This is a genomic window from Bacillus sp. AR13-1 (assembly GCF_008042285.1).
GTDB lineage: Bacteria > Bacillota > Bacilli > Bacillales > Bacillaceae_G > Bacillus_A > Bacillus_A mycoides.
Genome location: NZ_QNUA01000039.1, coordinates 1 through 115,343, shown reverse-complemented (window position 1 = coordinate 115,343; position 115,343 = coordinate 1). Strand labels below are relative to the sequence as shown.

Below are 115,343 nucleotides of genomic sequence, written 5' to 3'. Positions count from 1 at the left end.
GCAGTCGGGAATAAATTGTATAGGAATCCAACGGTGAATGCAGGAAGTGGAATAGAAGCACTAATTTTGCCAAGGGAATTAGGAGAAGACAAAAATCCATCGGAAGATTCGTATACAATTTATTATTTTAATATACCAAATGAAGTGAGTTTAAGTAATGCTGAAGTAGTATTACTTTCTGATCAAGGAAATACCATTGTGAGTAGGGAAATTAAAGGAGAAAAAGAAGATATTGTAGGTGCGAAAAAAGAGGTTGAGCGAAAGTTAAATGAGATAAGAGAGACGGATTATGTACGTGTAGAGGTAAAGAGTAAAGATCCTTCTCTACATACGTATTATGTTATTACATATTCTAAAAACCAACAGGTGTAGTTACGATTAATGCCTCGTTGAGTGATAGGGTTTATAATGCGAAAACAAAAGAATTATATTACGAGTAGAAATAAATAAAATAATTGTGTAAAAAGACGGTTTCGTACAATATCGAAACCGTCTTTTTGTATTGCCTATTTGAGGGCAGCTTGATTGGTGTGGGCTAATAATCCCCCACTGAAGTTTCACTTTATTTAATGCTGATTCTGCTTTCGAGCTTGCTCCGGTGTATCAAGACTTGTTGCACCGGGATATTGAAGTGATTGGTCGCGATCAGATTCAACGCGGCGTGATTCTCTTAGCTTTCGTTCTTGGCGATCTTTACCCATTGTGAGTTACACCTCCTTATTAAAAGTTTTGCTGTTATGAGAAAAACTATGCACAAAGAAAAGGAGGATTAACTTTCATAAAAAGTTCCCATAATGGAAATCATAGGAGGTGAAATGATGGATGGGAGTACTTTTTATTTTGTTGCTTGGATAGGGTGGATTGTCGTGACCTTTTTTATGAAAAAGGAATCTATTCGTTGGAAGATAAGTGCTTGTATATTAATTTTTATTATTTGTTCTCCGTTAAATGTGACGATTGCTTCTTTCACAATATCGGTAAATGCCCTTTTGCTTTGTATTATTTCTTTTGTAGGTATCGCGTTATATTCTATTTGGAAAAAATTATATACCTTACTTTCGGCACTTATTATTGCAATGTTATATACAAGCTTTCATTTGTTAGAAGTATATGATCCAATTTGGATTGTGGTTGATAGGTTGTTGCTGTTAAGCGGTGCACTTGTGTATGCATCGGTTTTATTGCACGGGGATCGCATATTACGATTATGCTCCTTATATATAGGGATGTTACAAGGAGAATTATTGGTGACGCTGATTTTTCGTAAATTACATTTTCCTTATGAATACGGCAGTTTAGCTTTTTTAGATGTTGCTGCTGTTTCCACTTTATTTATGGCGATTTTACTTTGGATTACAAAGGCATCGGTATATATGGAACAATTTAAGAGGAAAACACGTAAAAGAAAGGCGAGGGTAATACATGACTGAATATACACCAGCTATTTTATGTGGCGTAATTGCAGGTACAATAACTAGGTTGTTAATGCTTCGTACCGATACGAGGCAATATCCGACGAGGCTTCACGGGAAAATTATTCATATCGCGATGGGATTAATTGCGGCTGCCTTAGGAGCAATTGCGATTCCGTCTGTTTTGAAAAAAGATTTCTCTGCAATTACATTTCTTACGTTAGCAGCGACGCAATTTCGTGATGTGCGCAATATGGAAAGAAATACGCTTCAACAATTAGATGGATATGAGCTCGTACCACGTGGTAATACATACATTGAAGGAATTGCATTAGTATTTGAAAGTCGTAACTACTTGGCGATGTTAACGTCGTTTGTAACAACGTTTGCGTATATAGGATTCGATTCATGGATTGCCGGGGTAATTACTGGTATAGTAAGTTTTTTCATTGCGAAAAAATTAATGTCAGGTAAAAGACTTCATGACCTTGTAGAAATAGAGCACGTTCCACTTCGTTTTGAAGGAGCGGGACTTTATATTGATAATATTTACATTATGAATATTGGATTGCCAGCAAGGCAAGAAGAAATTATGAAATATGGAATGGGATTTATTTTAAAACCGAAATCGATAGATGCGATGGTTACAATCTCAAACTTAGGACAACGGCAAGCTATTTTACATGATGTTTCGGTTGCTTTAGGAATATATAGAGATTCTGGAACGCCGGCACTTGTACCGTTAGCGAAGCGTGATTTAGAGGATGGGAGAGTTGGGATTTTTGTTCTGCCGCAAGATCAAGATGCAGAAAAAGCGATAGGGGTAATCGGAAATGTACCAACATTAGAGAGTGCTGTTCATATGTCATCAGAAGCTCCGAAAGGAAGGGGAGATAAGAGATGATGTTAGAAAGTGTTATTCTCGCAGTCATTACAACAACGCCAGAGAAATTTGCAGGTGGTGCCCCTTTATTTATTTGCGAGTCGACAGAGGAACTGGAATTTGTTGCAAATAATTTAGAGGCTATTTTAGATGGTATTGCACATCGCTTACAAGATAATGTATATATTATTGTGAAACATTAGTAACGTGTGGTATAATGTGAGGTGTTTTGATACGTTGAGAAATATTCTGGAATGCAAATCCCTTCTTGCACAAAGAAGGGTTTTTTACATAATAAACAGAAGCAAGTTGAAAGGATGAAAGTATATGCCGAAACCAGTAATAGCGATAGTAGGCCGCCCGAACGTGGGGAAATCTACTATTTTCAATAGAATTGTTGGAGAAAGAGTTTCAATCGTAGAAGATATACCAGGTATAACGCGAGACCGTATTTATAGTGCGGGAGAATGGTTAAATCATGAGTTTAACATTATTGATACAGGTGGAATTGATATTGGAGACGAGCCGTTCTTGACACAAATTCGTCAACAGGCGGAAGTAGCGATTGATGAAGCGGATGTTATCATTTTTATGACGAATGGTCGCGATGGTGTAACTGCAGCAGATGAAGAAGTTGCTAAAATTTTATACCGTTCTAAAAAACCAATTGTACTTGCGGTAAATAAGGTTGATAATCCAGACATGCGTAGTGATATTTATGATTTTTATGCATTAGGATTTGGCGAGCCATTCCCGATTTCAGGTACACACGGTTTAGGACTTGGTGATTTGTTAGATGAAGCTGCAAATCATTTTCCAAAGATTGAAGAAGAAGCGTATGACGATGAAACAATCCGTTTCTCTTTAATTGGACGTCCAAACGTAGGGAAATCATCACTTGTAAATGCACTTCTTGGTCAAGAACGTGTAATTGTAAGTAATATAGCGGGAACGACACGTGATGCTGTTGATACACCATATAGTAAAGATGATCAAGATTATGTAATCATCGATACAGCTGGTATGCGTAAAAAAGGGAAAGTATACGAAAGTACAGAAAAGTATAGTGTACTTCGTGCACTTAGAGCGATTGAACGTTCTGACGTTGTTTTAGTCGTTTTAGACGGAGAAGAAGGAATTATTGAGCAAGATAAAAAAATCGCTGGATATGCTCATGATTCAGGACGAGCTGTTATTATCGTTGTAAACAAATGGGATGCAGTGAAAAAAGATGAAAAAACAATGAAAGCATTTGAAGAAAACATCCGTGCTCATTTCCAATTTTTAGAGTATGCACCGATTGTATTCTTATCTGCGAAAACGAAAAAGCGTACACAAACGTTATTACCGGTTATCAATGAGGTAAATGAAAGCCATAGCATCCGTGTACAAACGAATGTATTAAATGATGTAATTATGGATGCGGTAGCGATGAATCCAACGCCGACACATAATGGTAGCCGTCTGAAAATCTTCTATGCGACACAAGTTGCGGTAAAACCACCAACATTTGTTATATTTGTGAACGATACAGAATTAATGCACTTTTCATATGAGCGCTTCTTAAAGAACCGTTTACGTGAAGCGTTCGGTTTTGTAGGAACGCCGATTCACATTATCGCTAGAGCAAGAGACTAATGGAGAGGATGTGATTTTATGACAAAAATCACAGTAATAGGAGCAGGTAGCTGGGGAACAGCGTTAGCGATGGTATTAGCTGACAATGGGCATGATGTACGTATTTGGGGAAACCGTCCTGAACTCATGAATGAAATTAATACGAAGCGTGAGAACAGTAGATATCTTCCAGGGATTACATTGCCAAGCACAATCGTAGCCTACTCTTCTTTAGAAGAAGCATTAGTAGATGTAAATACAGTACTGCTAGTAGTACCGACGAAAGCGTACCGAGACGTATTGCAAGAGATGAAAGAAATTGTTACAGAGCCAATTACTTGGATTCATGCAAGTAAAGGAATCGAACCAGGTACGTCAAAACGTATTTCGGAAGTGATTGAGGAAGAAATTCCAGAGAGCTTGATTAAGGATGTTGTTGTACTATCTGGGCCGAGTCACGCTGAAGAAGTTGGATTGCGTCAAGCGACAACTGTTACGTCTGCAGCAAAGCGTATGGAAGCGGCTGAGGGAGTACAAGATTTGTTTATGAATAGCTATTTCCGTGTATATACAAACCCAGATATCGTTGGAGTTGAACTTGGTGGTGCTTTAAAAAATATTATTGCACTAGCTGCGGGGATATCTGACGGGCTTGGATTAGGTGATAATGCGAAAGCGGCATTAATGACACGTGGTTTAACAGAGATTGCTCGTTTAGGAAGAAAAATGGGCGGAAATCCGTTAACGTTTGCTGGTCTAACTGGTATGGGAGACTTAATTGTAACTTGTACAAGTGTGCATAGCCGAAATTGGCGCGCTGGAAATATGCTTGGAAAAGGGCACTCTTTAGAAGAAGTGCTAGAAAGTATGGGTATGGTTGTAGAAGGTGTAAGAACAACGAAAGCTGCTCATGAATTGGCAGAGAAAATGGAAGTTGAAATGCCGATTACAGCTGCTTTATATGACGTGCTGTTCAATGGGAATAATGTGAAAGATGCAGTAGGCTCATTGATGGGACGTGTTCGAAAACATGAAGTTGAAGCGATACCTGATTTGTTATAAAGAAAGCGGTAGAAGTACATTTCGTACTTCTACCGTTTTTTATTTTTTATGGGTCTTTTCACCAATTTTTCATCTCTGCATAGGATGAAGAGTAACTTGAGGAGAGGGTGAAAAGAATGGATAACAACATTTTTAATAACATTGAAAAAGAAGCGAAAGTGAACAAAGAAGATATTTTTAAATTAGCGTCGTCTGTTCAAAATGCGAACTTACGTGATGAGACAGTGCTTCGCCAATTGATTCATCAAGTTGCTCTAATGGCAGGACGCGAAGTGCCAAAAGAGCAAGAGGATCAAATTGTAAAAGCGATTATTAACAATAATATGCCGGCGGATTTTGGTTCGTTAAGTAAAATGTTTAAAAAATAAATTATGAGAAACAAAGAGTTTAGAGAATGCATATGATATTTATGAAAGAATGGGAATAGAGCTGTTAAGGGCATATTTGGTCAACCGAAGCGCATCATTTCGTGCTTCGGTTTTATTATTTTAAATAAAAATCATCAATTCACGGAAAAATGATGATTTTTATTTGTTTAAAGATTTTAATTTGTTAAAATAGTATAAAAATAGATTGAAAGTAAAGGGGTGTATATATGTCGGAAGGGCTTATGAAAATGTGGTTTGCTTTAGGGGCAATTGGATTTATGTTTCTTGCAGTAAGTTTTATTTTATTGAGTAGGCATAAAATGAAGAATAAATTTTTGAAAGGGATTACAGCTTTAGTAGCGTACACCCTCATGATTGTATCGGGAATTGTTATTTTCCTTGTTGTATTTAGTGGCCCTATTGAGCAATAAAGGATGTGTATTCGGTAAATGTTACAAAAGCAACAGTCCATACTAGCATGAAAAGGTGATTGTCAGTGAAAAAAATCCATATTATTTTAATATTTTGTTGCATGAGCATTTTAACAGGGTGTATGTATCCAAGAGAAAATATGAAACAAAGTGCTATTCCTTATGAAGACCAGTTGCAAGTTGTACAAAAAGCCATTAATACATATAAGGAGCAAACGGATGGTTTATTACCAATTAAGACGCGTGATATGAGTACGCCGATTTATCAGAAGTATCCAATTGATTTTCAAAAAATTGCTCCAAGGTACATACAAGAGGCACCAGGGAATGCGTATGAAAGTGGTGGGGTATATCAATATGTATTAATAGATGTTGAAAAAAATCCGACAGTAAAGTTAATTGATGTGAGAATGGCGGAACAAATTCAAGAAGTGGCATTGAAGCTAAGGATGTATCGTGATGAACATCAATATCCACCTTTTAAAAAAGTGATTACAGATGGTGTTTATGAATTAGACTTCAAAAAACTAGGATATAAAGATGTACCACAAGTGACAAGTCCGTACTCAGGAAAAGGTCTCCCTCTTGTAATTAATGAAAAAGGAGAATTGTTTGTTGATTATAGAATCGACTTATATGAAGCGTTGAAAAAAAATGAAGGACAATTTAAAGAAGGTGAAGATATCCGGAGTATACTATCGAAGGATTCCCCGTTTGTTCCTGCATATTCTTTGCCGTACACAGTAAAAAATGGAGAACCAATTTTTTTAAAATCATAAGTCATGAACCTTTCTTTTAGTGAATAAGTTCTAGAAGAAAGGTTTTTTATGTTATACAACTTGCGATGCAAACAAAAGGTATTTTTAAATAGTCATATGAAATTGGACAAAATTATATGATATATTGTCCGAACTTCTAGAATACCATTATATTATATCAGATATTATAGGCAACATTAGAGAAGGTATTAGTTGACTATAAACGTGGAATTATTCCCAAAAATATTGAGGGAGGGAATCACTTGGAAAAGGTAGATATTTTTAAAGATATTGCGGAACGCACAGGCGGTGATATTTATTTTGGAGTTGTAGGAGCTGTTCGAACAGGGAAATCAACATTTATTAAAAAGTTTATGGAACTTGTTGTTATTCCCAATATTGAAAATGAGTCAGACCGTCAAAGAGCGCAGGATGAACTGCCTCAAAGTGCTGCTGGTCGTACAATAATGACGACGGAACCGAAGTTTGTTCCAAACCAAGCGGTTTCTATCGAAGTAGATGAAGGTCTTGAAGTGAATATTCGATTAGTAGATTGTGTTGGATATACGGTTCCAGGAGCAAAAGGCTATGAAGATGAGAATGGTCCGCGCATGATTAATACTCCTTGGTATGAAGAGCCTATTCCATTCCATGAAGCTGCAGAAATAGGAACACGTAAAGTAATTCAAGAGCATTCAACAATTGGTGTCGTTATTACAACAGATGGAACAATTGGTGAAATTCCAAGAAGAGATTATATAGAGGCAGAAGAACGCGTTGTAAATGAGTTAAAAGAAGTAGGAAAGCCTTTCATTATGATTATCAATACTGTACAGCCATACCATCCAGATACGGAGCAGTTACGTCAAAGTTTATCAGAAGAATATGATATCCCAGTAATTGCGATGAGTGTAGAGAGTTTAAGAGAAACAGATGTGTATAACGTACTGCGAGAAGCATTATTCGAGTTCCCGGTTTTAGAAGTGAATGTAAACCTTCCGAGCTGGGTAATGGTGCTAAATGAAGGGCATTGGTTACGCCAAAGTTATCAGGAAGCGGTTCAAGAGACTGTAAAGGATATAAAACGTCTTCGTGATGTGGACCGTGTCGTTTGGCAGTTTAGTCAATATGAATTTATTGATCGAGCAAGTCTAGCTGGCATCGATATGGGGCAAGGTGTGGCAGAGATTGATTTATATGCGCCAGATGAATTGTATGATCAAATTTTAAAAGAAGTAGTAGGAGTAGAGATTCGAGGGAAAGATCATTTATTAAAGCTTATGCTCGATTTATCTCATGCGAAAACAGAGTATGACCAAGTGGCGGATGCCCTGCGGATGGTAAAACAAACAGGATATGGAGTAGCAGCGCCTGCATTAGCTGATATGAGCTTAGATGAACCGGAAATTATTCGTCACGGCTCAAGGTTCGGTGTTAAATTAAAAGCGGTTGCGCCGTCTATTCATATGATTAAAGTGGATGTAGAATCAACATTTGAACCAATTATCGGTACTGAAAAACAAAGTGAAGAACTAGTTCGTTACTTGATGCAAGATTTTGAAGATGACCCGCTATCAATTTGGAATTCTGATATATTTGGGCGCTCTCTTAGCTCTATTGTTAGAGAAGGAATTCAAGCGAAGTTATCTCTAATGCCAGAAAACGCTCGTTATAAATTAAAAGAAACGCTAGAAAGAATTATTAATGAAGGATCTGGCGGATTAATTGCGATTATATTATAAGAAAAAAATCCCTCTAATTGCAGAGGGATTTTTTTCTTTTTGAGTACGTAATAGAAAAATAAACAGTCATTATCTAATATTTTGTTGTAAATTGTCAAGTTTCATCAGAATTTCACATTTTTAGAGTAACAATTTCCTTAAAAATATTGAATTATAAAGGAGAATCGTATAATATAGGCGTTGATAATGATTTATCTACATCTTTGTAGTATAGAATTTGTAAAAATTGCCTACAAATGAAAGTAAGACTCATTTTATGATCATTATACAGTCTTATCTTTGGGAGGAGGTGAATGGCATGAACAAGACAGATTTAATCAATGCTGTTGCAGAAGCAAGTTCCCTTTCTAAAAAGGACGCAACAAAAGCAGTGGACGCTGTTTTTGATTCTATCTTAGAAGCTTTAAAACAAGGTGATAAAGTACAACTAATCGGATTCGGTAACTTCGAAGTTCGTGAGCGTGCGGCTCGTAAAGGTCGTAACCCACAAACAGGTGAGGAGATTGAAATCGCTGCAAGTAAAGTACCTGCATTCAAACCTGGTAAAGCGTTAAAAGATGCGGTTAAATAATCCTTACATATTAACAGGGAAGAAGAGTTTCCTTTTTGGAAACTCTTCTTTTTGCTTTTAAAAACATAAATATGCTAGAATGTGTTCGTATCACTTTTAGGTTTTTCGGGAGGGCTAGCGGATGGCAAAAGTTAATTTAGAACAAATTGAACATGCAGTACGTCTTATTTTAGAGGCAATCGGAGATGACCCAAATCGCGAGGGAGTACTTGATACACCGAAACGTGTTGCGAAAATGTACGCAGAAGTATTCTCAGGAATGCATGAGGATCCGAAAGAGCATTTACACAAAGTATTCGGAGAAGACCACGAAGAGCTTGTGCTAGTAAAAGATATACCATTCTATTCGATGTGTGAGCATCATCTTGTTCCGTTTTATGGAGTTGCTCACGTTGCATATATTCCGCAAGGTGGAAAAGTAACGGGACTAAGTAAATTAGCTCGTACTGTAGACACAATTGCGCGTCGTCCGCAACTACAAGAACGTATTACATCAACAGTAGCTAACTCTATTATGGAAGTACTAGAGCCGCATGGTGTAATGGTAGTAGTAGAAGCAGAGCATATGTGTATGACGATGCGTGGTGTGAAAAAGCCTGGTGCGAAAACAGTAACGACTGCAGTGCGCGGCGTGTTAGAAAATGATGCAGCAGCACGTAGTGAAATTTTATCGTTTATTAAGACGAATTAAAGAAGAGCGGGAAACTGCTTTTCTTTTTTTTATATACAAAAAAATGATATAGTTTTAATGTTAAAGAGCAAGAATATAAAGGTTGAAAATTACTTCTGCCTTTTGTGTAAATGAATGTTTGTAGTTGTTAGAGACGAAGATAACTTGTATGAATAAAAGTTGAGGCTTTATTCGGTGGCAGTTTGGCAGAAGTAGCCAAGTTTTGATTATAGAAAATAGAATGTATGTGTTATAATAAATTTTATGAATTAGAAAACAAGGGTGATTTTTTGTGTGTGACATCTACGGAGGGTATGCGGGTATTAAAGAGAAATTGATGGAGAAATTACGCCATCCTTATTTTATAAACTATATTGAAGAACCATTTATTGATGAAGAAAAAATAGCGCTGTTATACGGTGCATTAAAAAGTGCAAATATACATAAAGAACAAATTGATCATTATGTCGTAACGATTATGCTTGTACAAATTGCTCTTGATACACATGAAAAAGTATCAAATAAAGCAAACGAAGAGACGAGTGGATTCCATAAGCGTCGTCAATTGACAGTTCTTGCAGGGGATTATTATAGTGGTCTATACTATTACTTATTGTCAATGAATTGTGATATTATCTTAATTCGTGCACTTGCTGAAGGAATTAAGGAGATTAATGAACATAAAATTATGCTGTATCAAAAAGCACATGTGACGATTCAAGACATAATGGAAAGTGTAGTAATAATTGAATCTGCGCTTTTGCAAAAAACATGTGATCATTTTCAGTTATCTAATTGGAAACCATATATAACTTATGTGTTAGGAAAAAATCGTCTTCAAAAAGAGTGTCAATTGTATGCTGATAAACAAAATTCACCTGTTTTTCAAGCAGTCCAAAAAATCTCATTGGATGATGATAAAAATTTGGAAACAGTTATTAATGAATGGCTTATGGAAATGAGAAAGCAAGAAGAAAATTTTTTAGAGAATCATACAGAAGTTAATGAGATAATTTCTATGTTAAGAGATAAATCAAGGATATAAGCAACTTTACATTGGAAGAAGGTACGAGCATGCAACAATCAAAAGAAGAAAGAGTACATGACGTATTTGAGAAAATTTCTGATAAATACGATGTGATGAATTCTGTAATTAGTTTTCAAAGGCATAAGGCATGGCGCAAAGAAACGATGCGAATTATGGATGTGAAACCCGGGAGTAAGGCACTTGACGTATGCTGCGGGACGGCAGATTGGACAATTGCACTAGCGGGAGCTGTAGGTGAAGATGGGAAGGTTTACGGTTTAGACTTTAGCGAAAATATGCTAGCTGTCGGTAAACAAAAGGTAGAAGCTTTAGAATTAAAGCAAGTAGAACTTATGCATGGAAATGCAATGGAACTTCCTTATGAAGATAATACGTTTGATTATGTAACGATTGGTTTTGGGTTACGTAACGTTCCGGATTACATGCAAGTATTAAAAGAAATGACGCGTGTAGTAAAGCCTGGTGGAAAAGTAATTTGCCTGGAAACATCTCAACCAACGATGATAGGTTTTCGTCAAGGATATGTCTTATACTTTAAATATATCATGCCGTTATTTGGAAAGATGTTTGCGAAAAGTTATAAAGAATATTCATGGCTTCAGGAATCTGCTAGTACATTCCCAGGGATGAAAGAGTTAGCACGTATGTTTGAAGAAGCTGGGCTTAAGAATGTGCAAGTGAAACCATTTACTTTTGGTGTAGCAGCTATGCATTTAGGTATTAAACCAGAATCAAAATAGAAAATAGAAAAAAGACGTTTTAGGTTAAGGTGAACAATATGAAGTTACAACTTATGTACTCTTTTTTACGATCGGATATTAATGTTATAGAAAAAGAATTGAAGAAGACAGTTGCTTCTGAGCAGCCGTTAGTAGAAGAAGCGGCATTACAGCTTATTGAAGCAGGTGGGAAGCGGATTCGCCCTGTTTTTGTTTTGCTTGCAGGGAAATTTGGGGATTATAAGTTAGATGCAATTAAGCATGTTGCGGTTGCATTAGAACTAATTCATATGGCTTCGCTTGTTCACGATGATGTCATTGATGCTGCGTTTTTACGACGCGGTAGCGCAACAGTGAATGCGAAATGGGGAGATCGTATTGCAATGTATACAGGAGACTACTTGTTTGCGAAGTCTCTTGAATGTATAACAAATATAGAAATTCCAGATGCACATCAAGCGTTGTCTCATACAATTTTAGAAGTTTGTAAAGGTGAAATCGAACAAATTAAAGATAAGTATAACTATGATCAAAATTTAAGAACGTATTTAAGAAGGATAAAACGAAAAACAGCATTGTTAATCGCCGCAAGTTGTCAGTTGGGAGCGATTGCTGCTGGTGCTAATCGTGATACTGTAAATCGTCTATTTTGGTACGGATATTTTGTTGGTATGTCTTATCAAATTATTGATGATATTTTAGATTTCGTATCGACAGAAGAGAAGCTTGGAAAGCCTGCTGGTGGTGATTTATTACAAGGTAACATTACATTACCTGTTTTGTATGCCATGGAAGATCCAGTTCTTCGTCAAAAAATTACATCTGTGCATGAAAATACAACAGCAAGTGAAATGAAAGAAATTATTGATGATATTAAAGCGAGCGAAGCTATTGATAAAGCATTTTCGTTTAGTGAACGTTATTTACATAAAGCATTAGAAATAATAAAACCACTCCCTCGTGGACAGGCGAAGTATGCGTTGCAAAATGTCGCAAAGTATATTGGAAAACGAAAATTTTAGTGTTTTGTCTAAAAAATAAAATAATCTCTCTATTTCAAAACTATTGCGCAATTGTGATAAGGGTGTTAATATGTGTGTGGGGATATACAATTACATACATAATTCAGAAGTGGAGAGATTTTTTATGGAAAAAACATTTCTAATGGTAAAACCAGACGGTGTACAACGTGCCTTCATTGGGGAAATTGTAGCTCGTTTTGAGAAAAAGGGCTTTCAATTAGTTGGTGCAAAATTAATGCAAGTTACTCCGGAAATTGCTGAACAACACTACGGTGAGCATAAAGAAAGACCTTTCTTTGGTGAATTAGTAGACTTTATTACATCTGGTCCTGTATTCGCAATGGTATGGCAAGGTGAAGGTGTAGTAGATACAGCACGCAATATGATGGGTAAAACACGACCACATGAAGCTGCTCCTGGAACAATTCGTGGAGATTTCGGTGTAACTGTTGCGAAAAACATTATCCACGGTTCGGATTCTTTAGAAAGTGCAGAACGCGAGATTGCTATTTTCTTTAAGGAAGAAGAATTAGTAGACTACTCAAAATTAATGAATCAATGGATTTACTAATTATTTTGAAATAATTTGTAAACGCTTTAATAACTGTGATAATAGTAAAAAGTGTGAGAAGAATAGGGGTATTCTTCTTGCACTTTTTTTATTTCGATCAGTTACGAAGTTAGGGCTGTTATGATATATTGGTATGTAAAGTAAAAGGTCTACTATTATGAAAATAATCGAACAATTACAAGTAGGGAAAGCAAACATTAGATTTACTATATAATTTCTTTGTATTTTAAAGAGTGATGGAAGATAATATAGCTGCTTTATGTAGCGGGATAAATACATATGCGAAAAGAGGAATAACGTATGCGATATATTACAGCTGGTGAATCCCACGGTCCGCAACTTACGACAATTTTAGAAGGTGTTCCGGCAGGGGTATCTTTAGTAGCGAATGATATAAATGAAGAATTAGCTAGAAGACAAAAAGGATATGGACGCGGTAGACGCATGCAAATTGAGAAAGACCAAGTGCAAATTGTAAGTGGTGTTAGGCATGGGAAGACGATGGGGTCACCGATTGCACTTGTTGTTGAAAATCGTGATTTTACACATTGGACAAAGGTTATGGGTGCAGAGCCGTTAACTGAGCAGGAAGAGAAAGAAATGAAAAGGCAAGTTACGAAACCTAGACCTGGACACGCAGATTTAAATGGTGCGATTAAATATGGTCATAGAGATATGAGGAATGTATTAGAGCGTTCTTCAGCACGTGAAACGACAGTTCGTGTTGCAGCTGGTGCAGTTGCAAAAAAAATATTAGCGGAATTAGGTATACAAGTAGCGGGACATGTTATCGAGATTGGTGGTGTACAGGCAGCAAATATTAAATATAACTCTATTGTGGAATTACAAAGTACTACAGAAGCATCTCCTGTACGTTGTTTAGATGAAGAGGCCGGTAAAAAGATGATGCAAGCAATTGATGATGCGAAGGCAAATGGTGATTCTATCGGTGGTATTGTTGAAGTAGTTGTAGAAGGAATGCCAATTGGAGTAGGTAGCTATGTACATTATGATAGAAAATTAGATGCAAAATTAGCAGCGGCAATTATGAGTATTAACGCTTTTAAAGGTGTTGAAATTGGAATTGGTTTTGAAGCAGCACATAGACCTGGAAGTGAAGTGCATGATGAAATCCTTTGGGATGAAGTGCAAGGGTACAGAAGACAAACGAACAATGCAGGTGGATTAGAAGGTGGTATGACAACTGGTATGCCGGTTGTTGTGCGCGGTGTTATGAAACCGATACCGACATTATATAAACCGCTTCAAAGTGTTGATATTGATACGAAAGAACCTTTTACAGCGAGTATTGAACGTTCAGATAGTTGTGCAGTGCCAGCAGCTAGCGTTGTGGCTGAAGCTGTTGTGGCTTGGGAGCTCGCAACAGCTTTAATTGAACAATTTGGATTAGATCGTATCGATCTTATACGTGAAAATATTGAGAAACATAATGAATATGCGAGGGGATTTTAATGGAGAACATACATATTCAAACGAAATCAAAAGAATATGATGTACATGTTGGAAGGGAGGCGTTGTCACACTTAACAACGCTTATTCAAAAAATGAATCCTGCAGTATCTAACATAATGATCATTTCTGATGAAGCTGTTGCATCACTGCATTTACAGACAGTTGTTGATGCATTGCAAGTAGAGCAAAAAGTATTTTCGTTTGTTGTACCGAGTGGCGAAAAAGAGAAGTCTTTTGAAAATTTCTATGAGGCTCACACTTCGGCTCTTGAAAATAAATTAGATAGAAATTCTTTAATCATCGCACTTGGAGGCGGAATGATTGGAGATTTGGCTGGATTTGTTGCCGCGTCGTTTATGCGTGGTATTCGCTTTGTCCAAGTTCCAACGACTTTATTAGCTCACGATAGCGCAGTAGGCGGGAAAGTAGCAATTAACCATCCACTAGGGAAAAATATGATTGGAGCGTTTCATCAGCCAGAAGCTGTTGTATATCATACGCCATTTTTACATTCACTTCCTGAAAAAGAGTGGCGATCAGGTTATGCAGAAGTGATAAAGCATGCTCTTATTGGTGATGTAGAGCTATATCATTGGTTAAAAGAAGAAGTGCAAACGTTAACGAATCTTCGTGATGAAAAGTTAATTCATATATTAACGAAGGCGATTCCTGTGAAAGCGAATATTGTGTCGCAAGATGAAACAGAAAAAGGTGTACGTGCCCATTTGAATTTTGGGCATACGTTAGGACATGCTCTTGAAAAAGAGTTAGGATATGGGAATATTACTCACGGTGATGGAGTAGCGGTTGGCATGCTATTTGCTATGTTTTTAAGTGAGCAAGTGTACAAAGTTGATCTTTCTTATGAAGAAATGAAGCAGTGGTTCTTGAAATACGGTTATCCAAAAATGCCAAGTGACTTGAATGTAGAACGTCTCGTTCAGTTGATGAAACAAGATAAAAAAGCAAATGCTGGAACAATTCATATGGTGCTTATGCAGGAATATGGGGGAGTGAATGTCGTATCTATTTCAGATGAGACTGTTCATATTGCGTTAGAAGCATTTCAAAAGGATATGGTGTAAAAAGTCATAGAACAGGTATGAAATGCATATTTAAAGGTATTCTCGTAATGGTGACGGTTATGATTAAAGATGACAGTAAGACATTATAAATCATATCAATGACTGGGGGAAGAAAAGTGAGAGTAAAAGAGCAATTGTTAACTTTGAGAGCATATGTACCTGGGAAAAATATTGAGGAAGTAAAAAGAGAATACGGATTGTCAAAAATTGTGAAACTAGCATCGAATGAAAATCCGTTTGGCTGCTCTGCGCGTGTGACAGAAGCATTAACTTCGTTAGCTAATCAATATGCACTCTATCCAGACGGGGCGGCATTTGAGCTTCGTGAGAAAGTAGCAGAGCATTTAGGTGTAAAAGCGGAACAACTTTTATTTGGTAGTGGGCTAGATGAAGTCATTCAAATGATTAGTCGTGCTTTGCTACATAATGGAACAAATGTTGTAATGGCGAACCCTACGTTCTCGCAATACCATCACCATGCTGTTATTGAAGGAGCAGAAGTTCGTGAAGTACCACTTAAAGATGGCATTCACGATTTAGATGCAATGTTACAACAAGTAGATGAGAAAACGAAGATTGTATGGGTTTGTAATCCGAATAATCCGACAGGTACATATGTAGAAAAACAAAAATTACTTTCATTTTTAGAATCAGTTCCAAAGTCAGCGCTCGTTATTATGGACGAAGCATATTATGAATATGCTGGGGCAGAAGATTATCCGCAAACATTACCTCTTCTTGAAAAGTACGAAAATCTTATGGTGCTACGCACATTCTCAAAAGCATATGGATTAGCTGCTTTTCGTATTGGATATGCGATTGGTGATGCAAAGCTTATTGGGCAGCTAGAGGTAGCAAGACTACCATTTAACACATCAACTATCGCCCAAGCGGTAGCATTAGCGGCAATAGAGGATCAACAGTTTTTACAAGAGTGTGTGAAGAAAAATGCCGGAGGATTAAATCAATATTATGCATTTTGTAAGGAATATAACGTATTCTACTATCCATCTCAAACGAATTTCATTTTCTTGAAACTTGGTATACCTGGTAATGAAGCTTTCGAACGATTAATGAAAAAAGGATATATCGTTCGTTCTGGTGCAGCATTTGGTATGCATGATGGTATTCGTATTACTGTTGGATTAAAAGAAGAAAATGATGAGATTATTGAATTACTTACGGAACTTGTAAAAGAACAAGTGAAGAAAGAAGAAACATATTCTTAAGAAATGGTGGAGGCTCCTGTTACAGGAGCCTTTTTCATTTGAACTGCAATAAGGGGAGTTGTTTGCACGTTCAAGAAAGAAAACGTTACAATAGAAGTAGACGTATAAGAAGAACTATTGTACATATAACTTATTTAAAATGTGAGGAGGATACAGTTTGAAACTAGTAGGACGAAAAAATAGTTTGAATGGGAAAATTGTTGTTCCAGGAGATAAATCTATTTCGCATCGCTCTGTTATGTTTGGAGCGATAGCGGAAGGGACGACGAAAGTATCAAATTTTTTATTAGGAGAAGATTGTTTAAGTACAATTGCATGTTTTCAAAAACTAGGTGTCCAGATTGAACAGTTTGGTAACGATGTCACGATTTACGGTAAAGGATTACATAATTTACAAGAACCGAAAGAAGTATTAGATGTGGGGAATTCAGGGACGACTATTCGTCTTATGCTTGGGATTTTAGCAAATACGCCGTTCCATAGTACGATAATTGGTGATGCATCAATTGGAAAACGTCCTATGAAACGTGTTACAGACCCGCTTAGTCAGATGAATGCTCAAATTGATGGTAGAGAAAACGGACAATATACACCTTTATCTATTCGCGGTGGTAAGGTAAAAGGTATACATTACCATTCACCAGTAGCAAGCGCACAAGTGAAGTCAGCAGTTTTACTTGCGGGTTTGCAAGGGGAAGGGATTACTACGGTAACAGAGCCTATGCAATCTCGTGATCATACGGAAAGAATGTTGCGTGCATTCGGTTGTACCGTAGATGTTAATGGACGGACTGTTTCATTACAAGGTGGACAACAACTTAAAGGTGCAGACATAGAAGTTCCAGGGGATATTTCTTCGGCGGCATTTTTCTTAGTAGCTGGTGCAATTGTCCAAAATAGTAAGCTTGTATTGGAAAATGTTGGTTTAAATCCGACGAGAACAGGGGTTTTAGATGTATTAACAAAGATGGGTGCACTTATTTCTATCGATCATATTAGAAATGAAGAGTTTGAACCGTGCGGGGATATTACGATTGAAACATCTAAACTAAAAGGAATAGAAATTGGTGGAACTCTTATTCCAAGATTAATTGATGAAATTCCTGTAATTGCTTTATTAGCAACGCAGGCAGAAGGAATTACTGTTATTAAAAACGCTGAGGAGTTAAAAGTAAAAGAAACAAATCGTATCGATACGGTTGTAGATGAATTAGGCAAATTAGGTGCGAAGATTGAAGCTACACCAGATGGTATGATTATATATGGTAAACAAAGTTTAAAAGGAAATACTGTTAATAGTCACGGCGATCATCGTATTGGGATGATGCTTGCAATCGCATCGTGTATTATAGATGGAGAAGTGAAAATAGAGAATAGTGATGCGGTCGCTGTATCGTATCCGGAATTTTTCGAACAATTAGCTGCGCTATGAGAGAAAGTATAGGAAGAGGTAGTTCACTCAAAAGGTTGCGTTCTTACACCTAGTTGCTTATGATAAATGAACAGAAGAGAATATTTTTTGAATTAAAGGAGACGTTTATGCAAAAGTTTGAACAGGCTGTTTCTTATATTGAAAACGGTGAAGCAGAAAAAGGATTACAATTATTAAAAGAACAACTACGAGTTGCTAATGATGAAGAGAAGTATGATATCGCTCGTTACTATCATACACTTGGGTTTATGGATGAGGCGTTAGCAATTACTGAAGACTTACGCTTGCTATATCCGGAAGAAAGTGAATTTACGGTATTTTTAGCAGAATTATATATTGATTTAGATAAAGAAGATGAAGCGATTGAAGTGCTTCATGATATTCCAGAAAACGATGATTTATATGTTCAATCGTTATTACTTGTAGCGGATTTATTCCAAATGCAAGGTTTTGATGATGTAGCAGAACAAAAACTATTAAAGGCGAAAGAAATGATGCCAGACGAACCTGTTATTACGTTTGGGTTAGCAGAATTATATAGTAGTAAAGGTGAAGAGCAAAAGGCGATCACTTATTATGAATCGTTACTAGCAGAACATAAAGTTATGGGTGGTGTTGTCATTGCGCTTCGTCTAGCAGAAACTTTAAGTGCTATTGGAAACTGGGAAGAGGCAATCTCTTACTATGAAGCGGGGTTAGAAGAGCAAAAAGATATTCACTCATTATTTGGATATGCCTTCACATTATACCAAGGAGAAGAATATCAAAGAGCAATTGGTGCTTGGCAAGAATTAAAAGAATTAGATCCTGAATACGCATCGTTATACATGTATTTAGCGAAAAGCTATGAAAAAGAAGGCATGCTTCAAGAAAGCTATGAAACACTTCAAGAAGGAATTAAAGTAGATGAGCTGTCTGTTCCTTTCTATGTAGAATTAGCGAATATTGCGGCGAAATTAGGTAAAATAGCGGAGGCAGAAGAAGTGCTTCAAAAAGCGCTGGAGCTAGATCCGGGACATTTAGGTGCGATATTAAAATATGCGTATATTTTAAAAGAACAAGAGAAATACGAAGAGCTAATTGCAGTTGTAGAGCGTGCAATTGACAGTGGAGAACCAGATACACAACTACTTTGGGATCTTGCATTTGCAAAAAAACAATTAGAAATGTATTCGGATGCATTAAAACACTATGAAAGTGCATATACTTCTTTTAAGAATCATCCAGATTTCTTGGAAGAGTACGGTTATTTCTTATTAGAAGAAGGAATGCGAAAAGAGGCGAAAGAAGTATTTACGCAGTTAATACAACTAGACCCGACACAAATTCATATTGAAGAATTGTTATATAATTTAGAGGATTTTTCATAAGTTGGAAGGAAACTGAATGCCGCTTCTTGAATCTAAAAAGAAAAGAGAAAGACAGAGGAGGGACTTAATCGCTATGAATACCCCTGTTTCTGTAAACGAGAAGAAGGATTTTGTAAAATGGTTTTTGAATAATTACCAACTGAAACAGCGTGAATGTGTATGGATTTTGAATTATTTAATGAGTCACGATCAATTAATGCATAAAGTCCACTTCGTAGAACATGCAAAATATTGTCCGCGTGGCTTAGTAATGTCAGCAAATTGTGTGAAAGACACACCGTTTCACTTTTTCAAACAAAATGTAATGACAACAGATGCAGAAAAATCGTTTCATGATATTCGTTTGAATCGAGATGAGGATATTTATATTCAGCTTAATTTTAAATCATCGTTCCAAAATGCAAACTATGTAGCTGTATTAGAAGAAAACCCATATTTGCCAAAGCATATTGAAGTGAATGAAAAAGATCGATTGCTTGCAGAACGATTTTTAGAAGAAAGTGTATTCTCATTTAGAAGAGAACGTCTTTTGAAACAAATTGATGAAGCTTTGGATAAGCAAGATAAGGAAGCATTTCATAGGTTAACAGCAGAGTTGAAGATTTTATAGAATTCATTTTGATTATGTAATCTTTACGAAATTCAGACTTTTTAAGAAAAACTACTTAATAATAGGTAGTTTTTCTTTTTTTACCTCTTTTAGTATGGTTTAATATATATAAAGTGAAAGTTCTGTTATTTCAAATGGAGGAGGGGAGAAAAGGTGAAATGGATTGTAAAAGATGTAGAACAGTTTGAGCAAGCGAGGGAGTATGTAGATACAGGGATTATACCCCTTTTGTCTATTTCGGCAGCAAAAGGGATGAAAATGGTTGTAGAGCAAGGTGAATTTATTGAGGCTTTGAGTATGGAGTTGGAAAGGGAGTATAAAGGAAGAGTGCTTTTACTGCCCGCATTTACGTATTTGGTAGAGAGCCAAAAGAATGAAAAAGACCGTTTGCAAGAATGGACAGATCATTTGCAAAGGCAAGGTTTTAAGCATATTGCCTATGTGACAAGTGACTTTTCATGGAAAGAAGATATGAGAGATGTGCAGGGTGATTTATTTTGGTTTCCATCGTTATCATTAGACCAATTTAGTGACCAAGCGAAAAGGGAAGTTATTCGTGCACACATAAAAAATATTATGGAAATGTTGGAAGAAAGATGGATAAAATAATAATAAACAGAAAGTTCTTATTATTATGAGTAGTATGATATTGACCTATACAAGAGGGTATTATATCATGATAGTGTCCTAGTTTTTATTTTTTATATAATTTTTTCACGAGGGGACAATTTCTGATAGAGGGGGGAAATTTTCGTGAGCGAGAAAGAACATCGTGTGTCAAGAAGACAGTTTTTAAACTACACACTTACAGGGGTAGGAGGCTTTATGGCGGCGGGTATTTTAATGCCGATGACGAGGTTTGCGCTTGATCCGGTGTTAAGAAAAGAAGCGGGAACAGATATGGTTGCTGTTGGACAAGTAAAGGATATTACAACAGAGCCGAAGCGCTTCGATTTTAAGGTGAAGCAGGTTGACGGGTGGTACAAGTCTGAAGAGCCAAAATCTGCTTGGGTGCATAAAGATGAAAGTGGAGAAATTGTTGCGTTTTCTCCAGTATGTAAACATTTAGGTTGCACAGTGAACTGGAATTCGGACAAAGCACATCCTAATCAATTCTTTTGCCCGTGTCACGGGGGACGTTACACAAAAGATGGGATGAACATTAAAGGCACACCGCCTCTTGCTCCGCTTGATGTGTACGAGTCTAAAGTGAAAGATGGAACGCTGTATTTAGGAAAAGCGAAGCCAAGAGGGGGTGCAAAGTAGATGCTAAATAAAATTTATGATTGGGTGGACGAACGTTTAGATATTACACCGATATGGCGTGATATCGCTGATCATGAAGTACCTGAGCATGTTAACCCGGCACATCACTTTTCTGCATTCGTCTATTGCTTTGGAGGACTTACCTTTTTCGTTACAGTAATTCAAATTTTGTCCGGAATGTTTTTGACGATGTATTATGTGCCGGATATTAAAAATGCTTGGGAGTCGGTTTATTATTTACAAAATGAAGTAGCTTACGGGCAAATTGTTCGTGGTATGCATCACTGGGGTGCTAGTCTCGTAATTGTAATGATGTTTTTACATACACTCAGAGTTTTCTTCCAAGGTGCGTATAAAAAGCCTCGTGAGTTAAACTGGATTGTTGGTGTTCTTATTTTCTTTGTTATGTTAGGTCTTGGTTTTACCGGATATTTATTACCGTGGGATATGAAAGCGTTATTTGCTACGAAAGTAGGGATTCAAATTGCAGAGCAAACGCCGCTCATTGGTCCTTATATTAAAACATTACTCGCTGGTCATTCCGAAATCGTTGGCGCTCAAACATTAACTCGCTTCTTTGCTATTCACGTCTTCTTCTTACCAGCAGCACTTCTAGGTTTAATGGCCTTCCACTTCATCATGATTCGCAAACAAGGTATTTCCGGTCCGCTATAAGAGATTGCTAAATTAAAGGGGAAAGAACAAAAGGAGGGAGATTATGCATCGCGGCAAAGGGATGAAGTTTGTAGGAGATTCTCGGGTACCAGTAGCCCGGAAACCAAATATTCCAAAAGATTATTCTGAATATCCAGGGAAAACAGAAGCGTTTTGGCCGAATTTCTTGTTAAAAGAATGGATGGTTGGTGCAGTTTTTTTAGTCGGTTATTTATGTTTAACAGTGGCGCATCCGTCACCGCTTGAGAGAATGGCGGATCCTACAGATGCAGGATATATACCACTTCCAGATTGGTATTTCTTATTCTTGTATCAGTTATTAAAGTATTCGTATGCTTCAGGCTCATTTACTGTAATTGGTGCGTTTATTATGCCGGGGATTGCGTTTGGAGCGTTACTATTAGCTCCGTTTCTAGATCGAGGCCCAGAAAGAGCACCATTGAAGCGTCCTGTAGCAACGGGGTTTATGCTTTTAGCAATTGCATCGATTATTTTTTTAACTTGGGAATCTGTAGCACACCACGATTGGGAAGCTGCAAAAAAACAAGGAGCAATTGTAAAAACAGCACCAGTTGATAAAAATGATGACGGCTACAAGTTGATGCAAAAAAATACTTGTTTAACATGTCATGGTGACAATTTACAGGGCGGAGCGGCAGCACCGGCTTTGCAAAACTTAACTTTAAAACCAGAAGAAATCGCTAAAATTGCGAAAGATGGAAAAGGTTCAATGCCTAAAGGTGTATTTAAAGGTACAGATGAGGAACTGAAAAAGCTTTCGGAATTCGTTGCAAAGTATAATAAAAAATAATAGAAAAGCTGACTACAAAATCTGTGGTCAGCTTTTTATTTTGCGTACCCAGCTAAGCTGGGCACTGTTTGATGGTGAAAGGTTTAAATAGAATTCTACAAGGATTCAAAAATTATTATAGCCTATCTTCAATTGGACAGAAGTGGCTCGGTAAAATAGATTGGTACGTCTTAGAACGGCTTAACCTTTTCTGGAATAAGAAAAGAAATGTTCGAAAGAAACATGGTCGTATCAAGGACTTGATGAAGAAAATAACATACACACTCGTGAAAGTAGGAAGCTAGAACAAACTGAAAGCTAAAGAAGGAAGAGCATCGGAAAGCCGTATGAGGGAAAACCTCACGTACGGTTTGATGAGGGGAAGCTGAAACAGAAAAGGGATAGCAAAGCCATCTCTAAAGAAAATTTAATCTGTTTCAGTTTTCTACTCTACGATGACGGAAAGTTTGCTATATAATAGAGTAGAGTTCGATGAAAGAATTACTTTGTTTGAAAGGTGTTGGACATACAGATTGGCTTACTTGTATGCAATGTTAAGGCAACGTTCGGTACTATTATTTTTATTGGTTGTTAACATATTAGGTACAATTTACGGATTCATATGGTATGGAAATCAATTAAAAGAAACCTCACCTATATTTTGGCCGTTTGTACCAGATAGCCCTATGGCGACTCTCTTTTTTGTCTTTGTTTTAATTGCTTTTTTGATGAAGAAGAACTGGGGGTTAATAGAAGCGCTAGCGATAGTTACTTTAATAAAATATGGTGTTTGGGCTGTTGTTGTAAATGCAATTATGATTTATGTAAAAGGCCCTATTGGCCTTATGGGATATATGTTAATGTTATCTCATTTTGCGATGGCAGTGCAGGGAATGTTATATGCTCCGTTTTATCGGATAAAAAAATGGCACTTCACTGTAGTTGGCATATGGACATTACATAATGATGCAATTGATTATTTATTTTGGCAAATGCCGAGATATGGGATTATGCATTTATTTGTAGAGAAAATTGGTTATTTTACGTTTTGGTTAAGTATTGCTGTACTGTGTATTACATATTATTATTGCTTACGTGAGAACCGAAAACAGTTTTCTTTATGATGGTGAGGACATTTAGGGGGAGAAAATGAAGAAAAATAAGAGCGGTATAAACATATTGGATCGATTGATCACTTTAGTAGTTTCCTATAGCATAGCATTTTCTGTTTTCGCTCTCGCGACAACGGTAGTTGTATATGGAAAATGGTTGTATTATTTTGAAATTGATTTTTTAAATATTCCAGATTTAGCGGATATGACGAAAGATGAAATTAAGAGAAACTATGATGTGCTTATTACATATTTATCGCCGTTTTATGAAGGTGCATTACAATTGCCGACATTAGATATGTCCACAAATGGACGCATTCATTTTGTAGATGTTAAAAATATTTTAGTAAAGATTCAATATATAATGTATGGAACGATTGTAATTGCTGTATTAGGAGGAGCGTATTTATTAAAAAAGAAAAAAGAAAAGTTTTTACTTCACGGAGCGATTCTTACAATTATTTTTCCAATAGCTCTTACGTTACCAATTGCTATTAATTTTGAAAAGAGTTTCGTATTATTTCATAAGCTTTTATTTAGCAATGATTATTGGATGTTTGATATTGAAACAGATCCGGTTATTTTAATGTTACCGGAAGAATTCTTTATGCATGCTGCATGTATTATTTTATTATTGATTTTAGGTGGTAGTATGCTTTGTTACGGTGTGTATAAATATTTAGTGAAAAAGAAAAGGGTTTCAAAGAAAAAATTCTCTGTTTAAAGAGAATTTTTTTGTTTTCATAGAGATAATATATTTTTTGGTTTTGTTCTGTTCTATTCTTGTCCAATTCCACATATTTTGTACTAGTAGTTATAGGGGGGACCGGGATGAAGAGAACATTAATTGGACTGATAGCATTTCTAATTATAATGTTTCCAGTACGTATATATGCTGAAGAGTGGAGTGAACTAACTGGATTGCTAGATGACTCTTTGCAGTTAGTGAAGAAAAAAGAAGATGAAAAGGCAATACAAGTACTGTACCATTTCTCAGAGCAATTTCTATCAAAGGAGAATGAAAATAATTCAAAAGTAACTCCGGGACAAATTAGAGTCGTTTCTTTAGCATACGATAAGGCGAAACAATCTCTCGCGGAAGATTCAGATAGGCAAGTTAAAGTGGATAATATGTTAGCGTTACAACTTGCTGTTGATGCACAAGTATCTAAATATCAGCCACTTTGGATGGAAAGAGAAAGAAAGATAATGAATGCTTTTTCTCAAGTAGAAAAGGCGATGGAAAAAGACGATGATGGACAGTTCCAACAGACGCTAAATACATTTTTAAATGAATTTAATATTATTTATCCTAGTTTAATGATTGCTCTGCCAGAAAACGAAGCGCAGCGTGTAAATGCACATTTATCTTATTTGGATGAATTTCGTAACGTTATGTTAAAAACGAAAGGTGGACAAATGCAACTAGGGATTATTAAAGGTGATTTGCAAAAAATATTTCATACAGTAAAAAAAGATGAGATTGCTCCCTCTCTCATTTGGTTTATGACAATTACTGGAGGACTTATTTTGTTCACTTTAACGTATGTTGGATGGAGAAAGTATAAAGGGGAGAGAGAGAAGCGGAGAAGCAACTTGCATTCTAAAGATAAATAATACGCATAAATAAAGATACGGATTGTAAGGTTTATTTATTGACAACGGTGGAAGAAAAAAATAGAATGAGAAGTACTATAATTAAAACTTCAATGGAGGTTTATGATGTTTTATTTAATTTACTTCGCGATCATTTTGATCATACCGTTGTATGCACAGTCAAAAGTACGTAGTGCCTATAGCAAGTATTCACAAGTTTATTCAACATCAGGTATGACAGGAGCGGAAGTGGCTCGAAAAATTTTAGATGAAAATGGATTGTACAATGTAGCCGTAGAAGAAACGCCAGGTCATTTGTCAGATCATTATGACCCGCGTGTAAAGACGGTTAGATTATCGACAGATAACTATTATGGTCATTCAGTTGCTGGTACAGCTGTAGCAGCACATGAAGTAGGACACGCAATTCAAGATGCGAAAGATTATAACTTTATGCGTGTACGCCATTCGTTAGTGCCAGTTGCTAATTTTGGTTCAAACATGTCATGGGTTTTTGTCCTAATTGGTGTATTTGCACAAATGTCTGGTTTGTTGTTACTAGGAATTATTTTAATGGCAGCAGGTGTTATTTTCCAACTTGTTACATTACCAGTTGAGTTTGATGCATCAAAACGCGCAATGCAACAAATTGAAGCACTTGGTATCGTATCAACAGATGAGTACGGTCAAGCTCGTAAAGTATTAAATGCGGCAGCATTAACATATGTAGCAGCAGCTGCTGTAGCAGTATTTGAATTATTACGTCTCGTATTAATTTATACTGGTATGCAGCGTAGCGACGATTAAAGACTATCAATTTTGATAGTCTTTTTTTGTTTTGTGGATTGAATCTTATAATATGTTACAAATGGAAATAATAGAGAGAATATGGGGTATAGAACTAGTTAAAATAAAGATAAGTATGGAATGATGAAAGAAGGTGACGGACATAGAATATCCATATTATTTAGTTAAACAAGTGAAGGAGCGTAGTGCTACATACCAATTAGAAGGTTTTTTAAGTGGACAGGGCCCTAAAAACCCGAAATTAATGCTTGTTGGAGAAGCACCTGGTGAAACAGAAATTCATAATGGGATTCCATTTAGTGGGAGAGCGGGAAAACATTTAATGGAATTTTTAGAACGTATTCACGTTACAAGGGAAGAAGTATATATTACGAGTGCGGTCCGGAGTAGACCTTATAAATGGAGAGAGAAAAGGGAACGAAATGGCGAAATAATACAGAAGAAGTACAATAGAACACCGAATCAAGGTGAGATACTTGCCCATGCACCTTTGCTAGATTATGAACTGGAATTTATACAACAGCCGGTTATTGTCACACTTGGTAATATTGCATTACAGCGTTTAGTTGGTAAAAATAATAAAATTACGGATGTTCATGGAGAATTGTTAAAGCAACCTGTGCAGCGATTGAAAGATAGCAGCAGTACAGAATTTATTTGGTCAGAAAAAGAATATCATATTTTTCCGACCTTTCATCCAGCTTCTATTTTCTATAATCGGAGTTTGTTGGAGCTTATTTATGAGGATTTGGAGAAACTTAAAAGATTTATAATAAAAAACTAGAAAAGCTACAGAGCTTTTCTAGCTGAATTTAATTATGTAACGGTTTTTTATTTTCATCTAATGTAAATCCTTCACCAACAACATCGTGTACATCACTTACAGCGACAAAGGCATGTGGATCTACTGAAATAATGATATTTTTTAATTTTACGATTTCATTTTTAGCAACAACACAATATAGTACATTACGTTCTATTTTTGTATAGGATCCAACTGCTTTTAAAAAGGTTGCTCCGCGCTCCATTTCTGATAAAATTTTTGAAGCAATTTCATCGTTTTTATCAGAAATAATAGTTGCTCCTTTTGCTGCATAAGCACCTTCTTGCATGAAATCAATAACCTTAGCCCCGATAAAAACAGCAACTAACGTATACATGCCCTCACGATATGATAAATATGTAAGAATAGAGATAATGATAACGACCGCATCAAACATAAACATCGTTTTTCCCATACTCCAGCCAACATATTTGTGAGCTAGCCTTGCGATAATATCAACACCGCCAGTAGTCCCGCCGTATTTGAATATAATTCCAAGTCCTATGCCGATAAATGCCCCAGCGAATAAAGCAGCCAGTGTCATATCCTTTTGCAAGTTTAAATGTAAGTTGAGAACCTCGTAGCGCTGAAACACCCAAAGGAATAAAGAGACGCTAAATGTACCGATTAATGTGTATAAAAATGTTGTTCGGCCGAGTAATTTCCAGCCAATGAAAAATAGAGGGACGTTTAAAATTAAGTTTGTATAGGAAGGATCAAGTGAAAATTTAAAATATAATAATAGCGTAATGCCGGTAAATCCACCCTCTGCAAGATGATTTTCAATATTGATATTCACAATACCGAAAGAAAAAATAGCGGAACCGATTAAAATAAAAATGATATTTCGAATCTTCAAATTTGATGTCATTTAGAAATCCCCCTAATTATGTAATGATTGCATTGCTCCTCTTAAACGATAGAACATAATAATAAGTTATTTCTAGTTGATAGTAAAAATAGAGAATGGTATAAGAGCTTAATTAGTTCAGCCTGATATTGTGCGGAAAAAATGCAAAAGAAAGTTTCACTTTATCCCGTCCCAACGGCTGGTAGAGGGAAAAGCGAAGAAGAAAAGGTCGAACCAGCCGCAGGGACCCGATTGGTTCAGGCTGATCTTTTGCAAAAATCACGCAAAAGAAGTTTCACTTTATTATAGTCTATCCTAAAAAGAGTCGTAAATAGTGATATGAGGGAATAATATTTGTCAAATCGCGATGAATTGGCTAACATGAAAGAGGAAGGAATAAGAGGTGACTAGTATGGAAGCAAAAACGATGAAAGATATGCAGAAAGAAGTAGATGCATATATCGGTCAATTTAAAGAAGGTTATTTTAGTCCGCTTGCAATGATGGCTCGTTTAACTGAAGAAATGGGAGAGCTTGCAAGAGAGGTTAATCATTATTATGGTGAGAAACCAAAGAAAACGACTGAGAAAGAACGAAGTGTTGAGGAAGAGCTTGGAGATGTTTTATTTGTTATGATTTGTATGGCAAATAGTTTAAATATTGATTTAGAAACAGCGCATAACATTGTAATGAATAAATTTAATACACGTGATAAAGATCGTTGGACACGTATTGATGAGGGAGAGAAAGACGCATGAAAGAAATTAAAGTAATTATCGCTGGACCACGAGGACGCATGGGATATGAAGCAGTCCTTCTTATGGAAAGAACAGCGCATTTCAATTTAGTAGCAGCAATTGATTATAAGCATGGCGGAGAAAAAATTTCTGATTTACCGGGAATGCCAGCGCTAGATGCACCTATTTACGCGGATTTACATACTTGTTTAGATGAAGTAGAAGCAGATGTATTGTTAGATTTAACAACACCAGAAATTGGAAAGAAACATGTGACACTTGCAGTTGAACGTGGACTTCGATCAGTTATTGGTACAACTGGATTTACTGAAGAAGAACTAAAGCAATTAACAGAAAATGCAAAAGAAAAAGAAGTAGGAACAATTATCGCTCCAAATTTTGCGATTGGTGCAGTACTTATGATGAAGTTCTCTCAAATGGCAGCGAAGTACTTCCAAGATGTTGAAGTAATTGAATTACACCATGATCAAAAATTAGACGCACCATCTGGTACAGCTGTAAAAACAGTAGAATTAATCCGTCAAAATCGTGTACCAAAAGAGCAAGGGCACCCTAATGAAACGGAACAATTAGAAGGGGCACGTGGTGCAAATGTAGACGGTATTCACATTCATAGCGTACGTCTACCAGGGCTTATTGCACACCAAGAAGTAATGTTCGGCGGAGATGGACAAATGTTAACAGTTCGCCATGATTCATTCAACCGTGCATCATTTATGTCAGGTGTAAAACTATCAATTGAAACAGTAATGAACCTTGATCATCTTGTGTACGGTTTAGAAAATATTATCGACTAAAGGGGAGACAACGGATGAAAATTGCCTTAATCGCACATGACAAAAAGAAAGATGATATGGTTTCGTTCGCATACGCATATAAACCAATTTTTGAAAAACATGAACTTTTTGCAACAGGAACGACAGGACTTCGTATTATGGAGGCAACTGGTTTAGTTGTAACAAGATATCAATCCGGTCCTCTTGGTGGAGATCAAGAAATTGGTGCAATGATTGCAAAAAATGAGATGGATATGGTGATTTTTTTCCGGGATCCACTAACAGCCCAGCCGCATGAACCAGATGTTAATGCGTTACTTCGTTTATGTGATGTATACGCCATCCCATTAGCAACAAATATGGCAAGTGCTGAAATGCTAATGCATGCATTAGAGCGGGGAGATTTAGATTACCGAAAGTTAAGAAAATGAGGGGAACAATTATGAGTGGATTACATATATTAGCGTTTGGTGCTCATGCCGATGATGTTGAAATCGGCATGGCAGGTACCATTGCAAAGTATACGAAGCAAGGATATGAAGTAGGCATTTGCGATTTAACAGAAGCTGATCTTTCTTCAAATGGAACGGTAGAACTAAGAAAAGAAGAAGCAAAGGCTGCAGCTCGTATTATGGGAGTAAAAACGAGAATTAATTTAGCAATGCCAGACCGTGGTTTGTATATGAAAGAAGAATATATACGTGAAATTGTAAAGATTATTCGCACATATAAACCAACACTAATTTTCGCACCATATTACGAAGATCGTCATCCAGACCATGCTAATTGCGCGAAACTTGTGGAAGAAGCTATCTTTTCAGCGGGAATTCGTAAATATATGCCTGAACTTCCGCCGCACCGTGTAGAGTCGTTTTATAATTATATGATTAATGGTTTTCATAAACCGAATTTTTGTATAGATATTAGTGAATACCTTTCTAAAAAGGTGGAAGCGTTAGAAGCGTATGAAAGTCAGTTTTCAACAGGGAGTGATGGTGTTAAGACGCCATTAACCGAAGGATACGTTGAAACTGTAATCGCTCGGGAGAAGATGTTTGGGAAAGAAGTTGGAGTGCTGTATGCCGAAGGATTTATGAGTAAGAAACCGGTTTTATTACATGCTGATTTAATAGGGGGATGTAAATGAAATTGAAAATAGGTATTACATGTTATCCTTCTGTAGGTGGTTCTGGGGTTGTTGGGACAGAGTTAGGAAAGCAATTGGCGGAACGCGGGCATGAAATTCATTTTATTACATCGGGTGTACCATTTCGGTTGAATAAAGTGTACCCGAACATTTATTTTCACGAAGTAACAGTAAATCAATATTCTGTTTTTCAATATCCACCTTACGATTTAGCATTAGCGAGTAAAATGGCAGAGGTTGCTCAAAGAGAAAACCTTGATATTTTACATGTGCATTATGCAATCCCGCATGCTATTTGTGCATATTTAGCAAAACAAATGATTGGGGAGCGTATTAAAATTGTTACGACCTTACATGGAACGGATATTACTGTGTTAGGTTCCGACCCTTCGTTAAATAATTTAATTCGCTTTGGTATTGAACAATCTGATGTTGTTACAGCTGTGTCACATTCGTTAATTGAAGAAACAAATGAACTTGTAAAACCAGATAAAGAAATTGAGACGGTATACAATTTTGTAGATGAACGTGTTTATTTCAAACGTGATATGTCTCAATTAAAAAAAGAATATGGTATACGAGAAAATGAAAAAGTGTTGATTCATATTTCAAATTTCCGAAAGGTTAAGCGTGTACAGGATGTTGTGCAGTCATTTGCCAAAATTGTAAAGGAAGTAGATGCGAAATTGCTTCTTGTTGGTGATGGACCAGAGTTCTGTACTATTTTACAATTGGTGAAAAGTTTACATATTGAGGAACGTGTCTTATTCCTAGGAAAGCAAGATAATGTTGCAGAGCTTCTTGCGATGAGTGATTTAATGCTACTTTTATCAGAAAAGGAAAGTTTTGGTCTTGTTATATTAGAAGCGATGGCGTGTGGTGTGCCTAGTATCGGAACGAGGGTTGGGGGCATTCCAGAGGTCATTCAACATGGTGAAACAGGATATATATGTGAAGTTGGAGATACAGACGGAATAGCTAAGCAAGCAATTCAGCTACTAGAAAATGAAGAACTTCACCGTAATATGGGAGAGCGAGCGATGAAATCTGTATATGAGCAGTTTCGTTCGGAAAAAATCGTTTCACAGTATGAGGCGATTTATTATGACATACTAAGGGATGACAAGAATGGAAAGATTTAAAAAAGCTAGTTCAATTATTGAGATGTTAAAACAGCACGGACATGAGGCTTACTTCGTTGGTGGAAGTGTACGCGATCTTATTATCGATAGACCGATTGGAGATATCGATATCGCAACATCTGCTTTACCAGAAGAAGTAATGGCTATTTTCCCAAGACATGTTCCGGTTGGTCTTGAGCATGGAACTGTAATTGTTGTAGAAAATGGTGAACCGTATGAGGTAACTACTTTTCGAACAGAAAGCGAATATGAAGATTTTCGAAGACCTAGTAGTGTTCAATTTGTCCGTTCATTAGAAGAGGATTTAAAACGACGTGATTTCACGATGAATGCAATTGCAATGACAGAGGAAGGCGAAATGGTTGATTTATTTGCTGGGAAAGAAGCGATTCGTCTGAAGGAAATTACAACGGTTGGAGATGCTGCAGACCGTTTTCAAGAAGATGCACTGCGAATGATGCGTGGTATTCGGTTCGTAAGTACGTTAGGTTTCTCTTTGGAAATAAAGACGAAACAAGCAATTGAAACGTATGGGCATTTGCTCGAACATATAGCGATTGAAAGAATTACAGTTGAATTTGAAAAATTGTTGACCGGTACATATTGTGTGAATGGTCTTCAAGAGTTAGTAGAAACTAAGCTATTTTCTCATCTGCCATATTTGCAAATGTCAGAAGAAAGACTCTTGAAAGCTACGCAGTATAAATGGGATTCTTTCGAAACAGACGTTGAGGCGTGGGCATTTTTCTTATATTGTATCGGAGAAGAGCATCCATCTGTCTTTTTGCGTCAATGGAAGTTCTCGAATAAAAAGATTAAAGATATCGTAGCGGTTTTATTAGCAATTCGTTCTAGAAAGGAGAAGGAGTGGGATACAATCCTTCTTTATAAAACTGGGATTCGCATCGCTGAGATGGCGGAAAGAGTATATGAAGCGATAATAGAAAGTTATAATAGTGCGTCTGTTAAGCAAGTACAATCATTATTTCATGCATTGCCGATAAAAAATCGTCAAGAAATGAATGTGACTGGTAATGATTTATTAAGCTGGACAGATAAAAAGCCAGGTCCGTGGGTTGCCGAAATGCTTCAAAATATTGAAGAAGCAATCGTACAAGGAGATTTAGTTAATAAGAAAGAGGATATAAGGGAGTGGCTACAAAGATGCAATCTACTATAAGAAAGCAGTTATTACAAGTTTTTTCTGAAGCAGATGGTGCATTTGTATCTGGTCAAATACTTAGTGACAAACTTGGTTGTTCGAGAACCGCTGTATGGAAGCATATGGAGGACCTTCGTAATGAAGGGTATGAACTAGAAGCTGTACGCCGCTTAGGGTACCGAATTGCTAGTAAACCAGATAAAGTAACTGCGAATGAGATTCAATTAGGATTACAAACAGAGCGTATCGGTAGAACGGTTTATTTTGAAGAATCGGTTGAGTCTACTCAGCATATTGCAGCGAGACTTGCTTATGAAGGCGCAGAAGAGGGAACAATTGTCGTTGCTGAAGAACAAACAGCAGGTAGAGGACGTTTAAGTAGAAAATGGTATTCCCCAAAAGGAACAGGAATTTGGATGAGTATTATTTTGCGTCCCTCGATTCCAGTTCATCATGCACCACAGCTTACTTTATTAGCAGCTGTTAGCGTAGCGCAAGCAATTGAAAAATGTACCGGTGTAAACGTAGGGATTAAATGGCCGAATGATATTTTAATTCAAGGTAAAAAAGCTGTCGGTATATTAACGGAGATGCAAGCTGATCCAGATAAAATTAATGCTGTTATTATGGGAATTGGCATTAATGCAAATCAGAAACAAGAACATTTTGATGAGGAAATTCAGCAAATTGCAACTTCATTAGCAATTGAATCGGGTAAGCCGATTGTTCGTGCGGAACTTATGCAACAAATTTTCTTGCAACTAGAGAAATTGTATGAAGAGTATTTAAAAAATGGCTTCTCTGTTATTAAAATTCTTTGGGAAAGTTACGCAGTAAGTATCGGAAAAGAAATTACAGCTCGAACGATGAAGGAAACTATTAATGGGCTAGCAAAAGGAATTACGGAGGATGGTGTATTGTTACTTGAGGATCATCAAGGACAAGTGCACCACATTCATTCTGCTGATATAGAAATTAAGTAAAAGAAGTTCCTATTTTGGAGCTTCTTTTTGTCATTTAGATACTAATAAATTTCACATACCATAATAGGGATAAAAAATTATTTTTTCGAAAAAATGTAGCAATTCCTTTTCAGAGTTTGCTATAATTATTTCGAATATGGGCAGTATCAAAGCGAACTGCACCATTATTTTACGCAGTATGAAAAAATAATAATTTGGATTCTGCCTTGATCCAATAACGGACTGGGACAGAGGGATGAATAATGCCGACTAACACACAACCCTTCTGCCCTTTTATGGCCAGAGGGGTTTTTTATATGATTTCGGCCATCTCCTCTCTCCTGCATAAAGGAGGAGTAGTTTTTGAAAACAAAAACAGATTTTTTGAAAATGAAAGAGCAAGGTGAGCCGATTACAATGCTAACGGCGTATGATTATCCATCTGCTAAATTAGCAGGAGAAGCTAAAGTCGATATGATTTTAGTGGGTGATTCTCTAGGAATGGTTGTACTTGGGTATGATTCAACAGTTCCAGTAACAGTAGAGGATATGATTCATCATACGAAAGCTGTACGCCGCGGAGCGAAAGAGACGTTTATTGTAACTGATATGCCATTTATGTCTTATCATGTCTCATCGCAAGATACGATGATTAATGCACGTCGCATTGTTCAAGAGAGCGGGGCACATGCATTAAAGGTAGAAGGTGCTGGAGAAGTTATATCAACTATTCACTACTTAACGAATGCGGGAATTCCCGTTGTGGCGCATTTAGGTTTAACTCCTCAATCTGTAGGAGTGCTAGGTGGGTATAAAGTACAAGGGAAAGATGCTGAAAGTGCAAAAAAATTAATAGAAGATGCAAAGAAATGTGAGGAAGCTGGTGCGATAGCACTTGTGCTAGAATGTGTGCCAATGCAATTAGCAGAAATTATTTCAGAGCAGTTAACAATTCCTACAATCGGAATTGGAGCAGGACAAAAAGTAGATGGGCAAGTTCTTGTATACCACGATCTTATCTCGTACGGCGTAAATCGTGTTCCGAAATTTGTGAAGCAATATACGTCTGTTCAAGAGGAGATTGTGCGAGGGATTTCGCAATACGTTACTGAAGTAAAGACAGGGCAATTTCCTGAAGAAAAACATTCATTCACAATGAAAGAGGAAGAGTGCTTAGCGTTATACGGAGGAAAACAATAATGAAAATCATAACTACAGTGCAAGAGATGCAGCAAATTACAAACGAACTTCGTACAAGTGGAAAAAGTATCGGTTTTGTTCCAACGATGGGGTATTTACACGAAGGGCATGCTACGTTACTACGTAAGGCAAGGGAAGAAAATGAAATTGTAGTTTTAAGTGTATTTGTAAATCCACTACAATTTGGACCAAATGAAGATTTAGATCGATACCCACGTGATATTGATAGAGATGAAAATGTAGCAAAAGAAAATGGTGTTGATTATTTATTTTATCCGAGTGTAGAAGAGATGTATCCAGCAGAACAAACGACAACAGTAGAAGTTGTGAAGCGTACCGACGTATTATGTGGCAAACAAAGACCTGGTCATTTCGCTGGTGTTGCGACTGTACTAATGAAACTATTTAATATTACATTGCCAACGCGTGCTTATTTCGGTATGAAAGATGCACAGCAAGTAGCTGTAATTGAAGGATTCGTAACTGATTTTAATATTCCCGTTACGATCGTACCAGTTGATATTGTAAGGGAAGAAGATGGATTAGCGAAAAGTTCTCGTAATGTGTATTTATCACTAGAAGAACGTGAAGAGGCTCCTCATTTATACGGCAGTCTATGTATAGCGAAAGAACGAATTGAGGCAGGCGAACGTAATCCGGAAATCATTATGAATCTTGTGAAAGAGCATATTGAGAAGTATACGAAAGGCACTGTAGATTATGCTGATTTATATGCATATCCTTCATTAAAAGCAATAAATAAAATTGAAGGAAGAATCATTTTAGCGATTGCGGTTAAGTTTGAAAATGTACGATTAATTGACAATATAACATTAATGGGGAAATAAGGGGGAGCATCTATGTTTCGCACAATGATGAGAGCGAAGTTACATCGTGCAACTGTAACAGAAGCAAATTTAAATTATGTAGGTAGTATTACAATTGATGAAGATTTAATGGATGCGGTAAATATTGTAGAAAATGAAAAAGTACAAATTGTAAATAACAACAATGGAGCTCGCTTAGAGACATATGTTATTAAAGGAGAGCGCGGTAGCGGTGTTGTGTGTTTAAATGGTGCAGCTGCAAGGCTTGTACAACCGGGTGATAAAGTTATTATTATTTGCTATGGTTTAGTGGCAGAAGAAAATATTCATAAACAAGAGCCGAAAATTGCAGTATTAGACGATGATAATCAAATTATTGAAATGTTAGGTGCTGAAAAAGCTGGCACGATATTATAAGTAGGAAGGCTATCTCTAATTAAGGAGATAGCTTTTTTGTGCATCTTTTCATTAAGATGAGGTAAAACGTGGTATAGTAACATTATATAATTTTTGTGTTTGATAGGTAAGAAATTGAGGTGTTACATATATGAGTAAGCGTTATGTCGTTGTTGATTTAGAGACGACAGGGAACTCCTGGAAGGATGGGAAGGATAAAATCACCCAAATTGCAGCTGTTGTAGTGGAAGATGGAGAGATATTAGAGATTTTTTCATCTTTTATTAATCCGAAGAGAGAGATTCCCCTATTTATTACAGAATTAACTGGGATTGATGAAAATCTTGTAAAACAAGCCCCGTTATTTCGAGATGTAGCCCCGATGATTGTTGAGCTATTACAAGGTGCGGCTTTTGTTGCACATAACGTTCACTTTGATTGGAATTTTTTAAATGAAGAATTAAGGCAGGCTGGATATACAGAAGTACATTGTCCTAAAATTGATACAGTTGAATTGGCGCAAATTCTTTTGCCAACAGCTGATAGTTATAAATTACGTGATTTAGCTAAGCAGCATGAACTAGAGCACGATCAACCACATCGTGCGGATAGTGATGCTCTTGCAACAGCGGAGTTGTTTTTACAATTTTTAAGTGAAATTGAAAAGTTACCACTTGTCACATTACAATCGCTTTATGAATTAAGTGATGTTTTCCAAAGTGATATAGCTGATGTACTTTCTGAAAATATTTTAAAGAAAATGATGCATGGTAAAGAAGAGGCAGAGGAGTGTGAGGTGTATCGAAATATTGCGCTTCGAAAGCGGAATTATTCTTTAAGCCTCAGTGAAACATACTCATCTAAATTTGATGCTTTCTTACATAAGACAATCGATAAACTTGAATTGAATATGCCAAAGTTTGAAAAAAGAGAAAGCCAACAAATTATGATGAAGGAAATATATACAGCGCTAAGAGATTCTAGGTTTTCACTGATTGAAGCAGGAACAGGTACGGGGAAGACGCTTGCATATTTACTTCCAAGTATTTATTTCGCAAAGAAAAAAGAAGAGCCTGTCATTATAAGTACACAAACTGTACAATTGCAACAACAAATACTAGAAAAAGAAATTCCTTTATTAAAGAAAATAATGCCATTTTCATTTGAAGCAGCTCTTCTGAAAGGAAGAAAGCATTACCTTTGTCTACACAAATTTGAATATGCTTTGCAAGAGGAAGAGAAAAATTATGATATGGCGCTCACAAAGGCAAAAATTTTAGTGTGGTTATTGCAAACGGAAACTGGCGATCGTGATGAATTAAATATTCCTGAGGGCGGCAAGTTACTTTGGAACCGTATTTGTAGTGATGTACATAGTCCAGGCGGGATGCAAAGCAACTGGTATAGTCGTTGTTTTTATCAAAGAGCAAAGAATAAAGCATTATTTGCAGATATCGTTATTACAAATCATGCGTTATTATTTCAAGATTTTTCAAGTGAAGAACCACTATTTGCTTCATGTGAACATATTATTTTTGATGAAGCTCATCATATCGAGGAAGCGGCGAGTAGAACATTAGGTGAACAGTTCTCATGCATGTATTTTCAATTAGCTTTATCTCGTCTTGGTACGCTAGAAACAGATGATGTACTTTCTAAAGTATATAAAATGATGAAAAAATCAGAGCAAGCATCGCGTTCGACTTTCCGTATGGTGAGTCATAGTTTGAAGGAATTGAAATTTGATGCGGATGAACTATTCCAAATGTTACGGACTTTCGTATTTAAACAAACAAAGCAGGAACAAGGGATGAGCAATATGCCACTCATTTATCGATATAACACGGAAATAGAGAAAGGTAAGTTATGGGATAGCATTACCGAGTTAACAAATCGATTTGTGTATGATGTAAGAAAGTTATTGACTACACTTGAGAAGCAAGCTGAAATATTGCAAAGTAAATTAGAATGGGAGATGCATGTCGTTACAGGTGAATATATGCATTTAATTGAGTTGTTGAGAAAGATGGCACAATCTTTACAATTACTCATTTTAGAAAAAAATTCATACGTGACATGGATGGAGACTGAAACGAAGGGAACGATTCATTCAACAGTTCTATATGCGCAGCCTGTTCATATTGGTGAAAGATTTGCTGATGAATTTTTAACCCAGAAAAAGAGTGTTATTTTCACATCAGCAACGTTAACAGTTAATGATTCATTCGACTATATAAAAGAGGAGCTAGGTTTACATGATTTTGCTCCCAATACATTAAAGGTTCCATCACCATTCCGTTTTGAAGAGCAAATGAAATTAATGGTTTCAACGGATGTACCTTTTATTAAGAAAGCAAGTAATGAAGAATATATTGAGTCTATATCGGCACATATTGCGAAAATAGCGAAAGCTACAAAAGGTAGAATGCTCGTTTTATTCACTTCGTATGAAATGTTGAAAGAAGCGTATACGAATTTGAAAAATGATGAGACATTAGAAGGATATTTATTATTAACGCAAAGTGTGAATAATAAGAGCCGAAGTCGTCTAATCCGAAAATTCCAGGAGTTCGACAAATCGATTTTGTTAGGAACAAGTAGTTTTTGGGAAGGGATAGATATACCTGGAGATGCTCTGAGTTGTCTTGTCATTGTCCGTCTGCCTTTTACCCCTCCTCATCAGCCGATGATGGAAGCAAAAGGAGAGTGGTTAAAAAATCAAGGAGAAGACGTATTTGATAAGTTGGCGCTCCCACAAGCAATCTTGCGTTTCAAACAAGGGTTTGGTCGTCTTATTAGAACAAATACAGATACGGGAACTGTATTTGTATTAGATCGTCGTTTGACAAGTTCTTCCTATGGAAAACGATTTTTACAATCAATCCCAACTGTACCGCTCTATGAAGGACCGTTAGAAGAATTGTTAGTACAGTTAGAAGAATCGTCAAATGAATAAAATTGGAAGAAAAATACGCCTGAAGTACATTTAAACTTCAGGCGTAAAAAATGTGGGTAGGAGGAATTTTATTTTTCTTACTTCTTGTATACAAAATATATTGCTTTTCGATTTGAAACCTTTTTTTGCTGTACATGTCCTGCTATAATAGATGGGTGATGAAGCAGGGGTTGTAAAGAATGTACTCTTATTGTAACCGCATTGCGTTCTTCTATAATTAGAAATTTTTGTGTAACGGAGGAGTTTTTTCATGGATAAGAAAATCGAAGTCCTATCAACGACGCGTATTAAATATTCGTCTGACTTGTATAAAATTGTTGATGGTTTGAATCGTACGTTAAAAGAGCAGGACCTCATGTTCGGATTAGCATTAGACGAAAAAGATAAAGAAACAGCTGTATTTACGATTTACAGAACGTAGTGATACAATGAAAAAGTGGATCTTTACAATCATTATCGTTATCGTTGCTAGCGGAATATATGGGGCATATGTTTATAATAAAGCGATGGAAAAGAAAATTCCAAAAGAGTCAAAGTCTGTAGAAATTGCGAAAGAAAAGGCAAAGCTTACAAAGGTAAATACTGTTGATTATTATAATGGGAAATCTTCATATACAGTCGTACAAGGTACAGATGAAAAAGGAGAACAACTTATCGTTTGGGTGCCTGATAAAAAAGGAAATGTCCTTGTGAAGAAAAAGAGCGAAGGTATTTCTAAAAAAGAAGCTTTGCAAAAATTGGCTGAACAAGCTACAGGAGAAGGTGCTGAGCCGAAGCCGAAACCAAAAGAAATTATAAAAGTAAAATTAGGTGCTCAAAACGATATTCCATTGTGGGAAATTACATATATTGATCAGGAAGATCGTTATACGTATTACTATTTAGAGTTTCAAAATGGGGTTTATGCTGGACACTACAGCATTGAAAAATAGATGTAGGGGGAACTACAAATGAAATTAGCAAAGCGAGTAGCTGCTTTAACACCATCTGCAACTTTAGAAATTACAGCAAAGGCACAAGCATTAAAAGCAGAAGGTCATGATGTAATTGGATTAGGAGCAGGAGAACCTGACTTTAATACGCCAAAACATATTATGGATGCTGCGCATAAAGCGATGTTAGAAGGACATACGAAATATACACCAACAGGTGGATTACAAGCGTTAAAACAAGAAATTGTGAAGAAGTTTACTCGTGATCAAGGAATTGCGTATGATCCATCTGAAATTATTGTATGTAATGGTGCCAAGCATGCATTATATACATTATTCCAAGTGTTACTTGATGAAGGAGATGAAGTTATCATCCCAACTCCTTATTGGGTAAGTTATCCTGAGCAAGTAAAGCTTGCTGGTGGTAAGCCAGTTTATGTAGAAGGTCTAGAAGGCAATGAGTACAAAATTACAGCAAAGCAGCTGCGTGAGGCAATTACAGAGAAAACGAAAGCTGTTATTATTAATTCACCGAGCAATCCAACAGGGATGATTTACAGCAAAGAAGAATTACAACAGCTTGGAGAAGTATGTTTAGAGCATGATATCTTAATCGTTTCAGATGAGATTTATGAAAAATTAATTTATGGTGACGCGGAATATACTTCAATTGCCCAGCTTTCTAATGTATTAAAAGAACAAACACTTATTATTAATGGTGTATCTAAATCACATTCTATGACAGGTTGGCGTATTGGATATGCAGCAGGAAATAAGCAGCTTATTAAAGCGATGACGAACTTAGCGAGTCATAGTACGTCAAACCCTACTTCAATCGCTCAATACGGTGCAATTGCTGCGTATGCAGGCTCACAAGAACCTGTAGAAACAATGCGTCAAGCGTTTGAAGAAAGATTGAACATTATTTATGATAAATTAATTCAAATTCCTGGTTTCACTTGTATTAAGCCACAAGGTGCTTTTTACTTATTCCCAAATGTAAAAGAAGCCGTAGCGTTAGCTGGGTATGATACAGTTGATGAGTGGGCAAAAGCATTATTAGAAGAAGAAAAGGTGGCTCTTGTTCCAGGTACAGGATTTGGTGCACCAAATAACGTTCGATTATCGTATGCGACATCTCTTGAGCAAGTTGAGAAAGCATTAGAACGAATTCATACGTTCATGAAAAGTAAAGTACAGGCTTAATCGTCTGTTTCTTGTAGTAAATGGCAAAAAACCTCCCTATATATAGGGAGGTTTTTTTGACGAATTGTGGCAAAAAGAAATGGCTAAAGGTGTGTTATACTAGAGAACGAGGTGTTTGGTGATGAAAAAGAAAATGATGTTACAATGGTTTGAACAGGGAAGCATAGCGATTCCTAAATTGCTTATGATGCATTATAAAAAGCTAGGTTTAAATGAGACGGAATTTATGGTAGTACTTCATGTACACACATTTTTAGAATCAGGTAATTCGTTCCCGACTCCTTCAGAGATTTCAGAACGGATGACGATAACAGAAATGAAATGCATGGAAGTGATTCAGACTTTAATCCAAAAAGGTTTTTTAGCACTAGAAGGTGGACGAAGATCTGAAGCGATGATGTGTGAAAGTTATTCTTTACAACCACTGTGGGAAAAAATATTGCACTTTTTAATGAATGAATCTATAGAGGAAGAGCAAAAAGAACAAAAGCAAATTCAAGTAAATTTATATACAGTATTTGAAAAAGAATTCGGAAGACCACTTTCGCCATTTGAATGTGAAACATTAGGGATGTGGGAAGATCAAGATCAACACCATCCGAATTTAATTCAAGCGGCTCTTCGTGAAGCTGTTATGAGTGGTAAACTTAATTTCCGGTATATTGATCGTATTTTGTTTGAGTGGAAAAAGAACGGAATTAAAACGGTAGATCAAGCGCAAAATCAAGGCCAGAAATTTAGAGCGAATCAACAACGCACACAGCAAACGACAAAACAAGAGACGAAATTTACTGGGAAAGTGCCTTTTTATAATTGGTTGGAGCAGTAGTGTAGGAGGAAAGATATGTTGAACAAAACGCAAATTCGTTATTGTTTAGATACAATGGCGGATATGTATCCAGAAGCGCATTGTGAATTAATTCATGATAATCCATTTGAACTTGTAATCGCAGTGGCATTATCTGCGCAATGTACAGATGCACTTGTGAATAAAGTGACGAAAAACTTATTTCAAAAATATAAAACACCAGAAGATTATTTAAGTGTGTCTTTAGAAGAATTACAACAAGATATACGTTCCATTGGATTGTTTAGAAATAAGGCGAAAAATATTCAAAAATTGTGCCGGATGTTACTAGATGATTATAACGGGAAAGTTCCAGAAGACCGTGATGAGCTGACGAAATTACCAGGAGTAGGGAGAAAGACAGCGAATGTAGTTGTTTCGGTAGCATTTGGGATTCCAGCGATTGCTGTTGATACGCATGTAGAGAGAGTGAGTAAACGGTTAGCAATTTGTAGATGGAAAGATTCTGTGTTAGAAGTGGAAAAGACATTGATGAAGAAGATTCCAATGGATGAGTGGGGAGTTACACACCACCGTATGATTTTCTTCGGACGTTATTACTGTAAGGCGCAGCGACCACAATGTGAAGAGTGTCGATTACTAGAAATATGTCGCGAAGGAAAGAAACGAATGAAGGGGAAATAAAGGATGGAGCGAGTTATAGAAATACCGAAAGAGTTTCGGTGCGTACCATTTTTTAAAGAGAGTGCAAATTCGATTACGTATCACACAGACCAATCTTTTGAAGAAATAATACAAAATACTTACTTTATATTTGATATTGAAAGAAAATATGAGCCATGGAATGAAATTGAAACAAGTATTCCAGCGGTGTTAAATATATGGAAAAGCAAGCATGAAGAAATTGCTATACTATTTCGGAACAGAAAAAAACAAGAAGCTGAGGGTCCGATGATTCTTTTTGCAGCACACTTGCTATCGATTGTATATTGGCTAAATGAGAAGCCTGTTCATAGTTTGTATGAGATACAAGTAAATACGAATGAATTGGAAGCACAACCTGTTAATTTTATAGAACGATACTCATTTATTATAAAGAAACCGAGTAATTATCATTCGTATATTCAATTAGCACAGTTGTATATTGAAATAGAAAAGCTACATGTTAAGAAAATGATAACAAAAAAGAAGTCCTTTTCTCGTTAAGAGTAAGGACTTCTTTTTTGTTATTAAGACTCTGATGTAACAACATCTCCGTCTGCGTGAGGTGTATCTCCTCCGGTATTCTGTTGGTGCTGCTCTTCTTCAGCTTTTTTTCTAGCTTCTTCTTCAGCTTTTTTTCTAGCTTCTTCTTCAGCTTTTTTCTTAGCTTCCTCTTCAGCTTTCTTCTTAGCCTCTTCTTCAGCAGCTTTCTTTTGAGCTTCTTCTTGCTGTTTACGTTGTTGTTCTTGTTCTTGTTGCTGTTGTTGCTGTTGTTGCTGTTGTTGCTGTTGTTGCTGTTGTTGCTGTTGTTGCTGTTGTTGCTGCTTACGCTGATCTTCTTCAGCTTTTTTTGTAGCTTCTTCTTGTTTTAGTTTATCTTCATTGGCCTTTTTCAGGGCCTCTTCGTCAACCTTCTTCTTAGCCTCTTCGTCAGCTTTTTTCGCATCTGGAGTTCCGCCAGGGGCAGTGAAGGATGCACCAACTGCAGGGCTTGTTCCAGTACCCTTTTTCGCTACTACAGAGAAACTGTAAGTAACACCTGGTTTAATACCACCAAGAGTAGCTGTCGTACCGCTTACTGATAAGCTACCACTAGAACCGTCAGTAGCTTTATAGCTTGCTGCGTATGCATCAACATCTGATGATGGTCCAGACCAGTTCAGTGTCACTGTGCTAGCGCCATCGAAAGCGACATTAAGGCCACTAGGTGGATCTACTTTAATTTGTTTAACTGCATCTTTTTTCGCACCTTTTACGTACAATTCTCCGTTTATTTCTTGAACAGAAGAAGGACGTTCGAAACGAGATTTATCTGTAGCGAATTTGCTCATCATTACTTGGAACATTTGTTGTGCAATTTTAGTATAACGATCGCTAATGTAATTTTCTGGACCATTCTTTTCGTAACCAGTCCACACAGCCATCGTATATTGTGGTGTATATCCAGCGAACCAGCTATCTCTGTTCGCATCAGCTGGGATGCCATATTTTTTTATATCTTTTGCATCAAAGTTTTGTGTTCCTGTTTTACCAGCAACGTCGAATCCAGAAACATATGCTGTTGGCCCTGTACCGCCAGAACCAGGTTTTACTACGTCACGAAGAACATCAGTAACCATGTAAGCTGTATGGTCGTGCATTGCACGTTGTTCTTTCGGTTTAAAGCTTTTCTTTTTCCCGTCTGGGAAGATGACTTCTTTTACGAAGTGAGGTTTATTATAAACACCGTCATTTCCAAATGCTGCATAAGCTCCAGCGACATCTAACGGAGAGCCTTCATTACTACCGATTGCAGTAGATTCATATGCTTTCCCATCTTTAAACGTCATTCCTAAACCTTCAGCAAACTCTTGTGCCTTAGGAATACCGACTGCTTGAGCTGTTTTTAAAGCCGGGATGTTTAATGACTTCTTCAATGCTTCACGAAGTGAAACGTCACCTTTAAAATTACCTGTAGCATTTTTAATCTTTGTGCCATCAGAGTAAGTATATTCAGAGTCATTTAATTGATGATAAGTAGACCATTGAAGGTTTTCAATTGCAGGACCATAGTCGAAAATTGGTTTCATTGTTGAACCAACTTGGCGTTTTAAATCAACTGCCATATTATGACCTTTGAAAGTAGACTTACTTTCTTTACGACCAGCGCCGATTGCTCGAACTTCTCCAGACTGAGTATCCATAAATACGAATGATCCTTGGAATTGATCGTTTGGATACTTGATGAGATTCCCATCCATAATTTTTTCAGCGTAATCCTGAGCATCTTGATCAAGTGTTGTATGAATCGTTAAACCGTCTGAACCGATATTTATATCAGGGTATTCTTTTTCAACTTCCTTTACAACAGCATCTATAAATGCCTGATACTTCATTTCAGTCACTTCTGAAGATGGAAGAAGTCCTTGTGTTACAGGGATTTGCATTGCATCATTCATTTCTTGTTTCGTTATATACCCGTGTCGGTTCATTAATGTTAATACGATATTACGACGTTTCGTTGCTCTATCAACGTTATCTGGTTTTGTTGGATCATAAATGTTAGGACCTTGGGGTAAACCAGCGAGCATTGCAGCTTCGTGTAGTTGTATGTCTTTTAAATCTTTGCCGTAATATTTTTTTGCTGCTGTTGAAATACCGTAAGAGCGATTACCGAGGTTAATCTTATTTAAGTACATTTCTAAAATTTCATGTTTTGAGTACTGTTGCTCTAACTTATAAGATAAGTACCATTCCTGCACTTTTCTTTTTGCAGTTTTGTCCATCGTTAGAAAATAGTTTTTAACTACTTGCTGTGTAATCGTACTACCACCTTGTGATCCAAAACCACCAGTGACATTTTCCATGACTGCCATTCCAGTACGTCTAAAATCAATTCCATTATGATCGTAGAAACGAGCATCCTCAGTCGCAAGGAATGCACTTTCAATTACTTTTGGAATTTGATCGTATGTAACATGGGTTCGTTTTTCAGCACCGTATTCATAGAAGAAATTCCCGTTTTTATCAAGGAATTTTGTTGATAAAGGATTGACTAGCTTTGATTTGTCTAGTTTTGGAGCGTCCTTTACCATAACAAAGAAGGCCGAAACGCCAGCTACGAGACCGACGATACCAAGAAGTAGACAACCTATAAGAAATCTCTTGAAAAAGGAACCTTTTTTCTTTGGTTTTTCTTCTTTATTATTTGTTTCTTTCGTTTGATTTTTTACATGATTTCGTTCTGTACGAGAACGATAATTATCTGACATTATACTTTCTCCTACCTTTCATTCTCTCCCCCAAAAGTCGAAAAAAGAGCCTTAGTGATGACTCTATCACGAAAAATAAACCGTGTCTAGTACGCGGATATAATCAATTCGAGGGTGATAACCGCATGATAATAAAGACCCATGCTCTTCTATTTCTTGTTTTGTAATCGATTTACGTCCACCAGTGTTTTGACGATTCCAAAATGCAATAATATGTTTTGCATCTAATAAATAAAATTCATCAAAAAGTGTAAATTTAATAATAACAAATGCAATTCCATTATGAGCGACTACTTGCTTCATATGTTCAATTTGATGAAGGTGGAAGTTTTGAAGTGGAAAACTGGTTTTATTTTTAGTTTCTTTCGCTTCAAAATCGATGTATTTCCCTTTGTATACACCGTTGTAATCTGTTGTAGAAGGTTGTTTGAAATACGCTTCTTTTACCACTGCAGCACTTCGAGCGGGGTAATCTACTTTTACAATTTGAAGAGGTGTAGGTTTTTTATGTACGCATGCAATATTATGGGTTAAGTAATATTGATTGGTTTCATTCAATTCCTCTTCAAGGGACATACCTCTATTACTGTAAGTATGTTTTTTTATTGGTGTTTTATGAGGTTGTGAAGCTTGATCGTACCTTTTTCCATTTGGGTAACGAATGGTCATATTTTGTCCACTCCCAACTTGATAAGAATTACTTACAAAGGTGATTATATCAAAAAATGAAAAAAGATGTGACCTTTTTCAAGAAAGGTATGGTGACTTACTCATGTTTCGATGGAATGACTATGAAAAAATTAAACAGAACCGTAATGATATTTTTTGTACAGAAGAGGAAAAAGTTATAGTTCTTACTATTAAGGAGAGAACGGATGTAGCTAACGTAGATAATATTTCACGTACACAATCTTACCAAGAATATTATTTGAGAAATAGAGAAATTAGATGGTCTTTTTTAGCGAGTATGGTTTCAAGGAATGGGGGATGGAACATGACAGATTTAGAAGGAGAATATTATTCTAATCTTTTATCTCAAACAGTTAAGAGACGATTATTTCTTTTGTATGAGAAAGCCAATTGGCTCATTTTCTTAGATGCATTTCCTCAACTATTACTGTATGAGGAAAGTAAAAAGAGATGTGCGCCGCTCTTCCATTTGTTACAATTTTTCAACATATCAATTTTTATGGAAAAAGAATGGGTCGCGTTTTGGGAGAAAAAAGATATAAATAGGCTTATGACGGCACTTATTATTAATGAACAAAATAAAATTCAAAAACCAGTAATTGAGAATGCATACTTTCAAAAACACGTATTTGATACTGCACTGTTCAAATTTCAAGAAATATTTCATGTTAGTGCAGTTATTTTTCCAACGGTGGAAGGGGGAATGTATGGATTTTCAGTTTATCAATTTGAAACGTTGCAAAAACGTATAGAACTGGGGAAGCAATTAGCTTGGTTACTATTTCATTCAAAGTATAAGTCTTCTTTTTATAAATTTGCAGTGCAAACTAGGCATACAGGGTCAAGAATGGATTATGAATGTAATATAAGGGGAATTAGAAAATCATGTACGCCGGCTCTTCGGGAAGTGTATTCTATTGTCACTCATGAAAAATTAATTGAAAAAGATTGGTTTAGTGAAGGGTTGGAAATAGATTCATTATTTTTACTTGAAAAACCTAAGGGAGAAATTAATATAACAGAATGGTATAGAAAGAAGAGGGAGCAAATACATACTCTTTCTATATTAAGTAGTTTTGTTAAAAGAATAGATGAGTTCATGATATAATAAAGAAGTCCCGCCTTCTTAAATGAAGGCGGGACTTCTTTATTAAAAGTAATAAGCTCTACAACAAGTTACTTTCTAATCGGTTATTTGTCGGCAGTACGACTTTAACTTCAACATTTATCGAAAGCGAAGAGGTAAGATAGACTAGAAAATAGTTGTTTGTAAAAGCCACTTTGGTTAAAGTGTCATTTTATCCCGCTATTTGCGGACAGTAAAACTCCCACCTCAAAATTTGGCTGGAGCAAAGAAGGTAGGTGGAAGCCCTGCTGTCCGTAAACACCCGATTGGTGCGGGTTGATAATCAGTGGGGGATGAACAAAACCCCACTGATTAAAGTTTCACTTTATGTAGCGGGGAAATTTGGACCATCAAGCTTTGGATTACCAGTCTCAGGTTGGTTTTGTTGTTTGTTTTGCTTTTTCTTTTTTTCGTTTTTATTTTTTGCCATCGTAATACACCTCCTTTTTGTATTGTTACCATTTCTAATAATGGCATACTAAATGATTTCTTTGACGAATATCAACTAGTTTTGTCATGTGAGAAGGAGTAATTAATCAATCGGCGAAATTACATGACAAAGGAAAGGCAAAGAAGGGGGCGTTTTAAATATGGCGATGGTTCAGAAGGAAGATGTTATGAAAAAAATGGATCAAATGTTAAGTTCTCTCGATTTGCTGGAAATGAAGATTGGGATTAGAATGAATCATGCATTGAAGGATAAAGGTGAAAAAATATGCAATAAGATAGAAATAACAGAAATGCATATAGAACATATGGAAAATAAATTAGTGCATCACGAAGAAAAAGGGAGCTGGGTAAAGACATTTCAAAACGTCGTAGTGAGTGCATAATAAGGTGGGAACAAAATGGGACATGAAGCATTAATCCAGTCTTCGGAGAAGTTAATGCAGTATAATGATGAAGCGAATGTGAAAAAAAGAGAGATGGCTGAATATGATTTTTATAAGGATATGAAGCCATTTGTTGATATTGTAGATGCGGAGTTAGAGATGTGGAAAGAATTAGCTTATAGGTGGATAAAGGAAGAACGACCTAAGTATATACATGTACAACAAATTGATCAAGTGTATGATAATTTACAAACTAATGTGCTACAATGTTTTGTTAATAAGGGAAAAGGCAAACGTTTCTTTGAAACTCATCAAGCTATTTCGTATACTTTGCAAAATATCGTAGATCAATGTAAATAACAAGAGGGAAAACCCTCTTGTTTTTTTATGCCTCTGTCACTGTTGTAGGTTTTGTTGCACCGTTTATTTCTAACTCTCGTATTAATGTTCGGTAATCTGATATGCATACTTTTCCTTCAAGATAACAATGTCTTGCAAAGTCTAACAGTTCATTCGAATTTTCTGTGTAATACCCCTTTTTTTGAGAAAACGCTTGTTTTAAATCCCCTAATACCATGTTGATTCCTCCCCCATGAGAATCTTCTTCCTTATTATCATAGCATGGAAGGGTTTACTTTCTAATTTTTTTAAAAATTTAAACTTCCGACAAAAACAGACAGGTACTCCGTCACACATTTTATTTTATAGGTACATATTCTATATGTAGAAACTTATGCCAAGGAGGAGAGAATGCATGTTTCAACAACCTAATGTATATCAGCAAGCAAATCCATATGCACAGCAAAATATGTACCAATATAATGAGGATACATATTTGCGATATAATATGTATCCTTTCGAGCCTCATTATGGAAACCAAAATTATTATCAACCATTTGAAGTGTCTTTTGGGAATCAACCGCAGCAAGCGCATATGAATCAACCGCAACAAGCATATACGAATCAACCACAGCAAGCGTATATGAATCAACCGCAACAACCACACATGAATCAGTCGCAACAAGCGTATATGAACCAACCGCAACAACCGCACATGGATCAGTCGCAACAACCGCATATGAATCAGCCGCAGCAAATGTATACGAATCAACCACAGCAAGCGTATATGAATTCACAAAACTACATGTCGCCAGCTCAATATGTAAATCAACAAGCTATGTTTTATCCACCAAAACAACCATATCCAACGATGAATAAACAAAAGCAACAGCAACAGCAACCAAGTCAGTTTTCTAGTTTTGTTTCACAATTTAAATCATCAGATGGTAACTACGATGTAAATAAAATGATGAACACGGCTGGACAAATGATGAACGCGATGAATCAAGTAACAGGGATTGTTAAGCAAGTCGGGGGCTTTTTTGGTAAATAATAGTAGGGGGTTGTCTATAATAGGTATTACGTATGAAATTGGATACTAGACAAATTTCCATGAAATAAATGGGTATATATAACAAGCGGCTTTAGCCCCTCGCTCATATTGTAAAGTGTAGTCAGATTTTTTTAATGAGAGAGGAGAGAAAAAACTATGCATCATTGTCATCCTTGCTTTGGAGGGCATAAGCCTGTAGGACCTATTTGTACGACAGCTCCTGTCATTCATCCAACGAAACAATGCGTAACACATTCTTTTTCAACAACGGTGGTGCCACACATTTTTCCAACCCATACAACGCATGTTCATCATCAACAAATTAAAAATCAAGGCTTCTTCCCACAAACAAACTCGAACGTAAACGTTGTAGATCCTGGTGATCCAGGATTTGGCGGTGGATCTGTTGGTGGATTTGGCGGTGGATGTGGACCATGCGGTCATGGCCATCATCACCATGGGCATCAAATATCACCATTTGGACCAGGACCGAATGTATCACCATATGGACCAGGACCGAACGTATCACCATATGGACCAGGACCGAACGTATCACCATTTGGACCAAATATCGGACCAAACGTTGGTGGAATGTTTAAAAAGTAAATGATATGTTAGAACTAGCGAAATGCTAGTTCTTTTTTTGTAATTGGAGTGTTGATATGAAGGTTGTTGCTGTAACAGGATATAAGCCGTTTGAACTTGGAATATTTAAAAATGATCATCCAGGAGTAGAGTGTATAAAAAAGGCGCTGCGTCGTAAATTAACTGTTTTTGTAGAAGAAGGTTTGGAGTGGGTTATTATAAGTGGTCAGTTAGGAGTAGAGCTATGGGCTGCTGAAGTTGTTTTTGAAATTCAAGTAGAATATCCAAATTTAAAATTAGCTGTATTTACTCCTTTTTTAGAACAAGAGGAAAATTGGAAGGAAGATAACCGTGAATATTACGAATTTATTCTTTCACAAGCAGATCATATTGATAGTATTACGAAACGGAAGTACGAAAGCCCAGAGCAATTTAAATTAAAGAATCAATTTTTTATTGAAAAAAGCGATGCACTTTTAGCTGTATATGATGAAGAAAAGTCTGGGAGCCCTAAATATATTGTAGAAGCAGCTAAGAAAAAAGGAGAAATAGAAAATTATCACAGTTATTTCATTCTTTTTTCTGATTTACAAGATATAATGGAAGAGGAACAGTGGAATAATGCAGAGTAATATGTAATATAGTACTCGTATATTTGATTGACAAAAGGCGTTGTTTCTGAAAAAATTTAGTTAATGAAAGCTTTGGCAAAAATTTGAGGTGAAGAAAATGATTTCGGATAAAATTAAATTAACAGCGAAAGATATTTTAGAAAAAGAATTTAAAACAGGTATGAGAGGTTATCAACAAGAAGAAGTAGATAAGTTTCTTGATATGATTATTAAAGATTATGAAGCTTTTCATAAGGAATTTGATCAATTAAAACAACAAAATGCTCGTTTGAAACGTGAATTAGAAGAACAAAAAGTAGCGGCAACACAAGTTCCGCAACAACCGGTACAAACACCAGTTGCACAACCAGTGTATAACAATACGAATACGGATATTTTAAAACGTCTATCTAATTTAGAAAAAGCTGTATTTGGAAGTAAGTTATACGAATAAATTAAGGTAACAAAAAGGTTAAAGCATTTTACATAGAAAAAAACATTGCAAAATCTTTTTGTTTCCACTATACTAATGTTTGTCATAACGTTTGGGTAATCGCTGCAACGCCAACGTTGTAGAGGAAAGTCCATGCTCGCACGGCCTGAGATGGCTGTAGTGTTCGTGCCTAGCCAAGTCATAAGCTAGGGTATTCTGGCTGCAAGGCTGGTTTAACGGCAGGGAAAAAACCTAAGTCCTTTCGGATATGGTTTGACTACCTTTAAAGTGCCACAGTGACGAAGTCCTTGAAGAAATGATAGGAGTGGAACGAGGTAAACCCCACGAGCGAGAAACCCAAATAATGGTAGGGGAATCTTTTCCAAGGAAATGAACGACGGAAAAGGACAGGTTTTCGTAACCTGTAGATAGATGATTACCACCGGAGTACGAGGCGTGGGCCGTTTGCAGTACAAAGGAACAGAACATGGCTTACAGAACGTTATGAACCAACTATGAAATAACTCAGCTCTCCTTTGTTAGAGGAGGGCTTTTTATTTGTATGAAGTTATAAGTTGTGAGTTAAAATGGTAAGTGAGAATATTCTTCGTAATATGTGATAATTAATAGGACAACATGTTATTAATTATTGTTTGATTATACATAAGAGGTGAATGCAAATGGGAAAAGTTACTTTAATTGCAACAGCGGCAATGGGTATTGAAGCGTTAGTTGCCCGAGAAGTTCGCGATCTTGGTTATGAATGTGAAGTGGAAAACGGAAAGGTAACGTTTGAAGCGGATGAAAAAGCGATTTGTCGTACGAATTTATGGTTACGTACTGCAGACCGTGTGAAAATTAAAGTCGGCGAATTTAAAGCAACAACATTCGATGAGTTATTTGAAAAAACAAAAGCGTTAAACTGGGGAGATTATATTCCAGAGAACGGAGAATTTCCTGTTATTGGGAAATCTTTGAAATCAACATTATTTAGCGTTTCAGACTGCCAACGTATCGTTAAAAAGGCTGTTGTTGAGAAATTAAAAACAACGTATAGACGCACAACTTGGTTTGAAGAAGATGGACCGTTATTCCGTATTGAAATTGCAATGCTCAAGGATATTGCGACGTTAACAATCGATGCGAGTGGTGTAGGTCTTCATAAACGTGGATACCGTCTTGAGCAAGGTGAAGCGCCTTTAAAAGAAACATTAGCTGCGTCTTTAATTAAGTTAACAAACTGGAAGGCGGATCGTCCTTTCGTTGATCCTTTCTGTGGATCTGGTACAATTCCAATTGAAGCTGCATTAATTGGACAAAATATCGCACCAGGATTTAACCGAGGCTTTGCATCGGATGAATGGGGCTGGGTTGGTAAACAAAATTGGCGCGAAGCTCGTCAAGAAGCTGAAGATTTAGCTAATTATAATCAACCATTGCAAATCATTGGATCAGATATCGATCACCGTATGATAAGAGTTGCCCAAGATAACGCAGAAGAAGTTGGATTAGGGGATCTTATATCATTTAAACAAATGCAAGTAAAAGATTTCACGACAAAAGAGGAATATGGCTATGTTGTAACGAATCCTCCATACGGAGAACGTTTAAGTGAAAGAGCGCTTGTTGAAAAATTATATAAAGAAATGGGAGAGGTATTCCGCCCATTAGATACGTGGTCAATGTATTTATTAACAAGTTATGAAGCATTTGAGAAATGTTATGGGAAAGATGCATCGAAAAAGCGTAAACTGTTTAACGGATTTATCCGTACAGATTACTATCAATACTTCGGAAAGCGTCCACCGCGTAATTCATAGTATAAAACTCCTCCAGCACGCATATACTGGCTATTATGTAATGCGTAAAGGAGGAAGTGATATGGATAGTTTCCAATTATCGATGATTCAAAAAGCTATTCACCGTACGTATGATGAGCTCGGAAAAGAAGTGGATAGTCAAGGTGCAATTGTAGATGGAATACAAAAAGCGCAGGAAGAATATTTGTCAGCTCTTTCACATGAAACAGCGATTGATAAACGTTATTTAAGGTCATTAATATAGAAAAAAATTTTCCTTTTTCGAAAGGAAAATTTTTTTTCGTGTATTTCTATGTATTGTAACAGGGGAAAGTGGCTGCACACATGTGAGTAGCAGTTGCTATATCTTTTTATAGAAAAACTGTTTGGTTGGAGGCTAAGGATGTTTACTGAGAATAGGTTACCATTTGAAGTAGGAAAACAAGATAATTTTTATGATAAGTTGAATGAGTGGATTGGAGATGTGTTTTACGACATTCTTCCGGAAAAAGGCTTTGAAGAGCGTGATGAACAGATTTTTATGGCGTTTCAGTTAGAGCGCGCTTTCCAAGAGAAGAAAGTTATGTTTGCAGAAGCAGGTGTAGGAACAGGGAAAACAATTGTATATCTTTTATATGCAATTTGTTATGCACGTTATACAGGGAAGCCGGCTATTATCGCTTGTGCAGATGAAACGTTAATTGAGCAGCTTGTGAAAGAAGAAGGAGACATTGCTAAGTTATCTGAAGCATTAGGGCTATCTGTTGATGTTAGACTTGCGAAGTCAATGGATAATTATTTATGTTTACGTAAACTTGAAGATGTTATGAGTGGACGAGCTCCAGAAGTAATTGAAGATGTATATTACGAATTACCTCAGTTCGTATTCGATCATGGTACGATGCAGAACTTTACTCACTATGGTGATCGAAAAGAATTTCCACTGTTAAATGACGAGGAATGGTCAAAGGTAAACTGGGATTACTTCCAAGATTGCTTCACTTGTGATTCTCGTCATCGTTGTGGTCAAACTCTTTCGCGCGAGCATTATCGTAAAGCGGCAGATTTAATCATTTGTTCTCAAGATTTCTATATGGATCATATTTGGACGTACGAAGCTCGCAAACGTGAAGGACAAATTCCGTTATTACCAGAAAGTAGTTGCGTTGTATTCGATGAAGGGCATCTTGTAGAATATGCAGCTCAAAAAGCTTTAACGTACCGTTTAAAACAAACGATGATGGAGCAACTTTTAACGAGATTATTACAAAATGATATTCGTGAAGAGTTCGCACATTTAGTAGAAGAAACAATTTGGCAAACTGAACAATTCTTTGGGGTACTACAAGAGAATAAAAAGGAAATTGAAGGTTCTGATCGTTTAGAAATTACTGTGACAGAAAAGGTAACTGCAGAAGCGAAAAGACTTTATGCGAAAATCGGTGAAGTCGGTGATGCATTAGTATTTGAAAGTGAAATGCATACAGTAAACACATACGATTTAAATATTGTTGATGAGCATTTAGATGTGTTAGAGCATTCACTTCGTCTTTTCATGCACGAGAAAAATGTAATTACGTGGGGTGAAGAAGGCGATGGTGCTTTCACGTTAGTTATTATGCCGCGTGCAGTTGAAGAAGTGTTACAAGAAAAAGTATTCTCGAAGAAGATTCCATATATTTTCTCTTCTGCGACATTATCTGACAATGATTCGTTCGCATTTACTGCAAATAGTCTAGGGGTAAAAGATTACTTATCATTCTCAGTTGCTTCGCCGTTTGATTATGAAGAGCAAATGACAGTAAACTTACTTCCGTATACGAAAGAAAATGAATGGGAAAGAAAGTGTCAATATACACTTGAAAATATACAAAAAACAAATGGACGTACACTCGTATTATTCCGTACAACGCAAGAACTTGCAGCGTTTAAAGAATATGTAAGTAAAGAGCAAATGTCAGTTCCGTTCCTATATGAAGGAGATCAAGAAATTAGTCAGCTCGTTTCTCGTTTCCAAAATGAAGAAGAGACTGTACTTTGTGCCGTTCATTTATGGGAAGGTTTAGACATTCCAGGTTCATCATTATCACATGTTATTATTTGGTCATTACCATTCCCTCCAAACGATCCTGTGTTTGAGGCGAAGCGTAAACATGTGAATGATCCATTCTGGGACGTAGATGTGCCTTATATGATTTTACGTCTTCGACAAGGAATTGGACGTTTAATTCGTACAAGTGAAGATAAAGGTGCTATATCATTATTCTTATCAGATAATGAAGATGAAAAAGTGATAGAAGCAGTGAAGAAAGTACTTCCGGTAGAAGGAAAAGTACTTTAAGCGAAAAAATGTTGTAGGGAAAAGTTTGGCATTTGCCAAGCTTTTTTTCTATTAGAAAAGGAATTTATGTTTCAGTGTCGAAATAAGTTTGAGGTAGAAAAAGGAGGTTTTTTATACTATGACAGTTGCTACATATGAAGTGGAAAAACAATTTTTAACATATGTGAAGAAGATAGAGAATTACGGAGAGGCATTAAGCTTAATGTTTTGGGATTTAAGAACAGGTGCACCAAAGCAAGGAGTAGACCAGCGTTCAGAAGTAATTGGAATGCTTTCATCCGAAGTGTTTGCGATGTCGACTTCAGATGAGATGGGGAACTATTTAACTGAACTAGAATCTTTAATTGTTGAAAATAAACTTTCTGAAACGACAAAGAAAATGGTTGAAGAGTGTCGTAAAGAATATGATAGAAATAAGAAAATTCCACAAGCGGAATATGAAGCGTATGTGAAATTAGAAGCGAAAGCGGAAAGTGTATGGGAAGAAGCTCGCGAAAAATCTGACTTCGAAATGTTCCGTCCGTATTTAGAAAAAATTGTTGAATTCAAAAAGAAGTTTATTACATATTGGGGTTACGAAACGTACAAATATAACACGCTATTAGACATGTATGAGCCGGGAATCACAGTAGAAGTGTTAGATCATGTATTTGGTCAACTACGTGAACGTATCGTTCCGCTTGTGAAAGAAATTTCTGAGTCTAAAAAAGAATTAAAAACAAATGCTTTAGCTGAACATTTTTCAAAAGAAAAACAAAAGAATTTTACTTTAGAGTTATTAAAACAATTGAACTATAACTTTGAAGCGGGTCGTCTTGATGAAACGGTACATCCTTTTGAAATTACATTAAATAGAGGGGATGTTCGTATTACGACTCGTTACGATGAGAAAGACTTCCGTATGGCTGTTTTCGGCACGATTCATGAATGTGGTCATGCTGTATATGAACAAAATATTGCGGAGGAATTTGAAGGTACACCGCTATGTAGTGGAACTTCTATGGGTATTCATGAGTCACAATCATTATTCTTTGAGAACTTTATCGGTCGTAATAAATCATTCTGGAAGAAAAATTATGATTTATTAAAAGAGTATAGCGATGGTCAATTCAATGATATATCAGTAGATGAGTTTTATGATGCGATTAACGAATCGAAGCCATCGTTTATTCGTATAGAAGCAGATGAGCTTACATATCCGCTTCACGTCATGGTTCGTTATGAACTTGAGAAAGAATTATTTGATGGTACATTACAAGTGAAGGATTTGCCAGCGGCTTGGAATGATAAGATGGAAGCATATTTAGGAATTCGTCCGGAAAACGATGCACAAGGTGTATTGCAAGATGTTCACTGGGCTGGTGGTTCATTTGGATACTTCCCATCTTATGCGCTTGGTTATATGTATGCAGCGCAATTTAAACATAGGATGCTAAAGGATATTCCAAACTTTGATGCATTATTAGAAGAAGGAAACGTGACACCAATTCGTGAATGGTTAACAGAGAATATTCACCAATATGGCAAAACGAAAAAACCACTTGAAATTTTAAAAGATGTGACAGGTGAAGGTTTAAATGCAAACTACTTAGCTGATTATTTAGAAGCTAAATATAAAGAGATTTATGAGTTATAAAACAGGAGCTGCTTAATTGCAGCTTTTTTTTATGAGGGAGTGAGAGAAATGGGCTATATGTTTACAGTAATGTCGCGAGCGGAAGCAGAAGAAATTGCATATAACTGGCATTATGAAGGGGAGTATTCCTTTTATGATATAGAGGCAGATGAAGAAGATTTAGCTGAGTTTTTAGAGGATGAGAGTAGAGGGAATCATACATTTTCTGTGAAGGAAAATGGTACTCTCATTGGTTTCTTTAGTTTTAGTAACATAAATAATCAAACGGTTGATATAGGTCTTGGAATGAGACCTGATATAACTGGGAATGGATTTGGTCTACAGTTCGTAAAAGCTGGACTAGCTTTTAGTAAAGAAAAATACGGATGCAATTATATAACACTATCGGTAGCGGCATTTAATGAAAGAGCGATTAAAGTGTATAAAAGAGCAGGATTCGAAGCTGTTGGAACATTTATACAGAAAACAAATGGTAGTTGTTTTGAGTTTTTGAAAATGAATTATATATGTAAAAATGATTAAAAAACAGAGGAGAGCTTCTGTTTTTTTATTTTGATGTAGAAATAAATGATGTTTTTTTGTACTTGTTGTAATTAGAAGTTTTGAAATTTTGGAAGAGGATGTGTATGATTGAAGTTTAGTAGCAAATAGCAAGTTTAGTAAGGAGAGGTAGTATGATTACAATTAAAACGAAAAATGAAATAGATTTGATGCATGAATCTGGGAAGTTACTAGCTTCTTGTCATAGAGAAATCGAAAAAATGATGAAACCAGGAATAACGACACAAGAAATTGATACGTTTGTTGAAGCGTATTTAGAAGAGCATGGTGCCAGATCCGAACAGAAAGGGTATAACGATTATCCATACGCAATATGTGCATCTGTGAACAATGAAATGTGTCATGGGTTTCCAACAGATGTTCCTTTAAGTGAAGGCGATATTGTGACAATTGACATGGTAGTAAACTTAAATGGTGCGCTTTCGGATTCTGCATGGACGTATATAGTTGGAGATATTTCTGATGAAGCAAAAAGGTTATTGTTAGTAGCAGAGAGTGCTTTATATAAAGGGATTGAGCAAGCAATAAGTGGTAACCATGTTGGAGATATTGGATACGCAATTGAAAGTTATGTAGCCTCTGAAGGGTTTTCTGTTGCAAGAGACTTTACGGGACACGGAATTGGTAAAGAAATTCATGAGGAACCAGCAATTTTTCATTTTGGTAAGCCAAGGCAAGGACAAGAATTACAAGAAGGAATGGTAATTACAATTGAACCTATTGTAAATGCCGGTATGCGATATTCTAAAGTAGATTTAAACGGATGGACTGCACGGACGATGGATGGGAAATTATCTGCACAGTATGAGCATACAATTGCGATTACGAAGGATGGTCCTATCATATTAACGACGTTGTAATATGAAATGTGAAAGTTTGAAAAACTCGAACGAAAATGGTATTTTCATAAAATTCGTACGTGTTTTTTCGATAAATGCTTTTCAAAGTGAAAAAAGTGCGTTATAATCCTTCTATAAAATAAATAGTTAGCTACACTCATATAATCGCGGGGATATGGCCTGCAAGTTTCTACCGAAGTACCGTAAATACTTTGACTATGAGTGAGGACGAATATATTTGCTTGTTTAGCATTCTTTTTTGCGAAACTCCAAAAGCGCGTCTCTCACTTGTAACGAGTGGTGGCGGCTTTTGGAGTTTTTTATTGCATAAGAGGGGGAACAAACATGAAAGTATTACAAGAAAAGATTTTGAACGAAGGAAAGGTTTTATCTGGTGACGTATTAAAGGTAGATGCATTTTTAAATCATCAAATTGACCCAGTACTTATGCAAGAGATCGGAAAAGAATTTGCTAAACGTTTTAAAGAAGAGAACATTACAAAAATCGTGACGATTGAATCTTCAGGCATTGCACCAGCAGTTATGGCTGCATTAGAGCTTGGTGTAAAAGTAATCTTTGCAAGAAAACGTAAATCGTTAACGTTACAAGATAATATGTATGTTGCAAACGTATATTCATTTACAAAACAAGAAACGAACGAGATTTCATTATCTCGAAATCATATTGACGAAAATGATCATGTATTAATTATTGATGACTTTTTAGCAAATGGTCAGGCTGCTTTAGGTTTAATGAGTTTAGTAGAGCAAGCCGGGGCAAGTATTGCGGGAATTGGCATTGTTATTGAAAAAGCATTTCAAGATGGAGGAAAGAAGCTGCGTGAACAGGGTGTTCGTGTTGAATCACTAGCAGAAATTGCATCACTTGATAACGGCACAGTTACATTTGTACAGCAAGAAACTGCGGAGGTGAACTAACGATGAAGCAGCACCCATTTAAAATCGCATCGCTTGGTATTCAGCACATGCTTGCCATGTACGCTGGCGCAATTATTGTTCCTCTTATTGTCGGCGGGGGACTTGGTTTAAATCAACAAGAATTAACGTATTTAGTATCGATTGACTTATTAATGTGCGGCGTAGCAACGATTTTACAAGCATTATCAAATCGCTTTTTCGGTATTGGGCTTCCGGTTGTACTTGGTTGTACATTTACAGCGGTTGGACCGATGATTGCAATCGGAAAACAATACGGGGTGTCTTCTATATATGGAGCAATTATTGCTGCGGGATTATTTGTTGTTATTTTCGCGAAATTATTTGGGAAGCTTGTAAAACTGTTTCCTCCTGTTGTAACAGGATCTGTCGTTACAGTTATTGGGGTTACACTTGTTCCAGCAGCTATTAATGATATGGCTGGAGGAGTTGGAAGTAAAGATTTCGGAAGTCTAGAAAATTTAGCGTTAGCATTTGGTGTTTTATTATTTATCATTATTATGTATCGTTTCTTTGATGGATTTATCCGTTCAATCTCTATATTACTAGGTCTATTGTTCGGTACAATCGTTGCAGCATTTATGGGGAAAGTAAGTTTGCAAGCGGTTGGAGAAGCGGATTGGTTCCACGGTATTCAGCCATTTTACTTCGGTACACCAACATTTGAATTAACGCCAATTATTACGATGATTTTAGTTGCTTGCGTAGGGATTGTAGAAGCAACAGGTGTATATTTCGCATTATCTGATATTTGCAATAAAAAGATCGGTGAAAAAGAATTAACAAAAGGCTATCGCGCAGAAGGATTAGCGATGGTTCTAGGTGGTATTTTTAACGCATTTCCATACACAACATATTCTCAAAACGTAGGACTTGTTCAATTAACTGGAGTAAGAAATCGCGTCATTATCTATACTTGTGGTGGTATGTTAATTGCTCTTGGGTTTATTCCTAAAATCGCAGCCATTACAACAATTATTCCGAAATCAGTACTTGGCGGTGCAATGCTAGCAATGTTCGGCATGGTTATGGCATATGGTATTAAAATGTTAAGCAGTGTTGATTTTGGAAAACAAGAAAATTTATTAATTGTTGCATGTTCTGTCGGAATCGGACTTGGAGTTACAGTTGTTCCAACGTTATTTTCACAGCTTCCGGAAAACATTCGTATTTTGACAGATAACGGAATTGTACTTGGAAGTGCATCAGCAGTACTTTTAAATATTGTATTTAATATGGTGCCGCAGCGTAAAGTAAAAGAAGAGCCAGTTCCGATGCAAAGTGCAGTAAGAGAAGCATAGAAAAGCAAGGTCTCATTATGAGACCTTGCTTTTCTTTTTAAGTGGCATCATTTTCCCGTACGTACCAAGACGCCAAATGTACTCAAGTGGCCCATATTGGTAACGTGAAAGCCACCAGTGGCTAATAAAGATTTGTAACGTATAAAAGCCGATGCAAAACAGTGGTCCCACCCATAATGGAGCGGGATAATAATTTTTGAAAAATAGGCCGAATACAAGTAACGTAACAATCGTATGCGTGATGTAATTTGTTAACGCCATTCGTCCGACATACTGGAACGGACGTAATAATGTTTGCCATCTTTCTTTTTGTAATAAACGCATGAGCGTGAAAATGTAGAATATGAATAATGTTTTTCCACTAAACATTGTAAAGGCCTGCATATAAAATGGTTCATAAGATGGTTTTGATAAGAAGTAACGGACCATGAAGAACCACATTGGTAATGTCAAAATGAACATAATGATTTGCCATTTTTTAAGCTTTGGATCCAACTCTTTCGTGCGGCGGAAAATATCTTTTTTGCCGGCGTATAAACCAAGTAAAAATAGTCCAACTGTTTCTGGGAGCATGAATACATTTAGTCCAATTCCTTCAGAATAAAATGCATGGAAACGATTTTGTATTTGTGACACCCAGTCTTCAAGTGGCATGATCGGTAAGGAAAACCCTAACTCTGCCTTTGGTACTAAGGCAACCACTATACTAGCGATTAGTATGAAAAATTGAAAAATACTTAGTAAAACTAATGCCCATATTAAAATAGTACGAGGCTCTCTCTTATAAAATAACAATAAGAAAAATCCAGCGATGGCATAACTATGTAAGATGTCTCCGTCCCATAAAAGAACGTAATGCAAGAACCCAAATAATAATAAAATAAGCAAGCGGCGAACAAATAAAGTTTTCGGACGATCTGTTTTCGCCTCAGCACGATTCATAAAAATGTAAAAGCCTAGGCCGAATAAAAACGAAAAGATAGTATAAAACTTTGTTTGAATAAACATATCGTAAAATAGACGGATATAGCTATTTAGCCCCTCATAAACTCCTGAAAGATCACGTGAGTCGATCCCAGCGATAACAGGCCAGTTAACAAGAAAAATACCTAGTACAGCTATTCCTCTAATAATATCGATGGAATGTATCCTCTCGCCTTGTGAAATATTTTGTGTCATTATTTTCCTCCTTGTTAAGTAATTCCCTTTTATCCCGCATTAACAAGCAGTAAGACTCCCACCTCAAAATTCAGTGAATACGAGGAAGTTAGGTGGGAGTCGGGCTGCTTGTAAAAGCCCGATTGGTTCAACTAATAATTAGTGGGGATGGGAAATATCCCCACTAATTACAGTTTCACTCTATTATACAAAATGTAAAGAGGAGGGTATATAGGTTATTTCCAATTTTTAAAACTGCTAAGATGTGTATTATGAGATATAATAAGAGTGCACAGCAAGTTTTAAACTTCTTTAAAACAGGCAGTAAAGCTCCTTTTCCCGAAGGAGCTTTCTTTTTTTAGAAATTTGTTGATAATGATTCTCTTTAATGATAAAATGTATTCAAAAGTGATAATCATTATCAAAAAAGGTTGGTGTGTTAATATGGTGTATGCACTTGTTGCAGGAACGATTGCTATATATGTTGGTGTTACAAAGTATGTATTAAATGGAGTAGGAACAACAAAATGAATAATATTACATAAAATCCCTTTCATTTGTAAAAAGAATGAAAGGGATTTTTTATTTTTGATGTGAATATGCTGAAAATTTAGTATGATAATAAAGTGAAACTTTAATCAGCGGGGAGGTCTATCCCTCACTGATTACTAGCCGCACGAAACGGGTTTTTACTGCCCACAAATAGCGGGATAAAGTATATACATCTTGGATAAAGGGGAACAAGGGGATGACAAACATAGTACAGACAAACGGTATGAAAAAACTTGTTTGTTTTTATGAAGAGTGGCAAAAAAACGGCGATGTAGAGAATAGTTTGAAGTTGTTTGAAGTGATTCAAAAATATAAACAAGAGCAGCTTATGCTAGCTTTTTGTGGTCATTTTTCTGCGGGGAAATCGACAATGATGAATCACCTATATAAAGCGCAATTATTACCGACAAGTCCGATTCCAACGAGTGCTAACGTTGTTAAAATTGAAAGAGGATCTGATCGTGTTGTTGTAACGATTAAGTCTGGAGAACAGTATGAATATGACGGCGCATATTCAGCAGAAGAATTAAAACAAATATGTAAAGACGGTGATGAAGTAATTGGTGTTCATATTTATCGAAATGATGCGCCAATTCCTGATGGGGTTATGTTAGTTGATACGCCCGGAATTGATTCTACGGATGATGCCCACCAATTAGCGACGGAATCAACACTGCATCTAGCAGATGTTATTTTCTATATGATGGATTATAACCATGTCCAATCAGAGGTTAACTTACAGTTTGTTAAAGAATTGAAACAACGTAATAAAACGGTTTATCTCGTTGTAAACCAAATAGATAAACATAAAGCAAATGAGTTATCGTTTGAAGAGTATAGAGATAGTGTAAAACAGTCTTTTTCTAACTGGGATATTGAAGTAGATGGTATTTTCTATACATCATTGCGAATGATGAATCATCCATACAATGAAATTCAAAGTTTAGAAGCATTAATCTTTTCTATCATGAAAGAAAAAGAGCAGTATGTAAGAAAGGGAATGGAGCGAGAAACAGAATATTTACTGCAAGAACATTGTTCGTTTATTCTTTCTGAAAATGAAAAACATCTCATGAAATATGAAGAAGAATTAACATCACCACTGTCACTTTCAGAGATAGTTGAAAAAAAGGAAGAGTTAACTGAAAATAAAGATCGGGTGGCTAGTAAAGAATCTGATGTGAGAAATGAATTTATAAAAGGTTTACAAGCCATATTAGATAACGCGTATTTAATGCCATTTGAAATGAGAGAATTGGCAAATAAATATTTAGAAACGAAATTAACGAAGTTTAAAGTTGGTTTGTTATTTGCGAAAGGAAAGACGGAGCAAGAAAAACAGAGACGTGTAGATGCTTTTTATTCTGCTCTTCAAAAGACTGTTGAAACGCAACTTGATTTTCATGTGAAAGAATTTATTGTAGTCTTCTTAAAAGAAGAAGGGTTATTTACAGAGGAAATAGGGAAAGACATATATGCGTTAGAAATTGCTTTCGGACCGGAAGTGTTGGCTGAAACAATTAAACAGGGGGCTGGATTTACCGGTGATTACTTACTTCTTTATACTGCTGACGTTGCAAATGAGTTAAAGAAAAGATACTTTATGAAATCTCAGCAAATCTTTGGAAAAAGTACGGGTATATTGCAGAAGAAAGTGAAGATAGAGATTGCTCGTATTGAAGAAGAAATTGAAAAATACACGATGTTACAAACAGCAAAAGAAACAAAATTACAGTACATTAAGACGTATGAGGAATATGAGAGCTATTTAGGAGATATTTGGAATGAAAATGTTTCTATACCAGATGGATTGCAAATAGACGAAATATTACAAAGTAAAAAACAAGTTGTTAGTGAGAAGTTTAAACTACAAGAGCAAGAAATTGTAAATGATAACGTAGCGGCTAGTGAAGAAGAGATTAAAGGAACGAAAGCTTTAAATATTCAGCGTATATTAGAAAAAGTGAAGAAAGCTGAAACGATATTAGATCCATTGCCTACACTGAAACATCTACAGCAAGAAGTAGTTGGAAAAAGACAGCGTGTAGAAACGAAGCAATTTACAGTAGCGTTATTTGGAGCTTTTAGTGCTGGGAAATCATCATTTGCTAACGCATTGCTCGGTGAAAAGGTACTTCCTGTATCGCCAAACCCTACGACAGCAACAATAAATCAAATTTTGCCAGTTACAGAAGATAAACCACATGGAACGGTAATTGTCCAGTTTAAGTCAGAGCAAGCGCTGTTAGAAGATATGAAAGCTGTTTATAAAATGTTTCACTATGAAATTGCTACATTGGAAGAAGCGTTAACGAAAATTGATCAAATTATGAAATACCCTTCACCAAGCGGGAAGCAAAAAACAACATTTAGCTTTTTGCGAGCGGTACAAAAAGGATATGAGGCAGTTGCTAATCATTTAGGGGAACAATTACAAGTTACGTTAGAGGAATTCTCTGATTATGTAGCTAATGAAGAAAAATCATGCTTTGTTGAGTATATGGAGCTTTATTATGATTGTGCTTTAACAAGGCAAGGAGTAGCTCTTGTAGATACACCAGGGGCGGATTCTATTAACGCGCGCCATACGGATGTTGCATTCCAGTATATTAAAAACGCAGATGCTATTTTATTCGTAACATACTATAATCATGTTTTCTCTCGTGCGGATCGTGAATTTTTAATTCAGCTCGGTCGTGTAAAGGATACATTTGCACTTGATAAAATGTTCTTCTTAATAAATGCTGCCGATTTAGCACAATCTGAAGAAGAACTTGAAATGGTAAAAGGTTATATTGCGGATCAGCTCCTGCAATACGGTATTAGAAATCCACGTTTATTTGCAATTTCAAGTTTATGTGCGCTTGAAGAAAAGCAAGGGAAAAGTATTGATAAAGAAAAGTATGGTATTTTACAAAACTCCGGGATTACTAAGTTTGAAGAATCATTTACGTCCTTTATGATGAGGGATTTAATGCTTGTATCTGTGCATGCTTTATATGGTGCATTGCAAGGAGCGAATCAGCTTCTTGTAAATATGATAAATGGCGCAAAGCAGGGAAATGATGAGAAAGAGAAGCAAACAAAAAAATATGAAGCAGAGCGTAATCAGCTACTTCATATTATTTCATCATATAGTGTACTTGCTGAAGAGCAAGCAATGCAAAATGAAGTGAAAGAATTGCTTTATTATGTACACCAACGTCTATTTTTACGCTATAACGATGTGTTTACTGAATTTATTAATCCGGCGTCGTTACGAACAGATGGGAATGTGAAAATGCAGTTGCAGCAATGTGTAATGGAATTAGTTTCATTTATTCAACATGATTTATTACAAGAAATGCGTGCGACATCATTACGTCTTGAAAAATGGATAGATGAAGCGATGAAGCGTGCAAAGGATGAAATTGTTGTGAATTGCAAAGTGGAAAATGAATCGATTTCTATGGGTGGAACAGTGGATTATGAATATAAAATTATTACACATAAAGAGCCGTTTCCTTCAATAGAAATAAAAGATTTTAAAAAGGCACTAGCACATTTTAAAAATGAGAAAAGCTTTTTTGAAAAAAATGATAAAGCTTTTATGCAAGAAGACGCTAAAGGAGTGTTAGAACCTTTCGTATCAAACTATGTAGTTGATGAAGAAGATTTATTCGTTCATCATTATAAGCAAGAGTGGGATGCAAAATGGAACCTATTCCAAAAAGTGATGCAGCAAGACGTTGAGAATTATTATGAAAGTATATTATTCGCTTTAGCTGAAACAATTGATGTATCGCTATACGAACAAAGTAAAGAAGAGCTACAAAAGCAGTTAGTAGAAATTGAAAAAGAAATTTATATTAAATAGCTGTTATGAAAAAAAGATTCGTTCAATTTTCTTTTGTAGTACAGTATCTAAAGATTTTACAAACCCTGCAAACTCATCAGTAGAAATCATATGGGTAAGAACTAAGCGTCTGCCGTCTGGTGTTTCACCGCATAAGACGAATGAAGAAAACTCATACGTTTTGTTTTCTACTACTAATTTTGGATAGGAATATGTGTCGCTCTTCTTTTTCTTTCCATCAATAGAGATGACGTTGCATTTTTTCTCATTGTTGTCCATGGTGAATCCCTCCTTTCTATTATCTATGGTAGACAAGGGGGGTTTAGAACAATAGAGGAGGGGGAATTTTTATGTCTGTTGTCATAGAGCGTATTTCGAAAGAAGCTATACCGAAATCTTTATTACTTCTTGCTGATCCAAGTGAAAGCCAAATTGATGCATATGTACAGAGAGGGTATACGTATATAGCTAAACAAGAAGAAAGAATCATCGGTGTATATGTGCTTTTGGAAACAAGACCAAGGACAATGGAAATTATGAATATTGCGGTTGTAGAGCATTTGCAAGGAAAAGGGATTGGAAAGCAGCTATTAAGTCATGCCGTAGAAACTGCTAAAGGATATGGTATGTCAAAACTTGAAGTTGGTACAGGCAATTCTAGTGTTTCACAACTTGCTTTATATCAAAAATGTGGATTTCGTATTTTTTCTATTGATTTTGATTACTTTTCAAAGCATTATGAAGAAGAGATTATTGAAAATGGGATTGTATGTCGCGATATGATTCGGCTTGCAATGGAATTGAATAAGAACGTATAACTTATTTAGGGGGAAGAGAAGATGGAAGTACATAAAGCAATTACAGCACATTCTCGTAAACAAAATGAAAGTGTAAAAGCATGTTTACAATTAGATGCGCAGCGTGAAGCAGCTATTGAAGCAGCCGTATCTCTTGCGTCAAAGGGGAAAGAATTTTCGGTTGATATCATTAATGTTGTAACAAAGCAAATTAATGATCTTGCAAAAAATGGTGTTACACTGCAGCGTAAATTTGTTACAGAAGAAATGGTTATGGAGTATGTAAGTCGTTTGCAAGAGAAAGAAGGTCGTTAAAGATGATAGTTACAGTCGAATGGTTACGTGAGCATATAGAAGATGAGAATGTCCGTATAATCGATTGTCGTTTTGATTTAGCGAATCCTAATTGGGGTAGAGAAAAGTATGAGGAAGAACATATTCTTCATGCGTTATATTTTGATTTGAATTTAGATTTATCAAGTCCTGTAACAGAACATGGTGGTCGCCATCCATTGCCGAATATTGAGGAGTTTGCAGACAAGCTTTCACAAGCTGGTATTGGTGAACATACGACAGTAATTGCATATGACAGTCAAGCGGGTGCAAATGCTTCTCGTCTCTGGTGGTTATTAAACTATGTAGGACATGAGAAAGTATATATATTAGATGGCGGATTTCCAGCTTGGAAAGAGAATGGACTACACACAACGCCGAATATCCCAGTTATTGCACGAAAACCTTTTATACCGGAAATACAAGAAAATATGCTTGTAACGATGGAAGATGTGAGAGGGAAAATTCGTGCAGGTGCAAATATGACATTAATTGATTCTAGGGAACCAAAACGTTATGCTGGTGCGGAAGAGCTCGTTGATTCGAAGGCAGGGCATATTCCGACGGCAGTAAACTATTTTTGGAAAGATGGGCTTTTAGAATCGGGACACTTTAAAAACGAAGAGGAACAGCAAGGGCGTTTCCAAAATCTTGATAAAGAGAAGGAAACAATCGTATATTGTGGTTCTGGTGTTACAGCGTGTCCGAACATAGTTGCATTAAAATTAGCTGGTTTTCAAAATGTTAAATTGTATACAGGTAGCTGGAGTGATTGGATTTCTTATCCAGAAAATCAAATTGCAAAAGAAGAAGATTAATCACTTGCATGCAAAAATAATTTGTATTAAAATAAGGTCACAAGCAAGAGATTGCTTCAAAAAAATTATATTTTACACATTGGAAACAATGTGATAATATAACGACAAGTAAATAATACATCCTGCGGTGTGCGTAACTTATTTATGTCTAAAACCGATGTTAGTTTTACGGAAGCTCAATATTTAGTGACCATTATCAAGCCTTCCTTGTGGAGGAAGATATACGGTAACTGTGAGGGCATCCACCTGCGAGTAGCGGGTTTTTGGACATTTACGAGAGACGGCACTTGCGGGGGTCTTATTTCAACTAATAGTATATAAAATTCCTACGGTGTACGTAGCTTGTGTATGTCTTAAACCAATAAGTATAATGCGGAAGTTCAATATTTAAATGTAGATAGCAGGCCATCTTTTTAAGAAGGAAGTTACAAACATTTGTGAGAACATCCACCTGTGAAAGCAGGTTTATGGACATCTATAGATAACGGCATATGTGGGACTATATAAAAAACCTTACGTTTTATACGTAAGGTTTTTTTGTTGAATAAATATACTCATGTTATCTAGATTTACCTGTAAAGTTCCCATAATAAATATAGCACTTGCGGTCTTCATCAATTTCTCTTGAATCGAGGGTGAATTCCAAATGTATTCCATCCCGTTGAATATATATAATATCTGAATGGAGAGAGGGTAAGATATCCTCGTAATTCCAAATATCTTTACTTTCTATCATAATTGAGCAGGTTTCCTTTAGTTCTCTAATTTCAAAACCTATGTGCGAATATGTAGGATCTGAAGGGTCGTTGGAAAAAACTTCTTTTTGTATATATAACACTGCTGTCCCGTCTGGATCTACTGAAGTTGCAGTAACGATATATGTATTTCCATCTTTTATAAAATATTCACAAGTCATGCGCGCGACAATTTCAGAATTAGAAATATTTGCGTAGTTCCATAAAGCTGGATACCCGTTTGTTTCATCATTGAGCCGATATTCCAATCGCATTTTATCCCTCTTCTTCCTTTTTCTTCTACTTTATCATGACATCTTATATAATAGAAATATAATTTAAAAAGGGGAGTGCAAAGGTGACAAAAACGAAATGGCTAGTAGGTGGTGTCCTAACATCTTTAATGACGGGCACTTTATTTGGCTGCGCGCAAGATATTCCCCCCGAACCGAATGATAATAGTTGTTCTGATTGGGATTGGGATGATGAGCTTGGTGTTTGGCAGTGTGATGATAGTAGTTCAGGTTATCGTGGACATTACTTTTATGGTGGTACATACTATCAAAATAAATCCACCTTCAAAAATTCATCAGAGTTTAAAACTTATCAATCTTCGGCCGAATTTAAAGGTGGAATTGGAAGCGGTTCAAAAGGTGGATTTGGAGGTTAAAATATGTCGCAATACATAAAGAAAAGAAAAGAATTTTATTCGAATTATCCTCATTTCTGGTCGGACTTATATGAATTTGAGTATAGTTTGTTTCATGTTTTCCCGATAACAGAGCAAACAATGAAACAATTACAAGTAGCAACTGAACGAATGGGAAAAATATTTTTTAAGACTGCTAGAATTCTTCGGAATTTATCTAATGAACAGCTTCTTGAACTCGGTTTTCCAACTGCAAGCTTGCCTTTTATTAGACTGAAAGGGATGTATCCTGAATCTGTTATTTCACGATTTGATTTTGCTTTAACAGAGGATAATCGTATTAAAATGCTTGAGTTTAATAGTGATACTCCAACTTTTATTGTGGAATGCTTTCAAATGAATGGAAAAGTTTGTGAAGAACTTGACTATGATGATCCAAATGCAAATCAAGAGCGCTTACTTTCTTCTGGTATTACAAAAGCCGTAATGGAGTTTACAAAAGGAATGGAAGAGCCAAATGTTGTTTTCACAGCTCATCCTGAACATATAGAAGATTGGAATACGACTATGTATTTGAGTGGGCTATGTCATGTTGAAAATAAAGTGATGCCAATGACAGAACTTAGAATTACAGATGATGCTTTAGTAGATAGAGATGGTTTACCAATTGATGTTTTGTATCGCCAAACATATCCAATTGAAGACTTGATTGAAGATCAAGATCCCGAAACGGGGGATTTGGTGGGAGTAGAACTTTTGCAACTTGTAAAAGAAGGAAAGCTTTTTATTATAAATCCTTTGTCGGCCTTTTTACTTCAGCCGAAATCAATTCAATGTCTTATTTGGGGATTAGCAGAAGAAGGTGCTTTTTACACAAGTGAGGAACAAAAGTGGATTAAAGAATATATGCTTCCTACATATTTAGAGCCAGATTTATTTTTTGGGAAAAGTCCTTTCGTTCAAAAACCTTCGTTCGGTAGGGAAGGTGACACGATTACGATTCGTGATAAGGATACAAATATTATGATTCGAAATGCACATGAAACGTATAAATCGTCACTGCCTATATTTCAGAAATATACAGAGCTTCCAGTTGTATTTTTGGAAACTGAAAAAGGAATTGAGAAGCTGTCGTACGTGTTTGGGGCTTTTTTAATTGCTGGAAAAGCGAGCAGCATCGGTATACGTGCCGGAGAAAAAATTACGGGAAATGAATCGTATTATTTACCGGTAGGTATTAAGAAGGAGGAAAATAAATGATTAATTTTTTACTATATTTAGCAGTATCACTTGTACTTTTATGTATCGGTCTTTTTCTTATGGAAGTGACAACGAAAGTTAAGGAATTTAAGTTAATGGCTCAAGGGAATAAAGCGGTAAGCTATGTACTTGGAGGAAGACTACTTGGTCTTGCTATCGTTTTATATTCAACGGCTGCTAATTCTATTTCAATTCTTGATATGGTTTCATGGGGAGCTGTTGGGATCTTAGCTCAAATTATTGTCTTTTATTTAGCGGAATGGCTTACACCACGTTTTAATATTAATAAAAGTCTTGAAGAAGATAATCAAGCAGTTGGTCTTTTCCTTATGTTTTTATCACTTTCCATCGGAATTGTAATTGCTGGTTGTGTAACGTATTAAAACCCTTACATTTTAACGTAAGGGTTTTATTTTTCATTTGCTAATTTTTTGCAATATGTGTTCAATTAATTTATGTAGCCGAACGCTGAGCAGGATGCGTATTAGTGTACTAAACTCGAGATAGTTATTGTAAAAAGGAAAAGTTTCCATACAAAGTGTTGACATCTATTTTAAATAAGAGTAACATTTTCTATGTAATTATAATAAGTCTCTGTTAGGTGAGGCTCCTGTATAGAGAAATGCTACTGCCCAAAAATGTCGAGAGACGCCAATGGGTCAACAGGAATGATCGAATTAAGGTTTTTCTTAACGTAGCTGGTAATGAACCTATGCTATACAGTGCTAAAACTCGGCGAGGGAGAGGTCCATAGATTTCTAATTGTATTATATTAGGAATCGCTTATTTGTGTATGCAATGACCTTTGCTCTCTTATGAGTAAGGGTCTTTTTTGTTAGCAAGCTATGAGTAATTTCATAGTATAGATTATAACTAAAAAATTAAAGAGGAGGTGAGGAGCATGTCAAATTCTGACTCGGTTCCGTTACCCATATACTTCAAATCAAAAATATATGATGTAGGCAGGAAACGACTTGTTCCTCCCTCTATATTTATCATAATGTAGCGTTTATTCGAGTATTTAAGCGCTAGACACTTTCACAGTAAAGTGGATAAATTGAGAAACAAAGCGTTTCTTCCTATGTTGTAAAGGAGGAGACGATAATATGTTATATGTAAATAAAAGTGTGGGTAACACTTCGTATAAATTAAGTAAAAAAGCAATGAAAGAACAAACAATGCTTCAAAAAAATAAAGATTTATTAATTGAAATCGCAACAAGAGATGTAAAATCTGTATTTGCGTATTTTAAAACAACAAGAGACGGACTATCTATGAAAGAGGCACAAAAGCGTATTCAAGTATACGGCCGAAATGAATTAACTTCAAAAAGAGCGCGTATTGCGGAAGTAATGATGAAGCTAAGTGGAATGATCCCAGGTCTTTCAAAACAACATATGGGTGATGAATTACAATGTGAAACAGTTACTGTTTCTAGAGTAGCTGGCTGTAGCGTAACAGGGCTAAACAGTGAACTAAAAATGATGAAATTACCAGTACAAGAGCTTGTACCTGGAGATATGATTTTTCTTTCAGAGGGCGATACAGTGCCGGCAGATGTACGTATTATTTATGCAAATGATTTATTAGTAAATGAATCTATGCTGACAGGAAATAATGCTAGTATTGAGAAATTTGAAAGTTGCTATCATCTTGAACGTAAACGATTTATTCCATTAAAACGGATGAAAGACTATAATCCACTTGAACTTGAAAATGTATGTTTCAAAGGTACGTATATTGTTGACGGAAATGCAAAGGCTGTAGTTGTTTCGACAGGTAAAAATACGTATTCAGGAATACTTCATACTTGCTGCGGTAGAATGTCTTAATGTGTTAATGATGCTAAATATACAAAAACAATGTATAATAGACAAAGTTGAACAAAAACGTAGAATGGTAATCTATATATAACCTTACGTGATAACGTGAGGTTATTATTTTTTGTTAGTAGGAGAGGAATTATGAAAAAAGTATTATTAGTTGATGGTATGGCACTATTATTTCGTGCTTTTTACGCAACAAGTGTATATGGACAATTTATGAAACGACAAGATGGTACCCCGACGAATGGGATTCATGGTTATATGAAGCATTTATTAACAGCAATACAAGCAATCGAACCAACGCACATTGTAACGTGCTGGGATATGGGAAGTACGACATTTAGAACGGAATCTTTCTCGAATTATAAAGCAAATCGTGCAGCACCGCCGGAAGAATTAATTCCGCAATTTGATTTAGTGCAAGAAATGACTGCGAAATTATCTATGCCTGTAATCGGTATGAAAGGTTATGAAGCGGATGATTGTATCGGTACGCTTGCAAAACAATATTGCAATGAAGCGGAAGTTTATATTTTGACAGGTGATACAGATTTACTTCAACTTGTTGATACGAATGTTACAGTTATGCTTCTTCGTAAAGGAATTGGAAATTACGAGTATTACACACCGGAAAAAATCATGGAAGAGAAAGGTGTAGAACCTTGGCAAATTGTTCATGCGAAAGCTTTCATGGGAGATACAAGTGATAATTATCCGGGTGTAAAAGGTATTGGTGAAAAAACAGCGTATAAGCTGATTCAAGAATACGGGACAGTATCGGCAGTGCTAGAAAATATAGCATCATTAACGAAAGCGCAGCGCACAAAAATTGAAAGTGATTTAGAGAATTTAAATATCTCTTTACAATTAGCGCAAATTCATTGTGAAGTTCCAATTTCATGCTTATTAGAAGAAGGGTTACACACAATGGACGAAGAAAAACTACGCTTTGTTTGTAACGAAATGAATTGGGGAAGACCTGAAATATTAATTAATATGCTTTAAAGAGTATGGAAAGGTTGATCAAATATATTTTTGATTAACCTTTCTTTTTTTTGTTCACAAAGTTGTCAGAAAATAAACGGAATTTTCATATGAAGTTCAAATGGAATTCACAACAATCAATTATTATAAGGACACACAGATAAATCCTTATCCCGCATTAACGGGAGATAGGACTTCTATCTCAGTATTATAGCTGAATAAAGAGTGATGATGGAAGAGTAACTCCCTGTAAAAACCCGATTGATGTAGGCTAATAATTAGTGAGGGTAAATCCTCTCATTGATTAAAGTTTCAAGTTATCTTTTATATAAACCATCCCCCAAGGAGGAAAATAAACATGCGAAAAAAAGTGAGAAAATCCTTTAAACAATTATTAATAGAAAATAAACAATCCCTACTAACTAATAAAGAGAATATGAAAGAAATTGAAGAACGGATTGAGAAACGACATGTAGCATATAGTGCTGCTAGTAATTGATAATTTTGTTTATGAAAAAAGCTTGTAGTTTGGATATTATCCGAACTACAAGCTTTTTCTTTTTTGATTAACGCCACCAAATCCAAGTCCAAAAGTAATTTCGTATATTTCGAGGAGTAATGCGTATGAAACGTTCACCGTCAAAGAAACAATTTAAATTTGGAAGTGTTTCATCTGGATTTTCTGGAATGAAGGTGACGATGTTTTCGTTACTTGTAATGGTTACTGTGATTGGTGGATCGGTAGGAGAGACTTGAAGTTGTAAAGAAACGTTTGCCGTGTTTTTAAATTCATTATTAATAGGGGGACTTATCACTTGTACTGTGAATAACACGATAATTGTTTCGTTCGGTTCCAAATTAGTAGCGACTAGGAAACCGATATTCGGATTCGCTAGTGGAGAGCGTTCCCCATTAATGAAGACCGTACCGTTCATAAATTGTAAACCTGCTGGAATGGTGTCTTGTAATGAAATATTTGAAAGTGAAATCTCGGAAGTATTCGTAATACGCACTGTATAATCAAAATATTGGTTTAAATAAGCAGAGCTGACGGAAGCATTTTTTATCACTGCTGCCGTTATAAATTGAACTGGTATACGAACAATATTCGAATTGACAATGAAAATAATAATTGGATCCTGTGGTGTCAATTGGAAAGCAGCTGTAACTGTTGCGGAATTGATAATTGTACTGTTTGAAGGGATAGAAGTTACGAGAACTTTAAATGTTATAGTTGCTACTCCATCTGCCGATAAGGAACCAATGTTAATACCAGTGTCTGGTCGAATATTTGGAACCGGAGTACCGTTAATTGTTACACTGTTTTCTATAAATGTTGTACCAGCTGGAATCATATCTAAAACGGAAGTACTTACTGTAGGAATTGAGGAATGATTAAATACGTCTAGTGTGAATGTAATAATATCCCCTATAACGACAGAAGATTTGTCAGCATTTTTCTCAATGCGCACCATTGGATCAACGATCGTTGTTGTAACGGTATTTGTTTGCTTTGTAATTGTAATAGGTGGTTCATTCGGATCAATGGTAACAGTATAGGAAACAGAAGCGTCGTTATTGATAGCAGTTTGAAGAGTCGAAGAAGATATTGTTACTTGGAACGTAATGACAACAGATTCATTAGGAGCAAGGTTTCCTAATGGAATACCATTTTCAGGATTCGCATTAGGCTGATTGATCCCGTTAATCGTAACACTGCCAGTAATGAAAATTGTATCTACTGGTACGGTGTCTATGGCAAGAAGGTCTTCAATCGTTACATTACCGCTATTAGTAATTGTAATTGTATACGTTAAAGTTTGACTAGGTAATGCATTCGTGGCATTAACAGATTTTATGGCAACGACATTATCATTTTGGACAGTTGTTGTGACAGTATTTGTTGTAGTCGTATTTGTAACAGGTAAGTTATTTGGATTGACTATATAGTTAAAAGTAGTAATTGCTTTGTTGTTGAGTTCATTTGGTGTTGGAATAGAAGTTACAGTTACTTGGAAGGAAGCGATGGCATCTCCACCTACAATTATAGTACCAATTGGTATGCCGCTTACTGGATTAACTCCCGGAACAGTTTCTCCGTTTACAATGACACTATTTTCTATAAACGTAGTACCTTGAGGAATAATATCTTGAATGACTAAATCATCTGCTGAAACATTACCAGTTTGATTTAGTGTAATCGTATACGTTAACGTATCACCGACCGTTGCAAATGCAAGGTCAACAGTTTTATTGCTATTTAAATTCGCGTGATGAATTTCTGTTATGGCAGCTGATGAAATAATAGTTTCGGTAATAGGTGGCCTATCTGGTACCGTGTATTCATATTCAATTGTACTCGTGTTAGAGATTGGATTTGTTTGCGGAATGGAAGTAACCCGGACTTGGAATAGAATAGTTGCTGTCGTATTAGGCGGAATGTTATCAATTGGTATACCGCTAAGTGGATTGTCATTTGGCCGAGCGTTGCCATTCACAATAACACTATTCTCTATAAAGCTCGTATTTGCTGGAATGATATCAGTAACGATAATGTTTTCTACTTGTATATTCCCATTGTTTGTGATGGAAATTGTGTAAGGGATGATAGTTTGTAGGTCAGCGTATTGGATAGGCGTTGTTTTTGTTGCAATTACATTAGCAGAAATAACTTCAGTGAAGGTAATATTACTAGTCGATATTTGTTCTTCACCATTAATTGTATAACGAGAAGTGGATTGATTTTGAATACGACCGCTAGCTGGAAGAGCTAACACAGTAACGGAAAACGTGACTGGGATAGAAATGTTAGGAGCAATCGTTCCTACAAGTATACCGGCACTTGGATTGGCGTTAAGCTGAGGAATATTATTTACTAAAACGCTACCGTTTATAAAGGTTGTTCCATCAGGAATATTGTCTGTAAATACAACCGCAGTAGCATCCGTATTCCCTGTATTCGTTAAAGTTGTTGTATAAGTTAAAATGTCACCAATCGTTACAGAAGTCAAATCAACAGTTTTCAGTGAAACGATATCAGCGTCATTAATTTGAACGAAAGTAGTATTGGAAGTAGTAGATTTTTGAATTGGTGCAAAGTCAGGATTGAAAATAAAATCGTAGACGATGTTTGCAGTATTAGGTGTTGGATTTACAGCAGGTAAATTCGTAACGGAAACTTGGAATGTTATTGTTGTCGATTGACCTGACGCGATATTAGGAATGGAAAAGCCGATATTCGGATCTGCTGCAGGAATTATAGTATTGTTAACTATTACACTTCCAGGAATAAATACAGTTCCATCCTCGATAGTATCTGTAAAAAAGATGGAGTTAGTTGTAGTCGATCCATTATTTTGAATGAATACTGTATATTCAATGGTTTCATCAATGTTAGCTAATACTTTATTAGAGGATTTTGTAGCGATAAGAATAGCATCAATAAATTGTATATTTGTAGTATTGGAAGAGGTCGTTTCTGAAATTGGTGGTAAGCTTGGGTCTGGTTGATACTCATAGTGAATGACGGCGATATTATTAATGTTATTTTGAGAAGGTATAGAGACTACATTTACTTGGAACGTAACAATAATCGTATTATTTGGAAGGATAATACCAAGATTGATACCGGTAATTGGATTTTCGTTAGGTCTTGGTATGCCATCTACAAGGATGCTATTTGGAACGAATGTGGTGCCAGCAGCAATTGCGTCAATTAGGAGAGTATTTGTAATAGGTACTGTACCAGCGTTTGTAACGGCGACTGTATATGTGATGATTTGACCGATGCGTGTAATGGATCTATTGGCGGATTTAATTGCACTAACATTTGCCGTCCGCACTTCCGTGTTTACTGCATTTGATAACGATCTACGCTGAATAATCGGAGAGCTAGGGTCAATTTGGTATTCGTACGAAGTGTCTGAAATATTAATGACTGTATTGCCGGACGGTATATTTGTAAGTTGTACTTGGAATGAAATAGTGACTGTTTCATTTGGTTGTATCGTGCTGAGAGTTACTCCGTTTTCAGGATTCGCGCCAGGCTGAATCACATTATTTATTGATAAGCTATCTTCAATGAATATAGTACCTTCTGGAATGTTATCAATAAACACGGTATTGTTAGCTGGAATGGTTCCTATATTTTGTAGTGTATTTGTGTAGGTAATAATTTGCCCAATTGATACGAAAGTTACATCCGCGCTTTTAACAGAAATAATATTTGCATTTTGAAGTGATGTTGTAACAATGTTAGAATTTGCAGAGCGATTCACCGGTGGAGCTGTAGGAATACTTACATATTGGTAATTTGCAGAAGATTGATTTACAATTTCGGTTTCAGTAGGTGGATTGTTTGTTTGCACTTGAAATAGTATCGTTTTGGAACTGTTTGCTGGAATTGTTCCAAGTGGTATTCCGTTTTCTGGATTTACACCTGGCTGCAGGACACCGTTAATTGTGACACTATCGGAAACGAATGTAGTCCCAGCTGGAATAGAATCTGTAAAAATAATATTTATTGCGTCAACATTGCCGATATTTTTCACTTCAGAAATATAAAGTATAGTTCCGCCAATATCTACAGTTATTGGATTGGACGTTTTTGTAATTGTCAATTGTGCTTGCACGAAATTTGTAATGACGATATTACTTGTAGATGTTTCAGTAATAGGCGGCTGGCTTGGATCTGGTTGAATTGAATATGTTGTGTTGGATTGATTTGTAATCGATTCTTGCGAGAATGAATCGTTAATAAGAATTTGGAACGAAATAAGGTGAGTAGCGTTTGCTACTAGGTTAGGCAAAGCAACCCCTACATTTGGATTTGCACCAAGTATAGCTGTTCCATTAAGTGTAAAACTATTTTCTACGAATGTAGTCCCTTCTGGAATAGTATCTGAAAATATGAGATTAGTAGCTGGAATATTTCCGGTATTTTCTAGCGTTATCGTATAAGTCAAAATATCACCTGTTGTTGCTTGTTGTGCATTAACTGCTTTTAAAGAAAGAACATTCGCATCTGAAATTTGTGTGGATGCTGGATTAGAAGTAATTGTACGAGAGATGATAGGAGAGGTTGGGTCGGCGATAAAAGTATAGTCAATACGGGCTGTATTAGAAATTGGATTCACGCTTGGAATGGATTGAACGATAACTTGGAATGTGACGGTGACAATTTCTGACGGCGCGATGGCGTTTAATGGTATCCCTACGTTTGGATCGGCACCTGGAACGGAAACGCTATTAATGGTCACGCTATTAGGAATAAATGTAGTTCCTTCTGGGACCAAATCTGTTAAATTAACTGTATTTGCAGTTGTATTTCCGTTATTTTGAACGACTACTGTGTAAGTGATTGTACCGTTAGTAGATTGTACGAGAGAATCTGTATTTTTAATTACGGATAACGATGCATCAACGACAGCTGTATTAACCGTATTAGATGAGGATGTTGCTGTAACTGGAGGTTGACTTGGATCGACAATATACGTGTAACTTGTAATGGCTTGATTTATAATCGCCCCTTGCGGTGGAATAGAACTTGCAAGAAATTGGAACGTAATAGTAGCAAAATCACCTGGTGCGATAATACCAACTGGAATACCGAGAGTTGGACTTGCATTTGGAAGTGACATTCCATTTAACGTAACGCTATTTGGAACGAATACTGCACCTACAGGAACTCCGTTTATGAGCAATACAGAATTTGCAGGGAAATTTCCGGTATTTGTTAATGTTGCTGTATACGTAATTATATCTCCGATGGATACGATTGATCGATTTGCTTCTAAAACAGTAGTAACGGTAGCGTTATTAATTTGTGTTGAAGCGCCATTAGAATTTATTGTGCTTGTAACAGGAGGAGCTGCCGGGTCAACAATGAATGTGAATTGAATAGATCCAACGTTTGTAATTGGGTTTGAAGGTGGAGTAGATGCAACCATGACTTGGAAAGTAACAGTTAAGGAACTGTTCGTACTAACGGTTCCGATATTAACCCCGTTATTTGGATCTGCCCCTAGAATGATACTTCCATTTACAGAAAAACTATTTTCAACAAAGGTCGTTCCAGCTGGAATAAGATCTGAGAAATTTAAATTCGTAGCGTTTGTATTGCCGCTGTTTTGAATCAAAACTGTATAAGTGATTGTGTCTCCGATATTTGCAAAGGCTGTATTAGCAGTTTTTACAGCTGAAAGTATTGCTGAATTAATAGAAGTAACGAAGACGTTCGTTTCCACATTGCCAGGCTGAGCTTGTAATGAATTGCCTACGTTATATTGGAAGTTAACAAATCCTAAGTTTTGGAGTTCAGGTGTGAACGTTGTTGGATTGCTTACGATTTGCACTTGGAACATAATTGTTACGATTTGATTTGGAGTTATTGTATTTATGCCAACACCGTCAATGATAGAAGCGGATGGTAATGAAGTGCCATCAACAATGACTGATCCTGCAACAAATTGTGTCCATGTCGGTATAGGGTCTGAGAAAACAACGTTGTTAGCAGAGATATTTCCTGTGTTCGTAATAGTAGTTGTATACGTAATCGTATCACCGATAGTTGCAAAAGCTTTATCTCCTATTTTAATAGTGTTTAAAATAGCACTTTCAATTTTTGTTGTAACGCTGTTAGAAGTAATATTTTTTGAAACTGGAGGATTTGCTGGATTAACGATATGGTGGAAGCTAACGCTAGCTTGGTTGGAAATTGGATTTATAGGCGGAATTTCATTGGCATTAATATGAAATGCTACGATGACAGATTGGTTTGGCGCGATATCACCAATTGGAACACCTGTAATTATATTTGCATTTGGGATGCTAATTCCGTTAAGTGTAAAACTATTCGGTTCAAAGGAAGTTCCGTCTGGAATTAGGTCGGTAAAAATAACACTCGTTGCACTAACATTTCCGCTATTTGTAATTGTAACTGAGTAGACGATATCCTGCCCGATATCTACCGTTTCCGCATTTGAATTTTTTTGTGCAGTAAGGATAGCGCTATTAATTTGGGTTGTCGTTGTATTCGATTGATTGGAAGTTGTAATAGGTGACTGGCTAGGATCAACGACATAATGATATGTGGTAGAAGCAAAATTAGAAATTGGATTAAGTGTTGGAAGTGTAGTAACAGTTGCTTGGAATGTAACGATTGCCGTATTACCCCCATTAATTGAACCTATGTTTACACCAGTAGACAAATCAGCGTTTGGAATGGTTTGCCCATTAACTGTGAAACTGTTTGGAATGAAACTTAAATTGCTATCAAGAATATCGATAATAGTTACATCAGTTGCAGCCACATTCCCTGTATTAGGAAGGTTAAGTGTAAATGTTATTGTATTACCAACATCCGCAAAAGTAAGATTTGCTGTTTTTGTACTAATAATATTTGCGTTGTTTATTTGAAGAAGTGTAGTGTTGGAGCTAGCTGTATTCGATACCGGCAGATTACCTGGATCAACAGTAAACTCATATGTCGTTGATGCTGTATTCGGTGCTGGATTAATAGGTGGAATGCTGTTCACTGTAACTTGAAAGACGATACTATATATTTCATTTGGTGGAAGTGCTGCAAGTAATACACCTGTATTTGGATCCGCATTAGGTTGTAAAATGCCATCGACAGTTAATGTGTTAGGAATAAATGTGAGTCCACTTGGTAATACATCTGTGAATACAATATTAGTTGCATCCGTATTGCCTACATTGGCAATAGAAGTAGTGTAAAAAGCAGTTTGCCCAACATCTGCAAAGGATAGACTTTCATTTTTCGTCATAGATAATATAGCTTCTCTAATTTGTGTTGAAACAGGATTACTAATTGAAGTTTCTGCATCAGGCGGTGAGACTAATTGATACGATGTTGATGAGAAATTTACAATTGGATTTTCGGTTGGTAATGACGCCACGTTTACTTGGAATGAAACAGTTACTGTAGACCCAGCTGTTATAGGCCCAATATTTACACCGTTCGATGGGTCCGCACCACTTTGAGAAACCCCGTTAATAGAAAATGAGTTTGCAATAAATGTAGTTCCGCTCGGCATTGTATCTGAGAAAATAACATTTTGTGCGGATGAGTTTCCATTGTTTGTTAAAGTAACAGTATAGGTGAGTGTGTCTCCAATACGACTAAAGGATTTATCGACTTGTTTTAATGAAAGAATGGTAGCTGTGTTAATTGTAGTGAACACTGTGTTTGAAGTAACATTTCTTGAAACAATTGGTGCATTTGGATCAGCGATAAATGTGTAAGAAGCAGTAGCGGAGTTGGCAATGGGATTTTGAACAGGGGTGGAAGTAGCGGTAACTTGAAATGCTATAGATATTGAGCTGTTAGGAGCAATTGATCCAATCGTTATACCTGTATTAGGATTAAGACCAATTTGTGTGATGCCATCTATTGTAATGCTATCAGTAATAAACGTTGTACCATCTGGAATAAGGTCAGTGAAAGTAATGTTAGTTGCATTTGTATTACCACTATTCTTTAAAATGGTCGTATAGGTAATGGTATCACCTAGTGTTACAAGCGTTTGATCGACTGATTTTACCATCGTTATCATGGCATCTAGTACAGGATTTGTAACGATATTCGTTGAAGTAGAAGTTGTAATAGGAGCTCCGCTTGGATCGACAGTATAAGAATATAAAATTGTGTCATTATCCATAATCGAGCTTGAAGGGGGAATAGAAATAACATTTACTTGGAAAGTAACAGTTACTGTTTCACCGGGTGCGATATTTGGTAAATTTACTCCAAGTGCTGGTTGCGCACCAGGTTGCTGAACTCCATTTACTGTAACTGAATTTGGTATGAATGTAGTGCTAGCTGGAATAGCGCTTGTGAATGTTATATTCGTTGCTGCTGTATTCCCTGTATTTGTAATAGTAGTGGTATACGTAATCGTATCTCCAACAGACACTATAGATTTATCAGCACTTTTTGTTGTAGTTAATATTGCACTATTTATTGTCGTAGTAACGGTATTAGATGAAACGGTTTGTGTTATAGCGGGTTGACTTGGATCAACAATATGCTGAAATTGTATAGAACTAGAATTAGAGATTGGATTTATACTTGGAATGTTTGTTACAAGTACGTTTATCGTAATAGTAGCCGTGCTACCGGGATTTATATTTCCAATCTGAATTCCACTCGCTGGATTTCCAATTTGCTGTGTACCAGAATCGCTTGTAAGAGTCCCGGAAATAAATGTCGTTCCATCAGGCAAAATATCCGTGAAAATTATATTTTGTGAAGTGACATTTCCAGGGTTATTTAATGTAATTGTATAAGAAATTGTATCGCCGATCGTTGCGAAATTTTTATCCGCGGATTTAACCGCTACAATTTCCCCGGAATTTATTTGTGTCGAAACAGAATTGGATGTTGTACTTCGTGAAACGAGTGGTAAATTAGGTCCTGTCATAAATTGATAATTAATAGAAGCACCGTTTACAACCGGTGAGTTTGGTCCCCCAGGCCCAATTGTGAAAATTGGATTTGGAATACTAACTACTTGCACGCGGAAGGTGACGTTTATAAAATCTCCAATTGGTATCCCATTCGCTGGATTTACTCCAGGTAATAAAACCCCACCTACTCGAACGCTATCTTCTATAAATACTGTATTATTTGGAATCGGATCTGTAAAAATGATATTAGTAGCAGTCGTGTTCCCTATATTTTCTAATAAAACAGTATACGTTAAAAATGAATTTCCAGGTGCTACGTCAGAAAAGATACGATCCACACTTTTCGTTGCTTGAATGATTGCTTCATTTATTTGAACTAAGACCGGATTACTAGTAGCCGTTTCTGTAACAGGCGGCTCGGTAGGGTCAATAATGATAGAGTATGTTGTACTAGATTGGTTCATCGTAGGGTTTGAAGCTGGTATTGAACCGACAATGGCTTGGAAACTAATGGTTGTCGTTCCTCCAACTGGAATTGGGTCTAAAGGAACCCCGTTATCTGGCCTAAATCCGAGTTGTGGGGTGGTATTAATTTGTACGCTATCAGGAACGAATGAAAGTTCAGGTGGTAATATATCGATAAAAACAGGTGTGTTTGCAGTTGTATTTCCGTTATTAGTGAGAGTAGTTGTATACGTAATTGTATCGCCAACAGCAGCAAATGCACTGCTCGCAGTTTTTGTTGCGATAACGGAAGCAGTATTTACTTGTGTAAAAGTTTTATTGGATTTAACTGTTCGTGAAACAGGTGGTTCATTAATATCTACAATAAAATTATATTGAAGCGATGATTTATTAGGGATTGGATTAGGATTTGGAATCGTTGTAATGTTTACTTGAAAGCTGAGTATAACTGATGCATTTGAATTTATGTTACCGATATTGATACCATTTTGTGGATTTGCATTAGGAATGGTTGTTCCATTTACTGTAAAACTATTTGGAATAAACGTTGTACCATCTGGAATTAAATCTGTAAAAATAACATTGTTTGCGGTAGTGTTACCGGAATTAGTAATGGTAGAAGTGAAAGTAAGTGTATCTCCAATAGTAGCGAATGTTGAATTGACAGTTTTATTTATAGATAGAGTAGCATCAATAATTGGAGTAACCGTTGTGTTTGTAATTGTACTACCAACAGCAGGTGATTGGTTTGGGTTCACTGTATATTCATAATTTACAAGGGCATTATTTGTTAATGTGCCACTAGGCGGTATCGCTAAAATTTGTGCTTGAAAAGCAATAAATACAGTATTACCTGGTGGAATATCTGCTAAGTGAATACCAAGTGATGGATCTAATCCTGGTTGTGGAACATTATTGATAGTTACGGAGTTTTGGATAAATGAAGCTCCTGCGCCAAGCCCATCCGTTAAAACATTTGCACTAGCAGGGATATTACCTGTGTTTGTAACTGCAATCGTATAGGTAACGATATCTCCAATTGCAGCTGTCGGTGTATTCACTGATTTAGTAGCGACGATCGTAGCGTTATTAATTTGAGTTGTTATTACGTTACTTAACGCATTGGCAGATGCAGGAGGTAAGTTAGGATTTACGACATATTGGTACGTTGTATTACTTTGGTTCGGGATTGGATTTGTACTAGGGATGGAATTTACTATTACTTGAAATGAGATTGTTGTATTTGTATTGGGGTTTATTGGATCAATTGCTACGCCATTTGCTGGATTTATATTAGGGAGTGTAGTACCATTTACTGTTACACTATTTGGAATAAATGAAGTCCCACTTGGAATGGCATCTGTAAATACTATATTTGATGCAAGTGTATTCCCGTTATTTGTTAAAGTAGTCGTGTACGTAATAATATCATTTACGTTAGCAAACTGTTTATCTGCAGATTTTGTAGCGGCAATTGAGGCGTTATTAATAGTTGTCTGTACCGTGTTAGAAGCCACCATCTGCATTACAGCTGGCTTGGATGGATCGTACGTATATTGGAATGTTGTGCCTGATTGATTCGTAATCGGATTTACAGCAGGGATAGTTGGTACAAGAACCTGGAATGCAACGGTTCGTGATGAATTCGCTCCTATCGTACCGATAAAAATACCGTTAGCAGGATTTGCATTTGCTATAGGGACATTGTTAATCGTTACAGTATTAGGAATGAACAGGGTACCCGCTGGAATGATATCTGTAAACGATACATTAGAAGCAGGGATATTCCCGTTATTTGTTAAAATAGTCGCATATAATATGACATCACCAACATCAGCGAAATTTGTACTCGTTAGTTTTGTAGCAACAATATTAGCAGTATTAATTTGTGTAGTTACTATATTACTAGTAGCGTTTTTCACAACAACAGGTAAATTTGGATCAGCGATAAAGTTATATTGAAGTGAAGCGCTATTTTGAATTGGATTTGGTGAAGGTAGCCCATTTGCACTTATTTGAAAAACAATCGTTGTAAAACCACCTGCAGGAATGGAGCCGACTTGAAGGCCGGTACTTGGGTCTGCACCTAGCTGTAAAGCGCCACCTATAAAAATACTATTTGGTACGATAGTGGTGCCGGAAGGGATTATATCGGTAACAACAACATTGTTTGCTGTAGTATTGCCAAGGTTAGCTAAGGAAATTGTATATGTGATTGGTTGCCCGACATCGGCAATAGTTAAATCTACCTCTTTGACAATAACTACATTTGCTAAATTAATTTGTGTACTTACAGTATTACTTAAAGATGTTTCTATAATTGGTGGATCACCTGGATTTAGAACGAAACTATACTGTGTACTCGATGAATTAGTTGTTGGATTTTGGGCTGGTAAAGCAGTGACAGTTACTTGATAAGAAACGGTAATTAATCCGCTAGCAGGAATAGAAGGTAACAGGACACCGATATTTGGATCTGCATTGTTTTGCAAAACGCCATTAATAAGAAAAGTATTTGGAATAAAGGTAGTACCATCTGGATTTATATCTATGAAAGTAGGATTATCAGCAGAAACGCTTCCTGCATTCGTTAAAATAACGGTATAAGTTAATATATCTCCAACAGTAGCGAACTCTCGATCCACTGATTTTGCCGAAATTACATTTGCATCATTAACTTGGATAAATGTAGTGTTTGTAGTTGTGTTTGTACTTACAGGAGAAGCGTTTGGATCAACGATAAAGTTATAGGAGATGGAAGCGCTATTCAAAATAGGATTAGGATTTGGAATACTAGTTATTAATATTTGGAATGAAGCTGTAATTGTAGTATTAGCATTGATGCCACCAATATTGATGCTAGCTGGTGTTGCGCCCGGCTGAGTAACACCGTTAACTATAACACTGTTCGGTACAAAGGAAGTGCCATTCGCAATGGAATCGGATAGTAATACATTGTTCGCTGTAACATTTCCATCGTTTGTAAGAGCAAAGGTGTAAGTTAATACATCTCCAACTTCCACAAACGTTTGACTTACAGATTTATTAGCATGAAGATTTGCTAGTCTAATTGTTGATGTAACAGAATTAGAATTTGCTGTTTTTGAAGTTGGTGGCAGGCTTGGATTTACAGTGTAAATATAAGAGGAGAAAGCGTTATTAATGATAGGATTTTGTGCAGTAATGTTAATGACTGTTACTTGGAAGGATAAGGTGAAAGTAGCTCCACCAGGAATTGTGCCGATAGGTAAAGCAACGAGAGAATCTACATTTTGCAAAACTCCGTTGAGCGTTACAGAACCTAATGTTAATATCGTTCCATTTGGAAGTGGATCTGTTAGTTGAACGTTATTGGCGGCCGTATTTCCACTGTTTGTAATAAGGATTGTATAACTTATCGTTTCGCCAATTGTGACAAATTGTTTATTTGTAGACTTTGTTAATGTTAAATTCGCATTGTTAATTTGAGTAGTAACGACGTTAGAAGAAATGTTTTTCATAATGGGTGATTGGCTAGGGTTAACGGTGTACTGATAAGAAGCGCTTGATCCGTTAGATATGGCATTTGACGCGGGTATTGTGTTTACTACTACTTGAAATGAAACACTTTTGGTTGTGCCAGTTGGGATGGATCCTATGTTCACACCATTAGCGGGATTAGCGCCAACTTGTGTCGAGCCATCTATTGTTAAACTGTTTAGGACAAAAGTTGTTCCTGTAGGAATGACATCTGTAAAAATAACATTGTTCGCATTCGTATTACCTGTACCTGTAAAGGCAACAGTGTAAGTCAGGGTATCGCCAATATCTGCATAGTTTTTATCTACTGCTTTCGTCATTGTTACAGTAGCATTATTCACTTGAGTGGAGACAATATTTGTCGTATCAGTTCCACTTACTGCCGGCTGATTTGGTACAGGAATGTATTGATATGTTGTTGTACCACTATTTAATATTGGATTTGTTTGGGGGATAGAAGGAACGAATACTTGAAAGGAAATAGTAGTAGTAGAATTTGCAGCAATAGATCCAATTGATATACCATTAGCGGGATTTGCTCCAGCTTGAGTAACTCCGTTAACAGTTACACTCCCTGGAATGAAAGTAGTCCCGCTAGGAATCGGATCTGTATATATAACATTAGTTGCAGCGATATTTCCTATATTAGCTAAGGAAATACTGTAAGTTAATGTTTCACCAATATCGGTAAAAAGTTTGTTAACTGATTTTGTGCCATTAATATCTGCGAGGTTAATTTGTGTTCCTGCAGAGTTACTTGTTGCAAGACCGTTAAAAGTCGTTCCTCCGGCAATCGGTGTATATTGAAATGTAATATTCGCAGTGTTAGAGATAGGATTTTGACTTGGAAGAGAAACGACAGTCGCTTGGAAAGCTACTGTACGAGAAGAGCCATTATTAATTGTCCCCAGAGATATACCGGCGACCGGATTTGCGTTTGTTTGTGGTACGTTATCTATCGTTACGCTTCCAGGTATAAAGGAAGTACCGTTAGGGAGAACATCTGTAAAAGTAACGTTATTTGCAGGAAGAAGCCCGGTGTTAGGAACAGTAACTGTATAGGTTAGAATATCTCCAATTGTAGCGACACTTTTATTCACGCTTTTAGTTGCTTGTATATTAGGTGAGTTTATATTGATTTGTAAACCGACTGTATTTAACATATATGCATCCCCGTTAGTAGTTAAACGAATTGAGGCAGATACTTGGGAATTTGTTAAATAAGGAGAAATATCAATGGAAGTAATGTCCCATCCTTGTCTTCCAGCGGAGATATTTGTACTTGTAGAGGCACTCTGGTTTCGCGTTCCAAATGTACCAGTTGTATCTAAGTTCCCTGCAGCATTATTAATTTGAGAACCGAAGAAATTATTAACAGCATTATTTGGCCCAGATAATGCATTTAATGAACTGAAATTTGGTCCAAATAAAGCTTGATCCCCAGTTAAATCAGCATCCCCTTCAGTAGAACTTAAAAATAATCTCCCGCTTACAGGTCCCCCGGCAGGTGTTAAAAACCCTGAGACAGATACATCTGCACTACCGGTTTCTACAGAAACGCGGTTACCAGCTACGTAAATTGTTAAATTTCTTGCGGGTAAGGAACCGTTTTGATAAGCAACAATAAGCGTCCATCCTGCAGAATTAATGGCTCCATTAGAAGCGTCTAAAGGATCTACAAGTCCAGGAACAGAACCTGTTGTATAAGATCCAGATCCAGCAGCTTGAACGAGTGACGTTACATCCGCTGATCGTGTGTAAAATCCAAATGTGACAGATCCAGAAACGAATGTTTGATTTGAAGCTGTAACAGCCGAAGGGGTAATTGAGTATGTTGACACAGGTGTTGTAAAAGAAACGGGGTTTCCTAATACACTCGTAATGTTTTGATCCCGAGATAAATAGTTTCCACCCCAAACGAGTTCTGCGTAAAGAATAGTACTACCAGCAGGGATATTCAAAATAGCGGTAGAACTATTTTGTGTATAGTTTAACGTTGTACCTGCAGGAAAAGTAGTTACTTGTAAAGCGGTATTCGTAGTTACGAATGCACCAATTGCACCGATTGTACCAGCACGGTTTAGATTGCTAATTTTACTTAAACCTAGTGTGTTTCCTGTAATAGCGAGTGCGCCGTTAGTGGTGGTAGAAAATCGATTCGTAATGGGCATGTTGTCACCTCATTTACAATATAGTCTTGGTCAAAATAGGATATGTGTGTGAGTGATAAAGGGAAACATGTACAAGTTGATTCATGCAGAATGGTTCAAACGTCTAAAGAAGGAGATGGGGAATGATTGAAGTGGAGATTAGGGTGGAGCGTCTTAGGAAAGGGAAAATAGAGGATATTGTAGCATTATCTTCTCATATTGGCTGGGATTACAACAGAGAGGAAATTGAGATGATTTTGAATACGGGTATAGTATATGGTGTAGTAAATGAGAGAGAAGAGCTTATTGCTAGCGCAGCAATTATACTATACGGGGAGACATTAGCCTCAATTGGAATGGTAATTGTACATCCAGATTATAAAGGAAGAGGGATTGGAAAGATAATAACGGATTTATGTGTTAAAAGCGTATTAACTCAAACCCCCATTATGCTTATTGCCACGGATGAGGGGAAAATTTTATATGAAAAACTAGGATTCAGGGCTGTTAGTTATGTTTCTAAATACATATGTAACTCGTACAATGCGAATTACCATTGTGTAGGAAATGAAGAGTATATTGTGAATTATGAAGAACGTGATTTAGAAGAAATAATACAAATAGATAAAGATGCATTTGGAACAAATAGAGAAGAGTTTTTAAAGTATCGAATTATTCAAAGTGAACAATGTATTGTTACAAAGGATGCACAACAAAATGTATTAGGTTACGGTTTAAGTATACAAACGCCAGAAAATAAAATAATAGGGCCGGTCGTTGCTAAAAATGATGCGATGGCAATGAGAATGGTACATTATTTAGCAAGAGAGCATCATGGTAAATTAAGAATTGATGTACCAGAAGGAAAGAAAGGTTTCATGAAAGAATTAGAGATTACTGGTTTTCAAAAGGTTAATACCCCACCAATTATGATAAAAAATAGTGATCAAATTTTGAAAAGAAATGGAGAACTATACAGTATTGCAGCGCAAATTTTTGGATAAAAAAGAATCCTTTTGTGAAAAGGATTCTTTTTTATAGCCAAATTAATCGCGATATTGATCATGAATAGGTTGAAAAAGGTCTTCCTCGACATCTCTAACCATTGAAAAATGATCAACGTTATAATGTCCATGTAGAGTTTTATTATGATGACCAATAATTTGCTCTGCAGATAACACGTTAGAATCAGTTGTGGAATGACCATTTTTAATTAATGTAACGTCAAATCCTTGTACAGTTGCTGTTCTAACGGCGGTATCGATGCAATGTTCTGTTTTACATCCACCGATAACGATATGGCTAATCTTCTCTTCTTTTAAAAGTTCAAGTAAAGAAGTGCCATAGAATGCGTTTGTTGCTGCTTTATTAATAAGGATTGCAGACTGAGGTACTTTAATTTGATTATGTACTTCAAATCCTTCTCCGCTACCAGAAGCAACATCGATATCTCTTACGAAAACAATAAGGGCATTTGAATCTATTGCTTTCTGTACGGCTGTATTTAGTGTAGATAATAGCTCGGTTTTACGAAAAACTTCATTTTCTTGTTCATTTCCATCCATTAATTCTTGCTGAGCATCGATAATTAATAGTGCTTGTTTCATTCGATATCCCCTTTAATATAAAATAAATTCCACTTTACATATTCTTTTGTATTGTAAGGAACTCCTCTTTTTTCTAAGAAGTAAACGATAGATTTACAAAGTTGTCAAATAAATTTCATTCTCATAGAGTATAAAAACATGTATGATAGGAAGTGGAGAATTTTTGAGTAGGTGGGAATATCATGCAAACAGTAGAAGATTATCTTTCATTCTTACATACGAAAGGATTTAAATTATCAGAGGAAGCACAAGGATTTATTATGTTCGGACAAGGATATACTGGTGCATCTGATGGGATTGTGAACGTAGCAATAGAAGCGACGATTAAACATCAATTACAGTTTGATGGCAGTTATTTTGTTGCGTTATTAGAACGCTTGAAAGAAGAAGAAATTACAGATAAAAAAAGCGCTAAGGCTTTTATGCGGAAGTTACAAGCATAACTTCACGCAGCCCGCGCTTCTTTTTTCGTTTTAGAAGGTAGTTCAACAAAAACCATGCCTAGGAAAATACATAAACAACCGATAATGGCAGAAATAGAAAGTTGTTCGTTTGCAACTAGAACGCCTGTTAATGCAGCAAAAACGGGCTCCATTGCAAAAATAATTGCTACTCTTGTTGGAGAAGTATGTTTTTGTGCCGATGTTTGAATGAAAAAAGCAATGGATGTCGCAAATAGGGAAGTTAGAAATAGAGCGAATAAAAAGGATTGATTCGTCCATAGTGAAACTGAAAATAATTTTTCCCAATCTTCAAACAAAAAAGCGCAAATAGAAGAAAATATACCGACAGCTAATACTTGAGAGGTGCTTAGTAATAAAGGTGATATTTTCTTAGAAAAGAAACCGTTAACAAGAATATGGGCAGCAAAAGCAACTGCACAACCGAGAACGAGTATATCTCCAATGTTTAATTGAAAAGAATCACCAGCCGTTAATAAGTATAAACCTGCTGTTGCTACAGCAATGCCCATTACGATAAAAATGGTAGCTTTTTGTTTTAAAAAGATAAAAGACAAAATTGGTACCATAACGATACTAAGCCCTGTTAAGAAACCAGCTTTTGAAGAAGTTGTATAAAGTAAGCCGAATGTTTGTAATACATAGCCAATACATAAAAAGAATCCAACAATTAATCCAGCGAAGCTACTCTGTTTTATATCTTGTTTTGAAGCTCTTTTTGAGAAAATCATTTGAACGAATAATAAAATAATTCCAGCGAATAAAAAGCGAATACCATTAAAAGTAAATGGACCAACGAAAGACATAGCATTTTGAACGACAACAAACGTAGCTCCCCAAATAAAAGAGACAAATAATAAAGCAAGAGGAGCAACCCAATCTTTTTTCACACTCATACCCCCGTTAATTTTGTAAGATAGCTTTTCTAGCTAATTCATCAGCAACTTTATTTTGACTACTTGGAATCCACTTAATAAAAAAGAGATCGAAACTTTTTATGTACTGCAGTGCTTCCTCTAATAGTGGTGCAAATATTTTATTTTTTGCGTATTCTTTTTCGACAGCTCGCTCGACAAGCTGCGAATCGGTACGAAAAGAGACAATGTTATAATTATGCTCCGTGCAATATTTTAATGCCGCAAGTAAAGCGTGGTATTCTGCTTCATGATTGGACATTGTCCCAAGGGGCAATGATAACTGTACAGCTGGTTGCACCCCTTTAATAAACACTCCTGCACCAGAAGGACCAGGATTTCCTTTTGATGCACCATCAATATATACTTCAATCAAAATGAGAAACCTCCAAATTATAAGATGATCCCCTACTTATATGTTTCTTTGAAGTAGGGGATAGAGTGACTTAGCCGATTGTAATACTATAACGACATGTAAATGTTTCATTCGTTTGTAAAGATTGAATTCCTTTTTTTTCCTTGAAATCTTTTGCCGGATTTACTTCATCAGCAATCCCGTACCAAGGTTCAATACATAAGAAAGGTGCGTTCTCGCCTGGTGTCCATACACCCACAAATGGGAATCCGTCAAATTCTACTTTTACAAATTTATTATGTTTATGAGAACGAATAGAGATTTCATCCGTATTCATATTTTCAAAAATAAGTGCATCATTTTTGAATAAATCGTATGTAAGTGGTAATTCATTCGTATTTTCAGCGATTAATTGCTTTTTACTTGAAAGATAAGGTCCTTCTAATACGCTTGTTTCTAAGCGTTCAGAACCATTAAATGATAAATGATAATCTGTAAATGATTCGCCCTCTAATAAGGGGAAGTTGAAACCAGGATGTGCTCCGATTGAGAAAAACATCTCTTTTGAAGTAGGGTTATTTACTTCATATGTTACATGAACGATTTGTCCATCTAGCTCATAAGAAACGAGTAATTCGAATTCGTATGGGTATTTTTTTAATGTTTCTTCATTACTAGTAACAATATAAGTAATATTCGTTTCACTTTGTTCTTTTACAGAGAATGTAAGATCACGAGCAAAGCCGTGTTGTGTTAAAGAATATGGTTTACCATCTACGTAGTATGTATTATCTACTAATCGGCCGACAATTGGGAATAAAATTGGTGCGCGGCGCCCCCAATAAGTAGAATCGCCTTGCCATAAGTATTCAGTGTTATCTTCTTTTAAGCGAACGCTTTGTAATTCTGCACCTTTGTCAGAAATGGAAACGATCACTTTTTCATTTTGAATTGTTGCTGTCATGAAGTGAAACCTCCTAAATCTTTCATATGTTTTATTATACGTTGTCCAAAAGAAAAAAGGTAGTAAATGATAGGAATCTATTGACGAAAGAGTGCCTATTGCGTAAAATATAATCTTGTTGCTTAAAAACGAATAACGTGGTTCGAAACCATCCCACGTAAAAAAACTAAGGAGATTTTGTCATGAATATAAGGACATTAGTCGGTAATGGTATTTTAGCGGCATTATATATTGCTGTTTCTATGCTTATTCAGCCATTTGGCTTTACCAGTGTACAGTTTCGTATTTCAGAGATGTTTAATCATCTCGTTGTATTCAATAAGAAAGCAATTTACGGGATTGTATTAGGGGTATTTTTAACGAATCTCTTTTTCTCACCTATGATCGCTTATGATTTAGTATTTGGAGTAGGGCAATCCATTCTTGCATTACTTGCAACTATTATTTCTATGCGCTTCATTAAAGGTGTTTGGGCTCGTATGATTTTTAATACAGTTATTTTTACAGTCACAATGTTTATGATTGCAATTGAACTTCATCTTGCGTTTGATCTGCCATTTTTATTGACATGGCTAACTTGTGCAGTTGGTGAATTTGTTGTAATGGCAATTGGTATGCCTGTAATGTACTGGATTAATAAGCGAGTGCAATTTGAAAGATTTATGCAATAGATGAAAGAGCTGTCCTTACTTAGGATGGCTCTTTTTGTATGTGATTAAATTGTATATAATACTGTGACTCTTGATAAAATATAATAAAATAAATATAAGAAGTCTTATAAAAGGGGAATCTAGTATGAAATATAAAATACATTGGTTGTATAAAACGAAGCGTGGTTTACAAACTGAATTAACAACAGATTATATGAACATAGAAGAAGTGCTTCAATTTGCGGAGGATTTTGAGAAAACAGGTAGGGTGAAAGAACTTTTATTTTTCGATGAAATGGACGCGGAATGGTCATTAAAAGAAATGAAAAAACTGAGTAAGCAAGTGGAGGAAGATCCGCAAGAAATTCAAGTTTATTTTGATGGTGGTTATGATGTACAGACGAAAGAAGCTGGGGTTGGTATATGTGTATACTATAAAAAAGGAAATACAAATTACCGAATTCGTCGCAATGCATACATAGAAGGCATATATGATAATAACGAAGCGGAGTATGCAGCATTATTATACGGGATGAATACACTCGAGGAATTAGGAATTAAATATGAAGCAGTTACACTTCGTGGAGATTCTCAAGTTGTACTGCAGCAATTAGCTGGTGAATGGCCTTGCTATGATGAACATTTAAATCATTACTTAGATCAAATTGAACAAAAAGCGAAGCAAATGAAATTAAAACTTATTTGTGAACCGATATCTAGAAAACAAAATAAAGAGGCACATCAATTAGCAGCGCAAGCATTAGAAGGGACGACAATTGATAGTCATAAAGAAATAACCGAATAGAGAGGTGCACACGTGAAGAAGAAGCAACTCATTACAGAGGTAAATGACTTATTAGAAACGTATTGCGGAGGGTGTTTCCTGCAGGAACATAATCGGAAAAATCATAGTAAATACTATGCCCATTCTTTTTGTATACGGCAATGTACGGTTGGAGAGAAGTTGAAAAAGTATGGGGAGCAATTGTCATAAAAAAACATCCAGAGAATTTTCTCTGGATGTTTTTTAGTGCTTCGCTTCATGTAATTGATGCTCGCATTTACTTAATTTTTTTTCTTCATTCATTAGAAATGGCTCATCTAAATCCGTTGCAACGGATTTCATGATTTCAAGCTGAGAACGAGCCGATTCTACTGCAGTAGTGGCATGCTCTAATGTGTCTGGATCCATTGAAATTGTTGCAGAACCTACCATTTTTTGTGCAGTTTCTACACGGAATTTTACTTCTTCAAAATCATTTACATGTGACCCCATTGTTATTGCCTCCTTTGTATTTTGCGCATTTCACATAGTTTTTGCTCTGGAAAACGGAAATATACAAAGGAATAACAAAGGAATAACAAAGGAATAACAAAGGAATAACAAAGGAGGTTACCAAGTAAGGTAACCTCCTGTCATATGTGGGATTAAAGTTTTGCCACGTTAGCAGCTTGAGGTCCACGGTTTCCTTCAGTAATGTCGAAAGATACTTCTTGACCTTCCTCTAAAGCTTTGTAGCCGTCGCTTTGAATAGCAGAGAAATGTACGAATACATCTTCAGAGCCTTCCATTTCGATAAATCCAAAACCTTTTTCATTGTTAAACCATTTTACTTTTCCTTGCATGTCACAATTCCTCCTAAAAACGATTCCTTTTTTCATTTAGTGAAATTCATTAAAAAATAATAAAAATAAAAAATGCTATATTCTCGAATATTCTGCTAAATGATTAATTTAAATATACATGAATTGGTAGAATTTAGTCAAGTAAGCGTTTTAAAAATTTTGTATTTTGAATTAATTTTTTCTTGAGTTTTTAAAAAGGTATAGGACAAGCCGAGTATGTAATATTCTTAAGTGAATGCTGTACATAATGAGGTGAAAGAATGGATGAGTCTTATTTATTAGATAATGAAGGGATGAAAAATAGAGTCGACATACCAAATTGGGTTGCAAAAGAATTTCATGATTTTTCGAGTGTCGTGTTAGAACCAACCTTCCCGTGTTATTTCGGTTTAACAGCTTTGAAGAAGAATGAACTTCGTTATTCATTTCTCTCTCATAATGATTGGAGTCATTTGCCCAATACAATGTTAACTTTTTTGGAGCTAATGAAAGAGCGGCCGATTGTAAGAAGAGGATTTTTTCTTTTTGTGGAACCGGAATGTGAAGAAAAATCAATCGAATATTATCGAGATTATTTTTGGAAAGTACTACAATATTTGCATGAACAAGATAATCAATTATGGCCAAAGCAAATCCCGAAAAATCCAGACCATCATTTATGGGAATTTTCATTTGGTGGTGAACCAATATTTGCATTTGGGAATGCGCCAGCTTATAAACAGCGAAAGACTAGGCATTTAGGAAATTCTCTCGTTATTGGATTCCAGCCACGAACTATTTTCGATGGATTAGAAGGAGATCGTCCTAAAGGGTCGTATTCAAGACAAATGGTCCGTGAACGAGTTGAAAAGTGGGATCAGTTGCCGAAGCACCCTAACATTAGTCACTACGGCGATCCTAATCATCGTGAATGGAAACAATATTTCATAGGGGATGATATTGAGCCGATTAAAGGTAAATGTCCTTTTCATCATAGGGTAGAGAAATAAGAGCCATCAACTGGATGGCTCTTTTGCATATTTTGGATAAAAAAGGGTATTGTATTAGTGAATAATTTTTATGAAAGCTAGTCTATTTTCTTTATTTGCATCATTACTTAATAGTAAAAGAAGTAGAAAGGATAGAGTGATGTTTGGAGCAATTATACAACAAATAGTATTAGGTATTTCATTAGCTGCACCTGTAGGTCCGATTAATATTGAAATGTTAAAACGAGGAATTGAACGTGGATTTTGGCATGCGTGGATTGTTGGAATCGGAGGAATGACTGCTGATATTTTGTTTATGCTGCTTATTTATTTTGGTTTATCTTCTGTGTTTATGTATACATATGTACAAGCTTTTATGTATTGCGCTGGTTTTTTCTTGTTGTTTTATTTAGGGTTTCAAAGTGTAAAACAAGGAATTTCTCACTCTAATATGGAATATAAACAAGAAGAGATAGGTGGACTTAAACAATCTTTTATGGCAGGATTTCTAATTGCGATATCCAATCCATTAAATCTCGTTTTTTGGTTTGGTATATATGGAAGTACACTTAGCTCGTTGCTTACAAAGGTAACGAAACAAGAAGCTTTTTTGTACAGTCTTTGTATTATTGTTGGTATTATTTTGTGGAATTTAAATATTGCTTTTTCTGTACATTTTGGAAGAACTTTATTAAAGAAAAAAGCACTTGGCTATATTACAGCCGGAGCAGGTATTATTTTAGTAGGATATTCTATCCATTTTGCATACAAAGCTTTACAGTTGTTCATATAAGATTGAAGGGGAGATTTTTATGTATCGAACCACTATTGACGGAAAAGAAATTATCATCACTTTAGCACCAAAAATCCGAAAAGAAATTACTGATAGGAATCCACTATATGAAGCGGTATTTAAAAATGCAGCAAGGTTGCTGCAAACGAAACAACCAACGTTTGCGGTAAATCATGAAGTATTTGGGCTTATTATTGGAGAAGTACAAAGGGGTGAAGTAACAGTGTTTGCAGTAGAACACATTATTCCGAAGCAAAATATATTTGGTCCGAACACTTTTTTCTCTACAATAGAACAGCAGGCAAATTTGTAAAGTGAATAGAATAAGAATGAAATAGAAAAAAATGGTCGTAACGATATGTTGCGGCTGTTTTTGTGGAAAAGGGGGAAGTAAGATGAAGAGAGTGGTGAAAGAGTTTTTTTTACAACATGATATTGTTATTATGTATAGTGTTCTATTAATTTTTATTATTATTTTAAAAATGCAATTTTTTACATGGATTGGTATGTTAGCGTGTATGTTTGGGATTGTTTTTTATACGTTTAACGAATATATGACACACCGTTTTTTATTCCATTTAAAGCCGCCTAAAAACGCATTTTTATTAAAAATGTTAAGAAGATTACATTATGATCATCACGTATATCCAGATGATTTAAAACTTTTATTTTTGCCTGTATGGTTTAGTATACCTAGCTTTACTATATATTTACTTATAACGTATGGTATTACAAAAAGTGTTACTGTTACACTTTCATTCGGAATCGGAATGATTATCATGCTCCTCGTTTATGAATGGAAACATTATATTGCACATAAACCGATTCGTCCCTTCACTAAGTTTGGAAGATGGCTAAAAAAACAGCACATATTACACCATTATAAAAATGAAAAGTTTTGGTTCGGAGTTTCAAATCCAGTATTCGATTTTATATTTAGAACACTTAAAGATGGAAAAGACGTTGAATTAAGTGAAACAGCTCGTAATTTAGAAAAGGAGACAAAGAAAGAAGTAGTGCGATAAGCACTACTTCTTTCTTCTATTTTAATGGGAATAAAAGTTTAATCGAATCAATCAAATTTTATGTTAAAAAAGTATATTGAAAATTTAGGAGAAAATGACGAAAAATGTCTATCGAAAAATCTTTGCAGGAATGTACGGATTGTCTAAAATGAAAATAAGTTTCTGAATATTTATAAAATTTAGTATTTATGTATGCAAGGTGAATTGTATTTTAAGTTAAGAGAGGGGACCAGAGAATGAAACGAGATGATACGTCAGCACGTAAGTTAAAAAATGAGGTGAATTATACAGAAGTTGTTCAGTCTGAAGAGTTTCAATTGTTATTAAATACGAAAAAGAAGTTTATCATTCCGATGAGTATTTTCTTTTTAAGTTTTTTTATAGCACTACCTATTTTAACATCGTATTCAAAGGTGCTTAATACACCGGCATTTGGTGATGTGACATGGGCATGGGTATTTGCTTTTGCGCAATTTATTATGACATGGTCATTATGTATGATTTACAGCAAGAAAGCCGAATCCTTTGATGAAATTTCGCAAAAAATTCTGCAAGATATGCAAAAAGGGAGGGGCTGAATTTGAATACTACTGCGTTTGCACTATTTTTAATTATTGTTCTTGGTACGCTCGTCATAACCTATTTTGCATCAAAAAAAACGAAAAATGCGAGTGAATTTTATACGGCTGGAGGGGGATTAACTGGCTGGCAAAATGGTCTGGCTATTGCTGGGGATTACATGTCTGCTGCGTCATTTCTTGGTATAGCCGGAGCGATAGCGTTAACTGGGTTTGATGGGTTCTTTTATAGTATCGGCTTTTTAGTTGCTTATTTAGTTGTTCTATATCTTGTCGCAGAACCGCTTAGAAATTTAGGGAAGTACACGTTAGCGGATATGATTGCGGCACGTTTTGATGCGAAAAAAGTTCGTGGTATAGCAGCGCTTAATACGATGACGATTTCAATTTTTTATATGATTGCACAATTAGTTGGTGCGGGTGCACTTATTAAACTATTATTAGGTATTGAATATACAACATCTGTATTAATCGTAGGTACACTTATGACTGTGTATGTTATTTTTGGAGGAATGACAGCTACGAGCTGGGTTCAAATTGTAAAGGCTGTACTACTTATGGCAGGGACATTTATTATTTCTGTTATCGTTTTCTCCAAATTTAATTTCAGTGTGACTGAAATGTTCGCTCACATGAAAACAGCTACTCCATTAAAAGATTCGTTTTTAAATCCAGGAGTAAAGTATAAGGATGGTCTTGATACACTTTCTTTAAATTTAGGACTAGTCCTTGGTACAGCGGGATTACCACATATTCTTGTCCGCTTTTTTACAGTACGTGATGCAAAAACTGCACGTCAATCTGTTGTATATGCAACGTGGTTAATTGGCGCGTTTTATATTATGACAATTTTCTTAGGGTTTGGAGCAGCAGCGTTTGTAGGAAATGAGGCGATTATTAAAGCAAACCCTGCTGGTAATATGGCAGCACCTTTATTAGCAAAAGCATTAGGCGGAGATTTCTTATTTGCTTTCGTATCAGCAATTGCTTTTGCAACTATTTTAGCTGTAGTAGCAGGACTTGTGTTAACAGCAGCATCAGCATTCGCGCATGATTTTTATAATGAGATTATCCGTAAAGGAAAATCAACGGAAAAAGAGCAAGTGTCAATGGCTCGTTATGCGTCTATTGGAGTAGCGATAGTATCTATTATACTTGCTTTATTTGCTCAAACATTAAACGTAGCATTTTTAGTATCACTAGCATTTGCGGTTGCAGCGAGTGCAAATTTACCGGTTATATTATTTACAATCTATTGGAAGCGTTTTAATACAACAGGAGCAATTTCTGGTATGATTGTTGGTCTTGTATCAGCGATTGTTCTTGTAGCGTTAAGTCCAAATGTTTGGAACCCAGTAGCTGGAAAAGCTATTTTTGTTGGAGAAGCGATATTCCCATATACGACACCTGGAATTATTTCGATCCCGCTCGGGTTTCTTGCAGCATATTTAGGAACTGTTTTCTCTAGTAAGAAAGAAGATGCAGCGAAATTTGATGAAATTCTTGTGAAATCTAATACTGGTCATGGTATTAGTGATGCATCTTCGCATTAAAAAAGAGGAGCTTTTCGAAATATAAGAAAAGCTCCTCTTTCTTTTGACATTTTCTTATAAATATTACTTTAATTTTGGTAGGATTTGTCTTGTGTTTGTGGAATGAAAATAGGCAGGGAGAAATTTAACTCATCATGGCACCAGCGCAGCTTTGTGAAAAATAAGTTGTTATGGAAGGTGGAAGAAATGATGAAGACAAAACAAACCGATGAATTATTAGCAAAAGATGAGCAATATGTGTGGCACGGAATGCGTCCCTTTAGTCCAAGTAGTACAATGGTAGGGGCAAAAGCAGAAGGGTGCTGGGTTGAAGATATACAAGGAAAAAGATACTTAGATGGTATGAGTGGTCTTTGGTGTGTAAATAGCGGATATGGAAGAAAAGAGCTTGCAGAGGCAGCTTATAAGCAATTGCAAACATTATCATATTTTCCGATGTCACAATCACATGAACCAGCAATTAAGCTCGCTGAAAAGTTAAACGAGTGGCTTGGTGGAGAGTATGTTATTTTCTTCTCTAATAGTGGATCAGAAGCGAATGAAACCGCTTTTAAAATAGCAAGACAATATTATGCTCAAAAAGGTGAACCGCATCGTTACAAATTTATGTCACGTTATCGTGGTTATCACGGAAACACAATGGCGACGATGGCAGCGACTGGACAAGCACAGCGTAGATACCAATATGAGCCATTTGCTTCAGGTTTTTTACACGTAACGCCCCCAGATTGTTACCGCATGCCAGAAATGGAATCACAAAATATTTATGATGTAGAGTGTGTGAAAGAAGTAGATCGTGTTATGACATGGGAATTAAGTGAAACGATAGCAGCATTTATTATGGAGCCAATTATTACAGGCGGAGGTATTTTAATGCCACCACAAGACTATATGAAAGCAATTCACGAAACATGTCAAAAACACGGAGCACTACTTATAAGTGATGAAGTTATTTGTGGTTTCGGGCGTACAGGAAAAGCATTTGGGTTTATGAACTATGACGTTAAGCCTGATATCGTTACGATGGCAAAAGGTATTACGAGCGCATATTTACCATTATCAGCAACAGCTGTAAAAAAAGAAATTTATGAGGCATTTAAAGGAACAGGAGAATATGAATTCTTCCGCCATATCAATACATTTGGTGGAAATCCAGCGGCTTGTGCATTAGCGCTTAAAAACTTAGAGATTATGGAAAATGAAAATTTAATTGAGCGCTCTGCACAAATGGGTTCACTTTTATTAAATCAATTAAAAGAAGAAATTGGGGCACATCCGCTTGTTGGAAATATTAGAGGGAAAGGGTTATTAGTTGGAATCGAACTAGTAAATGATAAAGCGACGAAAGAACCAATTGATAATGACAAAATTGCAAGTGTTGTAAATGCTTGTAAAGAAAAAGGGCTCATTATTGGGCGTAACGGTATGACAACAGCAGGATATAATAATGTCTTAACATTGGCACCGCCGCTCGTTATATCAAGTGAAGAAATTGCTTTCGTTGTTGGTACGTTGAAGACGGCGATGGAGCGTATTTAATTAATTGAGCGAGCTGTAATATACAGCTCGCTTTTGTTTATTACGTGAAATAGGATAGCTTTTTAAAGGAAGGGATATTAATGGAGAAATATGACCCTAGTAAACATTATCACATCGGATATTATGAAGATGGATATGATTTAGAAGTGACAGCGTATAAAAGAATAAATGAACCAATTTGGGATGCCTATATTCCACACTATGAGGTAGATGATTTTTACAAAAAAGTGGAGGAAATGAAGCTAGGTGAATATATAGATAATTATGGCATTAAGGTGTATTCATTTAGTAATGATATCGATGATGAAGAAGCGCGAACTATGTTTGAAAACTGGTTAAAAATGAATGGAATTGTTTAAAGATAAAATGAAAAAGGAGATTGCTATCTTATAAGATAGCAATCTCCTTTTATTATATGAAACTTATTTACTTGCTTTCATTGCTTTATCTTTTGCACCAAAAGTGTATTTTAACATTGGTGGTGTAATCATTGTAGTTAAAATAACGACAATAACGATAGCTGTAAAGTAATCTTGTGCTAATAGGCCAGAAGAAAGTCCTGTTCCTGCGATGATAAGTGCAACTTCACCACGAGAAACCATACCAGCACCGATAATTGCAGAAGACTTTGCATCAAATCCAGTGATTCGTGCACCGAATCCACAACCAATTAGTTTTGTGAATACAGCGATAACTGTTAATGCTAAGATGAACCAAATTTGATCGCCAATACCGTCAAATGTAATATTCATACCGATACTAACAAAGAATACTGGAACGAACATAGCGTAAGCAATTGGTTCTACTTTCTTTTCTACTTCATGTTTGTAGTTCGTTTGAGAAATAGCGATACCAGCTGCGAAAGCACCGATAATACCAGCAATTCCTAATAGTTCGCCGAAGTATGCGAATGAGAAACAGATGATAAGCGCAGCACTAACGATAGACTCAGATACGCGAAGCGGTGATAACCAACGCATGATTGCTGGAACACCTTTCCAACCAATTAAAATGATAGAAGCAAAGAATACTACTTTCTTCAAGATAATCATTGTTAAGTTAACGTCATCTGTTCCTAAGAAGCTCATTGCAAATGCTAATAAAATAACAACAAGAATGTCATCAAATACAGCGGCTCCAAGCATCGTCGTACTTTCACGTGTTTTCATTTTACCTAAATCACGAAGTGTTTGAACGGAAATACTAACACTTGTTGCACATAGAAGTAATCCTAAAAAGACAGCATTCCCTTGTTCCATACCGACAACAAGGCCGGCAACGTAACCACCTACGAATGGAAGAACGATACCTCCAAGTGCAACAGCTAAAGAAGAATTACGATTTGCGTTTAATTCTTCTAAGTCTGTTTCAAGTCCTGCCATAAACATTAAAAGAATAACTCCGACATTACTTAATTGTGTTAGAAGCTCTGAATTTTCAATCCATCCGAATATAGCTGGACCGATAACGATACCAACAATTAATTTACCGAGTACAGAAGGTTGACCTAATCTAACACTAAGGTCACCAGCGAGCTTTGTACTTAATAAAATAAGTGCAATCTGAAAGAAAAATTCGAATTCCATTTGATCCTCTCCTCATCATTTTTTATTTTTATCATACGATTTCTCGGAATTTGCCTAATGATAATATGTAAAGATCCATTAAACAAAGGGTCTGATTACGAGTTCTTTTGAACTTGTAATTTGAACCTGTAATTAATATATAATAAAATTTATTAAAAATCAATGAAAAAATAGCAGATTTTCATGAGAGGATTCGTTTTAGAAACGGGGGATATAGATATATAATAGGAAGTAATAAAGTTTACATATAATGAATGGAGAAAGAAAAATGTTATTAAATCAACGTTTTACAATTGGGGAAATGGCGAAAATGCATAATATAGCGGAATCTACATTACGTTATTATGATGAAAAAGGGATTTTTCATCCGTCAATTGTTGACCCTCAAACCAATTATCGTTATTACACAATTGATCAGTTTTCACTATTAGATACGATTAAATTTTTACGCCAATTGAACATCCCGTTAAAGGAAATAAAGAAATATATTGATGAACGAAATCCATCTTATGCGCTGAATTTACTTGAAAAACAACAAGAAATGATGCTGAAAAAACAAAGAGAAATCGAGTATGCTTTGGCAAAAATGGAACATAAAATCCATTTAATGAAGAAAGCGACGAAATCTGAAGCAAATCAAATTATTTATAAAAAGATACCGAAACGAAAAATTACAGCAATTGCAGTTGCACCAAATACAACGGATGATATGTTTGAATATTATATCCATTCGTTGCAAAAAAATATGAAGCAAATTGATAATAGTTTATTTTCAGGTGATATCGGTGTAACAGTTTCAAAAAAAGCATTAATGCAAAATGAGTTTCAAGCATATAACAGTGTGTTTATTTTATTGGATTACATGCCTTTTGAAGCGCATACTTCAGATGAAATAAAAGAAGGGATATTTGCCTGTTCTTATCACCATGGACCATATGAAGAAACAGACGCAACGTATACGGAATTATTAAAGCACATTGATAACGAAGGATATGAAGTGTGCGGAGATGCACTGGAACTTGCATTAATTGATTGGTCCGTAACAGAAAATCCGAAGGAGCAAGTAACGGAAATTCAAATACCTGTTGTTAAAAAATAGGCTTATATATTTTTCGATTCTCTATTGACCTTCAAGTAACTTGAAGGTTTAAACTGTGAACAGAGCATTGAAAAAGGAGCATTTATATGATGGAAACAACAGAAAAATTAAGAGAAAAACCAATTAAAAGTTTATTTATTACGTATTTAATACCAGCTGTTCTTGGGATGGTATTAATGTCGGTTAATATTGTGATTGATGCAGTCATGATTAGTAGAGGAGTTGGAGCGAACGGTTTAGCCGGAGTAAACGTAGCTATTCCAGCATTTTCAATTTTCTTCTCCATTTCATTATGGATTGGAATGGGCGGAGCAACGCTATATTCCATTGCACTAGGTGAAAATAAACTGGAAAGAGCAAGGTCTATCTTTACTCAATCTATGACAGTAGCAGTTGTTATCGTGGGCGTTTTAGCGGCTATTTGCTTATGGAGAATAGAAGATTTAGCATATTTATTTGGTGCGAATGAAGTGATTTTACCATACGCATTAGACTATTTACAGGTGTTATTAACATTTGGAATGATATACGTTTTAGAAAATATTTTAAGTACATTTATACGAAATGACGGCAATCCTAATTTAGCAATGGCAGGTCTTGTTGTAACGGCTGTATTAAATATAGTGTTCGACTATATTTTTATTTTCATCTTTGGATGGGGTGTAACTGGTGCTGCTTCAGCTACTATTCTTTCGGCGGCAATTGGTTTCCTTGTATTATTAACTCACTTCTTTAGAAAAAGTAGTATTTTAAAATGGACGAAATTCCATTTTGAATGGGATACGGTTAAACAAATTATGGTGATCGGTTTCCCAAGTTTTACAGCAGAAAGTACAGTTGCAATCGTAACAATCGGTTTTAACATTGCATTCGTTCAATATGCAGGAGAAATAGGAGTCGCTTCCTATGCGATGGTGAATAGTATTCATGCAATGACATTACTATTATTCTTCGGTGTTGGTGCAGCATTACAACCAATCGCTAGTTTCCATTACGGTGCAAACTTATCAGAAAGATTGCGTGAAGGATTACAGTTTGCTGTGAAAATTGCGCTTGTACTCGGAGGCATTGCGATTGTTGTCGGTTTATTCTTTGGGAAATATATTATAGGTTTATTTAATGTTCAATCGCCAGAACTATTGGAGTTAACGTTAACAGGTATTAGTTTATTCTTTATTCAATATGTATTTTTAGGCTATAACATTGTGTATGGAGAGTATTTCCAATCAGTGCGACAAACGAAAAAATCAGTACTTATAATAATGAGCCGAGGTTTACTATTTGTTATCCCATTGTTATGGATTATGCCAAAAGTATTTGGTATAAACGGAATTTGGCTCGTTATGCCAGTAGCGGAAGTATTGACAGCAATTATCATATTTACGATGAATCGTATGAAACATCCTGTTCCGTTAAACATGGCGAGAGAGAAAAAAGCAATATAGTGAAGAAAATCCCCTTGAACAAGTAAGGGGATTTTTTTTCATTCTTTTAAACTAATCGCAAAAGATCCATCTGTCTCCTGCACAGAAGCGAAAGCCACATTTTTAATATTTGTAACGCCTTTCTCCATTAACTCTGCATGTAACCACTTTTCATTTTTATGGATTAATTTTAAGTTATCGTATTGAATTTGTGAATCAACGATAAGAGCAATTGGTAAGCCTGCATACTTAACATTTATATTCAAATCTTTTGGAGTCAGAGGCACAAGTTCTCTTTTTGGTAAAATACTAATAGCTCCATTCGCTTCTAATATCGCATACTCAATTTCATGAACACTTGGATATCCTGCGACGCGAAGGTTAGAAAGCAATTCAGGGATCGGATATCTACTTTTTTGTAAGTTCTCAAAAATAATATCACCATGTTTAATTAAAATAATGGGGTGTCCGAGAATAAAACGATTTAGTTTGTTGAGTAGGCTTAATTTTGTAAGAAGCAAATGCAAACATGTAATAACGACCATACCGAGAAATGCTTGTAAAGCACCAGCGACTGGTATGGCTTGAAAAGCTAAATAAGATAAAAAGATAATAGCCCCAAAATCATGAGGAGTTAGTTGTGCTAATGCAGATTTACCAAGTAGCTTAAGTGATAGTAAAAATAAGATGAAAAAGAATGATACGTTACATAAAAAGAGAAGCAATAGGGACACTCCTTCGTGCGAAGTTGTACTTACTATTCCCGAAATTAATAGAAATATTACCTTTTGGAGGATAAATTAGGCTTAATTGGAATTTGTCTGTATACAAACGAATAAATGGATATTATGATGAAGGAAGTAAAGGGAATAGGGGTATATGGATATGAGAAAGAAGAAAATAATCAAGTATATTTTAGTTGTTATAATGATTTGCCCCGTATATGCGGGGTTTTTACAATATAACATTTATAAGCATGGGCATATGAATGCAATTGATGATGCGGATTATATAATTGTACTAGGATCGAAAGTAAATGGAACAAAACCTTCGTATTCATTGCAATATCGTATTGATAAAGCAGCTGAGTATTTAAAATTACATGATAAAACAATTGCTATTGTATCTGGAGGCCAAGGAAAAGGTGAAGATATTACAGAAGCATTAGCGATGAAACAAGGATTAATGAAACAAAATATTGCAGAAGACCGCATTATAATGGAAGATAAGTCGACGAGCACAGATGAAAATATTAAATTCTCAAAACCGTTAATTCCAGCCAATATGAAAAAAGGTATGATCGTAACAAACGATTTCCATATGTTTAGAGCGAAAAAAATAGCTGCAAAACAAGGTTTGCAATTAGAAGGGCTTCCGGCCAAAACACCGAAGCCAATTATCATTCCATCGAATGTACGAGAATATTTAGCGATTACGCAATATTGGTTTATGAATCGAATATAGTTAAAGTAATCCCGCCCAAAATTTGAGGCGGGATTTATTTCGAGGGAAATCTTACAAAAATGTCATGTTCATGAAAGGTAAAGCGATAGTTTCTGGAAAGGTTTCCTGACATAATGAAGGTAACAAAAAACTTTAGAGGTGAATCGTATGAAAGGAAATAATATTTTATCCTCGCTATGTTATTTTAGTATCTTTTTTGCACCATTTTTACTACCAATTATTGTTTACTTCGTTGCGGAAGATGAAGTGAAATATCATGCGAAAAAAGCATTTTGGTCACATGTTTTCCCATATGCAATTTTATTTGGAGGGTTAGCTTTATCAGGAGTATACGGTTTAAGTTTCAATCAGTCTGAGAGCGTTGGAATTGGGATGGTTATAACGTATGCAGTGTTTATTCTTGTAGGAATTTACTACTTCATTTGGAATATTGTTAAAGGTATTAAAGTATTGAAAGCAGCTTAACATTGTCGTTATGTGTGTAAAGTCGATATAATTTCATTTACCATATTAATATGTATTTAAAAAAGAGCAACTCACAAAGGAGTGCTCTTTTTTTGCTTATAAGTTGTGAATAATGAAAAAGATATGTTAATTTTTTATTATGAAGAGAAAAAAGGAGTGGTTTTTATGAATGAGATGATACATAAAATGGAGCAACACGTTTCAGTTCGTAAATATAAAGAAGAACCAATTTCAAAAGAGATAGTAGAAAGAATGGTGCAAGCTGCGCAGCATGCAGCTTCCTCACATTTTGTACAGGCGTATTCTCTTATATATGTAACAGATCAGGAACTAAAGGTTAAACTAGCTGAATTATCCGGGAATCGTCATGTGAAAGACTGCGCAGCATTCTTTGTATGCTGTGCGGATTTAAAACGTCTAGAAACTGCATGTGAGAAACATGGAACAGAAATTAAACATGAGGGAGTAGAGGACTTTATTGTAGCAACAGTAGATGCCTCATTATTTGCACAAAACTTAGCACTTGCAGCTGAATCATTAGGATACGGCATTTGTTATATTGGCGGAATTCGTAATAACCCGAAAGAAGTGAGTGAATTGCTTTATTTACCGGATAAAGTATATCCGGTATTCGGAATGACAGTGGGCGTACCAAATGAAGAGCATGGAGTTAAGCCGCGTTTACCGGTAGCGGCCATTCTTCATGAAAATGGATACGATGAAAAGAAATATGATGAATTATTAAACGAATATGATGAAACGATGAGTGCGTATTACAAAGAAAGATCGTCAAATCAAAAAAACGTAACATGGACGGAATCAATGAGCTCATTTATGTCCAAAGAGAAAAGAATGCATATGAAAGAGTTTTTAAATGAAAAAGGATTAAATAAGAAATAAGTAAAAAGGCAAACCTGAGATGTTAGCTTAAGTTATAACATCACATGCAAAACCGAAGCTAAGAAAGCGAGACTCGCTTTCTCAACTTCGGTTTTTATTTGTTATTATATAAAATGAAAATAAAAATTAATAAATTTTTACAAAAGTGATAGAAAATGAGAATGAAATGCCAATAGTAAGTAAAAGCAGCTGCTAAAGGGGAACTGAGGAAGGAAGATGTTTATGATTTTCGATTCTGAAGAGGATTTAATTATAGCTATGAAAAAACGCGATCAAGATGCTTTGAAAGAAGTAATTGATCAATATGGAAAATTAATTTTGTACATTATTCATAAATCATTAAGTACCCCTATTGAAAAACAATATGTGGATGATTGTTATAATGATGTATTTACTATCATTTGGTTTAATATCGAACAATTTGATATAGAAAAGGGAAACTTAAAATCTTGGATGATTGGTATTACTAAATTAAAGGCATTGGAATATAAAAAGAAAGTATATAAAGAGAATAAAATCGATAAAGACGTAGAAATAGATACAAGTATCCATGATAGGTATGAAATAGAACAAGAAGAAGAGATTATGGAACTCGTACAAGATTTAAATACAAAGGATCGGTATATCTTTTTAAAGAGGTATATTGATGGGTATTCCATTGACGATATTGCGAAAGAATTAAAAGTAACGGCTGACTATATATACAATCGAATTTCTCGTGGAAAGAAAAAACTTCAAAAACTGTGGAAAGGGAGTGTGTAATATGGATAAAAGATTATTATCGATGTTAAATGAGCTCCAATATTCAGAAGAAGAAATTACACGTTTAGAGAAAGAAGCGAATGATTCTATAAATATAGATAAGTATTATGTGAGAAATGGAGAACTGCTAAAAAAATTAACTTTACAAATGCTTGAAGAGTCAATTCGCGAAGAGTTACAAAAAAAATGAAGAAATTGAGGATGAACTGTTAGTAGAAGAGGGATGCATGGTAAATACAAAAGTAATACCGAATATTTATACTGTAGGTGCAACTTTTTACTATTATATCGTTTTAACAAATAAAAGGTTGCTGATGAAAGGATTAGATTGTTATTTTAAAAAGGTAAATGAATACAGTATGTTAATAGAAGATATTCAAGCAATTTCACAACATAAAAAAATGAAAAACGTATACGGGATTAAATATAATAAAAAATATATACAATTTGGAAGTATAGAGCACGAACAAGAACTAGCTATGATTATTATGAAATTAAAACAGCATGGAGTAAAAGAAGAGAAATATAAAGATTTTGAGAAAGGCTGGATGATTTATTTCAATGTTCTTGTCATAGTAACATCCGGTCTTTTATTTTTAAAATATTTAATGTAAAAAGCGGCATAATAGCCGCTTTTTATGGTTTAGTTAGTATTCTATTGATGATCTTGTAGCTTTAAAATATTCTTCTCATGAAAGAATCATCAGTGGGACTACTAATTGTAAACTGACAATAAAGTTATTTAATTTAAAAACTTAAAACACGTATAACCCCGTTCCGATTTTAAGACGGGGTTAAAATAAATTTGTTTAATTTTTGATGTGAAATACTCCACTGCACTTAAAAATACACCAAACCAATAAATTCGTTTAGATCTATGTGTTATCGCACACTCTAAAGCACCTTCTAATTTAAAAAACTTATTTATAACAAATTCAAACTTTCAATGAGAAGATAAATGCCTGTACAACTCAAAAGGGTATATGTAAAAAATTTAAAAATCCGTTGATTAAGCCATTTGAAAATAATTTGGCCTATAAACAAACCTAAAAATACAATTGGAATTGCATAAAAACTTGATTCCCAAATTGCTTTGTTTGTGCCAGTAAAGAGTATTTGAGTGACTAGACTAATGAAATATATAAACAGATAAAAAGCCAATGTAGTTGCTCTTAACTTCTCTTTTTTCGTATCAGTTCCTGTAAAGTAAAGTAACAGGGGTGGTCCTGGCATACCGATACTTGTCGTTAAAAGACCGGATAATCCACCCACTAAGAAATCTCTAGATTTTGTTGATTTAATCTTAAAGTTGCATATTAGCATCAACGTTAATAGTAAGAGCAGGATGCTAATTGCTAATTTAAATGTGTTGATGTTAATGGAAATGAAAATTAAAATACCAAAAGGAACACCAACTATACTTCCGAAAATTAATCTTTTCAGTAGAATAAAATCAATGTCCATTCTTATTTTCCAAATGAGTGATATGGAAATAATTAATGATAAAATGATATTTATTTGTATAGCTTCTTGTGGTAGAAATAACATGAGCAAGAAAGGTGTTGCCATAATAGAAAAGCCAAAACCTGTACTTGTTTGTAAAATAGAAGCTACTAATATAATACATATGAAAATGAATATAATCTCCAAAATAGCCCCCCTACATAATTAGATCCAATAAATATTTTAACATAAAGTGAAATTTTAATCAGTGGGGGTTTTGTTCATCCCCCACTGATTATTAGCCCACACCAATTGGGATCTTGCTGCCCGGCAAATAGCCGCTTTTTATGTTGCGGTTAATATTCCAAAGATGATCCTGTAGCTTTAAAATATTTTTCTCGTGAAGGCGTCATTACCCGGATTGCTAATAAACAGGAAAGGAAAAGAATGAGTAATGAACTACTGATTACAGTAATTTGAACGGAAAGAAATTGTGCGGATGCTCCAATTGCTAAAATGAAAAAGATTTGGATGAAATTTTTTATTGAATCAAACACGCTATCGATACGTCCTATCATATGTACAGGGATGTTATTTTGATAAAATGTTATAAAGCCAGTACCGGCAAATGATGAAGAAATGCCAAGTAAAATGAAACCGCTCGCTGCGACTATAAATGAATTTGAAAAGGCAAAAATCACATAACCTATTGCTGTGAAAATCATACCTAATCCGATACAATGTTGAATTGGTAATCGTTTGGCAAATAGAGAGACGAGAAATGAACCGAAAACGTAAGCGGCACCAGTTATACTAACAAGCATGCTATATTCTATATCGGATAAAAACAGTACTTGATTTGTGAAAACAACTTCTTGTGAATCGAGTGCCATAGAAACAAGCATAGTAGCTTGAAATAAAACGAATATGAGAATTATGTAAGTTTCCGTTCGAGCGAATGAAAAAACTTGTTTCCAATCACTTCGTAATGTTTGTAAGAAAGTATTTGAAACCTCTTCGTTTTGCTTTGTTTGTAATGTAATGTTTGGCAAGAAGTAAATGAGAATGGTAGAAAGTAGAAATGAAAGTGAGTTGCAGTAAATAACAAAGGATGCTGAGTACGTGGTGAGAAGTATTCCAGCAAGGGCTGGACCGATAATAAAAGCCCCGTTTGTACATAGGCTATTCCAAGCATTAAATTGAGCACGATCTTCAGCTCGTATAAGCATTGTTTTATAAGTGAATGAAGCTGGATCGAAAAATGATGTAGCAATGCGAGTCAAAAAGATAAAAATATAAATGACCCAAATAGAATCAAATAGTGGAATACAGCCAATGAGAGCTGCTCAAATTATATCTGTGATGAGCATAATTGACCGCTTATTTAATCGATCTACAATACTACCAGACCATATTTTTGTAACGACGGTGGCAATTGGACCGACAATCCATAGGCCTGCTACAGCAGCGGGAGAGTTTGTACTATTTAACACCATTAAGTTTAGAGCTATGAGGTACATAAAATCACCTAAACGAGAAATGCCTGTGCCCGACAATAATAATAATTTATTTTTCATAAACAATTGGACCTTTCTTTCATTGTTTTTTAATCCGGCAGGAAATAGCGTATTCTTCTTCTGAGGCTGATTGACGAGCGGTTTTGCTTTCCCAGCGTAATAAAACTTGTGAGATCTCCCAAGTGAGTTGTTGTAATTCCTCTGGAGTTAAAAATAAATGAGATACAATATGGCTCCCTGTATTTGTTCCTTCAGTGCCTGCTTCTTCAATATAGAAGTGAGCAGATTTTGCTTTATAGTACTTTTCAATAATCCCCCGTTTTTCCTTTGTATCTACTAATTCAAGTAAGCCTCCGTCAAATAAAATTTGGATGTGATAGTGAACGCTACCAGCAGATTTATTTAGTTTAGTAGATACTTGTTTTGCAGTGAGTGTTTCGTCTTTTAAAAGGTGAAGAATTTGAATGCGAGTTGCATTGGAAATTAGCTTTTGTTGTTCTGCTGAAATGGTAAGTCGATCTTCAAACATTTTGTTAGCTCCTTTCTTATAATCTAAATTTATTGTACGTTCTAAAAAATTAGATTGTAAGAGAAATAAATCGCCTTTTTCTTGTGAATTTCGACATAAATAAAAATGGCATGTACATATACATGCCATTAAGTGATAGTAGATTCTTCACTAGGCTCCCCATGATAAAACAAGAACAGCCATATAAAACTAACGAAAATACAGCATATAGCTAACAAGATACCAATCACTTGCGGAGAAAGAATTTCTAAAAGCCATCCTGTAATAAACATAGATAACAAGCGATCCATAGATGGAATAATGAAATGAAAAAACAGCTCAAATATGAGCTGTTTTCGTATAGTTTTTAGTTAACATATTTTATTCATTTAGGGTTTAGCAAAAAGGATACGTATTATATTTAAAACCCTCCGCCGCCACCCCAACAGCTACATCCGATAATGATTAGAAGGATGAATAGCACGATGAGTAAAGCAAATCCACCGCCGAAACCAGCGCAACTACCACCAAAGCTCATGTTTTTTCCTCCTTTTTAGGAAATTAATCTATATAACTAATGGATTACTTTATAAGATATGTTTTTATTTAGAAAAGGAGCAAGTCTTACTTCTAATTAGACAAGAGCCTGTGATCGGATTTAAATGTGATATTTACTTTGTTTCATAGCGCTTTTTTTAAAATGGTAAAACAATATGGAAGTGTATACTAGGTGAATGTATTGCAAATGAAAGGGGTATGTAACTTACAATTACATTAAAATTTCTTTTCATAAATATAAAATTTGTAAAAAAAGCCATTTTTTTATTTTTTTATGAGTGGAAATGTACTATAATTTTACAAGTAATATTATGGGAAAAGGGAGTTTTAGTATAGAGATGGAGATGGGACAATTACACAATAAAATAGAACACAAAAAGAAAGAGTTAATTCAACTTGTTGCTAGGCATGGATTAGATCATGATAAAGTTTTGTTATTTAGTCGAGATTTAGATATACTAATTAATAAGTTTATGAATATAAAAGGCAAAGTATGTAAGTGATTAATCTTTAATTTTTTATATTAGGATTATTTACTGATAAAGGAGAGAACAGTTATTGGAACATTTACAAGAAGAGTTGTATAAACAAATAAAAGAAGAAAAAGGTGCAGTTACTATATTTTTAAAGAGCGGAGTAAGAATAGTAGGGAAAGTAGTTGGAGTAGATAGATTTACAGTATTAATATTAGTAGATGGAAAACAACAACTTATTTATAAGCAGGCAATATCAACAATTATGAAATAAGACACTC

General features: G+C 35.8%; 116 protein-coding genes, 3 other RNA genes, 3 pseudogenes and 3 riboswitches (1 of these 125 running past the window's edge). Of the genes and pseudogenes, 99 read left to right on the top strand and 23 right to left on the bottom strand.

Annotated features, from left to right (window positions below; translation table 11 throughout):
- Positions 1-372 carry the 3' portion of a hypothetical protein gene (locus DN408_RS24780; protein WP_002166075.1) on the top strand. It extends 348 nt beyond the left edge of the window, so the window shows 372 of its 720 coding nt (coding positions 349-720); its start codon lies beyond the left edge, outside the window; the stop codon is at positions 370-372.
- 194 nt (positions 373-566) lie between these two features.
- Here DN408_RS24780 and DN408_RS24775 read toward each other — a convergent pair whose 3' ends face one another.
- Entirely contained in the window at positions 567-701 is a 135-nt protein-coding gene (locus DN408_RS24775) for a YpzI family protein (RefSeq protein ID WP_000513901.1), read from the bottom strand.
- A 117-nt stretch (positions 702-818) separates the two neighbouring features.
- Between DN408_RS24775 and DN408_RS24770 the strand changes: the two genes are divergently transcribed.
- The 30 genes from DN408_RS24770 (at position 819) to DN408_RS24615 (ending at position 27,103) form a co-directional block, all read left to right on the top strand.
- Positions 819-1,430 carry a YphA family membrane protein gene (locus DN408_RS24770; RefSeq protein WP_002086626.1) on the top strand — a complete coding sequence of 204 codons (612 nt, stop codon included), beginning with the start codon at positions 819-821 and terminating at the stop codon, positions 1,428-1,430.
- On the top strand, positions 1,423-2,316 hold the full coding sequence (locus tag DN408_RS24765; protein WP_002086625.1) for a YIEGIA family protein: 894 nt from the start codon (positions 1,423-1,425) through the stop codon (positions 2,314-2,316). Before DN408_RS24770 ends, DN408_RS24765 begins: the two co-directional genes overlap by 8 nt.
- A complete protein-coding gene (locus DN408_RS24760; RefSeq protein WP_002086624.1) occupies positions 2,313-2,498 on the top strand; it encodes a capping complex subunit for YIEGIA in 186 nt (61 codons plus the stop codon). Before DN408_RS24765 ends, DN408_RS24760 begins: the two co-directional genes overlap by 4 nt.
- 124 nt (positions 2,499-2,622) lie before the next feature.
- Positions 2,623-3,933 carry a ribosome biogenesis GTPase Der gene (gene der, locus DN408_RS24755; RefSeq protein WP_002011811.1) on the top strand — a complete coding sequence of 437 codons (1,311 nt, stop codon included), beginning with the start codon at positions 2,623-2,625 and terminating at the stop codon, positions 3,931-3,933.
- 18 nt (positions 3,934-3,951) lie between these two features.
- Positions 3,952-4,974, top strand: a complete 1,023-nt coding sequence (locus DN408_RS24750; protein ID WP_002011813.1) for an NAD(P)H-dependent glycerol-3-phosphate dehydrogenase — start codon at positions 3,952-3,954, stop codon at positions 4,972-4,974.
- A gap of 116 nt (positions 4,975-5,090) precedes the next feature.
- Positions 5,091-5,342, top strand: a complete 252-nt coding sequence (locus tag DN408_RS24745) for a stage VI sporulation protein F (protein ID WP_000369753.1) — start codon at positions 5,091-5,093, stop codon at positions 5,340-5,342.
- A gap of 227 nt (positions 5,343-5,569) precedes the next feature.
- A complete protein-coding gene (locus DN408_RS24740) occupies positions 5,570-5,773 on the top strand; it encodes a DUF2768 domain-containing protein (protein ID WP_002011815.1) in 204 nt (67 codons plus the stop codon).
- A gap of 65 nt (positions 5,774-5,838) precedes the next feature.
- Positions 5,839-6,552: a hypothetical protein gene (locus DN408_RS24735; RefSeq protein ID WP_002126422.1), complete on the top strand. Its 714-nt coding sequence runs from the start codon at positions 5,839-5,841 to the stop codon at positions 6,550-6,552.
- Between the two features lie 242 nt (positions 6,553-6,794).
- Positions 6,795-8,273, top strand: a complete 1,479-nt coding sequence (gene spoIVA / locus DN408_RS24730) for a stage IV sporulation protein A (protein WP_000416521.1) — start codon at positions 6,795-6,797, stop codon at positions 8,271-8,273.
- Positions 8,274-8,571: 298 nt separating this feature from the next.
- Positions 8,572-8,844: an HU family DNA-binding protein gene (locus DN408_RS24725; RefSeq protein WP_001043860.1), complete on the top strand. Its 273-nt coding sequence runs from the start codon at positions 8,572-8,574 to the stop codon at positions 8,842-8,844.
- Positions 8,845-8,965: 121 nt separating this feature from the next.
- Positions 8,966-9,535 (top strand): GTP cyclohydrolase I FolE, encoded by a 570-nt coding sequence (folE, locus tag DN408_RS24720; protein ID WP_002011819.1) that lies wholly within the window; start codon positions 8,966-8,968, stop codon positions 9,533-9,535.
- Positions 9,536-9,806: 271 nt separating this feature from the next.
- Positions 9,807-10,559 (top strand): heptaprenyl diphosphate synthase component 1, encoded by a 753-nt coding sequence (locus DN408_RS24715; RefSeq protein ID WP_016119905.1) that lies wholly within the window; start codon positions 9,807-9,809, stop codon positions 10,557-10,559.
- A gap of 29 nt (positions 10,560-10,588) precedes the next feature.
- On the top strand, positions 10,589-11,302 hold the full coding sequence (gene menG / locus DN408_RS24710; RefSeq protein ID WP_002086620.1) for a 2-heptaprenyl-1,4-naphthoquinone methyltransferase: 714 nt from the start codon (positions 10,589-10,591) through the stop codon (positions 11,300-11,302).
- A 38-nt stretch (positions 11,303-11,340) separates the two neighbouring features.
- A complete protein-coding gene (hepT, locus tag DN408_RS24705; RefSeq protein ID WP_002011823.1) occupies positions 11,341-12,303 on the top strand; it encodes a heptaprenyl diphosphate synthase component II in 963 nt (320 codons plus the stop codon).
- Between the two features lie 124 nt (positions 12,304-12,427).
- Entirely contained in the window at positions 12,428-12,874 is a 447-nt protein-coding gene (ndk, locus tag DN408_RS24700; RefSeq protein WP_000415879.1) for a nucleoside-diphosphate kinase, read from the top strand.
- Between the two features lie 300 nt (positions 12,875-13,174).
- Entirely contained in the window at positions 13,175-14,347 is a 1,173-nt protein-coding gene (gene aroC, locus DN408_RS24695; RefSeq protein ID WP_002126430.1) for a chorismate synthase, read from the top strand.
- Complete coding sequence (aroB, locus tag DN408_RS24690) at positions 14,347-15,432, top strand: 3-dehydroquinate synthase (RefSeq protein ID WP_147740427.1); 1,086 nt, start codon at positions 14,347-14,349, stop codon at positions 15,430-15,432. The genes aroC and aroB overlap by 1 nt, the downstream gene beginning before the upstream one ends.
- A gap of 116 nt (positions 15,433-15,548) precedes the next feature.
- Positions 15,549-16,661 (top strand): histidinol-phosphate transaminase, encoded by a 1,113-nt coding sequence (gene hisC, locus DN408_RS24685; protein WP_002188988.1) that lies wholly within the window; start codon positions 15,549-15,551, stop codon positions 16,659-16,661.
- A 157-nt stretch (positions 16,662-16,818) separates the two neighbouring features.
- Entirely contained in the window at positions 16,819-18,093 is a 1,275-nt protein-coding gene (gene aroA / locus DN408_RS24680) for a 3-phosphoshikimate 1-carboxyvinyltransferase (RefSeq protein ID WP_002126437.1), read from the top strand.
- 107 nt (positions 18,094-18,200) lie between these two features.
- A complete protein-coding gene (locus tag DN408_RS24675) occupies positions 18,201-19,463 on the top strand; it encodes a tetratricopeptide repeat protein (RefSeq protein WP_002086616.1) in 1,263 nt (420 codons plus the stop codon).
- A gap of 73 nt (positions 19,464-19,536) precedes the next feature.
- On the top strand, positions 19,537-20,073 hold the full coding sequence (locus DN408_RS24670) for a ReoY family proteolytic degradation factor (RefSeq protein WP_002086615.1): 537 nt from the start codon (positions 19,537-19,539) through the stop codon (positions 20,071-20,073).
- A 153-nt stretch (positions 20,074-20,226) separates the two neighbouring features.
- Entirely contained in the window at positions 20,227-20,682 is a 456-nt protein-coding gene (locus DN408_RS24665) for a YpiF family protein (protein WP_002126440.1), read from the top strand.
- Positions 20,683-20,826: 144 nt separating this feature from the next.
- Entirely contained in the window at positions 20,827-21,339 is a 513-nt protein-coding gene (gene qcrA / locus DN408_RS24660; protein ID WP_002011835.1) for a menaquinol-cytochrome c reductase iron-sulfur subunit, read from the top strand.
- The gene (gene qcrB, locus DN408_RS24655; RefSeq protein WP_000932700.1) at positions 21,340-22,014 is read left to right on the top strand and encodes a menaquinol-cytochrome c reductase cytochrome b subunit; all 675 of its coding nucleotides are present in this window, start codon (positions 21,340-21,342) and stop codon (positions 22,012-22,014) included. It abuts the gene before it with no gap.
- Positions 22,015-22,057: 43 nt separating this feature from the next.
- Positions 22,058-22,825: a menaquinol-cytochrome c reductase cytochrome b/c subunit gene (qcrC, locus tag DN408_RS24650; RefSeq protein WP_002011836.1), complete on the top strand. Its 768-nt coding sequence runs from the start codon at positions 22,058-22,060 to the stop codon at positions 22,823-22,825.
- Positions 22,826-23,337: 512 nt separating this feature from the next.
- Positions 23,338-23,928, top strand: a complete 591-nt coding sequence (gene lhaT, locus DN408_RS24635) for a lipoprotein heptaprenylglyceryl N-acetyltransferase LhaT (protein ID WP_002126441.1) — start codon at positions 23,338-23,340, stop codon at positions 23,926-23,928.
- Between the two features lie 25 nt (positions 23,929-23,953).
- On the top strand, positions 23,954-24,640 hold the full coding sequence (gene lit, locus DN408_RS24630) for a lipoprotein intramolecular transacylase Lit (protein WP_002064533.1): 687 nt from the start codon (positions 23,954-23,956) through the stop codon (positions 24,638-24,640).
- Between the two features lie 107 nt (positions 24,641-24,747).
- Positions 24,748-25,533, top strand: a complete 786-nt coding sequence (ypjB, locus tag DN408_RS24625; RefSeq protein ID WP_002126445.1) for a sporulation protein YpjB — start codon at positions 24,748-24,750, stop codon at positions 25,531-25,533.
- Positions 25,534-25,638: 105 nt separating this feature from the next.
- On the top strand, positions 25,639-26,319 hold the full coding sequence (locus DN408_RS24620; protein WP_002086606.1) for a zinc metallopeptidase: 681 nt from the start codon (positions 25,639-25,641) through the stop codon (positions 26,317-26,319).
- Positions 26,320-26,452: 133 nt separating this feature from the next.
- The gene (locus DN408_RS24615; protein WP_002011844.1) at positions 26,453-27,103 is read left to right on the top strand and encodes a uracil-DNA glycosylase; all 651 of its coding nucleotides are present in this window, start codon (positions 26,453-26,455) and stop codon (positions 27,101-27,103) included.
- 28 nt (positions 27,104-27,131) lie between these two features.
- Here the strand turns inward: DN408_RS24615 and DN408_RS24610 are convergent, their stop codons facing one another.
- Positions 27,132-28,013 (bottom strand): YitT family protein, encoded by an 882-nt coding sequence (locus DN408_RS24610; protein WP_113937060.1) that lies wholly within the window; start codon positions 28,011-28,013, stop codon positions 27,132-27,134.
- A 391-nt stretch (positions 28,014-28,404) separates the two neighbouring features.
- On the opposite strand from DN408_RS24610, the gene DN408_RS24600 reads away from it, so the two are divergent.
- From DN408_RS24600 to DN408_RS24520, 17 genes are all read left to right on the top strand, one after another.
- Positions 28,405-28,749: a nucleotide pyrophosphohydrolase gene (locus DN408_RS24600; protein ID WP_002011846.1), complete on the top strand. Its 345-nt coding sequence runs from the start codon at positions 28,405-28,407 to the stop codon at positions 28,747-28,749.
- Positions 28,746-29,546, top strand: a complete 801-nt coding sequence (gene dapB / locus DN408_RS24595) for a dihydrodipicolinate reductase (RefSeq protein WP_002126457.1) — start codon at positions 28,746-28,748, stop codon at positions 29,544-29,546. Before DN408_RS24600 ends, dapB begins: the two co-directional genes overlap by 4 nt.
- Before the next feature lie 14 nt (positions 29,547-29,560).
- Complete coding sequence (gene mgsA, locus DN408_RS24590; protein WP_000684753.1) at positions 29,561-29,956, top strand: methylglyoxal synthase; 396 nt, start codon at positions 29,561-29,563, stop codon at positions 29,954-29,956.
- Positions 29,957-29,967: 11 nt separating this feature from the next.
- Positions 29,968-30,672 carry a bacillithiol biosynthesis deacetylase BshB1 gene (gene bshB1, locus DN408_RS24585; protein ID WP_002011848.1) on the top strand — a complete coding sequence of 235 codons (705 nt, stop codon included), beginning with the start codon at positions 29,968-29,970 and terminating at the stop codon, positions 30,670-30,672.
- Entirely contained in the window at positions 30,669-31,814 is a 1,146-nt protein-coding gene (gene bshA, locus DN408_RS24580; protein WP_002086596.1) for an N-acetyl-alpha-D-glucosaminyl L-malate synthase BshA, read from the top strand. The genes bshB1 and bshA overlap by 4 nt, the downstream gene beginning before the upstream one ends.
- Entirely contained in the window at positions 31,801-32,994 is a 1,194-nt protein-coding gene (locus DN408_RS24575) for a CCA tRNA nucleotidyltransferase (RefSeq protein WP_002086595.1), read from the top strand. The genes bshA and DN408_RS24575 overlap by 14 nt, the downstream gene beginning before the upstream one ends.
- Positions 32,979-33,959: a biotin--[acetyl-CoA-carboxylase] ligase gene (locus DN408_RS24570; RefSeq protein WP_002086594.1), complete on the top strand. Its 981-nt coding sequence runs from the start codon at positions 32,979-32,981 to the stop codon at positions 33,957-33,959. The genes DN408_RS24575 and DN408_RS24570 overlap by 16 nt, the downstream gene beginning before the upstream one ends.
- Positions 33,960-34,301: 342 nt before the next feature.
- Complete coding sequence (gene panB, locus DN408_RS24565; protein ID WP_147740426.1) at positions 34,302-35,138, top strand: 3-methyl-2-oxobutanoate hydroxymethyltransferase; 837 nt, start codon at positions 34,302-34,304, stop codon at positions 35,136-35,138.
- Positions 35,138-35,986 carry a pantoate--beta-alanine ligase gene (gene panC / locus DN408_RS24560; protein WP_002126472.1) on the top strand — a complete coding sequence of 283 codons (849 nt, stop codon included), beginning with the start codon at positions 35,138-35,140 and terminating at the stop codon, positions 35,984-35,986. Before panB ends, panC begins: the two co-directional genes overlap by 1 nt.
- Before the next feature lie 12 nt (positions 35,987-35,998).
- Complete coding sequence (panD, locus tag DN408_RS24555) at positions 35,999-36,382, top strand: aspartate 1-decarboxylase (RefSeq protein ID WP_000490176.1); 384 nt, start codon at positions 35,999-36,001, stop codon at positions 36,380-36,382.
- A gap of 130 nt (positions 36,383-36,512) precedes the next feature.
- Entirely contained in the window at positions 36,513-39,317 is a 2,805-nt protein-coding gene (gene dinG / locus DN408_RS24550; protein WP_147740425.1) for an ATP-dependent DNA helicase DinG, read from the top strand.
- Between the two features lie 250 nt (positions 39,318-39,567).
- Entirely contained in the window at positions 39,568-39,738 is a 171-nt protein-coding gene (locus DN408_RS24545) for a YpmA family protein (RefSeq protein ID WP_002086589.1), read from the top strand.
- A 7-nt stretch (positions 39,739-39,745) separates the two neighbouring features.
- Complete coding sequence (locus DN408_RS24540; RefSeq protein ID WP_002086588.1) at positions 39,746-40,249, top strand: cell wall elongation regulator TseB-like domain-containing protein; 504 nt, start codon at positions 39,746-39,748, stop codon at positions 40,247-40,249.
- Positions 40,250-40,267: 18 nt separating this feature from the next.
- Entirely contained in the window at positions 40,268-41,455 is a 1,188-nt protein-coding gene (aspB, locus tag DN408_RS24535; RefSeq protein WP_002011860.1) for an aspartate transaminase AspB, read from the top strand.
- 121 nt (positions 41,456-41,576) lie between these two features.
- Positions 41,577-42,284, top strand: coding sequence for a DNA replication protein DnaD (gene dnaD / locus DN408_RS24530; protein WP_000728546.1), 708 nt, complete (start codon positions 41,577-41,579; stop codon positions 42,282-42,284).
- 15 nt (positions 42,285-42,299) lie between these two features.
- Positions 42,300-42,947 carry an endonuclease III gene (gene nth, locus DN408_RS24525; protein WP_000933020.1) on the top strand — a complete coding sequence of 216 codons (648 nt, stop codon included), beginning with the start codon at positions 42,300-42,302 and terminating at the stop codon, positions 42,945-42,947.
- Positions 42,948-42,950: 3 nt separating this feature from the next.
- On the top strand, positions 42,951-43,469 hold the full coding sequence (locus DN408_RS24520) for a YpoC family protein (RefSeq protein WP_033730526.1): 519 nt from the start codon (positions 42,951-42,953) through the stop codon (positions 43,467-43,469).
- Positions 43,470-43,492: 23 nt separating this feature from the next.
- Here the strand turns inward: DN408_RS24520 and DN408_RS24515 are convergent, their stop codons facing one another.
- Both DN408_RS24515 and recU read right to left on the bottom strand, forming a co-directional pair.
- A complete protein-coding gene (locus DN408_RS24515) occupies positions 43,493-46,216 on the bottom strand; it encodes a PBP1A family penicillin-binding protein (RefSeq protein WP_078177994.1) in 2,724 nt (907 codons plus the stop codon).
- 66 nt (positions 46,217-46,282) lie between these two features.
- Positions 46,283-46,885 carry a Holliday junction resolvase RecU gene (gene recU / locus DN408_RS24510; protein WP_000155584.1) on the bottom strand — a complete coding sequence of 201 codons (603 nt, stop codon included), beginning with the start codon at positions 46,883-46,885 and terminating at the stop codon, positions 46,283-46,285.
- Positions 46,886-46,988: 103 nt separating this feature from the next.
- On the opposite strand from recU, the gene DN408_RS24505 reads away from it, so the two are divergent.
- Positions 46,989-48,014, top strand: coding sequence for a DUF2515 domain-containing protein (locus DN408_RS24505; RefSeq protein WP_002126479.1), 1,026 nt, complete (start codon positions 46,989-46,991; stop codon positions 48,012-48,014).
- Positions 48,015-48,357: 343 nt separating this feature from the next.
- Here the strand turns inward: DN408_RS24505 and DN408_RS32555 are convergent, their stop codons facing one another.
- On the bottom strand, positions 48,358-48,504 hold the full coding sequence (locus DN408_RS32555; protein WP_307838604.1) for a phage portal protein: 147 nt from the start codon (positions 48,502-48,504) through the stop codon (positions 48,358-48,360).
- A gap of 118 nt (positions 48,505-48,622) precedes the next feature.
- Between DN408_RS32555 and DN408_RS24500 the strand changes: the two genes are divergently transcribed.
- Entirely contained in the window at positions 48,623-48,865 is a 243-nt protein-coding gene (locus tag DN408_RS24500) for a hypothetical protein (protein WP_002011865.1), read from the top strand.
- A gap of 15 nt (positions 48,866-48,880) precedes the next feature.
- Positions 48,881-49,225: a YppE family protein gene (locus DN408_RS24495; RefSeq protein WP_002011864.1), complete on the top strand. Its 345-nt coding sequence runs from the start codon at positions 48,881-48,883 to the stop codon at positions 49,223-49,225.
- A 25-nt stretch (positions 49,226-49,250) separates the two neighbouring features.
- Here the strand turns inward: DN408_RS24495 and DN408_RS24490 are convergent, their stop codons facing one another.
- Entirely contained in the window at positions 49,251-49,442 is a 192-nt protein-coding gene (locus tag DN408_RS24490; RefSeq protein ID WP_002030817.1) for a YppF family protein, read from the bottom strand.
- A 177-nt stretch (positions 49,443-49,619) separates the two neighbouring features.
- Here DN408_RS24490 and DN408_RS24485 point away from each other — a divergent pair, with 177 nt between their 5' ends.
- From DN408_RS24485 to pbuX, 13 genes are all read left to right on the top strand, one after another.
- The gene (locus DN408_RS24485; protein ID WP_078177995.1) at positions 49,620-50,258 is read left to right on the top strand and encodes a YppG family protein; all 639 of its coding nucleotides are present in this window, start codon (positions 49,620-49,622) and stop codon (positions 50,256-50,258) included.
- A gap of 156 nt (positions 50,259-50,414) precedes the next feature.
- Positions 50,415-50,864: a CotD family spore coat protein gene (locus DN408_RS24480; protein WP_061688856.1), complete on the top strand. Its 450-nt coding sequence runs from the start codon at positions 50,415-50,417 to the stop codon at positions 50,862-50,864.
- 56 nt (positions 50,865-50,920) lie between these two features.
- Positions 50,921-51,475 (top strand): SLOG family protein, encoded by a 555-nt coding sequence (locus DN408_RS24475; RefSeq protein WP_002030808.1) that lies wholly within the window; start codon positions 50,921-50,923, stop codon positions 51,473-51,475.
- 97 nt (positions 51,476-51,572) lie between these two features.
- A complete protein-coding gene (gene gpsB, locus DN408_RS24470) occupies positions 51,573-51,908 on the top strand; it encodes a cell division regulator GpsB (protein ID WP_000622426.1) in 336 nt (111 codons plus the stop codon).
- 87 nt (positions 51,909-51,995) lie between these two features.
- Positions 51,996-52,387: RNase P RNA component class B (gene rnpB / locus DN408_RS24465), an RNA gene on the top strand.
- 180 nt (positions 52,388-52,567) lie between these two features.
- A complete protein-coding gene (locus DN408_RS24460; protein ID WP_002011868.1) occupies positions 52,568-53,707 on the top strand; it encodes a THUMP domain-containing class I SAM-dependent RNA methyltransferase in 1,140 nt (379 codons plus the stop codon).
- A gap of 61 nt (positions 53,708-53,768) precedes the next feature.
- Positions 53,769-53,951: a DUF3921 domain-containing protein gene (locus DN408_RS24455; RefSeq protein WP_002126488.1), complete on the top strand. Its 183-nt coding sequence runs from the start codon at positions 53,769-53,771 to the stop codon at positions 53,949-53,951.
- Between the two features lie 138 nt (positions 53,952-54,089).
- Positions 54,090-56,027 (top strand): ATP-dependent DNA helicase, encoded by a 1,938-nt coding sequence (locus DN408_RS24450; RefSeq protein WP_002011942.1) that lies wholly within the window; start codon positions 54,090-54,092, stop codon positions 56,025-56,027.
- A 118-nt stretch (positions 56,028-56,145) separates the two neighbouring features.
- Positions 56,146-57,663 (top strand): carboxypeptidase, encoded by a 1,518-nt coding sequence (ypwA, locus tag DN408_RS24445; RefSeq protein ID WP_002030824.1) that lies wholly within the window; start codon positions 56,146-56,148, stop codon positions 57,661-57,663.
- Between the two features lie 48 nt (positions 57,664-57,711).
- Entirely contained in the window at positions 57,712-58,185 is a 474-nt protein-coding gene (locus DN408_RS24440; protein ID WP_002126492.1) for a GNAT family N-acetyltransferase, read from the top strand.
- A gap of 152 nt (positions 58,186-58,337) precedes the next feature.
- On the top strand, positions 58,338-59,084 hold the full coding sequence (locus DN408_RS24435; protein WP_147740424.1) for a type I methionyl aminopeptidase: 747 nt from the start codon (positions 58,338-58,340) through the stop codon (positions 59,082-59,084).
- Between the two features lie 116 nt (positions 59,085-59,200).
- Positions 59,201-59,302, top strand: a riboswitch (purine riboswitch).
- A 106-nt stretch (positions 59,303-59,408) separates the two neighbouring features.
- Entirely contained in the window at positions 59,409-60,002 is a 594-nt protein-coding gene (locus DN408_RS24425; protein ID WP_002126496.1) for a xanthine phosphoribosyltransferase, read from the top strand.
- A 2-nt stretch (positions 60,003-60,004) separates the two neighbouring features.
- Entirely contained in the window at positions 60,005-61,321 is a 1,317-nt protein-coding gene (pbuX, locus tag DN408_RS24420) for a xanthine permease PbuX (protein WP_002126498.1), read from the top strand.
- Between the two features lie 15 nt (positions 61,322-61,336).
- Here pbuX and DN408_RS24415 read toward each other — a convergent pair whose 3' ends face one another.
- Positions 61,337-62,500 carry a DUF418 domain-containing protein gene (locus DN408_RS24415; RefSeq protein ID WP_002126499.1) on the bottom strand — a complete coding sequence of 388 codons (1,164 nt, stop codon included), beginning with the start codon at positions 62,498-62,500 and terminating at the stop codon, positions 61,337-61,339.
- Positions 62,501-62,854: 354 nt separating this feature from the next.
- On the opposite strand from DN408_RS24415, the gene DN408_RS31630 reads away from it, so the two are divergent.
- Complete coding sequence (locus DN408_RS31630) at positions 62,855-63,010, top strand: hypothetical protein (protein ID WP_002011935.1); 156 nt, start codon at positions 62,855-62,857, stop codon at positions 63,008-63,010.
- A gap of 217 nt (positions 63,011-63,227) precedes the next feature.
- Entirely contained in the window at positions 63,228-66,887 is a 3,660-nt protein-coding gene (locus DN408_RS24410) for a dynamin family protein (protein WP_002126501.1), read from the top strand.
- Positions 66,888-66,890: 3 nt separating this feature from the next.
- On the opposite strand, the gene DN408_RS24405 is transcribed toward DN408_RS24410, so the two are convergent.
- Positions 66,891-67,145 (bottom strand): DUF3931 domain-containing protein, encoded by a 255-nt coding sequence (locus DN408_RS24405; RefSeq protein WP_000369740.1) that lies wholly within the window; start codon positions 67,143-67,145, stop codon positions 66,891-66,893.
- Between the two features lie 71 nt (positions 67,146-67,216).
- Between DN408_RS24405 and DN408_RS24400 the strand changes: the two genes are divergently transcribed.
- The 5 genes from DN408_RS24400 to ssrS (DN408_RS24380) all read left to right on the top strand — a co-directional run bounded on the left by DN408_RS24400 (position 67,217) and on the right by ssrS (DN408_RS24380) (position 69,318).
- Positions 67,217-67,684, top strand: a complete 468-nt coding sequence (locus DN408_RS24400) for a GNAT family N-acetyltransferase (RefSeq protein ID WP_002011932.1) — start codon at positions 67,217-67,219, stop codon at positions 67,682-67,684.
- A 21-nt stretch (positions 67,685-67,705) separates the two neighbouring features.
- Positions 67,706-67,978: a YpbS family protein gene (locus DN408_RS24395; RefSeq protein ID WP_000451806.1), complete on the top strand. Its 273-nt coding sequence runs from the start codon at positions 67,706-67,708 to the stop codon at positions 67,976-67,978.
- 2 nt (positions 67,979-67,980) lie between these two features.
- Positions 67,981-68,814 carry a sulfurtransferase gene (locus tag DN408_RS24390; protein ID WP_002126503.1) on the top strand — a complete coding sequence of 278 codons (834 nt, stop codon included), beginning with the start codon at positions 67,981-67,983 and terminating at the stop codon, positions 68,812-68,814.
- Positions 68,815-68,930: 116 nt separating this feature from the next.
- A non-coding RNA gene (gene ssrS, locus DN408_RS24385) (6S RNA) lies at positions 68,931-69,113 on the top strand.
- Between the two features lie 21 nt (positions 69,114-69,134).
- Positions 69,135-69,318, top strand: a non-coding RNA gene (gene ssrS / locus DN408_RS24380) — 6S RNA.
- A 55-nt stretch (positions 69,319-69,373) separates the two neighbouring features.
- Here the strand turns inward: ssrS (DN408_RS24380) and DN408_RS24375 are convergent.
- On the bottom strand, positions 69,374-69,823 hold the full coding sequence (locus DN408_RS24375) for a hypothetical protein (RefSeq protein ID WP_002030848.1): 450 nt from the start codon (positions 69,821-69,823) through the stop codon (positions 69,374-69,376).
- Between the two features lie 83 nt (positions 69,824-69,906).
- On the opposite strand from DN408_RS24375, the gene DN408_RS24370 reads away from it, so the two are divergent.
- The 6 genes from DN408_RS24370 (at position 69,907) to DN408_RS24345 (ending at position 74,766) form a co-directional block, all read left to right on the top strand.
- Positions 69,907-70,218, top strand: a complete 312-nt coding sequence (locus DN408_RS24370; protein ID WP_002126505.1) for a hypothetical protein — start codon at positions 69,907-69,909, stop codon at positions 70,216-70,218.
- A 3-nt stretch (positions 70,219-70,221) separates the two neighbouring features.
- The gene (locus tag DN408_RS24365) at positions 70,222-71,457 is read left to right on the top strand and encodes a glutathionylspermidine synthase family protein (protein ID WP_147740423.1); all 1,236 of its coding nucleotides are present in this window, start codon (positions 70,222-70,224) and stop codon (positions 71,455-71,457) included.
- A complete protein-coding gene (locus DN408_RS24360) occupies positions 71,454-71,840 on the top strand; it encodes a DUF350 domain-containing protein (RefSeq protein ID WP_002086561.1) in 387 nt (128 codons plus the stop codon). The genes DN408_RS24365 and DN408_RS24360 overlap by 4 nt, the downstream gene beginning before the upstream one ends.
- Positions 71,841-72,043: 203 nt before the next feature.
- A riboswitch (M-box (ykoK) riboswitch) is annotated at positions 72,044-72,209 on the top strand.
- 354 nt (positions 72,210-72,563) lie between these two features.
- Entirely contained in the window at positions 72,564-73,289 is a 726-nt protein-coding gene (locus DN408_RS24355; protein ID WP_002126507.1) for a P-type ATPase actuator domain-containing protein, read from the top strand.
- A 132-nt stretch (positions 73,290-73,421) separates the two neighbouring features.
- Positions 73,422-74,288 carry a 5'-3' exonuclease gene (locus DN408_RS24350; protein ID WP_002126510.1) on the top strand — a complete coding sequence of 289 codons (867 nt, stop codon included), beginning with the start codon at positions 73,422-73,424 and terminating at the stop codon, positions 74,286-74,288.
- A gap of 337 nt (positions 74,289-74,625) precedes the next feature.
- Entirely contained in the window at positions 74,626-74,766 is a 141-nt protein-coding gene (locus DN408_RS24345) for an FbpB family small basic protein (RefSeq protein WP_001228051.1), read from the top strand.
- A 67-nt stretch (positions 74,767-74,833) separates the two neighbouring features.
- Here the strand turns inward: DN408_RS24345 and DN408_RS24340 are convergent, their stop codons facing one another.
- Positions 74,834-89,851 (bottom strand): DUF11 domain-containing protein, encoded by a 15,018-nt coding sequence (locus tag DN408_RS24340; RefSeq protein WP_147740422.1) that lies wholly within the window; start codon positions 89,849-89,851, stop codon positions 74,834-74,836.
- 122 nt (positions 89,852-89,973) lie between these two features.
- Between DN408_RS24340 and DN408_RS24335 the strand changes: the two genes are divergently transcribed.
- Positions 89,974-90,834 carry a GNAT family N-acetyltransferase gene (locus DN408_RS24335; RefSeq protein WP_078178004.1) on the top strand — a complete coding sequence of 287 codons (861 nt, stop codon included), beginning with the start codon at positions 89,974-89,976 and terminating at the stop codon, positions 90,832-90,834.
- 42 nt (positions 90,835-90,876) lie between these two features.
- On the opposite strand, the gene DN408_RS24330 is transcribed toward DN408_RS24335, so the two are convergent.
- Positions 90,877-91,437: a cysteine hydrolase family protein gene (locus tag DN408_RS24330; RefSeq protein ID WP_002186259.1), complete on the bottom strand. Its 561-nt coding sequence runs from the start codon at positions 91,435-91,437 to the stop codon at positions 90,877-90,879.
- A gap of 182 nt (positions 91,438-91,619) precedes the next feature.
- Between DN408_RS24330 and DN408_RS24325 the strand changes: the two genes are divergently transcribed.
- Positions 91,620-91,880 (top strand): DUF6123 family protein, encoded by a 261-nt coding sequence (locus DN408_RS24325; protein WP_001195213.1) that lies wholly within the window; start codon positions 91,620-91,622, stop codon positions 91,878-91,880.
- 2 nt (positions 91,881-91,882) lie between these two features.
- Here DN408_RS24325 and DN408_RS24320 read toward each other — a convergent pair whose 3' ends face one another.
- The 3 genes from DN408_RS24320 to DN408_RS24310 form a co-directional block, all read right to left on the bottom strand.
- On the bottom strand, positions 91,883-92,788 hold the full coding sequence (locus DN408_RS24320) for a DMT family transporter (protein ID WP_002126516.1): 906 nt from the start codon (positions 92,786-92,788) through the stop codon (positions 91,883-91,885).
- 13 nt (positions 92,789-92,801) lie between these two features.
- Entirely contained in the window at positions 92,802-93,188 is a 387-nt protein-coding gene (locus DN408_RS24315) for a reverse transcriptase-like protein (RefSeq protein WP_002011911.1), read from the bottom strand.
- Between the two features lie 70 nt (positions 93,189-93,258).
- A complete protein-coding gene (locus tag DN408_RS24310; protein WP_002086548.1) occupies positions 93,259-94,131 on the bottom strand; it encodes an aldose 1-epimerase family protein in 873 nt (290 codons plus the stop codon).
- Positions 94,132-94,262: 131 nt separating this feature from the next.
- Positions 94,263-94,307: riboswitch (PreQ1 riboswitch) on the top strand.
- Between the two features lie 6 nt (positions 94,308-94,313).
- On the opposite strand from DN408_RS24310, the gene DN408_RS24305 reads away from it, so the two are divergent.
- The 3 genes from DN408_RS24305 (at position 94,314) to DN408_RS24295 (ending at position 95,775) form a co-directional block, all read left to right on the top strand.
- A complete protein-coding gene (locus tag DN408_RS24305; RefSeq protein WP_002011909.1) occupies positions 94,314-94,802 on the top strand; it encodes a QueT transporter family protein in 489 nt (162 codons plus the stop codon).
- Between the two features lie 124 nt (positions 94,803-94,926).
- The gene (locus DN408_RS24300; RefSeq protein WP_002126525.1) at positions 94,927-95,586 is read left to right on the top strand and encodes a ribonuclease H family protein; all 660 of its coding nucleotides are present in this window, start codon (positions 94,927-94,929) and stop codon (positions 95,584-95,586) included.
- A gap of 12 nt (positions 95,587-95,598) precedes the next feature.
- Positions 95,599-95,775 (top strand): zinc-finger domain-containing protein, encoded by a 177-nt coding sequence (locus tag DN408_RS24295; RefSeq protein ID WP_002011906.1) that lies wholly within the window; start codon positions 95,599-95,601, stop codon positions 95,773-95,775.
- 33 nt (positions 95,776-95,808) lie between these two features.
- On the opposite strand, the gene DN408_RS24290 is transcribed toward DN408_RS24295, so the two are convergent.
- Positions 95,809-96,057, bottom strand: a complete 249-nt coding sequence (locus DN408_RS24290; RefSeq protein WP_002011905.1) for a DUF2564 family protein — start codon at positions 96,055-96,057, stop codon at positions 95,809-95,811.
- 152 nt (positions 96,058-96,209) lie between these two features.
- Positions 96,210-96,407 carry a cold shock-like protein CspB gene (gene cspB, locus DN408_RS24285; protein ID WP_002011904.1) on the bottom strand — a complete coding sequence of 66 codons (198 nt, stop codon included), beginning with the start codon at positions 96,405-96,407 and terminating at the stop codon, positions 96,210-96,212.
- Between the two features lie 260 nt (positions 96,408-96,667).
- On the opposite strand from cspB, the gene DN408_RS24280 reads away from it, so the two are divergent.
- From DN408_RS24280 to DN408_RS24245, 8 genes are all read left to right on the top strand, one after another.
- Positions 96,668-97,396: a YqcI/YcgG family protein gene (locus DN408_RS24280; protein ID WP_002030884.1), complete on the top strand. Its 729-nt coding sequence runs from the start codon at positions 96,668-96,670 to the stop codon at positions 97,394-97,396.
- A 139-nt stretch (positions 97,397-97,535) separates the two neighbouring features.
- Positions 97,536-98,168, top strand: a complete 633-nt coding sequence (locus DN408_RS24275; RefSeq protein ID WP_002030886.1) for a LysE family transporter — start codon at positions 97,536-97,538, stop codon at positions 98,166-98,168.
- A 19-nt stretch (positions 98,169-98,187) separates the two neighbouring features.
- Entirely contained in the window at positions 98,188-98,481 is a 294-nt protein-coding gene (locus DN408_RS24270; protein WP_002011898.1) for a hypothetical protein, read from the top strand.
- Positions 98,482-98,563: 82 nt separating this feature from the next.
- Entirely contained in the window at positions 98,564-99,193 is a 630-nt protein-coding gene (locus tag DN408_RS24265) for a sterol desaturase family protein (RefSeq protein WP_002126527.1), read from the top strand.
- A 236-nt stretch (positions 99,194-99,429) separates the two neighbouring features.
- The gene (locus DN408_RS24260) at positions 99,430-99,771 is read left to right on the top strand and encodes a DUF485 domain-containing protein (RefSeq protein ID WP_002011894.1); all 342 of its coding nucleotides are present in this window, start codon (positions 99,430-99,432) and stop codon (positions 99,769-99,771) included.
- Positions 99,772-99,773: 2 nt separating this feature from the next.
- A complete protein-coding gene (locus DN408_RS24255; RefSeq protein ID WP_002011892.1) occupies positions 99,774-101,324 on the top strand; it encodes a solute symporter family protein in 1,551 nt (516 codons plus the stop codon).
- Positions 101,325-101,513: 189 nt separating this feature from the next.
- On the top strand, positions 101,514-102,863 hold the full coding sequence (locus DN408_RS24250) for an aspartate aminotransferase family protein (protein ID WP_002126530.1): 1,350 nt from the start codon (positions 101,514-101,516) through the stop codon (positions 102,861-102,863).
- 80 nt (positions 102,864-102,943) lie between these two features.
- Complete coding sequence (locus tag DN408_RS24245; protein ID WP_078178008.1) at positions 102,944-103,222, top strand: DUF3986 family protein; 279 nt, start codon at positions 102,944-102,946, stop codon at positions 103,220-103,222.
- 63 nt (positions 103,223-103,285) lie between these two features.
- Here the strand turns inward: DN408_RS24245 and DN408_RS24240 are convergent, their stop codons facing one another.
- Complete coding sequence (locus DN408_RS24240) at positions 103,286-104,449, bottom strand: cation:proton antiporter (protein WP_002011888.1); 1,164 nt, start codon at positions 104,447-104,449, stop codon at positions 103,286-103,288.
- Positions 104,450-104,717: 268 nt separating this feature from the next.
- Here DN408_RS24240 and DN408_RS24235 point away from each other — a divergent pair, with 268 nt between their 5' ends.
- Positions 104,718-105,548 (top strand): MerR family transcriptional regulator, encoded by an 831-nt coding sequence (locus DN408_RS24235; RefSeq protein ID WP_002086530.1) that lies wholly within the window; start codon positions 104,718-104,720, stop codon positions 105,546-105,548.
- 89 nt (positions 105,549-105,637) lie between these two features.
- Positions 105,638-106,993, top strand: coding sequence for an MATE family efflux transporter (locus tag DN408_RS24230; RefSeq protein ID WP_033708219.1), 1,356 nt, complete (start codon positions 105,638-105,640; stop codon positions 106,991-106,993).
- Between the two features lie 38 nt (positions 106,994-107,031).
- Here the strand turns inward: DN408_RS24230 and DN408_RS24225 are convergent, their stop codons facing one another.
- Entirely contained in the window at positions 107,032-107,697 is a 666-nt protein-coding gene (locus DN408_RS24225) for a DUF421 domain-containing protein (RefSeq protein ID WP_002126540.1), read from the bottom strand.
- 202 nt (positions 107,698-107,899) lie between these two features.
- Here DN408_RS24225 and DN408_RS24220 point away from each other — a divergent pair, with 202 nt between their 5' ends.
- From DN408_RS24220 to DN408_RS24200, 5 genes and pseudogenes are all read left to right on the top strand, one after another.
- Positions 107,900-108,436, top strand: coding sequence for a YdcF family protein (locus tag DN408_RS24220; RefSeq protein ID WP_321147129.1), 537 nt, complete (start codon positions 107,900-107,902; stop codon positions 108,434-108,436).
- A gap of 147 nt (positions 108,437-108,583) precedes the next feature.
- On the top strand, positions 108,584-108,901 hold the full coding sequence (locus DN408_RS24215; protein WP_002011879.1) for a magnetosome magnetite crystal formation protein family: 318 nt from the start codon (positions 108,584-108,586) through the stop codon (positions 108,899-108,901).
- Positions 108,902-109,066: 165 nt separating this feature from the next.
- Entirely contained in the window at positions 109,067-109,801 is a 735-nt protein-coding gene (gene nfsA / locus DN408_RS24210; RefSeq protein WP_002126543.1) for an oxygen-insensitive NADPH nitroreductase, read from the top strand.
- A gap of 216 nt (positions 109,802-110,017) precedes the next feature.
- Positions 110,018-110,563: a sigma-70 family RNA polymerase sigma factor gene (locus DN408_RS24205; protein ID WP_063226112.1), complete on the top strand. Its 546-nt coding sequence runs from the start codon at positions 110,018-110,020 to the stop codon at positions 110,561-110,563.
- A gap of 1 nt (position 110,564) precedes the next feature.
- Positions 110,565-111,177, top strand: a pseudogene (locus DN408_RS24200) (flagellar motor switch protein FliG).
- A 310-nt stretch (positions 111,178-111,487) separates the two neighbouring features.
- Here the strand turns inward: DN408_RS24200 and DN408_RS24195 are convergent.
- From DN408_RS24195 to DN408_RS24175, 5 genes and pseudogenes are all read right to left on the bottom strand, one after another.
- Positions 111,488-112,213 (bottom strand): sulfite exporter TauE/SafE family protein, encoded by a 726-nt coding sequence (locus DN408_RS24195; RefSeq protein WP_147740420.1) that lies wholly within the window; start codon positions 112,211-112,213, stop codon positions 111,488-111,490.
- Between the two features lie 149 nt (positions 112,214-112,362).
- Positions 112,363-113,583 (bottom strand): annotated as a pseudogene (locus DN408_RS24190) (MFS transporter).
- 19 nt (positions 113,584-113,602) lie between these two features.
- Positions 113,603-114,052, bottom strand: a complete 450-nt coding sequence (locus tag DN408_RS24185) for an ArsR/SmtB family transcription factor (protein WP_000461279.1) — start codon at positions 114,050-114,052, stop codon at positions 113,603-113,605.
- Positions 114,053-114,180: 128 nt separating this feature from the next.
- A pseudogene (locus DN408_RS24180) lies at positions 114,181-114,367 on the bottom strand (MFS transporter); the annotation flags it as partial.
- Between the two features lie 85 nt (positions 114,368-114,452).
- Entirely contained in the window at positions 114,453-114,569 is a 117-nt protein-coding gene (locus DN408_RS24175; RefSeq protein WP_000007805.1) for a YjcZ family sporulation protein, read from the bottom strand.
- Between the two features lie 304 nt (positions 114,570-114,873).
- Here DN408_RS24175 and DN408_RS24170 point away from each other — a divergent pair, with 304 nt between their 5' ends.
- Positions 114,874-115,092 carry an aspartyl-phosphate phosphatase Spo0E family protein gene (locus DN408_RS24170; protein WP_002141097.1) on the top strand — a complete coding sequence of 73 codons (219 nt, stop codon included), beginning with the start codon at positions 114,874-114,876 and terminating at the stop codon, positions 115,090-115,092.
- Between the two features lie 55 nt (positions 115,093-115,147).
- Positions 115,148-115,336, top strand: a complete 189-nt coding sequence (gene hfq / locus DN408_RS24165; RefSeq protein ID WP_147740419.1) for an RNA chaperone Hfq — start codon at positions 115,148-115,150, stop codon at positions 115,334-115,336.
- The last annotated feature ends 7 nt before the right edge of the window (positions 115,337-115,343 follow it).

Excerpts from the sequence above, each read along its gene's own strand:
- DN408_RS24440 (WP_002126492.1), top strand. The coding sequence starts at position 57,712 with ATGGGCTATATGTTTACAGTAATGTCGCGAGCGGAAGCAGAAGAAATT.
- ypjB (WP_002126445.1), top strand. The coding sequence starts at position 24,748 with ATGAAGAGAACATTAATTGGACTGATAGCATTTCTAATTATAATGTTT.
- DN408_RS24220 (WP_321147129.1), top strand. The coding sequence starts at position 107,900 with ATGATTTGCCCCGTATATGCGGGGTTTTTACAATATAACATTTATAAG.
- aspB (WP_002011860.1), top strand. The coding sequence starts at position 40,268 with ATGAAATTAGCAAAGCGAGTAGCTGCTTTAACACCATCTGCAACTTTA.
- DN408_RS24205 (WP_063226112.1), top strand. The coding sequence starts at position 110,018 with ATGTTTATGATTTTCGATTCTGAAGAGGATTTAATTATAGCTATGAAA.
- bshB1 (WP_002011848.1), top strand. The coding sequence starts at position 29,968 with ATGAGTGGATTACATATATTAGCGTTTGGTGCTCATGCCGATGATGTT.
- DN408_RS24260 (WP_002011894.1), top strand. The coding sequence starts at position 99,430 with ATGAAACGAGATGATACGTCAGCACGTAAGTTAAAAAATGAGGTGAAT.
- DN408_RS24520 (WP_033730526.1), top strand. The coding sequence starts at position 42,951 with ATGGAGCGAGTTATAGAAATACCGAAAGAGTTTCGGTGCGTACCATTT.
- DN408_RS24675 (WP_002086616.1), top strand. The coding sequence starts at position 18,201 with ATGCAAAAGTTTGAACAGGCTGTTTCTTATATTGAAAACGGTGAAGCA.
- DN408_RS24745 (WP_000369753.1), top strand. The coding sequence starts at position 5,091 with ATGGATAACAACATTTTTAATAACATTGAAAAAGAAGCGAAAGTGAAC.
- DN408_RS24505 (WP_002126479.1), top strand. The coding sequence starts at position 46,989 with ATGTTTCGATGGAATGACTATGAAAAAATTAAACAGAACCGTAATGAT.
- DN408_RS24280 (WP_002030884.1), top strand. The coding sequence starts at position 96,668 with ATGGATGAGTCTTATTTATTAGATAATGAAGGGATGAAAAATAGAGTC.
- DN408_RS24350 (WP_002126510.1), top strand. The coding sequence starts at position 73,422 with ATGAAAAAAGTATTATTAGTTGATGGTATGGCACTATTATTTCGTGCT.
- DN408_RS24265 (WP_002126527.1), top strand. The coding sequence starts at position 98,564 with ATGAAGAGAGTGGTGAAAGAGTTTTTTTTACAACATGATATTGTTATT.
- DN408_RS24355 (WP_002126507.1), top strand. The coding sequence starts at position 72,564 with ATGTTATATGTAAATAAAAGTGTGGGTAACACTTCGTATAAATTAAGT.
- DN408_RS24395 (WP_000451806.1), top strand. The coding sequence starts at position 67,706 with ATGGAAGTACATAAAGCAATTACAGCACATTCTCGTAAACAAAATGAA.
- qcrB (WP_000932700.1), top strand. The coding sequence starts at position 21,340 with ATGCTAAATAAAATTTATGATTGGGTGGACGAACGTTTAGATATTACA.
- gpsB (WP_000622426.1), top strand. The coding sequence starts at position 51,573 with ATGATTTCGGATAAAATTAAATTAACAGCGAAAGATATTTTAGAAAAA.
- DN408_RS24290 (WP_002011905.1), bottom strand. The coding sequence starts at position 96,057 with ATGGGGTCACATGTAAATGATTTTGAAGAAGTAAAATTCCGTGTAGAA.
- bshA (WP_002086596.1), top strand. The coding sequence starts at position 30,669 with ATGAAATTGAAAATAGGTATTACATGTTATCCTTCTGTAGGTGGTTCT.
- DN408_RS24305 (WP_002011909.1), top strand. The coding sequence starts at position 94,314 with ATGAATATAAGGACATTAGTCGGTAATGGTATTTTAGCGGCATTATAT.
- DN408_RS24235 (WP_002086530.1), top strand. The coding sequence starts at position 104,718 with ATGTTATTAAATCAACGTTTTACAATTGGGGAAATGGCGAAAATGCAT.
- DN408_RS24750 (WP_002011813.1), top strand. The coding sequence starts at position 3,952 with ATGACAAAAATCACAGTAATAGGAGCAGGTAGCTGGGGAACAGCGTTA.
- DN408_RS24330 (WP_002186259.1), bottom strand. The coding sequence starts at position 91,437 with ATGAAACAAGCACTATTAATTATCGATGCTCAGCAAGAATTAATGGAT.
- ypwA (WP_002030824.1), top strand. The coding sequence starts at position 56,146 with ATGACAGTTGCTACATATGAAGTGGAAAAACAATTTTTAACATATGTG.
- DN408_RS24270 (WP_002011898.1), top strand. The coding sequence starts at position 98,188 with ATGTATCGAACCACTATTGACGGAAAAGAAATTATCATCACTTTAGCA.
- DN408_RS31630 (WP_002011935.1), top strand. The coding sequence starts at position 62,855 with ATGATTCTCTTTAATGATAAAATGTATTCAAAAGTGATAATCATTATC.
- DN408_RS24575 (WP_002086595.1), top strand. The coding sequence starts at position 31,801 with ATGGAAAGATTTAAAAAAGCTAGTTCAATTATTGAGATGTTAAAACAG.
- DN408_RS24340 (WP_147740422.1), bottom strand. The coding sequence starts at position 89,851 with ATGCCCATTACGAATCGATTTTCTACCACCACTAACGGCGCACTCGCT.
- DN408_RS24275 (WP_002030886.1), top strand. The coding sequence starts at position 97,536 with ATGTTTGGAGCAATTATACAACAAATAGTATTAGGTATTTCATTAGCT.
- DN408_RS24410 (WP_002126501.1), top strand. The coding sequence starts at position 63,228 with ATGACAAACATAGTACAGACAAACGGTATGAAAAAACTTGTTTGTTTT.
- lit (WP_002064533.1), top strand. The coding sequence starts at position 23,954 with ATGAAGAAAAATAAGAGCGGTATAAACATATTGGATCGATTGATCACT.
- DN408_RS24740 (WP_002011815.1), top strand. The coding sequence starts at position 5,570 with ATGTCGGAAGGGCTTATGAAAATGTGGTTTGCTTTAGGGGCAATTGGA.
- ndk (WP_000415879.1), top strand. The coding sequence starts at position 12,428 with ATGGAAAAAACATTTCTAATGGTAAAACCAGACGGTGTACAACGTGCC.
- DN408_RS24540 (WP_002086588.1), top strand. The coding sequence starts at position 39,746 with ATGAAAAAGTGGATCTTTACAATCATTATCGTTATCGTTGCTAGCGGA.
- qcrC (WP_002011836.1), top strand. The coding sequence starts at position 22,058 with ATGCATCGCGGCAAAGGGATGAAGTTTGTAGGAGATTCTCGGGTACCA.
- DN408_RS24415 (WP_002126499.1), bottom strand. The coding sequence starts at position 62,500 with ATGACACAAAATATTTCACAAGGCGAGAGGATACATTCCATCGATATT.
- DN408_RS24170 (WP_002141097.1), top strand. The coding sequence starts at position 114,874 with ATGTACTATAATTTTACAAGTAATATTATGGGAAAAGGGAGTTTTAGT.
- panD (WP_000490176.1), top strand. The coding sequence starts at position 35,999 with ATGTTTCGCACAATGATGAGAGCGAAGTTACATCGTGCAACTGTAACA.
- DN408_RS24545 (WP_002086589.1), top strand. The coding sequence starts at position 39,568 with ATGGATAAGAAAATCGAAGTCCTATCAACGACGCGTATTAAATATTCG.
- DN408_RS24775 (WP_000513901.1), bottom strand. The coding sequence starts at position 701 with ATGGGTAAAGATCGCCAAGAACGAAAGCTAAGAGAATCACGCCGCGTT.
- DN408_RS24450 (WP_002011942.1), top strand. The coding sequence starts at position 54,090 with ATGTTTACTGAGAATAGGTTACCATTTGAAGTAGGAAAACAAGATAAT.
- DN408_RS24570 (WP_002086594.1), top strand. The coding sequence starts at position 32,979 with ATGCAATCTACTATAAGAAAGCAGTTATTACAAGTTTTTTCTGAAGCA.
- folE (WP_002011819.1), top strand. The coding sequence starts at position 8,966 with ATGGCAAAAGTTAATTTAGAACAAATTGAACATGCAGTACGTCTTATT.
- DN408_RS24375 (WP_002030848.1), bottom strand. The coding sequence starts at position 69,823 with ATGCGATTGGAATATCGGCTCAATGATGAAACAAACGGGTATCCAGCT.
- DN408_RS24185 (WP_000461279.1), bottom strand. The coding sequence starts at position 114,052 with ATGTTTGAAGATCGACTTACCATTTCAGCAGAACAACAAAAGCTAATT.
- dapB (WP_002126457.1), top strand. The coding sequence starts at position 28,746 with ATGAAAGAAATTAAAGTAATTATCGCTGGACCACGAGGACGCATGGGA.
- DN408_RS24175 (WP_000007805.1), bottom strand. The coding sequence starts at position 114,569 with ATGAGCTTTGGTGGTAGTTGCGCTGGTTTCGGCGGTGGATTTGCTTTA.
- mgsA (WP_000684753.1), top strand. The coding sequence starts at position 29,561 with ATGAAAATTGCCTTAATCGCACATGACAAAAAGAAAGATGATATGGTT.
- DN408_RS24300 (WP_002126525.1), top strand. The coding sequence starts at position 94,927 with ATGAAATATAAAATACATTGGTTGTATAAAACGAAGCGTGGTTTACAA.
- DN408_RS24335 (WP_078178004.1), top strand. The coding sequence starts at position 89,974 with ATGATTGAAGTGGAGATTAGGGTGGAGCGTCTTAGGAAAGGGAAAATA.
- DN408_RS24475 (WP_002030808.1), top strand. The coding sequence starts at position 50,921 with ATGAAGGTTGTTGCTGTAACAGGATATAAGCCGTTTGAACTTGGAATA.
- DN408_RS24360 (WP_002086561.1), top strand. The coding sequence starts at position 71,454 with ATGATTAATTTTTTACTATATTTAGCAGTATCACTTGTACTTTTATGT.
- DN408_RS24670 (WP_002086615.1), top strand. The coding sequence starts at position 19,537 with ATGAATACCCCTGTTTCTGTAAACGAGAAGAAGGATTTTGTAAAATGG.
- cspB (WP_002011904.1), bottom strand. The coding sequence starts at position 96,407 with ATGCAAGGAAAAGTAAAATGGTTTAACAATGAAAAAGGTTTTGGATTT.
- DN408_RS24390 (WP_002126503.1), top strand. The coding sequence starts at position 67,981 with ATGATAGTTACAGTCGAATGGTTACGTGAGCATATAGAAGATGAGAAT.
- dnaD (WP_000728546.1), top strand. The coding sequence starts at position 41,577 with ATGAAAAAGAAAATGATGTTACAATGGTTTGAACAGGGAAGCATAGCG.
- DN408_RS24310 (WP_002086548.1), bottom strand. The coding sequence starts at position 94,131 with ATGACAGCAACAATTCAAAATGAAAAAGTGATCGTTTCCATTTCTGAC.
- DN408_RS24765 (WP_002086625.1), top strand. The coding sequence starts at position 1,423 with ATGACTGAATATACACCAGCTATTTTATGTGGCGTAATTGCAGGTACA.
- hepT (WP_002011823.1), top strand. The coding sequence starts at position 11,341 with ATGAAGTTACAACTTATGTACTCTTTTTTACGATCGGATATTAATGTT.
- DN408_RS24425 (WP_002126496.1), top strand. The coding sequence starts at position 59,409 with ATGAAAGTATTACAAGAAAAGATTTTGAACGAAGGAAAGGTTTTATCT.
- aroB (WP_147740427.1), top strand. The coding sequence starts at position 14,347 with ATGGAGAACATACATATTCAAACGAAATCAAAAGAATATGATGTACAT.
- DN408_RS24245 (WP_078178008.1), top strand. The coding sequence starts at position 102,944 with ATGGAGAAATATGACCCTAGTAAACATTATCACATCGGATATTATGAA.
- DN408_RS24725 (WP_001043860.1), top strand. The coding sequence starts at position 8,572 with ATGAACAAGACAGATTTAATCAATGCTGTTGCAGAAGCAAGTTCCCTT.
- pbuX (WP_002126498.1), top strand. The coding sequence starts at position 60,005 with ATGAAGCAGCACCCATTTAAAATCGCATCGCTTGGTATTCAGCACATG.
- DN408_RS24760 (WP_002086624.1), top strand. The coding sequence starts at position 2,313 with ATGATGTTAGAAAGTGTTATTCTCGCAGTCATTACAACAACGCCAGAG.
- menG (WP_002086620.1), top strand. The coding sequence starts at position 10,589 with ATGCAACAATCAAAAGAAGAAAGAGTACATGACGTATTTGAGAAAATT.
- DN408_RS24345 (WP_001228051.1), top strand. The coding sequence starts at position 74,626 with ATGCGAAAAAAAGTGAGAAAATCCTTTAAACAATTATTAATAGAAAAT.
- DN408_RS24435 (WP_147740424.1), top strand. The coding sequence starts at position 58,338 with ATGATTACAATTAAAACGAAAAATGAAATAGATTTGATGCATGAATCT.
- DN408_RS24620 (WP_002086606.1), top strand. The coding sequence starts at position 25,639 with ATGTTTTATTTAATTTACTTCGCGATCATTTTGATCATACCGTTGTAT.
- DN408_RS24240 (WP_002011888.1), bottom strand. The coding sequence starts at position 104,449 with ATGGAATTCGAATTTTTCTTTCAGATTGCACTTATTTTATTAAGTACA.
- DN408_RS24770 (WP_002086626.1), top strand. The coding sequence starts at position 819 with ATGGATGGGAGTACTTTTTATTTTGTTGCTTGGATAGGGTGGATTGTC.
- DN408_RS24610 (WP_113937060.1), bottom strand. The coding sequence starts at position 28,013 with ATGACATCAAATTTGAAGATTCGAAATATCATTTTTATTTTAATCGGT.
- DN408_RS24365 (WP_147740423.1), top strand. The coding sequence starts at position 70,222 with ATGTCGCAATACATAAAGAAAAGAAAAGAATTTTATTCGAATTATCCT.
- DN408_RS24405 (WP_000369740.1), bottom strand. The coding sequence starts at position 67,145 with ATGGACAACAATGAGAAAAAATGCAACGTCATCTCTATTGATGGAAAG.
- aroC (WP_002126430.1), top strand. The coding sequence starts at position 13,175 with ATGCGATATATTACAGCTGGTGAATCCCACGGTCCGCAACTTACGACA.
- DN408_RS24495 (WP_002011864.1), top strand. The coding sequence starts at position 48,881 with ATGGGACATGAAGCATTAATCCAGTCTTCGGAGAAGTTAATGCAGTAT.
- DN408_RS24460 (WP_002011868.1), top strand. The coding sequence starts at position 52,568 with ATGGGAAAAGTTACTTTAATTGCAACAGCGGCAATGGGTATTGAAGCG.
- der (WP_002011811.1), top strand. The coding sequence starts at position 2,623 with ATGCCGAAACCAGTAATAGCGATAGTAGGCCGCCCGAACGTGGGGAAA.
- DN408_RS24230 (WP_033708219.1), top strand. The coding sequence starts at position 105,638 with ATGGAAACAACAGAAAAATTAAGAGAAAAACCAATTAAAAGTTTATTT.
- DN408_RS24480 (WP_061688856.1), top strand. The coding sequence starts at position 50,415 with ATGCATCATTGTCATCCTTGCTTTGGAGGGCATAAGCCTGTAGGACCT.
- DN408_RS24215 (WP_002011879.1), top strand. The coding sequence starts at position 108,584 with ATGAAAGGAAATAATATTTTATCCTCGCTATGTTATTTTAGTATCTTT.
- DN408_RS24500 (WP_002011865.1), top strand. The coding sequence starts at position 48,623 with ATGGCGATGGTTCAGAAGGAAGATGTTATGAAAAAAATGGATCAAATG.
- DN408_RS24400 (WP_002011932.1), top strand. The coding sequence starts at position 67,217 with ATGTCTGTTGTCATAGAGCGTATTTCGAAAGAAGCTATACCGAAATCT.
- DN408_RS24515 (WP_078177994.1), bottom strand. The coding sequence starts at position 46,216 with ATGTCAGATAATTATCGTTCTCGTACAGAACGAAATCATGTAAAAAAT.
- DN408_RS24490 (WP_002030817.1), bottom strand. The coding sequence starts at position 49,442 with ATGGTATTAGGGGATTTAAAACAAGCGTTTTCTCAAAAAAAGGGGTAT.
- DN408_RS24250 (WP_002126530.1), top strand. The coding sequence starts at position 101,514 with ATGAAGACAAAACAAACCGATGAATTATTAGCAAAAGATGAGCAATAT.
- panC (WP_002126472.1), top strand. The coding sequence starts at position 35,138 with ATGAAAATCATAACTACAGTGCAAGAGATGCAGCAAATTACAAACGAA.
- DN408_RS24485 (WP_078177995.1), top strand. The coding sequence starts at position 49,620 with ATGTTTCAACAACCTAATGTATATCAGCAAGCAAATCCATATGCACAG.
- nfsA (WP_002126543.1), top strand. The coding sequence starts at position 109,067 with ATGAATGAGATGATACATAAAATGGAGCAACACGTTTCAGTTCGTAAA.
- nth (WP_000933020.1), top strand. The coding sequence starts at position 42,300 with ATGTTGAACAAAACGCAAATTCGTTATTGTTTAGATACAATGGCGGAT.
- recU (WP_000155584.1), bottom strand. The coding sequence starts at position 46,885 with ATGACCATTCGTTACCCAAATGGAAAAAGGTACGATCAAGCTTCACAA.
- DN408_RS24455 (WP_002126488.1), top strand. The coding sequence starts at position 53,769 with ATGGATAGTTTCCAATTATCGATGATTCAAAAAGCTATTCACCGTACG.
- DN408_RS24325 (WP_001195213.1), top strand. The coding sequence starts at position 91,620 with ATGCAAACAGTAGAAGATTATCTTTCATTCTTACATACGAAAGGATTT.
- dinG (WP_147740425.1), top strand. The coding sequence starts at position 36,513 with ATGAGTAAGCGTTATGTCGTTGTTGATTTAGAGACGACAGGGAACTCC.
- DN408_RS24600 (WP_002011846.1), top strand. The coding sequence starts at position 28,405 with ATGGAAGCAAAAACGATGAAAGATATGCAGAAAGAAGTAGATGCATAT.